Annotated in this window: 100 protein-coding genes and 2 pseudogenes (2 of these 102 only partly in view); 48 read left to right on the top strand and 54 right to left on the bottom strand. The window is 61.4% G+C overall.

The features are described from left to right. Nucleotides 1-631: the 5' portion of a GTP cyclohydrolase FolE2 gene (folE2, locus tag JOE32_RS17190; protein WP_209986616.1), read on the bottom strand. Its footprint begins 260 nt before the window's first position; 631 of the gene's 891 nt are visible here — the first part of the coding sequence; the start codon lies at nucleotides 629-631; its stop codon lies beyond the left edge, outside the window. A 128-nt stretch (nucleotides 632-759) separates the two neighbouring features. Between folE2 and JOE32_RS17185 the strand changes: the two genes are divergently transcribed. Then, entirely contained in the window at nucleotides 760-1,971 is a 1,212-nt protein-coding gene (locus JOE32_RS17185) for an N-acetylmuramoyl-L-alanine amidase (RefSeq protein ID WP_209986608.1), read from the top strand. Here JOE32_RS17185 and JOE32_RS17180 read toward each other — a convergent pair. Further along, nucleotides 1,968-2,336 (bottom strand): glutamine synthetase, encoded by a 369-nt coding sequence (locus JOE32_RS17180; RefSeq protein ID WP_209986605.1) that lies wholly within the window; start codon nucleotides 2,334-2,336, stop codon nucleotides 1,968-1,970. The two genes, JOE32_RS17185 and JOE32_RS17180, sit on opposite strands and share 4 nt — an antisense overlap. Nucleotides 2,337-2,461: 125 nt before the next feature. Between JOE32_RS17180 and dksA the strand changes: the two genes are divergently transcribed. From dksA to JOE32_RS17160, 4 genes are read left to right on the top strand one after another with little or no spacing between them, the layout of a single operon-like run. Continuing rightward, nucleotides 2,462-2,866 (top strand): RNA polymerase-binding protein DksA, encoded by a 405-nt coding sequence (gene dksA / locus JOE32_RS17175; RefSeq protein ID WP_057006282.1) that lies wholly within the window; start codon nucleotides 2,462-2,464, stop codon nucleotides 2,864-2,866. A gap of 27 nt (nucleotides 2,867-2,893) precedes the next feature. Continuing rightward, on the top strand, nucleotides 2,894-4,099 hold the full coding sequence (zigA, locus tag JOE32_RS17170) for a zinc metallochaperone GTPase ZigA (protein ID WP_209986600.1): 1,206 nt from the start codon (nucleotides 2,894-2,896) through the stop codon (nucleotides 4,097-4,099). Then, nucleotides 4,099-4,743, top strand: a complete 645-nt coding sequence (locus JOE32_RS17165) for a DUF1826 domain-containing protein (protein ID WP_209986597.1) — start codon at nucleotides 4,099-4,101, stop codon at nucleotides 4,741-4,743. Before zigA ends, JOE32_RS17165 begins: the two co-directional genes overlap by 1 nt. Before the next feature lie 44 nt (nucleotides 4,744-4,787). Further along, a complete protein-coding gene (locus tag JOE32_RS17160) occupies nucleotides 4,788-5,750 on the top strand; it encodes a CobW-like GTP-binding protein (protein WP_209990586.1) in 963 nt (320 codons plus the stop codon). Here JOE32_RS17160 and JOE32_RS17155 read toward each other — a convergent pair. Then, on the bottom strand, nucleotides 5,744-6,139 hold the full coding sequence (locus tag JOE32_RS17155) for a DUF3301 domain-containing protein (RefSeq protein ID WP_209986594.1): 396 nt from the start codon (nucleotides 6,137-6,139) through the stop codon (nucleotides 5,744-5,746). The two genes, JOE32_RS17160 and JOE32_RS17155, sit on opposite strands and share 7 nt — an antisense overlap. Before the next feature lie 117 nt (nucleotides 6,140-6,256). Here JOE32_RS17155 and pdxY point away from each other — a divergent pair, with 117 nt between their 5' ends. Further along, nucleotides 6,257-7,129: a pyridoxal kinase PdxY gene (gene pdxY, locus JOE32_RS17150; protein WP_209986591.1), complete on the top strand. Its 873-nt coding sequence runs from the start codon at nucleotides 6,257-6,259 to the stop codon at nucleotides 7,127-7,129. Between the two features lie 60 nt (nucleotides 7,130-7,189). Here pdxY and JOE32_RS17145 read toward each other — a convergent pair whose 3' ends face one another. Next, on the bottom strand, nucleotides 7,190-7,666 hold the full coding sequence (locus tag JOE32_RS17145; RefSeq protein WP_116627067.1) for an acyl-CoA thioesterase: 477 nt from the start codon (nucleotides 7,664-7,666) through the stop codon (nucleotides 7,190-7,192). A gap of 292 nt (nucleotides 7,667-7,958) precedes the next feature. On the opposite strand from JOE32_RS17145, the gene JOE32_RS17140 reads away from it, so the two are divergent. Beyond that, the gene (locus JOE32_RS17140) at nucleotides 7,959-9,722 is read left to right on the top strand and encodes a cation:proton antiporter (RefSeq protein ID WP_209986588.1); all 1,764 of its coding nucleotides are present in this window, start codon (nucleotides 7,959-7,961) and stop codon (nucleotides 9,720-9,722) included. Nucleotides 9,723-9,866: 144 nt separating this feature from the next. Here the strand turns inward: JOE32_RS17140 and JOE32_RS17135 are convergent, their stop codons facing one another. The 3 genes from JOE32_RS17135 to uvrD form a co-directional block, all read right to left on the bottom strand. Continuing rightward, entirely contained in the window at nucleotides 9,867-10,274 is a 408-nt protein-coding gene (locus tag JOE32_RS17135; RefSeq protein WP_209986585.1) for an SMI1/KNR4 family protein, read from the bottom strand. A gap of 136 nt (nucleotides 10,275-10,410) precedes the next feature. Then, nucleotides 10,411-11,283: a Tim44 domain-containing protein gene (locus JOE32_RS17130; RefSeq protein WP_209986582.1), complete on the bottom strand. Its 873-nt coding sequence runs from the start codon at nucleotides 11,281-11,283 to the stop codon at nucleotides 10,411-10,413. A gap of 189 nt (nucleotides 11,284-11,472) precedes the next feature. Further along, a complete protein-coding gene (gene uvrD, locus JOE32_RS17125) occupies nucleotides 11,473-13,656 on the bottom strand; it encodes a DNA helicase II (protein ID WP_209986578.1) in 2,184 nt (727 codons plus the stop codon). A 275-nt stretch (nucleotides 13,657-13,931) separates the two neighbouring features. Between uvrD and JOE32_RS17120 the strand changes: the two genes are divergently transcribed. The 3 genes from JOE32_RS17120 to JOE32_RS17110 all read left to right on the top strand — a co-directional run bounded on the left by JOE32_RS17120 (nucleotide 13,932) and on the right by JOE32_RS17110 (nucleotide 18,185). Beyond that, complete coding sequence (locus JOE32_RS17120; protein WP_209986575.1) at nucleotides 13,932-16,805, top strand: GGDEF and EAL domain-containing protein; 2,874 nt, start codon at nucleotides 13,932-13,934, stop codon at nucleotides 16,803-16,805. 162 nt (nucleotides 16,806-16,967) lie between these two features. Further along, the gene (gene hexR, locus JOE32_RS17115) at nucleotides 16,968-17,834 is read left to right on the top strand and encodes a transcriptional regulator HexR (RefSeq protein WP_003177007.1); all 867 of its coding nucleotides are present in this window, start codon (nucleotides 16,968-16,970) and stop codon (nucleotides 17,832-17,834) included. A 153-nt stretch (nucleotides 17,835-17,987) separates the two neighbouring features. After that, the gene (locus JOE32_RS17110) at nucleotides 17,988-18,185 is read left to right on the top strand and encodes a hypothetical protein (RefSeq protein ID WP_209986572.1); all 198 of its coding nucleotides are present in this window, start codon (nucleotides 17,988-17,990) and stop codon (nucleotides 18,183-18,185) included. On the opposite strand, the gene JOE32_RS17105 is transcribed toward JOE32_RS17110, so the two are convergent. Then, on the bottom strand, nucleotides 18,115-19,089 hold the full coding sequence (locus JOE32_RS17105; RefSeq protein WP_209986569.1) for a LysR family transcriptional regulator: 975 nt from the start codon (nucleotides 19,087-19,089) through the stop codon (nucleotides 18,115-18,117). The two genes, JOE32_RS17110 and JOE32_RS17105, sit on opposite strands and share 71 nt — an antisense overlap. Nucleotides 19,090-19,283: 194 nt before the next feature. On the opposite strand from JOE32_RS17105, the gene JOE32_RS17100 reads away from it, so the two are divergent. After that, entirely contained in the window at nucleotides 19,284-20,699 is a 1,416-nt protein-coding gene (locus JOE32_RS17100; protein ID WP_209986566.1) for an acetyl-CoA carboxylase biotin carboxylase subunit, read from the top strand. A gap of 11 nt (nucleotides 20,700-20,710) precedes the next feature. Next, nucleotides 20,711-22,519: a sodium-extruding oxaloacetate decarboxylase subunit alpha gene (gene oadA, locus JOE32_RS17095; RefSeq protein WP_209986563.1), complete on the top strand. Its 1,809-nt coding sequence runs from the start codon at nucleotides 20,711-20,713 to the stop codon at nucleotides 22,517-22,519. 85 nt (nucleotides 22,520-22,604) lie between these two features. On the opposite strand, the gene JOE32_RS17090 is transcribed toward oadA, so the two are convergent. Next, nucleotides 22,605-23,894 (bottom strand): autotransporter outer membrane beta-barrel domain-containing protein, encoded by a 1,290-nt coding sequence (locus JOE32_RS17090; protein WP_245229051.1) that lies wholly within the window; start codon nucleotides 23,892-23,894, stop codon nucleotides 22,605-22,607. A 278-nt stretch (nucleotides 23,895-24,172) separates the two neighbouring features. Here JOE32_RS17090 and JOE32_RS17085 point away from each other — a divergent pair, with 278 nt between their 5' ends. Together JOE32_RS17085 and JOE32_RS17080 are read left to right on the top strand one after the other, a co-directional pair. After that, on the top strand, nucleotides 24,173-25,507 hold the full coding sequence (locus JOE32_RS17085; protein ID WP_209986560.1) for a HipA domain-containing protein: 1,335 nt from the start codon (nucleotides 24,173-24,175) through the stop codon (nucleotides 25,505-25,507). Continuing rightward, nucleotides 25,504-25,779: a helix-turn-helix transcriptional regulator gene (locus JOE32_RS17080; protein WP_209986558.1), complete on the top strand. Its 276-nt coding sequence runs from the start codon at nucleotides 25,504-25,506 to the stop codon at nucleotides 25,777-25,779. Before JOE32_RS17085 ends, JOE32_RS17080 begins: the two co-directional genes overlap by 4 nt. A gap of 6 nt (nucleotides 25,780-25,785) precedes the next feature. Here JOE32_RS17080 and JOE32_RS17075 read toward each other — a convergent pair whose 3' ends face one another. Continuing rightward, nucleotides 25,786-26,556 (bottom strand): amino acid ABC transporter permease, encoded by a 771-nt coding sequence (locus tag JOE32_RS17075; protein WP_209986554.1) that lies wholly within the window; start codon nucleotides 26,554-26,556, stop codon nucleotides 25,786-25,788. Then, complete coding sequence (locus JOE32_RS17070) at nucleotides 26,553-27,374, bottom strand: ABC transporter substrate-binding protein (protein WP_057006298.1); 822 nt, start codon at nucleotides 27,372-27,374, stop codon at nucleotides 26,553-26,555. Before JOE32_RS17070 ends, JOE32_RS17075 begins: the two co-directional genes overlap by 4 nt. Nucleotides 27,375-27,488: 114 nt before the next feature. On the opposite strand from JOE32_RS17070, the gene JOE32_RS17065 reads away from it, so the two are divergent. After that, entirely contained in the window at nucleotides 27,489-28,391 is a 903-nt protein-coding gene (locus JOE32_RS17065; RefSeq protein WP_209986552.1) for a homocysteine S-methyltransferase family protein, read from the top strand. Between the two features lie 321 nt (nucleotides 28,392-28,712). Here JOE32_RS17065 and JOE32_RS17060 read toward each other — a convergent pair whose 3' ends face one another. From JOE32_RS17060 to JOE32_RS17050, 3 genes are read right to left on the bottom strand one after another with little or no spacing between them, the layout of a single operon-like run. Beyond that, complete coding sequence (locus JOE32_RS17060) at nucleotides 28,713-29,384, bottom strand: GNAT family protein (protein ID WP_209986549.1); 672 nt, start codon at nucleotides 29,382-29,384, stop codon at nucleotides 28,713-28,715. A 10-nt stretch (nucleotides 29,385-29,394) separates the two neighbouring features. After that, on the bottom strand, nucleotides 29,395-29,841 hold the full coding sequence (locus JOE32_RS17055) for a GNAT family N-acetyltransferase (RefSeq protein ID WP_209986547.1): 447 nt from the start codon (nucleotides 29,839-29,841) through the stop codon (nucleotides 29,395-29,397). Continuing rightward, on the bottom strand, nucleotides 29,838-30,476 hold the full coding sequence (locus tag JOE32_RS17050; protein ID WP_209986543.1) for an FMN-binding negative transcriptional regulator: 639 nt from the start codon (nucleotides 30,474-30,476) through the stop codon (nucleotides 29,838-29,840). The genes JOE32_RS17055 and JOE32_RS17050 overlap by 4 nt, the downstream gene beginning before the upstream one ends. Nucleotides 30,477-30,566: 90 nt before the next feature. Between JOE32_RS17050 and JOE32_RS17045 the strand changes: the two genes are divergently transcribed. Next, entirely contained in the window at nucleotides 30,567-32,117 is a 1,551-nt protein-coding gene (locus JOE32_RS17045) for a PLP-dependent aminotransferase family protein (protein ID WP_209986540.1), read from the top strand. Here JOE32_RS17045 and JOE32_RS25045 read toward each other — a convergent pair. The 4 genes from JOE32_RS25045 to JOE32_RS17025 all read right to left on the bottom strand — a co-directional run bounded on the left by JOE32_RS25045 (nucleotide 32,079) and on the right by JOE32_RS17025 (nucleotide 39,806). After that, nucleotides 32,079-32,588, bottom strand: a complete 510-nt coding sequence (locus JOE32_RS25045; protein ID WP_245229048.1) for a hypothetical protein — start codon at nucleotides 32,586-32,588, stop codon at nucleotides 32,079-32,081. The two genes, JOE32_RS17045 and JOE32_RS25045, sit on opposite strands and share 39 nt — an antisense overlap. Nucleotides 32,589-32,638: 50 nt before the next feature. Then, on the bottom strand, nucleotides 32,639-37,210 hold the full coding sequence (locus JOE32_RS17035) for a DUF6543 domain-containing protein (protein ID WP_209986538.1): 4,572 nt from the start codon (nucleotides 37,208-37,210) through the stop codon (nucleotides 32,639-32,641). A gap of 95 nt (nucleotides 37,211-37,305) precedes the next feature. Then, on the bottom strand, nucleotides 37,306-38,283 hold the full coding sequence (locus JOE32_RS17030) for an asparaginase (protein ID WP_209986536.1): 978 nt from the start codon (nucleotides 38,281-38,283) through the stop codon (nucleotides 37,306-37,308). 77 nt (nucleotides 38,284-38,360) lie between these two features. Then, entirely contained in the window at nucleotides 38,361-39,806 is a 1,446-nt protein-coding gene (locus JOE32_RS17025) for an alanine/glycine:cation symporter family protein (protein ID WP_209986534.1), read from the bottom strand. A 595-nt stretch (nucleotides 39,807-40,401) separates the two neighbouring features. Here JOE32_RS17025 and JOE32_RS17020 point away from each other — a divergent pair. The 4 genes from JOE32_RS17020 (at nucleotide 40,402) to JOE32_RS17010 (ending at nucleotide 45,788) form a co-directional block, all read left to right on the top strand. Further along, nucleotides 40,402-42,408 carry a DUF3274 domain-containing protein gene (locus tag JOE32_RS17020; RefSeq protein WP_209986532.1) on the top strand — a complete coding sequence of 669 codons (2,007 nt, stop codon included), beginning with the start codon at nucleotides 40,402-40,404 and terminating at the stop codon, nucleotides 42,406-42,408. After that, nucleotides 42,405-43,514 (top strand): DUF2875 family protein, encoded by a 1,110-nt coding sequence (locus JOE32_RS25150; RefSeq protein WP_280922749.1) that lies wholly within the window; start codon nucleotides 42,405-42,407, stop codon nucleotides 43,512-43,514. Before JOE32_RS17020 ends, JOE32_RS25150 begins: the two co-directional genes overlap by 4 nt. Next, nucleotides 43,463-44,074, top strand: a complete 612-nt coding sequence (locus JOE32_RS25145) for a DUF2875 family protein (protein ID WP_280922748.1) — start codon at nucleotides 43,463-43,465, stop codon at nucleotides 44,072-44,074. Before JOE32_RS25150 ends, JOE32_RS25145 begins: the two co-directional genes overlap by 52 nt. A gap of 190 nt (nucleotides 44,075-44,264) precedes the next feature. Continuing rightward, nucleotides 44,265-45,788 carry a DUF2875 family protein gene (locus JOE32_RS17010; RefSeq protein ID WP_209986530.1) on the top strand — a complete coding sequence of 508 codons (1,524 nt, stop codon included), beginning with the start codon at nucleotides 44,265-44,267 and terminating at the stop codon, nucleotides 45,786-45,788. A gap of 116 nt (nucleotides 45,789-45,904) precedes the next feature. Here the strand turns inward: JOE32_RS17010 and aspA are convergent, their stop codons facing one another. Then, nucleotides 45,905-47,329 carry an aspartate ammonia-lyase gene (gene aspA / locus JOE32_RS17005; RefSeq protein WP_209986528.1) on the bottom strand — a complete coding sequence of 475 codons (1,425 nt, stop codon included), beginning with the start codon at nucleotides 47,327-47,329 and terminating at the stop codon, nucleotides 45,905-45,907. Nucleotides 47,330-47,511: 182 nt separating this feature from the next. Here aspA and JOE32_RS17000 point away from each other — a divergent pair, with 182 nt between their 5' ends. From JOE32_RS17000 to JOE32_RS16980, 5 genes are all read left to right on the top strand, one after another. After that, complete coding sequence (locus tag JOE32_RS17000; RefSeq protein ID WP_010566930.1) at nucleotides 47,512-48,420, top strand: LysR substrate-binding domain-containing protein; 909 nt, start codon at nucleotides 47,512-47,514, stop codon at nucleotides 48,418-48,420. Between the two features lie 285 nt (nucleotides 48,421-48,705). Further along, nucleotides 48,706-49,197: a 5-(carboxyamino)imidazole ribonucleotide mutase gene (gene purE, locus JOE32_RS16995; RefSeq protein ID WP_003231730.1), complete on the top strand. Its 492-nt coding sequence runs from the start codon at nucleotides 48,706-48,708 to the stop codon at nucleotides 49,195-49,197. Between the two features lie 11 nt (nucleotides 49,198-49,208). Continuing rightward, on the top strand, nucleotides 49,209-50,294 hold the full coding sequence (locus tag JOE32_RS16990; RefSeq protein ID WP_209986523.1) for a 5-(carboxyamino)imidazole ribonucleotide synthase: 1,086 nt from the start codon (nucleotides 49,209-49,211) through the stop codon (nucleotides 50,292-50,294). 105 nt (nucleotides 50,295-50,399) lie between these two features. Further along, nucleotides 50,400-50,645 (top strand): GlsB/YeaQ/YmgE family stress response membrane protein, encoded by a 246-nt coding sequence (locus tag JOE32_RS16985; RefSeq protein ID WP_057006311.1) that lies wholly within the window; start codon nucleotides 50,400-50,402, stop codon nucleotides 50,643-50,645. A gap of 77 nt (nucleotides 50,646-50,722) precedes the next feature. Next, nucleotides 50,723-51,259 carry a DUF3299 domain-containing protein gene (locus tag JOE32_RS16980; RefSeq protein WP_050784921.1) on the top strand — a complete coding sequence of 179 codons (537 nt, stop codon included), beginning with the start codon at nucleotides 50,723-50,725 and terminating at the stop codon, nucleotides 51,257-51,259. Nucleotides 51,260-51,370: 111 nt separating this feature from the next. Here the strand turns inward: JOE32_RS16980 and JOE32_RS16975 are convergent, their stop codons facing one another. Together JOE32_RS16975 and JOE32_RS16970 are read right to left on the bottom strand one after the other, a co-directional pair. Then, on the bottom strand, nucleotides 51,371-52,270 hold the full coding sequence (locus tag JOE32_RS16975; RefSeq protein WP_209986520.1) for a D-hexose-6-phosphate mutarotase: 900 nt from the start codon (nucleotides 52,268-52,270) through the stop codon (nucleotides 51,371-51,373). Nucleotides 52,271-52,328: 58 nt separating this feature from the next. Then, nucleotides 52,329-52,733: an acyl-CoA thioesterase gene (locus JOE32_RS16970; protein WP_003176975.1), complete on the bottom strand. Its 405-nt coding sequence runs from the start codon at nucleotides 52,731-52,733 to the stop codon at nucleotides 52,329-52,331. A 406-nt stretch (nucleotides 52,734-53,139) separates the two neighbouring features. Between JOE32_RS16970 and JOE32_RS16965 the strand changes: the two genes are divergently transcribed. The 7 genes from JOE32_RS16965 to JOE32_RS16935 all read left to right on the top strand — a co-directional run bounded on the left by JOE32_RS16965 (nucleotide 53,140) and on the right by JOE32_RS16935 (nucleotide 62,656). Beyond that, nucleotides 53,140-54,429: an MFS transporter gene (locus tag JOE32_RS16965; protein ID WP_209986517.1), complete on the top strand. Its 1,290-nt coding sequence runs from the start codon at nucleotides 53,140-53,142 to the stop codon at nucleotides 54,427-54,429. Between the two features lie 165 nt (nucleotides 54,430-54,594). After that, entirely contained in the window at nucleotides 54,595-55,581 is a 987-nt protein-coding gene (locus tag JOE32_RS16960) for a phosphate ABC transporter substrate-binding protein PstS (RefSeq protein ID WP_015886581.1), read from the top strand. Nucleotides 55,582-56,065: 484 nt separating this feature from the next. Next, nucleotides 56,066-58,099: an ABC transporter permease subunit gene (locus JOE32_RS16955; RefSeq protein WP_209990580.1), complete on the top strand. Its 2,034-nt coding sequence runs from the start codon at nucleotides 56,066-56,068 to the stop codon at nucleotides 58,097-58,099. A gap of 15 nt (nucleotides 58,100-58,114) precedes the next feature. Then, nucleotides 58,115-59,785: a phosphate ABC transporter permease PstA gene (gene pstA, locus JOE32_RS16950; protein ID WP_209986513.1), complete on the top strand. Its 1,671-nt coding sequence runs from the start codon at nucleotides 58,115-58,117 to the stop codon at nucleotides 59,783-59,785. A 93-nt stretch (nucleotides 59,786-59,878) separates the two neighbouring features. Continuing rightward, complete coding sequence (gene pstB, locus JOE32_RS16945; protein ID WP_003231719.1) at nucleotides 59,879-60,712, top strand: phosphate ABC transporter ATP-binding protein PstB; 834 nt, start codon at nucleotides 59,879-59,881, stop codon at nucleotides 60,710-60,712. 115 nt (nucleotides 60,713-60,827) lie between these two features. After that, nucleotides 60,828-61,589: a phosphate signaling complex protein PhoU gene (gene phoU / locus JOE32_RS16940; protein ID WP_057006316.1), complete on the top strand. Its 762-nt coding sequence runs from the start codon at nucleotides 60,828-60,830 to the stop codon at nucleotides 61,587-61,589. 170 nt (nucleotides 61,590-61,759) lie between these two features. Then, entirely contained in the window at nucleotides 61,760-62,656 is an 897-nt protein-coding gene (locus JOE32_RS16935) for a response regulator (protein WP_209986509.1), read from the top strand. Nucleotides 62,657-62,988: 332 nt separating this feature from the next. On the opposite strand, the gene JOE32_RS16930 is transcribed toward JOE32_RS16935, so the two are convergent. From JOE32_RS16930 to phoB, 3 genes are all read right to left on the bottom strand, one after another. Beyond that, nucleotides 62,989-64,329 (bottom strand): hemolysin family protein, encoded by a 1,341-nt coding sequence (locus tag JOE32_RS16930; protein ID WP_057006318.1) that lies wholly within the window; start codon nucleotides 64,327-64,329, stop codon nucleotides 62,989-62,991. Nucleotides 64,330-64,597: 268 nt separating this feature from the next. Then, nucleotides 64,598-65,884, bottom strand: a complete 1,287-nt coding sequence (phoR, locus tag JOE32_RS16925; RefSeq protein WP_245229323.1) for a phosphate regulon sensor histidine kinase PhoR — start codon at nucleotides 65,882-65,884, stop codon at nucleotides 64,598-64,600. A gap of 91 nt (nucleotides 65,885-65,975) precedes the next feature. Further along, nucleotides 65,976-66,665 carry a phosphate regulon transcriptional regulator PhoB gene (gene phoB, locus JOE32_RS16920; protein ID WP_003231714.1) on the bottom strand — a complete coding sequence of 230 codons (690 nt, stop codon included), beginning with the start codon at nucleotides 66,663-66,665 and terminating at the stop codon, nucleotides 65,976-65,978. Between the two features lie 155 nt (nucleotides 66,666-66,820). Between phoB and JOE32_RS16915 the strand changes: the two genes are divergently transcribed. Next, nucleotides 66,821-67,198, top strand: coding sequence for a hypothetical protein (locus tag JOE32_RS16915; RefSeq protein WP_209986504.1), 378 nt, complete (start codon nucleotides 66,821-66,823; stop codon nucleotides 67,196-67,198). 120 nt (nucleotides 67,199-67,318) lie between these two features. On the opposite strand, the gene ubiA is transcribed toward JOE32_RS16915, so the two are convergent. Both ubiA and JOE32_RS16905 read right to left on the bottom strand, forming a co-directional pair. Beyond that, nucleotides 67,319-68,209 carry a 4-hydroxybenzoate octaprenyltransferase gene (gene ubiA / locus JOE32_RS16910; protein ID WP_209986500.1) on the bottom strand — a complete coding sequence of 297 codons (891 nt, stop codon included), beginning with the start codon at nucleotides 68,207-68,209 and terminating at the stop codon, nucleotides 67,319-67,321. Next, a complete protein-coding gene (locus JOE32_RS16905; protein WP_209986497.1) occupies nucleotides 68,209-68,772 on the bottom strand; it encodes a chorismate lyase in 564 nt (187 codons plus the stop codon). The genes ubiA and JOE32_RS16905 overlap by 1 nt, the downstream gene beginning before the upstream one ends. 194 nt (nucleotides 68,773-68,966) lie before the next feature. Between JOE32_RS16905 and JOE32_RS16900 the strand changes: the two genes are divergently transcribed. From JOE32_RS16900 to JOE32_RS16890, 3 genes are all read left to right on the top strand, one after another. Beyond that, nucleotides 68,967-69,134, top strand: coding sequence for a rubredoxin (locus tag JOE32_RS16900; RefSeq protein ID WP_003213373.1), 168 nt, complete (start codon nucleotides 68,967-68,969; stop codon nucleotides 69,132-69,134). Nucleotides 69,135-69,170: 36 nt separating this feature from the next. After that, on the top strand, nucleotides 69,171-70,319 hold the full coding sequence (locus tag JOE32_RS16895; protein ID WP_209986494.1) for an FAD-dependent oxidoreductase: 1,149 nt from the start codon (nucleotides 69,171-69,173) through the stop codon (nucleotides 70,317-70,319). A gap of 191 nt (nucleotides 70,320-70,510) precedes the next feature. Further along, nucleotides 70,511-70,786, top strand: coding sequence for an HU family DNA-binding protein (locus JOE32_RS16890; RefSeq protein WP_003213368.1), 276 nt, complete (start codon nucleotides 70,511-70,513; stop codon nucleotides 70,784-70,786). Between the two features lie 145 nt (nucleotides 70,787-70,931). On the opposite strand, the gene JOE32_RS16885 is transcribed toward JOE32_RS16890, so the two are convergent. From JOE32_RS16885 to tssI, 5 genes and pseudogenes are all read right to left on the bottom strand, one after another. After that, nucleotides 70,932-72,473 (bottom strand): DUF2875 family protein, encoded by a 1,542-nt coding sequence (locus JOE32_RS16885; protein WP_209990578.1) that lies wholly within the window; start codon nucleotides 72,471-72,473, stop codon nucleotides 70,932-70,934. Nucleotides 72,474-72,514: 41 nt separating this feature from the next. After that, a complete protein-coding gene (locus JOE32_RS16880) occupies nucleotides 72,515-72,784 on the bottom strand; it encodes a PAAR domain-containing protein (RefSeq protein ID WP_209986491.1) in 270 nt (89 codons plus the stop codon). Beyond that, on the bottom strand, nucleotides 72,781-74,469 hold the full coding sequence (locus JOE32_RS16875; RefSeq protein ID WP_209986488.1) for a DUF2875 family protein: 1,689 nt from the start codon (nucleotides 74,467-74,469) through the stop codon (nucleotides 72,781-72,783). Before JOE32_RS16875 ends, JOE32_RS16880 begins: the two co-directional genes overlap by 4 nt. Continuing rightward, nucleotides 74,466-76,481: a DUF3274 domain-containing protein gene (locus JOE32_RS16870; RefSeq protein WP_209986485.1), complete on the bottom strand. Its 2,016-nt coding sequence runs from the start codon at nucleotides 76,479-76,481 to the stop codon at nucleotides 74,466-74,468. Before JOE32_RS16870 ends, JOE32_RS16875 begins: the two co-directional genes overlap by 4 nt. Beyond that, nucleotides 76,478-79,027 (bottom strand): annotated as a pseudogene (gene tssI, locus JOE32_RS16865) (type VI secretion system tip protein TssI/VgrG). Before tssI ends, JOE32_RS16870 begins: the two are co-directional and overlap by 4 nt. Before the next feature lie 310 nt (nucleotides 79,028-79,337). On the opposite strand from tssI, the gene JOE32_RS16860 reads away from it, so the two are divergent. Then, complete coding sequence (locus JOE32_RS16860) at nucleotides 79,338-79,712, top strand: hypothetical protein (protein ID WP_003195530.1); 375 nt, start codon at nucleotides 79,338-79,340, stop codon at nucleotides 79,710-79,712. A 130-nt stretch (nucleotides 79,713-79,842) separates the two neighbouring features. Here the strand turns inward: JOE32_RS16860 and JOE32_RS16855 are convergent, their stop codons facing one another. The 6 genes from JOE32_RS16855 to exbB form a co-directional block, all read right to left on the bottom strand. Further along, nucleotides 79,843-81,243 (bottom strand): aminoacyl-tRNA deacylase and HDOD domain-containing protein, encoded by a 1,401-nt coding sequence (locus JOE32_RS16855; protein WP_209986482.1) that lies wholly within the window; start codon nucleotides 81,241-81,243, stop codon nucleotides 79,843-79,845. A 77-nt stretch (nucleotides 81,244-81,320) separates the two neighbouring features. After that, a complete protein-coding gene (gene recG / locus JOE32_RS16850; protein WP_209986479.1) occupies nucleotides 81,321-83,396 on the bottom strand; it encodes an ATP-dependent DNA helicase RecG in 2,076 nt (691 codons plus the stop codon). 8 nt (nucleotides 83,397-83,404) lie between these two features. Then, entirely contained in the window at nucleotides 83,405-84,325 is a 921-nt protein-coding gene (locus JOE32_RS16845; RefSeq protein ID WP_057006348.1) for a hydrogen peroxide-inducible genes activator, read from the bottom strand. A 152-nt stretch (nucleotides 84,326-84,477) separates the two neighbouring features. Next, nucleotides 84,478-85,224, bottom strand: a complete 747-nt coding sequence (locus tag JOE32_RS16840) for an energy transducer TonB (protein ID WP_209986476.1) — start codon at nucleotides 85,222-85,224, stop codon at nucleotides 84,478-84,480. Further along, nucleotides 85,221-85,646: a TonB system transport protein ExbD gene (exbD, locus tag JOE32_RS16835; protein ID WP_003231649.1), complete on the bottom strand. Its 426-nt coding sequence runs from the start codon at nucleotides 85,644-85,646 to the stop codon at nucleotides 85,221-85,223. The genes JOE32_RS16840 and exbD overlap by 4 nt, the downstream gene beginning before the upstream one ends. A 6-nt stretch (nucleotides 85,647-85,652) precedes the next feature. After that, entirely contained in the window at nucleotides 85,653-86,624 is a 972-nt protein-coding gene (exbB, locus tag JOE32_RS16830) for a tonB-system energizer ExbB (protein ID WP_209986473.1), read from the bottom strand. 194 nt (nucleotides 86,625-86,818) lie between these two features. Here exbB and JOE32_RS16825 point away from each other — a divergent pair, with 194 nt between their 5' ends. Next, nucleotides 86,819-87,670 carry an SDR family oxidoreductase gene (locus tag JOE32_RS16825; protein WP_209986471.1) on the top strand — a complete coding sequence of 284 codons (852 nt, stop codon included), beginning with the start codon at nucleotides 86,819-86,821 and terminating at the stop codon, nucleotides 87,668-87,670. 131 nt (nucleotides 87,671-87,801) lie between these two features. On the opposite strand, the gene JOE32_RS16820 is transcribed toward JOE32_RS16825, so the two are convergent. From JOE32_RS16820 to JOE32_RS16795, 6 genes are all read right to left on the bottom strand, one after another. After that, nucleotides 87,802-88,542, bottom strand: a complete 741-nt coding sequence (locus JOE32_RS16820; RefSeq protein ID WP_209986469.1) for a hypothetical protein — start codon at nucleotides 88,540-88,542, stop codon at nucleotides 87,802-87,804. A 59-nt stretch (nucleotides 88,543-88,601) separates the two neighbouring features. Next, the gene (locus JOE32_RS16815; protein ID WP_003176922.1) at nucleotides 88,602-88,982 is read right to left on the bottom strand and encodes a RidA family protein; all 381 of its coding nucleotides are present in this window, start codon (nucleotides 88,980-88,982) and stop codon (nucleotides 88,602-88,604) included. Nucleotides 88,983-89,006: 24 nt separating this feature from the next. Then, complete coding sequence (spoT, locus tag JOE32_RS16810) at nucleotides 89,007-91,112, bottom strand: bifunctional GTP diphosphokinase/guanosine-3',5'-bis pyrophosphate 3'-pyrophosphohydrolase (RefSeq protein ID WP_209986467.1); 2,106 nt, start codon at nucleotides 91,110-91,112, stop codon at nucleotides 89,007-89,009. A gap of 60 nt (nucleotides 91,113-91,172) precedes the next feature. Beyond that, nucleotides 91,173-91,436 (bottom strand): DNA-directed RNA polymerase subunit omega, encoded by a 264-nt coding sequence (rpoZ, locus tag JOE32_RS16805; RefSeq protein ID WP_003176920.1) that lies wholly within the window; start codon nucleotides 91,434-91,436, stop codon nucleotides 91,173-91,175. Between the two features lie 167 nt (nucleotides 91,437-91,603). Continuing rightward, the gene (gene gmk, locus JOE32_RS16800) at nucleotides 91,604-92,224 is read right to left on the bottom strand and encodes a guanylate kinase (RefSeq protein ID WP_209986464.1); all 621 of its coding nucleotides are present in this window, start codon (nucleotides 92,222-92,224) and stop codon (nucleotides 91,604-91,606) included. A 10-nt stretch (nucleotides 92,225-92,234) separates the two neighbouring features. Continuing rightward, nucleotides 92,235-93,098 (bottom strand): YicC/YloC family endoribonuclease, encoded by an 864-nt coding sequence (locus JOE32_RS16795; RefSeq protein WP_209986461.1) that lies wholly within the window; start codon nucleotides 93,096-93,098, stop codon nucleotides 92,235-92,237. 183 nt (nucleotides 93,099-93,281) lie between these two features. Here JOE32_RS16795 and rph point away from each other — a divergent pair, with 183 nt between their 5' ends. Then, nucleotides 93,282-94,004: a ribonuclease PH gene (gene rph / locus JOE32_RS16790; protein WP_003176917.1), complete on the top strand. Its 723-nt coding sequence runs from the start codon at nucleotides 93,282-93,284 to the stop codon at nucleotides 94,002-94,004. Between the two features lie 23 nt (nucleotides 94,005-94,027). Then, a complete protein-coding gene (locus tag JOE32_RS16785) occupies nucleotides 94,028-94,396 on the top strand; it encodes a DUF4870 domain-containing protein (protein ID WP_209986459.1) in 369 nt (122 codons plus the stop codon). Between the two features lie 57 nt (nucleotides 94,397-94,453). On the opposite strand, the gene JOE32_RS16780 is transcribed toward JOE32_RS16785, so the two are convergent. Further along, nucleotides 94,454-95,233: an exodeoxyribonuclease III gene (locus JOE32_RS16780; RefSeq protein ID WP_003195493.1), complete on the bottom strand. Its 780-nt coding sequence runs from the start codon at nucleotides 95,231-95,233 to the stop codon at nucleotides 94,454-94,456. An 82-nt stretch (nucleotides 95,234-95,315) separates the two neighbouring features. Between JOE32_RS16780 and pyrE the strand changes: the two genes are divergently transcribed. Next, entirely contained in the window at nucleotides 95,316-95,960 is a 645-nt protein-coding gene (pyrE, locus tag JOE32_RS16775; protein ID WP_003195489.1) for an orotate phosphoribosyltransferase, read from the top strand. Nucleotides 95,961-96,096: 136 nt separating this feature from the next. Here pyrE and argB read toward each other — a convergent pair whose 3' ends face one another. The 5 genes and pseudogenes from argB to coaBC form a co-directional block, all read right to left on the bottom strand. Then, complete coding sequence (gene argB / locus JOE32_RS16770) at nucleotides 96,097-97,002, bottom strand: acetylglutamate kinase (RefSeq protein ID WP_209986455.1); 906 nt, start codon at nucleotides 97,000-97,002, stop codon at nucleotides 96,097-96,099. A 20-nt stretch (nucleotides 97,003-97,022) separates the two neighbouring features. Next, a pseudogene (locus JOE32_RS16765) lies at nucleotides 97,023-98,438 on the bottom strand (phosphomannomutase/phosphoglucomutase); the annotation flags it as partial. Beyond that, the gene (locus JOE32_RS16760) at nucleotides 98,417-98,617 is read right to left on the bottom strand and encodes a hypothetical protein (protein ID WP_209986449.1); all 201 of its coding nucleotides are present in this window, start codon (nucleotides 98,615-98,617) and stop codon (nucleotides 98,417-98,419) included. The pseudogene JOE32_RS16765 and the gene JOE32_RS16760, both read right to left, overlap by 22 nt. Before the next feature lie 67 nt (nucleotides 98,618-98,684). Continuing rightward, nucleotides 98,685-99,140: a dUTP diphosphatase gene (dut, locus tag JOE32_RS16755; RefSeq protein WP_209986446.1), complete on the bottom strand. Its 456-nt coding sequence runs from the start codon at nucleotides 99,138-99,140 to the stop codon at nucleotides 98,685-98,687. Between the two features lie 5 nt (nucleotides 99,141-99,145). Next, entirely contained in the window at nucleotides 99,146-100,354 is a 1,209-nt protein-coding gene (gene coaBC, locus JOE32_RS16750; protein ID WP_057006359.1) for a bifunctional phosphopantothenoylcysteine decarboxylase/phosphopantothenate--cysteine ligase CoaBC, read from the bottom strand. Between the two features lie 152 nt (nucleotides 100,355-100,506). On the opposite strand from coaBC, the gene radC reads away from it, so the two are divergent. Then, the gene (radC, locus tag JOE32_RS16745; RefSeq protein ID WP_209986444.1) at nucleotides 100,507-101,181 is read left to right on the top strand and encodes a DNA repair protein RadC; all 675 of its coding nucleotides are present in this window, start codon (nucleotides 100,507-100,509) and stop codon (nucleotides 101,179-101,181) included. Between the two features lie 18 nt (nucleotides 101,182-101,199). Here radC and JOE32_RS16740 read toward each other — a convergent pair whose 3' ends face one another. Beyond that, entirely contained in the window at nucleotides 101,200-102,792 is a 1,593-nt protein-coding gene (locus JOE32_RS16740; protein ID WP_209986440.1) for an ABC transporter substrate-binding protein, read from the bottom strand. 458 nt (nucleotides 102,793-103,250) lie between these two features. Between JOE32_RS16740 and rpmB the strand changes: the two genes are divergently transcribed. Together rpmB and rpmG are read left to right on the top strand one after the other, a co-directional pair. Next, nucleotides 103,251-103,484, top strand: coding sequence for a 50S ribosomal protein L28 (gene rpmB, locus JOE32_RS16735; protein ID WP_003176907.1), 234 nt, complete (start codon nucleotides 103,251-103,253; stop codon nucleotides 103,482-103,484). A gap of 11 nt (nucleotides 103,485-103,495) precedes the next feature. Then, the gene (rpmG, locus tag JOE32_RS16730) at nucleotides 103,496-103,651 is read left to right on the top strand and encodes a 50S ribosomal protein L33 (RefSeq protein ID WP_003176906.1); all 156 of its coding nucleotides are present in this window, start codon (nucleotides 103,496-103,498) and stop codon (nucleotides 103,649-103,651) included. 71 nt (nucleotides 103,652-103,722) lie between these two features. Here rpmG and JOE32_RS16725 read toward each other — a convergent pair whose 3' ends face one another. Next, nucleotides 103,723-104,085: a cupin domain-containing protein gene (locus JOE32_RS16725; RefSeq protein ID WP_209986437.1), complete on the bottom strand. Its 363-nt coding sequence runs from the start codon at nucleotides 104,083-104,085 to the stop codon at nucleotides 103,723-103,725. 226 nt (nucleotides 104,086-104,311) lie between these two features. Here JOE32_RS16725 and JOE32_RS16720 point away from each other — a divergent pair, with 226 nt between their 5' ends. Together JOE32_RS16720 and JOE32_RS16715 are read left to right on the top strand one after the other, a co-directional pair. Further along, entirely contained in the window at nucleotides 104,312-105,805 is a 1,494-nt protein-coding gene (locus JOE32_RS16720; protein ID WP_209986435.1) for an aldehyde dehydrogenase, read from the top strand. A gap of 151 nt (nucleotides 105,806-105,956) precedes the next feature. Next, entirely contained in the window at nucleotides 105,957-107,099 is a 1,143-nt protein-coding gene (locus JOE32_RS16715; RefSeq protein ID WP_209986432.1) for an MFS transporter, read from the top strand. Nucleotides 107,100-107,111: 12 nt separating this feature from the next. Here JOE32_RS16715 and JOE32_RS16710 read toward each other — a convergent pair whose 3' ends face one another. Continuing rightward, nucleotides 107,112-108,680, bottom strand: a complete 1,569-nt coding sequence (locus tag JOE32_RS16710) for a phospholipase D family protein (protein WP_209986429.1) — start codon at nucleotides 108,678-108,680, stop codon at nucleotides 107,112-107,114. A 62-nt stretch (nucleotides 108,681-108,742) separates the two neighbouring features. Continuing rightward, a complete protein-coding gene (locus JOE32_RS16705) occupies nucleotides 108,743-110,167 on the bottom strand; it encodes a PLP-dependent aminotransferase family protein (RefSeq protein ID WP_209986426.1) in 1,425 nt (474 codons plus the stop codon). A 166-nt stretch (nucleotides 110,168-110,333) separates the two neighbouring features. Here JOE32_RS16705 and JOE32_RS16700 point away from each other — a divergent pair, with 166 nt between their 5' ends. Further along, nucleotides 110,334-110,558 (top strand): DUF1127 domain-containing protein, encoded by a 225-nt coding sequence (locus JOE32_RS16700; protein ID WP_209986423.1) that lies wholly within the window; start codon nucleotides 110,334-110,336, stop codon nucleotides 110,556-110,558. Here JOE32_RS16700 and JOE32_RS16695 read toward each other — a convergent pair whose 3' ends face one another. Next, a complete protein-coding gene (locus JOE32_RS16695) occupies nucleotides 110,559-111,851 on the bottom strand; it encodes an FAD-binding oxidoreductase (RefSeq protein WP_209986418.1) in 1,293 nt (430 codons plus the stop codon). A 114-nt stretch (nucleotides 111,852-111,965) separates the two neighbouring features. Here JOE32_RS16695 and JOE32_RS16690 point away from each other — a divergent pair, with 114 nt between their 5' ends. Continuing rightward, nucleotides 111,966-112,152: the 5' portion of a YkgJ family cysteine cluster protein gene (locus JOE32_RS16690; RefSeq protein WP_209986414.1), read on the top strand. The gene runs 167 nt beyond the window's last position; only the first 187 of its 354 coding nucleotides appear in the window; it begins with the start codon at nucleotides 111,966-111,968; its stop codon lies beyond the right edge, outside the window.

Raw genomic sequence — 112,152 nt, 5'->3', positions numbered from 1 at the left:
GCAGGTGCTCGCCTTGCAGTTCGACATGCAGTTGCGCACTGCTGCGTTGGCTGTGGGGCGTGGCAACGATGCCATTGGCGCTGCCGAGCCAGGTCATTACGGCTTCGTGCTGCAGCGGCTTGTCACCGAAGTCATCGAGAAACTGCCGTTGAATCAACTGCCTGGCGAGGGCAGCGGAGCAAGGGCAGGTTGAGGAGTAACTCACGTCAATTTTTAGTTCCACGTGGAACATCTGATTTTCCAGACGCGCTTCGATGCTCACCGGATAGCGTTTCCAGCCTGCCAGAGGGCTGACCAAGGCCGGGCGTTTGAGCAGCAAATCGGTGTGGATGCGCAGGTAGGCGTTCTTAGATAAATCTTCATGACTGTCGAGAAAGCGCTGCAGTACATTGCGCAGAAGTGCAGGCGTGAGGGTTTGCTGGTCGAGCATCTCCAGCGCCAGGTACAGGCGTGACATGTGAATGCCACGGGCGCCGCCGTCATCCAGGCTCACGCCGGCGTCGGCGGTGGCAGGCAGACGTTGGCCGTCGAACAGGATGGGCAGGGCGATGCCGCACATGCCCACCCAGTCCAGTGGCATAGCCTGGCGTGAAGCCTGCGCGGCGATATCCGGCAGAGTCAGCGCATTCATGAGCAGGTCCGTCGTTGGAAATATTTAGACATGTTATAGTATAACGACAAAGTCGACGATTAATTTTCTGCTCCAGGTTTTGCTCAGTCATGTCGAGCAGGGACGCTCCTTTATTTGCGGTATAGGTCATGCACAGACGTCAGCTCCTCAACCTGCTCCTGGTCAGCCCGTTATTTACCCTGCCGTTCGCGGCCCACGCTACGCAGATTCGCAACGCCCGCTTGTGGCGCTCGGCAGACAAGCTGCGGCTGGTGTTCGATCTCAGCGGGCCGGTGCAATACAAGACCTTTTCCCTGACTGCCCCGGAGCGCGTGATCATCGACTTGAGCGGCGCCGGTCTGACGGGTGATTTCTCTCAGCTGATGCTGAAGAACAGCGGGATTACCTCGATTCGCTCGGGGCACTTCGGCACCAACGACACACGGATCGTGTTGGACCTGGCCTCACCGATGCAGCTCAACAGCTTCCTGTTACCGCCTCAGGACGGCCAGGGCCATCGCCTGGTGCTGGACCTCAGCGGCATTACCCATGCACCGCGGCAGATCGCCGCCGAACCCGCGCCGTGGGTGGCGCCTGTGGATAAAACCCACCCCCGGCGCGACATCATTGTGGTGGTCGACCCCGGCCATGGCGGCAAGGACCCGGGCGCCGTGGGCTCCAAGGGCCAGCGCGAAAAAGACGTGGTGTTGTCGATTGCCCAACTGCTGGCCAAACGCTTGAAGCGCGAGAAGGGCTTTGACGTGAAGCTGGTGCGCAACGACGACTTCTTCGTGCCCCTGCGCAAGCGCGTGGAGATTGCGCACAAACACAATGCCGACATGTTTATCTCGGTGCATGCGGATGCGGCGCCGCGTATCACCGCGTCGGGCGCCTCGGTGTATGCGTTGTCCGAAGGCGGCGCCACGTCCGCCACCGCGCGGTTCATGGCGCAGCGGGAAAACGGTGCCGACCTGCTGGGCGCCACCAGCCTGCTGAACCTCAAGGACAAGGACCCGATGCTGGCCGGGGTGATTCTCGACATGTCGATGAACGCCACCATCGCGTCCAGCCTGCAACTGGGCCACTCGATCCTGGGCAGCCTGGAGGGTATTACCAGCCTGCATCAAAAGCGCGTGGAACAGGCAGGGTTTGCGGTGCTCAAGTCACCTGACGTGCCATCGATCCTGGTGGAAACCGGGTTCATCTCCAACGCACGGGACAGTGCGCGGCTGGTCACGGCGCGTCATCAACAGGCGGTGGCGGATGGGTTGTTCGAGGGCCTGAAAAAATATTTCCAGAAGAACCCGCCCATGAACAGCTACATGGCGTGGGCCCAGGAACAGAAGAACGGCCAGGTCTAGCAGCCGGTTATCCGGCTGCAGGTGAATTTAGCGCTGGCCCCACCTGAACTGGAAAACCGGTTGATCGTCGTCCAGCCCACGCGCCGCGTGTAGCCCACCCACGCCTCGCCATCGGAGGCCAGCCCGGTAAAGAACGTCAGTTGCCCGTAACGGCTGTTGGTCTGTGCCCAGTAACGTTTGCCGATCACCTCGAACCCGCGCAGATACGTGGTGCTGCCCACCGTGGCCACGCTGTAGGCATTGCCCAGCGGATCGACGCAGGCCAGCAGGGTGGCGCTGCGCGTGCAGTTGGCCAGCAGGTTCGGAACCTCGGCACAGGCCGGTCCTGCCGTTGCCAATAACAGGGCGCACACCAGGTATTTCATAAGGTTTCTCAGGAGTGAACAGTGGGCAAGCATTGCGCCCTTCGTCGCCGCAGACAAGGGGATTGGCTTATTTGTGTTGTTATACTATAACATTAAAAGCCAGCCCCACGCGTGAACCGCTGCCCATGACTGAACAAGAACTCCTGGCCCAATCGCCTGACGATTACATGAATGAAGCCCAGCAAAGCTTCTTCCGTGCGTTGTTGATGGCCCAACGCAAGGCGTTGCAAGTGCGCATCGAAGCCGAATTTTTGGTGCTGCGCGAGCAGGAAACCAACAGCGACCCCGCCGATGTGGGCAGTGCCGAAGAACAGCGCCAATGGCAACTGCGCCTGCTGGAGCGGGAAAAGAAGCTGCTGGACAAGATCGACGACGCCCTCGAGTTGCTGGCGCGTGGCGAATACGGCTGGTGCCGGGAAACCGGTGAACCGATCGGCCTGCAACGCTTGCTGCTGCGCCCCACCGCCACCCTGTGTATCGAAGCCAAAGAACGTGAAGAGCTGCGCGAACGCCATAAACGGGCTGTTTGACCGGCCAACCCTGATGAGGAAAACCTGATGCCCAATCGTCTCCCCGTGACTGTGTTGTCCGGCTTTCTCGGCGCCGGTAAAAGCACGCTGCTCAACCATGTCCTGCGCAACCGCGAAAACCTGCGGGTGGCGGTGATCGTCAACGACATGAGTGAAATCAACATCGACGGCAGCGAAGTGCAGCGCGACGTCACTCTCAACCGTTCCGAAGAAAAGCTGGTGGAGATGAGCAATGGCTGCATCTGCTGCACCTTGCGTGAAGACCTGCTCGAAGAAGTCACCAAGCTCGCCAAAGAGGGCCGGTTCGATTACCTGCTGATCGAGTCCACCGGCATTTCCGAACCGCTGCCGGTGGCCGAAACCTTCACTTTTCGCGATGAAAACGACCAAAGCCTGGCGGATATCGCGCGGCTGGACACCATGGTCACCGTGGTTGATGGCATGAACTTCCTGCTCGATTACCAGGCGGCTGAAAGCCTGGCCTCACGCGGCGAAACCCTGGGCGAAGACGACGAGCGCTCCATCACCGACCTGTTGATCGAACAGATCGAATTCGCCGACGTCATCCTGATCAGCAAGATTGACCTGATCAGCAGCCACGAACGCGAAGAGCTGATGGCCATCCTCGAACGTCTGAACGCCCAGGCCGAAATCATCCCGATGGTCATGGGCGACGTGCCGCTGAACAAGATCCTCAACACCGGCCGCTTTGACTTCGAACGCGCAGCCCAGGCCCCAGGCTGGCTGCAGGAGTTGCGCGGCGAGCATGTGCCGGAAACCGAAGAGTACGGCATCGCGTCCACCGCTTACCGCGCGCGTCGCCCGTTTCACCCGCAGCGCTTTTTCGACTTTATCGACCGTCCCTGGGTCAACGGCAAGCTGCTGCGCTCCAAGGGTTTTTTCTGGTTGGCCAGCAAGCATCAGGATGCGGGCAGTTGGTCCCAGGCCGGTGGCTTGATGCGTCACGGTTTTGCCGGACGCTGGTGGCGCTTCGTGCCGAAAAGCCAGTGGCCCGAGGACAAGGAAAGCGTCGCAGCGATCATGGGCAACTGGCAGCTGAGCACCGGCGACTGCCGTCAGGAGCTGGTGTTCATTGGGCAGAACATCGATTTCGCACTGATGCGTGCCGAGCTGGATGCCTGTTTGCTCACCGACGAAGAAATGGCCCTGGGCGTCGAAGGATGGCGCGTGTTGGCCGATCCATTTGGCCCCTGGTATGAAGAGGCCGCCTGATGCTTGCGCCGATCATCCAACTGCGTCCCGTAGTGCGCCAGACGCGCGGAGAAACCCCGCTGGCGCTGTCCGACATCCTCGAAGACGGCGTGAACCTGGCGCTGTGGCAGCGTCAGCTGCCGCTGCATATTGCTGAATTCGGCCAGTTGCTGGTGGCGCTCGATGAGCCGCTGGCCGACGCCATGGTCATCGAACTCAATGATGAAGACGCGATGCCGAATTTGCAGGGTTTGGCGTCCAGTTGCAGCGATCTTGAAGGCTATGAGGGCTTCATCGCCGATGTGTCATGGCTGGTCAGCGCGTTTGCCTGCCTGCTCGGGGCCAAACGTATCGGCGTGCGCCTGCGGCTGCTGGACAAAGCCATGTGCCCGCGCTTTCACGTGGACCATGTGCCGGTGCGGCTGATCACCACCTACGCCGGTATCGGCAGCCAATGGGTGCGCGAGGGCGTGATGGACCGGCGCGCACTCGGCCAGCCGGAGGCCGAACCCAGCGAGCGCATCGAACAGGTCCAGTGCGGCGAAGTGGCCCTGCTCAAAGGCACCCAATGGCATGGCAACGAAGCGCACGGTCTGATTCATCGCTCGCCCGCCCTCAAAGCCGGCGAGCGCCGATTGATCCTGACGCTGGATTGGCTGGCATAACCGCGTAGGATCAAGCGCTCTACACGGCCTGAACGATGCCCACGATGCTGCAGAACATTCCTACCCACGTGATCGCCGGCCCCCTGGGCGCCGGCAAGACCAGCCTGATCAAGCAGCTGCTCGCCCAGCGTCCGGCCAATGAGCGTTGGGCGGTGCTGATCAACGAGTTCGGGCAGATCGGCCTGGACGCTGCCTTGCTCACCCAGGACGACGACGGTATCGCCTTGGGCGAAGTGGCGGGCGGCTGCCTGTGTTGCGTCAATGGTGCGCCGTTTCAGGTAGGCCTTGGCCGCCTGTTGCGCAAGGCCAGGCCGGACCGGTTGTTTATCGAGCCCTCGGGCCTTGGCCACCCGGCGCAGTTGCTCAAACAACTGCGCGAGACGCCGTGGCAGGACGTGCTGGCGGTTCAGCCTTGTGTGCTGGTGCTGGATGCCCAGGCGCTGGCGTCGGGCAAACCCCTGCCGCCTGCGCAGCAGGAGGCATTGGCCAGCGCGGGTCTGTTGGTGTTGAACAAGGATGAGGGGCTGGAAACCGAACAGCGCCAGGCCATCGAACGGCAGTTACCCGATTGTGAAGTGTATTGGACGCGCCAGGCGCAACTGCCGATTGAGTATCTGCCCGGTTTGAACACGCAGGCCGAAGCGGCTGTGCATAACGTCGAAGTGCCCAAGGGGTTGGCGCAACTGCCGGCGATCTGGAGCGATCCCGCACTGCCCATCTGCTTGAGCCAGGGTCAGGAGGGCGGCTGGAGCATCGGTTGGCGCTGGCATCCGAGCCAGCGTTTTGACGTTGAGCGCCTGCAGCACTGGCTGTCAGGTTTGGATTGGCGCCGCGCCAAGCTGGTTATCCACAGCACCCAAGGCTGGGTCTCGGCCAACGCTGTGGATAACAGCGTGCTCGTCTGGCAGACCAGCGAATGGCGGCGGGACTCGCGTATCGAATTGATCTTCAGCGAACCACAGGCAGTCGCCGCGTTGCAGACTGCACTTGCCACCTGCCGTTATTGACGGTTCTTGGCCGGATGATCCTGGCGCCATTGGCTCAGCTCGATCACCTCGGCACTGGGCAATGGCTCTTTGGCTTCGAACGGGTAGGGCGCCAGCTCGATTTGCGCGCTGTGAGCGCCGAACTGCGTGATGACACCGGCGTGGCGGGTTTCGCCGGTCACGGTAAATTCAAAATTGTAGATCCGCGCCAGACGCCGTCGACCGTTGGCGTCCTTCACAAAACCGATGCGCTTGAGCGCCACCGCGCCATCGAGCAGTTCAATGTCGAGCCGGGCGCAATGTTGCTTGACCCGCGCCAGCGCACGCTCGCGCAAGCCGTGGTTGTGCCAGACCCAGGCGGCGCCGGTCGCCAGCAGCATCAACACGAAGATGTTTCCCAGGGTCAGCATGCGATGAACTCCAACAAAGTGAGAGCAGCTTAACTGTGTCGCCGGTCTGTCGTACAGGCTGCGTTTAGTCGCATACTGCGCGGCCGGAATTTCAACGGCTTTATGGACATTTCCTGCATGAAACGTACACCCCATCTGCTTGCGATCCAGTCTCATGTGGTCTTTGGCCACGCCGGAAACAGCGCCGCCGTATTCCCCATGCAGCGGGTCGGGGTGAATGTCTGGCCGCTCAACACGGTGCAGTTCTCCAACCACACCCAGTATGGTCAGTGGGCCGGCGAGGTGCTGGCGCCGCAGCAGATTCCGGCGCTGGTGGAAGGCATTGCGGCGATTGGCGAACTGGGCAACTGCGACGCCATTCTTTCTGGCTACCTGGGCAGCGCCGCTCAGGGCCGCGCGATTCTCACCGGCGTGGCGCGTATCAAGGCGATCAACCCCAAAGCCCTGTACCTGTGCGACCCGGTGATGGGCCATGCGGAGAAAGGCTGCGTCGTGCCTCAGGAGGTCAGTGATTTCTTGCTGGATGAAGCTGCCGCCATGGCCGATTTTCTCTGCCCCAACCAGCTCGAGCTGGACAGCTTTGCCGGACGCAAGCCGCAGTCATTGTTCGATTGCCTGGCGATGGCCAAGGCCTTGCTGGCGCGCGGGCCAAAGGCGGTGTTGGTCAAGCACCTCGATTACCCGGGCAAGTTGCCGGACGGCTTCGAGATGCTGCTGGTGACCGCCGACGGCAGCTGGCACTTGCGTCGGCCGCTGCTGGCATTCCCGCGCCAACCGGTGGGCGTGGGCGACCTGACCTCGGGGCTGTTCCTGGCGCGGGTGCTGCTGGGCGACAGCTTGCTGGCGGCGTTCGAATTCACCGCTGCGGCGGTGCATGAAGTGCTGCTGGAAACCCAGGCCTGCGCCAGTTACGAGTTGGAGCTGGTGCGGGCCCAGGATCGAATCGCCCACCCGCGCGTGCGGTTTGAGGCCACGCCGATCGGTCTATAAGCACGCAGAAAAATGTGGGAGGGGGCAAGTCCCCTTCCATATTTTGATTCGGTGAGCCTGTCAGCCTTTGATTTCCTGATAGCGCTTTTCCAACTCCTGGCGAATCTGCCGGCGCTGCTGGGCCTGCACGAAGCGGCGCTTGTCTTCGCTGTTCTGCGGTTGAAGCGGCGGTACCGGGGCGGGTTTGCGCTGGTCGTCCACTGCCACCATGGTGAAGAAGCAACTGTTGGTGTGGCGCACCGAGCGTTCGCGGATGTTCTCGGTCACCACCTTGATGCCCACTTCCATCGAGGTATTGCCGGTGTAGTTGACTGACGCGAGGAAGGTCACCAGTTCGCCGACATGAATCGGTTCGCGAAAAATCACCTGGTCGACCGACAAGGTGACTACATAACGGCCGGCATAACGGCTGGCACAAGCGTAGGCCACTTCGTCGAGGTACTTGAGCAATGTGCCGCCGTGGACATTGCCTGAGAAGTTGGCCATGTCTGGGGTCATCAATACCGTCATCGACAGTTGGGCGTTTCCGGGTTCCATAGCACACTCACGGTTGTAGGCATTGGTTGGGGAGGCACCTCTGCGGGTGCTGGAATCATTTGCAGCGCTATCGGTAACGGGACGCCGACGGGCGGCTTGCCGTCACGCCCCGCAGCGATTGTTTCCATATATTGCACCGGCTTTTCACTGGAAGTCGCGGTGTTAACCTTCAAACGCCCATCTCAGGGCATTTCTTACGTTCAAGGTAGACTTTTCCTTCCGCTCTTGGCGACTGCTCAGCGGCGCGAGCGGAAGTGGGAAAAGCGCCAGTACCCTCAAGGAGCCCCTCGCCATGCACGCCATCAGCTTTATTCAGGACCTGGCCGTGATCATGCTGGTGGCAGGGGTGGTCACCATCCTGTTTCACCGACTCAAGCAGCCGGTGGTACTCGGTTACATCGTCGCCGGCTTCATCATCGGCCCGCACACCCCGCCGTTCGGTCTGATTCATGACGAAGACACCATCAAGACCCTCGCCGAGCTGGGGGTGATCTTCCTGATGTTCTGCCTGGGCCTGGAATTCAGCCTGCGCAAGTTGTTCAAGGTGGGCGCCACGGCGTTTATCGCGGCGTTCCTCGAAATCATCCTGATGATCTGGATCGGCTACGAGATCGGTCAGTGGTTCGACTGGAACACCATGGACTCGCTGTTCCTCGGGGCAATCCTGGCCATTTCCTCGACCACCATCATCGTCAAGGCGCTCAATGACCTGAAGATGAAGAACCAGCGCTTTGCCCAGCTGATTTTCGGCGTGTTGATCGTCGAGGACATCCTGGGTATCGGCATCATCGCCTTGCTGTCGAGCATCGCCGTCAGTGGCACGGTCAGCTCCGGCGAGGTGTTTTCCACGGTCGGCAAGCTCTCGCTGTTCATGATTGTGGCGCTGGTGATCGGCATTCTGCTGGTGCCGCGCTTGCTGGCCTATGTGGCGAGGTTCGAAAGTAACGAAATGCTGCTGATCACCGTGTTGGGCCTGTGTTTCGGCTTCTGCCTGCTGGTGGTCAAGCTGGAATACAGCATGGTGCTGGGGGCGTTCCTGATTGGCGCGATCATGGCCGAGTCCCGCCAGTTGATTAAGATCGAGCGCCTGATCGAGCCGGTTCGCGACATGTTCAGCGCTATCTTCTTCGTAGCGATCGGCTTGATGATCGACCCGCAGATCCTGCTCCAATACGCCTGGCCGATCGCGGTGATCACCGTGGCGGTGGTGCTGGGGAAGATGTTGTCCTGCGGCCTCGGGGCGTTTATTGCCGGCAATGACGGCCGCACCTCACTGCGCGTGGGCATGGGGCTGTCACAGATTGGTGAGTTTTCCTTCATCATCGCCGCGCTGGGGATGACGTTGCAGGTAACCAGCGACTTTCTTTACCCGGTGGCGGTGGCCGTCTCGGTGATCACCACCTTGCTCACGCCCTACCTGATTCGCAGTGCCGACCCGCTGTCACTGAAGATTGCCGCCGTAATGCCCACGCGCTTGAGCCGGGTGTTTGGCCTGTACGGCGAGTGGTTGCGCAGTATCCAGCCGCAAGGCGAGGGCGCGATGCTGGCGTCGATGATCCGCAAGATCATCCTGCAGGTGGGGGTGAACCTGGCGCTGGTGATTGCGATTTTTTTCACCGGCAGTTTTTTTGCGGCGCGCATCGGGGGTTATCTGGAAGGCTGGATCAGCGATCCAAGCTGGCAGAAGGCTTTGATCTGGGGTGGGGCGTTGCTGCTGTCGCTGCCGTTTCTGATTGCGGCGTACCGCAAGCTCAAGGCACTGTCGATGTTGCTGGCCGAGATGAGCGTGAAGCCGGAGATGGCCGGGCGGCATACCCAGCGTGTGCGACGGGTGATCGCGGAGCTGATTCCGATTCTGTCGCTGTTGGTGATTTTCGTGCTGCTGGCAGCTTTGTCAGCCAGCATTTTGCCGACCAATAAGTTGCTGGTGTTGATTGCCGTGGTGACGGCGGCGGTGGCAGCGGTGCTCTGGCGCTGGTTCATCCGCGTGCATACGCGGATGCAGGTGGCGTTGCTGGAGACGCTGGATAACCATAAGGATACGTCGGAGCACTGAGGATGCGCTGAGTATCCAATGTGGGAGGGGGCTTGCTCCCGATGTCAGTGTGTCAGTCACTGAGGGTGTTGACTGATCCACCGCTATCGGGAGCAGGCCCCCTCCCACATTTGAATCGGCTTGGCTGTGCCCATGCAGTCGCGATCAGCTTTCCAGCCAGACGTCCCGCGCCCAGTGCCACACCGATTCCCAGGTTTCTTCCTGGACCAGTTCTTCTTCAGCGGACCACAGCACCACAGTGCCGTCTTCCTCGACGCAGTAATAGTCGTCGCCGTCCTGACAGATCGGGATCAGGCTGCGGTCCACGCCGGCATCCCAGGCGTTGGCCGCCACTTCCGGCAGGTAGGTGTGCGATTGGGGGTCGGTGACGGTCACCGGCTCCAGGCTGCCGTACACCACGTCGCTGACGGTGAGCAGGAATTCGCGGAAGACGAACGGGATGTCGATGAACAGTTGTTCCTCGATTTCCACCAGTTGGTCTTCGTCAGGCAGTTCCAGAGGAACCGGTACGGGCTCGTTGGCTTCACGCAATTGTTCGATGATTTCTTCCACGGCCGGGATCCTCTTGCTAGATGGCGCGGTTAATAGGGGCGTTTTATACAGTAGCTCGCTATAAGTGCAACCGTGAAATAGAAAACCCCGGACAAGTCCGGGGTTTTTTATTACCGCATGCTCAAGCGTGCGGGTATCAGCTGTTCTGGCGGATACCGGCGACCAGCCATGGCTGGTTCTCGCCCTGTGGACGTTCCATGTTCCAGCTTTCGCTGAACGCTTCGCCCTGGTCGAAGCGCGAGGTCTTCGACACACCGCTGAAGGTCAGGGTGGCGATGGTCTTGTCGGCGCGATCATCCACACCGTCCAGCTGGACGCGCAGGTCGTCGATGTAGGTCGACTGGAACGCATCGCCAATCTCGGCACGTTCGCGCTTGAGGAACTCCAGCAGTTGCGGGGTCACGAACTCGGCGATCTTGTCCATTTCGTTGGCGTCCCAGTGCTGCTGCAGGGACTGGAAGTGGCTGCGGGCCGCTTCGACGAAACGCTCCTCGTTGAACCAGGCCGGTGCATTGATCACCGGACGAGCGGGAGCCTGTGCTGCCGAACCACCGAAGATCGAACCCATTGCCGCAGGCTTCTGCTCGAAGACTTCACGCTGCATCGGCGCGCCGGCCGGGGCCATATGCTCCTGCTGCTTGCGGCGACGGGCGGCGATGAAGCGGAAGATCACAAAGGCGATGACCGCCAGGATCAGGATGTCGAAAATCTGCATGCCCTGGAAGCCGCCGCCCATGAACATGGAGGCCAGCAGGCCACCGGCTGCGATGCCGGCCAGAGGGCCGAGCCAGCGCGACGCACCGCCGGCTTTGGCAGCAGCGCCAGCAGCACCGGCTGCACCTGCGGTAGCTGCAGCACCGCCGGCACCCGCGGAAGGAGCCATTTGGCTGGTTTGGTGAGTCGGTGCCGAGCCCATGCTTTTGCCGCCACCGAAGCGTTTGGCGTTGGCGTCGATGCTCATCGTCAAACCGATGCACAACGCCATGGCGATGCTAAGAAAACGTTTCATAAAGGGAATTCCCATTTGTGGATTGCACGCGCGCCATGTTGCACAGGTGTTGTGGCAGTGGCTAGCGGCAGAGTGTTTCGGGCTTTTGCGTAGGACCTATTCCGAAGGGTCTGTAGGACTAATTACAGATATTGGCCCGCGCTCGATAAAAACAAGGGCGGACCAACAGCCTTCATGTAGGCAAATGTGTCAGACCGCCTCGAGCTTGGCATAACCCATCATCAGCCACTTGCTGCCTTCGGCGAAGTTCACCTGCACCCGAGCCTGGGCGCCGGCGCCTTCGAAGTTGAGGATCACCCCTTCGCCGAAAATCGAATGCCGCACCTGCTGGCCCAGACTGAACTGGGTTTCGGGAATCTCGGACCCTGCAAACAGGGTGCTGCTGTTCTGTTGCTGGCCACCGCCGAACGGGCGGCTGACGCTGTTGGACAGGCGCACTTCCTGAATCAGCCCCTTCGGCACTTCACGTACGAAGCGCGACACCTTGTTGTAGGTCTCGCTGCCATACAGGCGCCGGGTCTCGGCGTAGGTCATCACCAGGTTCTGCATCGCCCGGGTGATGCCCACATAGGCCAGACGGCGCTCCTCCTCAAGGCGGCCCGGCTCTTCCAGGCTCATCTTGTGCGGGAACAGACCCTCTTCCATGCCCACCAGGAACACATACGGAAACTCCAGACCCTTGGCGCTGTGCAAGGTCATCAGCTGGACGCTGTCTTCATGCTCGTCGGCCTGCGTGTCGCCGGCCTCCAATGAGGCATGGCCGAGGAACGCGGCGAGCGGTGTAAGGTCTTCTTCGGTCTCGGCATTTTCGAACGCCCGCGCGGCGCTGACCAGTTCCTCAAGGTTTTCTACCCGGGCCTGGCCTTTCTCGCCTTTTTCCGCTTCGTGATAGGCGATCAGCCCGGACTGTTCGATCACGGTCTGGGTCATCAGGTGCAGGGGCATTTCCATGCACTTGGCGGCGAGGGTCTCGATCAGCTCGACAAACCCGCCCAATGCCCCGGCCGCACGGCCGGTCAGGCCTTTATTGGCGATCAGCAAGCGCATGGCTTCCCACATCGATACATCGGCGTGGCGCGCATGGTCGCGGATCGCTTCAACGGTTTTTTCACCGATGCCACGCGTCGGGATATTGATCACCCGCTCCAGCGCCGCATCGTTGCCACGGCCTTCCAGCAGACGCAGGTAGGCCATGGCGTTCTTGATTTCCGCGCGCTCGAAGAAGCGCTGGCCGCCATAGATGCGGTACGGGATGCGTTCGCGCAGCAAGGCTTCTTCCAGCACCCGCGACTGGGCGTTGGAGCGATAGAGAATGGCGATGTCGCTGCGCGCCAGGCCGGTTTTCAGCGCGCTTTCGATGGTTTCCACCACGTAGCGCGCTTCATCGTGCTCGTTGAACGCGGCGTACAGGTTGATCGCTTCGCCTTCGCCGCCGTCTGTCCACAGCTCTTTGCCCAGGCGCCCGGTGTTGTTGGCGATCAAGGCATTGGCGGCTTTGAGGATACCGGCGGTGGAGCGGTAGTTCTGCTCCAGGCGGATGGTGGCCGCGTCCGGGAAGTCATCGGAATACTGGTAGATGTTCTCGATTTTCGCGCCGCGCCAGCCATAGATCGACTGATCGTCGTCGCCCACTACCATCAGGCTGTCACCGCCCTTGGCCAGCAGGCGCAACCAGGCGTACTGCACGGCGTTGGTGTCCTGGAACTCATCCACCAGAATGTGGCGAAAGCGTTTCTGGTAATGCGCCAGCAGGCCCGGGTTGTCGCGCCACAGGTCGAGGGCGCGCAACAGCAATTCGGAGAAGTCGATCACGCCGGCACGCAGGCAGGCGGCCTCGTAGGCTTCATAAACGCTGCGCATGGTGGCCAGGAACAGATCGCCGCTGGCTTGAATATGCTGCGGGCGCAGGCCTTCGTCTTTCTGGCCGTTGATAAACCACTGCGCCTGGCGCGCGGGCCAGCGCTGTTCGTCCAGGCCCAGTTCCCGCATTACTCGCTTGACCAGGCGTTGCTGGTCGTCGCTGTCGAGAATCTGGAAGGTCTGGCTCAGGCCCGCTTCCTGCCAGTGCGCGCGCAACAGGCGGTGCGCCAAACCGTGGAAGGTGCCCACCCACATGCCGGCCGGGCTGATGCCCATCAACTGCTCGATGCGGTGGCGCATCTCGGCAGCCGCCTTGTTGGTGAAAGTCACCGACAGGATGGAGTGCGGCGACGCGTTCTCGACCTGGATCAACCAGGCGATACGGTGCACCAGCACTCGGGTTTTACCGGAGCCAGCACCGGCCAGGACCAACTGACGGCCAACGGGGGCGGCTACGGCCTGGCGTTGGGCATCGTTGAGGGAGTTCAGCAGAAGGGAGAGATCATCGCGCATCGACGCATTCTAGGGTGCCGGGGGGAGTCGGGCAAATCCCAATGCCGCTCGGTCGACGGAAAACCTGCGGCGCGCTGTGCTCCGGTAAACATTCTTTCGCATGGGATGACCGGTAAGTCATGGCCACAGCCCGCGCTGCGTCTCGCTGAAGGCCTCTGGACCCAGCTTTGCGTGCCTTTGACAGGTGATTTTTATCGCACAGGGCGGTTTGGCCCGGGCACTTGCTTGTGTATGCTCCGCGAACGTTCGGGCTCACCATTATAAGAACATCGCCTATGACCCTCAGCACTGACCTGTCTGGCCTCACGGCCGCGCCCGCGCAGGTTATCCGCAAGCACTACGCCACCGAGATGGCGGTCGAGCGCACACGCCTGCTTTATCAGGGCTCGCTGCTGCCGACCTTATTGATGTTGGTGAACGGTCTGGTCTGTGCCTGGCTGCTGTGGAACCCCCGGCAATACCTGCTCGACAGCCTGTGGATGGTCTGGTTGCTCGCGCTGGTGGCGATGCGCGTGATTCAGGTGGCGGCGTTTGATTCGGCGATGCCCAGTCGGCAGGCGCAACCGGTATGGCGGCGCATGTTCATGCTCGGCTCGGCGGTCAGCGGCCTGACCCTGGCCATCGCCGCCATCGCCCTGGTGCCCAAAGACAGCTTCATGCAGCAGGCCTGGGTGTTCGGCCTGCTCGGGGCGGCCACCTTGTCGGCCAGTGTGGCCTACGCCGTGAGTCTGTCGGCATTCCTGTCGTTTGCCTTGCCGTGTCTGGTACCGGCCATCGCCTATCTGTTCTGGGACGGCGCAGCGCAGCAACGTGGCTGGGCCGTGCTCGGGCTGATTCTGCTGGCATCGCTCAGCCTGGTCGCCTGGCAGGTCAACCGCCTGATCCAGCGCGGGCTGGTGCGGCGCTTCCAGAACCAGGCCTTGATCGAACACCTGCAACAGGCCCAGCAGCGCAGCGAGCAGCTCAATCAGGACCTGGTGCGCGAAGTCGAGCAGCGGCGCAAGGTCGAACAGGACCTGCGCGAGGCGCAAATCGGCCTGCAGGACCGTGTGGCGCAACGCAGCCAGGAACTGGATGCCGCCAGCCTCGCCCTGAATAAGAGCGAAGAGCGCCTGGCCATGGCCCTGCAAGCCAGCGAACTGGGCCTGTGGGACTGGAACCTGCAGACCGACGAAGTCCACCACTCCCACCTCAAGGAATTGTTCGGCCTGGAACCCGAGTACATCACGGCCATGCTCAGCCATCTCAAGCCGCGCCTGCACCCCGAGGATGTGCCGCTGCTCAAGCGTGCGCTGGTGGATCACCTCAAGGGCCGCAGCGAGGACTATCAGGTGCAATACCGCGTGCGCCACGGCGATGGCCACTGGGTGTGGATCGAAGACCGTGGCCGCGCGGTGGAACATTCACCCAGCGGGCGCGTGATCCGCATGCTCGGCACGCGCCGTGATATCAGCGCCGACAAGGTCTTGGAGGAGCAGCAGCGGCTGGCCTCGACGGTGTTCGAGGCGGCCAGCGAAGGCATCGTGATTCTTGACCCGAATTACGCGCTGATCGCTGTCAACCAGGCCTTCAGCCGGGTCACCGGCTTCGATATCGACGACATGCTCGGCCGCAACGTCGTGGAGCTGCCCTGCAGCCGCGACGCTCGACGCCACTTCCCGCTGATCCATCAGGCGCTGCTCAGCCATGGCACCTGGCAAGGTGAACTGGTGGAAACGCGCAAGAACGGCGAGTTGTACCCGCAATGGCTGCAACTGAACGTGGTGCGCGATATTCGCGGCAAGGTCAGCCATATCGTGGGCTTCTTCGCCGATCTTTCCGCCAGGCGTGAATCGGAGGAGCGCATGCGCTACCTCACTCACTACGACGAATTGACCGGGCTGGCCAACCGCTCGCTGTTTCGCGAGCGCCTGCGCGAGGCTCATCAGCGGGTGCGTCAGGGCGGCCGCAGCCTGGCGTTGCTGCATATCAACCTGGACCGCTTCAAATTGCTCAACGATAGCCTGGGCCATGAAGTGGCCGACCAGTTGTTGCAAAAGATGGCGCGGCGCCTGATCAATGCCTTGCCCGAGGCCGATACCATCGCGCGCCTGTCCGGTGACGAATTCGCCGTGCTGTTTGACGCCTACGGCAACCTGTCCAGCCTGGCCCGGGTGGCCACGCGATTGTTGGCCAAGCTGCGCGTGCCGGTGACGGTTGAGGGGCATGAATTGGTGGTCAGCGCCTCAATGGGGGTCAGCCTGTTGCCGGATAACGCGCGGGAAATTTCCGAGCTGGTCAGCCAATCGAACATGGCCATGCAACACGCCAAGCACCTGGGCGGCAATAATTTCCAGTTCTACACCGACAGCCTGCAAGCCAGCACCCTGGAGCGTCTGCAGCTGGAAAACCACCTGCGCAAGGCCATCGAAGAGCGTCAGCTCACGGTGTTCTACCAACCCAAGCTGTGCCTGGCCAGCGGCACGCTCAATGCGGCCGAAGCGCTGGTGCGCTGGGAGCATCCGCAGTGGGGCATGGTGCCGCCGGGGGATTTTATCGGCCTGGCCGAAGAGACCGGCCTGATTGTGCCGCTGGGCGAGTTCGTGCTGCGCCAGGCCTGCTGGCAAGCCTGTGAGTGGCAGCGCCAGGGGCTGGCGCCGATCCGGGTGTCGGTGAACCTGTCGGTGCATCAGTTGCGCCAGGGCAAGCTGGTCAGCCTGGTGCGCCAGGTACTCGAAGAAACCGGCCTGGACCCGCAATACCTGGAGCTGGAGCTGACGGAAAGCCAGTTGCTCGACAGCGTCGAGCACATCATCGCCACCTTCCAGCAACTGCGCGACCTGGGGGTGAAGCTGGCCATCGACGATTTTGGCACCGGCTATTCGTCCCTGAGCTACCTCAAACGCATCCCCGTGGACTACGTGAAGATCGACCAGACCTTTATTCGTGGGCTGGGGCAGGGGCGCGAAGACGCGGCCATCACCCGCGCAATCATCGCCATGGCCCACGGCCTGGCGCTCAAGGTGGTGGCCGAAGGCGTGGAAGATCAGCAGCAACTGGATTTCCTGCGCGCGCAACAGTGCGACGAGGTGCAGGGCTACCTGATCAGCCGGCCGATCCCGGCTGAACAGTTCGCGCAATTGTTACGCGAGAATGCAGATTTTCCTTAACGACGTCGGGTCCGCCCCTGGTGCTACATGATGTGTGGCCTCAGATTCACAGGGGAAGGGGGCGATTTAGTGAAGGATCAAACGGGCAAAACGACAATTCCTGTAGTATAACTACAAGCTTGCTACATCCCTGGCGCCTGCCAATAACAAGAGTCCTGCCCTGTGAATCTGCTGCAACATATCGCCCAGTCGCGCCACCTGTTACGCAAATCGGAACTCAAGGTTGCCGATCACGTGCTGCTTGACCCCGCGGCCGTGATGCACAGTTCCATGGCCGACCTGGCCCACAGCGTGGGCATCAGCGAGCCGACCATCGTGCGCTTCTGCCGCGCCATCGGTTGCTCGGGGTTCCAGGACCTGAAACTCAAGCTGGCCCAGAGCCTGGCCGCCGGTGCGAGTTTTGGTCAGTTTGCGATCCACGAAGACGATTCGGTCGCCGACTACAGCCTTAAGATTTTTGACACCACTCTGCATACCCTGATGGAAGTGCGCGAGAAGCTCGACCCGGTGGAGCTGCAAAAGGCCGTGACCGCCATGTCCCAGGCCCAGCGCGTGGAGTTCTACGGTTTTGGCGCCTCGGGTGCGGTGGCGGCCGACGCCCAGCACAAGTTCTTCCGCTTGCTGCTCACCGCAGCTGCCTACAGCGACCCGCACATGCAGGCGATGTCGGCGGTGACCTTGAAGCCTACCGACGTTGCCATCTGCATTTCCCAGTCCGGCCGCTCCAAAGACCTGCTGATCACCGCCAACCTGGTGCGCGAAAGCGGCGCCTCGCTGATCACCCTGTGCCCGAGCCAGACGCCATTGGCGGAACTGTCCACGGTCAACCTGGCGATCGATGTGCACGAAGACACCGAAATCTACACGCCGCTGACCTCGCGTATCGCCCACCTGGTGGTGATCGACGTACTGGCCATGGGCGTTGCCATGGCGCGCGGACCGAGCCTGGTCAACCACCTCAAGAGCGTAAAGCGCAGCTTGCGCAGCCTGCGGTTATCGCCCAAGTCGGTCAAAGCCCTGGACGACTGACCTCAGTTCAAACCCATTCCAAATGTGGGAGGGGGCAAGCCCCCTCCCACATTTTGATCTCCAGTGTTTTTAGAATCTTCACCGAGCTGTCACAGTCGTGTCATCCCCCAAGCCCATCCTGAACTCCCCCGTACTCGCTTTGGGAGACTTGAAATGGCCCGTCCCTACGAAGACAGCAGCAGCTCCGTCAAAACCCGTCGTCAGCAGGAAGACCAGCGCCGCATGGCGTTCCGTCGCGCGATCGAAGACCGTTGTGACCAGCGTCAACTGTTGCAGAGCATCAGTGACTACCCGGAACTGCATTGGCAGGCACCCGCGGCCGCCCAGCGAAACGCTCAGCCAGCGCGCTGATCTGCAACCGCTCGCTGCGGATAAAGCCCAGGAAGGCATGGGCTACCGGTGACAGGCGCTTGGCCTTGGCCTGCACCAGGCACCAACTGCGGTACAGCGGCAGTTCCTCCACCGGCAGCTCCCTGAGCCCGCCGGTGGCCAGTTCCATGTTGACCGCATGGCGCGTCAGCAGCGCCACGCCGAGCCCGGCGCACACGCATTCGCGTTGCGCCTCGGCCGAAGCCACTTCCACCGTCTGGGTGAAGTGCACGCGTTTTTCCTTGAAGTATTCCTCACAGGCCATCCGGGTGCCGGAGCCCGGTTCGCGCAGTAGCAGCGTATAAGGTTCCAGGTCCTGCAGGCGCAGCGGGCCCTTGAGGCTCAACGGATGATCCGGTGGCGCCACCGCCACAATCGGGTTGTTGAGGAAGGGCAGGAATTCCAGGCCCATGTCCTGAGGCACCATGGACATGATCACCAGGTCGTCGCGGTTGTCCGACAGCCTGCGAATGACCTGCGCGCGGTTGACCACCGTGAGGTGCAGTTGCACTTCCGGATGCTGGCGCTTGAAGGCGGCAAACAGGTGCGGCACGAAATACTTGGCGCTGGACTCCACCGCCAGTTTCAGTTGGCCCTGCAGCGACCCCTGCATGTCCGACAGCTGCATGTCGAGGTTTTCCAGGCGCCCGAAAATATCGCGGCTGGCCCGCTGCAGCGCTTCGGCGGCCTCGGTCATGTAGAGCTTTTTGCCGACATAATCGAACAGCGGCTGACCGATCAGCTCCTCAATCTGGCGAATTTGCAGGCTGACGGCCGGTTGTGTGAGGGACATTTCCTCGGCTGCGCGGCTGTAGGACCGCAGATCACACACCTCATTGAAGATTTGCAGCTGACGCAATGTCAGTCGCATCAATGACTTACGCATTTTTAAAGCACCCCGGCCAACCCTGATGCAGTGACTATAAGTCTTTGCTTATACACAGCCCAATAATTATTGATTTTTGTTAATCCCTCCAGCGGCTTAGTGTGTGTCTCGCGACTGTCATGAAACATTTGGTCACGCGCCGACCCCGCTTCATCGGGTCGATGACGCAGCAATCGGCTCAAGGGAATTTCCAAGTGATAAAAAAGATCCTGATCGCCAACCGTGGGGAAATTGCCGTCCGCATCGTGCGTGCCTGTGCCGAGATGGGTATTCGCTCGGTCGCGGTGTTTTCCGATGCCGACCGTCATGCGCTGCACGTCAAACGTGCCGACGAAGCCCACAGCATTGGTGCCGATCCTCTGGCCGGTTATCTCAATCCGCGCAAGCTGGTGAACCTGGCCGTGGAGACCGGTTGCGACGCGCTGCACCCCGGCTACGGCTTCCTGTCGGAAAATGCCGAACTGGCCGACATCTGCGCCGAACGTGGCATCAAGTTCATTGGCCCTTCGGCTGAAGTTATCCGCCGCATGGGTGACAAGACCGAAGCGCGCCGCAGCATGATCAAGGCCGGCGTGCCGGTTACCCCGGGCACCGAAGGCAATGTCGCCGATATCCATGAAGCCCTTATCGAAGGCGACCGCATTGGTTACCCGGTGATGCTCAAGGCCACGTCCGGCGGCGGCGGGCGCGGCATTCGTCGGTGCAACAGCCGTGAAGAACTCGAACAAGCCTTCCCCCGCGTGATCTCCGAGGCCACCAAGGCTTTCGGTTCGGCGCACGTGTTTCTGGAAAAATGCATCGTCAATCCCAAGCACATTGAGGCGCAGATCCTCGGTGACAGCTTTGGCAACGTGGTGCACCTGTTCGAGCGCGATTGCTCGATCCAGCGCCGCAACCAAAAGCTCATCGAAATTGCCCCCAGCCCTCAACTCACCCCTGAACAGCGCGCCTACATCGGCGACCTGTCGGTACGCGCCGCCAAAGCCGTGGGCTACGAGAACGCCGGCACCGTGGAGTTTTTGCTCGCCGAGGGCGAAGTGTATTTCATGGAGATGAACACCCGGGTGCAGGTGGAACACACCATCACCGAAGAAATTACCGGCATCGATATCGTCCGCGAGCAGATCCGCATCGCCTCGGGCCTGCCGCTGTCGGTGAAGCAGGAAGATATCCAGCACCGTGGTTTCGCGTTGCAGTTTCGCATCAACGCCGAAGACCCGAAGAACAACTTCCTGCCCAGCTTCGGCAAGATCACTCGTTATTACGCACCCGGCGGCCCTGGCGTGCGCACCGACACGGCGATCTACACCGGCTACACCATCCCGCCGTTCTACGACTCCATGTGTCTGAAACTGGTGGTGTGGGCGCTCACCTGGGAAGAAGCCATGGACCGCGGCCTGCGTGCCCTGGACGACATGCGCCTGCAGGGCGTGAAGACCACCGCCGCCTATTACCAGGAAATCCTGCGTAATCCGGAATTCCGCAGCGGCCAGTTCAATACAAGCTTTGTGGAAAGCCACCCTGAGCTGACCAACTACTCGATCAAGCGCAAACCCGAAGAGCTGGCCCTGGCCATCGCCGCCGCCATCGCCGCCCACGCAGGCCTGTGAGGAATACAACAATGTCCAAGAAAATCTTTGTAACCGACACCATCCTGCGCGACGCCCACCAATCGTTGCTGGCCACGCGCATGCGCACCGAAGACATGCTGCCGATCTGCGACAAGCTCGATAAAGTCGGCTACTGGTCCCTGGAAGTCTGGGGCGGCGCGACCTTCGACGCCTGCGTGCGCTTTTTGAAGGAAGACCCGTGGGAGCGCCTGCGCCAACTGCGCGACGCGTTGCCCAATACGCGCCTGCAGATGCTGTTGCGCGGGCAAAACCTCTTGGGCTATCGCCATTACAGCGACGACGTGGTGAGGGCGTTTGTCGCCAAGGCTGCCGTCAACGGCATCGATGTATTCCGCATCTTCGACGCAATGAATGACGTGCGTAACCTGCGCGTGGCCATCGAAGCAGTCAAAGCCGCCGGCAAACACGCCCAGGGCACCATCGCCTACACCACCAGCCCGGTGCACACCGTCGAAGCGTTCGTGGCCCAGGCCCGGCAACTGGAATCCATGGGTTGCGACTCGATTGCGATCAAGGACATGGCCGGCCTGCTGACCCCCTACGCCACCGGCGAACTGGTCAAGGCGCTGAAAGCCGAGCAGAACCTGCCGATTTTCATCCACTCCCACGACACCGCCGGCCTGGCTGCGATGTGCCAGCTCAAGGCCATCGAAAACGGTGCCGACCACATCGACACTGCGATCTCCAGCTTCGCCTGGGGCACCAGCCATCCGGGCACCGAGTCGATGGTCGCCGCGCTTAAAGGCAGCGAATTCGACACCGGCCTGAGCCTGGAGCTGCTGCAGGAAATCGGCCTGTATTTCTATGCGGTGCGCAAGAAGTACCACCAGTTCGAAAGCGAATTCACCGCCGTCGATACCCGCGTGCAGGTCAACCAGGTGCCGGGCGGGATGATTTCCAACCTGGCCAACCAGTTGAAAGAGCAGGGCGCCCTCAACCGCATGAGCGAAGTGCTGGCCGAAATCCCGCGTGTGCGTGAAGACCTCGGCTTCCCGCCGCTGGTCACGCCGACCTCGCAGATCGTCGGCACCCAGGCGTTCTTCAACGTGCTGGCTGGCGAGCGCTACAAGACCATCACCAACGAAGTGAAACTCTACCTGCAAGGCGGCTACGGCAAGGCGCCCGGCACCGTGAACGAGAAGCTGCGCCGCCAGGCCATCGGCAGCGAAGACGTGATCGATGTACGCCCGGCCGATTTGCTCAAACCGGAAATGACCAAGCTGCGCGGCGAAATCGGGGCGTTGGCCAAGTCCGAAGAAGACGTGCTGACCTACGCCATGTTCCCGGATATCGGTCGCAAGTTCCTCGAAGAGCGCGACGCCGGCACCCTGGCGCCGGAAGTGCTGCTGCCGATCCCTGAAGCCGGCGGCGTGGCCCGCGCAGGCGGTGAGGGCGTGCCGACCGAGTTCGTGATCGACGTGCACGGCGAAAGCTACCGCGTGGACATCACCGGTGTGGGCGTGAAGGCCGAGGGCAAGCGGCACTTCTACCTGTCCATCGACGGCATGCCCGAAGAAGTGGTGTTCGAACCGCTCAACGACTTTGTCAGCAGCGGCGGCAGCAAGCGCAAGCACGCCACCGAGCCAGGGCACGTCAGCACGGCAATGCCGGGCAATATCGTCGATGTGCTGGTCAAGGAAGGCGACGTGGTCAAGGCCGGCCAGGCGGTGCTGATTACCGAAGCGATGAAGATGGAAACCGAAGTGCAGGCATCGATTGCCGGCAAGGTGAACGCTGTTCATGTGGCCAAGGGCGACCGGGTCAATCCGGGCGAAATTCTGATTGAAATCGAAGGCTGACACACAGCCTTCGACCGCTACCGTTTAATCCTCGGGGGAGCAGGTGCTCCCCTTTTTTTTGCCTGTAATTTGGCGGCCGCGGCGCTTAAAAACTCATCATCCACTGCCCCATCAGGCCCTGGTTGCGGCTGTGGGTACCGGCCTGGCCGCTGTAGCTGAGGCCGACGGTGTGTTGCGCGGACAGCGCAAGGTCGAGGCCGGCTTGCAATTCCAGGCTGTCGCGGTCGAGTGAGGTGCCGGTGATGGTGAAATCGTCAATCAGCCCCGGGGTGTGGCGATAGGACTGACGCACCTGGCTGTCGACCGCGCCGTAGAGGTGTTTCCAGCGGGTGCTGAGGTGGGGAGTGAGGCTGACCTGGTGATCGAACCGATACTCCGTCGCCAGACGCAGGCCAACGGTGCTGTTCAGGTTTTGCTGGGTTTGCGAGCCGACGTTCAGCGCGGCCAGCCCGCCGCGCTCCTTGAAGCTGTCGCGATGATAGCGCTGGTAGCCCAGCCCGATGAACGGCTCGGCGCTGACATCCGCGCTGCCCAACCGGTAGCCCAGCTCAGAGAAGAGGGTTTGGCTCTGGGCGTCGTAGCTCCCCTTGAGTTGTTCCTCATAGTCGAGCAGTTGAATGCGGCGCTTGTTGGTGCCGGCATGGCGGCTGTAGATGCCTCCCAGGCGCAGCGCCAAGGGCCCGTCCTGCCGGACTGCGTAGCCACCCAGGTGCCAACTGTCGAGGTCGGCGTCGAAGCGCTGGGCATCGAAGCGGCTGCTGGTCTTTGCGCCCATCACACCCACGCGCCAGGCCTGGTCCAGGGCCCAGTCGGCGCCCAGCATCAAGCCTTGGGTGTCGGTGCTTACGCCGGCGCTGCCGCCTTGCCTGGCCAGGCGACCTTCGTTGCGCACGCCTTTGGTCCAGAAGTGGCCCTCATCGGTGTCGGGCAATGCCTGCAGGGTTGAAAGCAGCTGGGTGCCAAGCTGCTGCGTAGTGTTTTGAGTGGCGGCGGCGAGGTTGGCGTTCTGACTGCCGGCCAGTTGTTCAAGGGCGGCACCCATTCCTCCGGGGTCCCGGGTGAGGGCGTCAGCGATTTTTTCCAGTTCTTCTTCCTCCTCCGATGTCAGTTCGGCGTCCATCAGCTTGGTGAGCGCGGGATCGAGCACGGCAGCGAGCTGCAAACCGTTGTAAGAGGTGGCCTTCTGGATCAGATAACCGTCCACCAGCGGCGTGTCGACCTCAGGCACTTCATACCACTCGGCATCCTCTGTGTCGTCGGGTTGCGAGTGGTGGTGCAAGTAGTCGAACTCACCTTGTGCATAGGCGGGTGAAAGGCCGACCGTGCTCATCGCGAGGGCCATGACCAGGGCAAATCTGTGGGGTGTATGAAGCATGTAATCCCAACCTCTGATAAATGAGGCCGGGAATTTAGCGAGATGGGCTGGTTATAAATGTCAGGCTGGCGACTGCTGTTTTGCGGGAGTTGTCCCTACTTGGCGGCGATTAAAAACACTTCAAGCCCTAGATGCTCGTTTACATTAAATTGCGTTTTTTACGAGCTTTTGCAAAAAAAGTGCATTTTAATGCGTAAATATGGCCGCTATCTACTCTATAAATGCACTATATTGCAGTGACGCTGTGTAATTTGCCAGGCAGGTGCACCAAATTGCAGATGGAAAACACTTACCTTTTAATGTTGCAGATTTTCACCGACGGTCATTGGCGTGACGCTATGGTCCTCGAGTTCTCTGAGCCTCAAAAGGGGCTGGAGGGGGCCTGCAGGTTTCACTACCGACAGGATTATCTCGTCGACAACATTGAGGCCATCCAACAACCTTTTTCCAGGTCCGTCAGCGCTCGGTTTCCACTGACCTGGGATGTTGCGGGGCTTTCATCAGCGCCCGCCTTTTTGCACGATATCGTCCCATCCGGTGCCGCCAGACGTTCCTTGATGAAACGCATAGGCCACGAAAAACCGCAGGACTTGAATGCCGATCTGTTTCTACTGTGGCGCAGCACACCGGCACCCATCGGCAACATGCGTATCAAGGAATCGGTGCAAGCGCTGGACGGCGAAGTGCCAGTTGGTTTTCCCCGGCATGAGGTGGTCGCTCGCGATAACAGCTTTTTAGAATATGCCTATGAGCAGGGTGCAGCGATCGGCGGTGCTACCGGAGCAGGCGGCGAGGCGCCGAAACTGTTGATGACCCAAGGCAGGGACGGCTTGCTGTATCCAGATGCTGTGCTGAATGACGATGAAGTGACTCAACACTGGTTCATCAAGTTCGCTCGCAACCAGGCTACACAGCATGACCAGGTCATCCTTAGAAGCGAATATCACTACTACAAAGCGCTTCAGGCACTTGGCATAAACACCGTCGCTGCCGATGGCCTGGCACTGGAAGAGGCCACCAAACCCAGCCTGTGGATGCATCGTTTTGACCGCAGAGTCGGAAAAAACGGCGTGGAACGCCTGGCTGTCGAATCGATTTACTCCCTGGCGGGCGTGACCACGCCAGGCAGCTATATGGATCACCTGGAAGTCATCAATCTGCTGGTTGAGCAATGGCGCGCTGTGGGCCAGCACTCTCAGATAGCTGAGCTGGTTGCCGAGTATCTACGTCGGGACTTGCTCAATAAAGTGCTGGGTAACTCGGATAACCACGGGCGAAATACCTCAATTATCCGTGAACGCGACGCCCTTCGCCTGGCACCCATTTATGACCTGGCGCCCATGGTGATGGATGACGAGGGCGTCACCCGAACGACCAAGTGGCCCAAACCCCTGGAAGTGGCGGGCGACATCAATTGGCGGGGTGTCTGCGATGCGCTGGGCGACATTCTCGATCCCGAACTGGCGTTTGAACGACTGCGCCAGGACGCCGAACAGTTGCGTGCGTTACCGGACATGCTCGCGGCTGGAGGACTGCCTGCCGTGACCTTGAATCACCCCAGTATCCCACTGGGCAAACTGGACCTGCGGCTCAAGCAGTGGGGGCTCAGATGACGACCAGCATGGATGCCCGTGCCTTGTTGCTGCAAAGCATTGAACAAGGCCTTGCCGACGGTTCACTGCAGATAGGCGAAGCCGTACGCCGCCTGCGCACTGAGGTCACCGGGCTGCACCAGAACCAGTTTGCCAAGATGTGCAAAATCTCGGTGCGCACCCTGGTGCATATCGAGCATGGCGAGGGCAATCAGACCCTCAAATCGCTGAACGCGGTGTTTCGCCCCTTCGGTATGCAGATGGGCGTAGTCAGGATACGCCGCAACTACTGAAGCGCTTCAACCGCGCCGCATATACCCCTTGCCGAAGTGCCGCTCCATGCGCGCCTGGATCAACTCCAGTGCCAGGGACATCACCCAGTAGATGATCGCCGCAGTGGTGAGCATCTCGATGTAGCGATAGCTGGAGCGGCCGTAGGACTGCGCGAGGAACATCACTTCCCACACCCCCATCACCGAGATCAGCGACGAGTCCTTGAGCATCGAGATGAACTGGTTGGTCGCCGGCGGGATGATGGTGCGCATGGCCTGGGGCAGGGTGACGTGCCAGAAAATCGCACTGTCGCGCATGCCCAGGGCCAGTGCGGCCTCGCGTTGTCCGTGGGGCACGCCGAGGATGCCGGCGCGGAAAATCTCGCTCAGGTAGGCGCCATAGTTGAGCGACAGCGCAATGATCCCGGCAACGATGGCGCCCGGCACCAGGCCCAGTTGCGGCAGACCCAGGTAGATCAGCAAAATCTGGATCAGCAGCGGCGTGCCGCGAAAGAACGACGCGTAGAAACTGGCGATGCCAAACGCCACCGCGCTTTTCGACAGGCGCCCCAGGGCCGTGACGAAACCCAGCACCGACGATGCCAGCATTGAGCACAGGCACAGGAAAAGCGTGAGTGCGGCGCCTTGCAGGAACCCGTTGGGCGCCAGATGCAGGCCGATCAGGTTGGGCAGCTTGTCGAGGATGATCGAAAACTTCAGGTCGAAGCTCAGGAAAAAACTCGCAAACAGGACGAACAGCGCTGCCCAGGTCAGGTAAAGCCGTGTGCGAAAACTCATTGGCTGATGTCGGCGCCGATCCATTTTTGCGACAGCTTGCTCAAGGTGCCGTCCTGTTTGAGCTGGGCGAAGACCTCACGCACCTTGCTGTCCCACTGCGGGTCGCCTTTCTCGATGGCCACCGAGTTGGGCTCCGAATACAACGGCGCGCCGGCCAGTTTGAAGCGTTTGTCCTGGCTCAGGCGCGGCTGTGCAGTGACCAGGTTGGTGAGGATCGCATCCAGGCGCACACCGGCGCCCAGGCCCAGGTCCTGGAAGGCCACGTTGTCGGTATCGTACGGTGCGATCTGCACGTCTTCGAACGGGTATTGCAGCTGCGTGTCTTCGGCGCCTTCGATCACCAGGTTCTTGTTCAGGTAGCTTTCGTAGCTGGAGGCGCTGGTGAGGCCGACTTTCTTGCCGCTCAGGTCCTTGGCCTCGTGGATGCGGTCATCTTTGGCATTGACCACGATCACCGCAGGCGATGCGTAGTACTCCACCGGGAAGTCGAACACCTCGGCGCGTGCCTTGCTCGGGGTCATGGAGCAGATGCAAATGTCATAGCGACCGCTCCAGCGGCCGGCGGCGATCACGTCCCACGAGGGGGTTTCCAGACGTAGTTTCACGCCCAATTTCTGCGCCACGGCCTTGGCCACATCCACGTCGAAACCGTCGAGCTGATTCTGGTCATTGAGGAACGAAAACGGCGGGTAGCTTTCCATCAGCACGCCGACCAGTTCCTTCTTTTGCTCGATGCGGTCCAGTGTGGCGCCGCCAAAGGCTTGGGTGGAGGCAGCCAGCAGTGTCAGGCCCAGGGCCAGCAGCGGTTTGATTTTCAAAATTGAACACCTGAATAAAAAAGAGGTTGTTATTAATCGGATGGTACGCATTAAATAGTTATAAGAACGACTCTCATAGTGAGTTATTTTCATAAGCATATGAGTAAAAAGCATATGGGCGCAGCAAGCACAGTAATTCTCGACGGCGGCATGGGCCGCGAACTGCAACGCCGTGGCGCGCCGTTTCGCCAGCCGGAGTGGTCGGCACTGGCCTTGAGCGAGGCGCCGCAAGCGGTAGAGGCGGTGCACGCGGCGTATATCGACAGCGGCGCCAACGTGATTACCAGCAACAGCTACGCAGTGGTGCCGTTTCATATCGGTGAAGCGCGGTTTGCCGAGGAAGGCCAGGCACTGGCTTCCCTCGCCGGAGAACTGGCACGGCGGGCGGTGGACGCTTCGGGCAAGGCTGTGCGCGTGGCGGGCTCGCTGCCGCCGCTGTTCGGGTCTTACCGCCCGGATCTGTTCCAGGCCGAGCGTGTGAACGCACTGCTGAGCCCGTTGGTGCGGGGTCTGGCGCCCCATGTGGATCTTTGGCTGGCGGAAACCCAGAGTTCGATCGTCGAGGCGCGGGCGATTCATGCCGGTTTGCCGCAGGACGGCAAGCCGTTCTGGCTGTCGTTTACCTTGAAGGATGAAGACACCGACGACGTCCCGCGCCTGCGCTCCGGCGAGCCGGTGACGGAGGCGGCCGAAGCGGCGGCGCAGTTGGGCGTGCAGGTGCTGCTGTTCAACTGCAGCCAACCGGAAGTGATCGGCGCAGCGATTGATGCCGCCCGGCACACCTTCGAGCGCCTGGGGGTGGCGATCCAGATCGGCGCCTACGCCAATGCTTTCCCGCCGCAACCCAAGGAAGCCACGGCCAATGACGGCCTGGACCCGTTGCGCGACGACCTCGACCCACCGGGCTACCAGCACTGGGCCGCCGATTGGCAGGCGCGGGGCGCGAGCCACCTGGGCGGCTGCTGCGGGATTGGGCCGGAGCATATTGCGGTGTTGGCCGAGCAACTGAATCGCTGATTCACCACAGGCTGAAAATCCAGGAGGCTGCGTGACGAGCGGGCTAATTTTTGTGGCGAGCGGGCTTGCCCTAATGCCGTTCAGTTAAGCGCAGATTCCCTGTGGCGAGCAGGCTTGTCCTGCGTTGGGCTGCGCAGCAGCCCCAAAACCAGACGCTGAGCCGTATCAGGTACACCGCGTTTTGCTTGATTGGGAGCGCTTCGCACCCAACGCGGGGCAAGCCCGCTCGCCACAGGCGTGTGGCTGCCTGAAACTCCAGGCTAAAATCGACACGTTATTTTGTGTCTAACAAGAGGGCGCAGGCCCCCTCCCGTGTTGTGTTCAGGCACGGCACTCTGCCAGGGTTTTCAGTTGGCTGGCGCCTGACTGGTTGGCCTCTGACAACCACGCTTCAAATCCTGCACCCACCGTCGGCCACTCCGAGTCGATGATCGAATACCACGCTGTATCGCGGTTGTGGCCCTTGATCACGGAGTGCTGGCGGAACACCCCCTCAAAACTGAATCCCAACCGTTCGGCTGCGTAGCGGGAGCGGTCGTTGGCGTTGTTGCATTTCCATTCCAGCCGGCGATAGCCCAGGTCGAACGCGTGCCTGGCGAGCAGGTACACCGCCTCGGTGCTTTTGGGCGAGCGTTGCATCGGTGCGCCAAAGGTGACGTGGCCGATTTCGATGCGCCCGTGTTCGGGCACGATGGACATCAGGCTGAGGATGCCTTGGGCGCGGCCGCTCGCGCGGTCGATCACAGTGAAAAAATACGGGTCGCTGTGCGCGGCATGATTGTCCAGCCAGGCGTTGAAGGCGCCGCGCTCGGGGAACGGGCCGTAGGGCAAGTAATCCCACAGCCTGGGGTCGGCGCCGGGGCCTTGCAGCGCGTCGAACAGGTCGTCGCCATGCTGCGCCGGGTCGAGTTTTTCCAGGTGGATGAAACGCCCTTCGAGTCGTTGCACGGCAGGCGCCGGGACGCCTTTCCAGTCGGGGAGGGAAGTGGACATGCGGCGCTCCTTAAAGGGCTTGGCGAAATTGGATGAGGCCTGGGCGTTCGGCGATACGTTCGTAGAGTTGGATCGCCGTGGCATTGGTCTCATGGGTCAACCAGTGCACCTTGGCACAGCCGTCGGCCCTGGCGGTGGCATACACGAACTCGATCAGCTTGCGACCCACGCCGGTGCCGCGTTGGGACGGCGCCACCAGCAGGTCCTGCAGGTAGCAGGCATTTTCGATGCTCCAGTTGGACCGATGGTAGATGAAGTTGACCATGCCCACGGCCTCGTCATCCTGCCAGGCCAACGCTGAATGAGTCGGTTCGCCGGGGTCGATCAGGCGTTGCCAGGTGCTGTGACTGACGGCCTGCGGCAGCTCGGTGTTGTAGAACTTCAGATACGCCTGCCATAGCGGCAGCCAGGCGTCGTGGTCGGCGGCAGTGACGAGGCGGATATCGATCGGGCTCATTCTGAGACTCCCTGGGGAATAAGACGGGACACGGCCTGGTCACGCACTTCGTCGCTGGCCGCCAGGCCCTCGCGTACGCCAGCGATGTCGGCCGGGCTGCGGTTTTGGCTGAGTTTGCGTTTGCCGATCAGGCGTTCGATGGGCAGCGCGAAGCCGACGATGGCCTTGAGCATGCCGTCAATATAGTCGGCCGGCGCGTCGCTGACTTGCCATGGCTGCTCACGCCGGGCCTCGTGGCGATCAGTCAAGGCCGTGACCACATTGAGCAGGCGCGCCGCATCGCTGAACACCTCGGCTCTGCCGTAAGCGTGCACCGCCAGGTAGTTCCAGGTCGGTACTACTTTGCCGTGCTCGGCCTTGGCCGGATAGAGCGACGGACTGATATAGGCCTCTGCACCGGCAAAAATCACTAGAGCCTCGGCGCCATTTTGCAGGTCGCGCCACTGTGGATTGGCCCTGGCCAAATGCCCGTAGAGCGTGCCATTGGGGCTCTCATCGGCGTTGAGCAGCAGCGGCAGGTGGCTGGCCAGCAGACCTTGCTCACCGAACGTCACCAACTGGGCCAGGCGGGTTTGGCGGATCCATTGCTGGAGTTCGGGCAGATCATCGACGGCGAAGGCGCGGGGTGTGTACATGGAAGTTTTCCTTGGCGAATGCCTGCATCCTAGGCAGGCTAATGGTTCGTTGTAAGAGCCATCTCCGGCCCATTTGATAGGTCCAATGCCATGCCCGCCATCGAGCCGCCCCTGTCGTTCAACCCCATCGGTATCGAACTGGACCGTCGCCAGGGCCTGACGCGCCAGTTGTATCAGGCCCTGCGCCAGCGAGTGCTGGATGGACGCCTGGTCAGCGGCACGCGGCTGCCGGCCAGTCGCGACCTGGCGGCAGTGTTCGGGATTTCCCGCAACAGCGTGGTGCGCGCTTACGACCAGTTGTATGCCGAAGGCTTCATCGAAACGCGGGTCGGAGACGGCACCTACGTGGCCCGGTTACCGCGTGCAGCCACGCCGGCAAAAAAACTATCCACAAAACTGTCCACAGGCTTATCAACAGGCTTACCCACAGCTTTATCCACAAATTGTGCAGATTCAGCGTCTGCTGCCTGCGCGCAAGTTATCCACAGCAGCGCATTGGAACGCGTGCAAAACCACCCTCTGGCACACCCGCCCGGTGGCCCGCCACGTGCGTTTCGCGTGGGTGTGCCGGCATTCGATCTGTTTCCTTTTGAAGTGTGGGCCAAGCTGAGCGCGGCTTTCTGGCGCAGGCCGGACCTGCAACAGCTCTGCTATGGCGATCCGGCAGGGGATTTGCGTTTACGCGGCTTGATCGCCGCCTACCTGCGCAGCGCCCGTGGCTTGCACTGCACGGCTGAGCAAATAGTGATCACCAATGGCGCGCAGCAGGCCATCAGCCTTTGTGCACAGCTGCTGGTGGAGCCGGGTGCCTCGGTTGCCATCGAAAATCCGGGGTACCAGGCCGCCGCCCGTGCGTTTGCCGTGGCCGGTGGCCGATTGCACGGCGTGGCGGTGGACAGCGAAGGTATCGACTGTGGTGCGCTCAATGCCCTTGAGCATTGCCGCCTGGTCTATGTCACCCCGGCCCATCAATATCCGCTGGGCGTGGTGATGAGTCTGGCGCGACGCCTGGAACTGCTGGCCTGGGCCGAGCGTACCGGCGGTTGGGTGATCGAGGACGACTACGATGGCGAATACCGCTACAGCGGCGCACCCCTGGCGCCGTTGGCGGCGTTGGACCGCAGCGGGCGTGTGCTCTATGTCGGCACCTTCGGCAAGGTGGCCTTCCCGGCATTGCGTCTGGGCTACCTGGTGCTGCCGCCGGGTCTGGTGCAAGCGTTCTCCCGACGCCGTGCCGTCGACATGCGTCACTCGGAGGTCAGCACCCAAGTGGTGATGGCCGAGTTCATGGCGGCAGGGCATTTCCAGCGGCACATCCGGCGCATGCGCCGCGCCGCACTCAGCCGCCGTGATGCGCTGCTCAGCGGCTGGCCGGGCCCATTGCCAGGCGTGAGCTGCCTGCCCACGGTCGCCGCCGGCCTGCACCTGAGCGTGCGGGTGGACAGCGTCGCCCGTGAACAGCAATTGCTGACGCAGGCCGAGGCGGTTGGGGTTGAGATCACCGGCCTGAGCAAATACTGGTTACCGGATTCCAGCACCCCGTCCGACCAACGCGCCGGGCTGGTGCTTGGATTTGCCGCGGTGCCCCCGGCGCAGATCGCGCTAGCCCTGGCGCGTCTGCGCCAGGCATGGGGTGGCTAAATCACCGTAGGAGCGAGCTTGCTCGCGAAGAACGTTAACGATAACGCGTGCATCCCGATTCAATGCGTTGCCTTGAAGGCTTTCGCGAGCGCCCCCGCTCCTGCAACGGGTGGGGTAAAAAACAGTGATCGGGCTGCGTATGTTATCGATCTTCGACGGGCTGATCACTGCGCCGGTCGCCTGCGTATTCAGGTTATGCGTGGGCAGCAGGGTGGGTGTTTGAGTGGCGAAAAAGTCGATGCCACCGGCGCCGGTGAGGGTCTCTCCAAATGGCTTCTGGGGAATGAGCTCGCCATTCACCACCGTCCATCTCGGGGTCCTGACGATGGCCAGATTCGGGTCGATATCCAGTGTGGGGTACAGCTCGTGCAGTGCCGTTTTCAAGACGATTGATGCCACTTCACGCAGGGATGGATGGGTGGTCAATTGCGTCAGCAGCGTTTCGCTGTCGGTCAATACGAGGTCGTTCATAAAGGCACTCCTTGGCCTGTTGAAAAAGTAAGCAGTTGGCGTGCGCTTTATCAGTTGAAGAACAGCTGCCGGGCTTGTTCAAAGGTGATTTCACTGCGGTAAAGCGCTAGCCTTTGTGCCTGGCTCGACTCATTGCTCAGGGTATCGGCGGCGGCATCCAGGCGTTGTTCTTCCACGGTTTTCAAGCGCGCCGAGAGGTAGGAGCGCGCCGGAGTCCAACTGGCGCTGTAATGAAAATGCGCGTACCAGAGCACCTGGCGGGTGCCGCGGTCGGTGATGGTGTATTCGTCCAGATAGTCGGGCTGCAGGCGTTTGAGGCGGCGTCGGTTCAGGGTTTTCTTGATGGTGATCGCGTTATGGCGTTTAAGCCATTCCACAGCGGAGGGGGTGGGCGGACGCCGCTTGAACATCGTCAGCACCTGCTCGTTGCTCTGACGATAAAGCTCAGGCACCGCTTCAGTCAGCGCCTTGTTGACCGTACTGGCGGGCAGCGATGCCAAATCGGTGGCATTGCTTTGGGTCAACGCGCGCTTGATGGCACTGTTGGCCTCCCTGAGCCTCTTGGCCTGCTGGTTGTAGGCCCATTCGATACCGAGGGGACTGCGTTCTGGCTGTTGCACAAGGCTCTGCATGCGCTCTCGGAATGTCGGCAGTTCATCGAGCAGTGCCTGGCCGGCGCGGATACTGGTTTGGGCATCGATCAAGGCCGGGCTGACCCGCGTGGGAGTCAGATGCTTGACCCACACACCCGATGTTTTTTCATGGTAGGTGGCGACGACTTTATGGGTGAACGGCGACAGGATGTCCACCATGCCTGTATCGAGGCCGATATCACTCAAGCGCGGCTCGCCGATCAGCATCCCGTCGAAGCGTGTACGAATGAACTTCTTCTTCGGCCGTGGCGGTGTTACGGGCGGGATGGGGCGTTTTCTGAGGGCTTCCCTCTCGGCACTCAGCACAGCAAGCTGTGTGATGGCGCGCTGGTTGAACTCCTTCAGTTGGCGGCGCAGGTTGTCGAACGGTTCAACCTCGATATGCAAGGTGTGCTGCGCGTGGAAATCCTGCAGGCGCTCGTTTATCAGCTCAAATTGCTCAATCAGGCTGCTCAGGGTATCAAAGCGCTCGTCGAGGCGGCCTTCACTGCGTTCGTCCAGAGTGTCGCGCAGGCACTGGATCGCAACTTCGGCGCTGTCGACGATGCTACCCAGGGTCTTCCAGGCATCCGGCAGGGTATGCCGGGTGTCGGCTGACAGGCACAGGTCACGGCCGAGCAGCACCTGCAAGGCCTTGAGGTAGTCGCTTTTGAAGACCGGCAACGAGCCCTTGATCGTGGCGATCAGGCGTATGCCGTCACGTTGCAGTCCGCGCAGCTCGTCAAAGCGTCCCTGCATATAGTCCAGGCGCTGGATCATCTGCCGGTTCAACTCACTCATTTCCTGTGCCTCGGCGATGTAGCGTTGCTGCGGCTCGACATCCTCTCGCTCTATTTGATCAAGCACGCTGCGCAGCCTCGGCGTGAAGCGGGTCATGGCTTCGCGGATATCCTCGCAACTGAGTTCGGTTTGCGCCTTGAGGTAGTTGAGCGCCTTTTGGGCATAATCCGGGGTGGGCGCGTGCACGTTCAGCTCCTTGAGTTTCTGCAGGGCAGTTTCATAGGCGTCGCGCTGGGTGGTGAGGGTTTGCTGGTACGCCTGGCGCCGGGCCTCGGCGGAAGTGGAGGGCGCCTCGTCCATGGCCTGGCGAGCTTGCTGCAGTTCGGTCTGGGCGTTTTTCTTGTCCTTCTCGAACGCACTCAACTGTTGACGCAGTTCCTCGGCGCGTTTTTGCGCCAGCGCCTTGGCTTTGCGGATCTGTGCTTTTGGCCCGCCGCCACGCAGGCGCAGCCGGGTGTCGATAAACCAGGCACCCTGGCGGTTGCCGATCAACGGTGGGCCGGCGCGCTCAGGGGAGGCGGGGTCGACGATCCGCACCGCGTCGCCCTCGTCCACCTGTACCTGGAACCAGCGCTCGCCGACCGGGGCGTAGTAGCCATCGCCATTGGTGTAGAGGTTCAAATACGGGCCTTGGGTACTGATCGGCTCTCCCAGGTCACCGGGCTTGGCGACTTTGAAACTGTCGAGCACCTCACTCAGGCGAGGCTTGGTGCGGTTGATGGCGCCAGCGGCCAGCAACGGTCGGATGGAAACGGCGCTCGGGCTGTCGGCAGAGATATTTGCCAGTTGCTTGATCTGCACAGGCCTGGGCGGTGAGGGCCTGGATGGCGGCGCAGGGCCTTTGGTTGCTGCGCGTCGCTGTGGCGTCGAGCGGGTGACGACGAGCAATGAGATGGCCATGCCGAGGTTGAGCAGCAAGTCACTGAAGGCGGCCCAGGGCGACTGGCGGTGTGCCTGGGCGTCAACCACCGCTTGCAGTTGGTCCATGATTTGCCAGATCCACGCGGCGGCGCCAACGGTGGAGCCCATGAACGGCAAGGCGGCGTTGAAGATCAGCCAGCCGGCGTGCTTGAAGGTTTCCCAGCGTGCCTGAGCGTTGGACACCGACTGGTGTTCGGCCAGGGTCAACAGTGCCGTGGCGTTGGCGGTGTACAGGGTGGCGAAGATATCGCCATCAAGGGCGTGCCCTCCCAGTGCCATGGGCCCACTCAGGATCCACAGTTTGAGCGGTTCGACCAGGAAGTCCGCTACTGCCCAGGGCGATGGCAGCGCGCCGGGGAATACGTAGCGGCTGTAGTCCGCGCGCACGTCGTCGGGTAACCAGGCCAGCACCGATTCACGCAACTGCGACGATTGCTGGATGGCATACAGCGCGTTGGCCGCTGACGGATACTGGATCAGCGGCGGGTCAAGCAGCGGCCGGTAGAGCAGGCAGGGGCCGGCGCCGGGATCCCTGGGCCCGATGATGTACATGTTGGTCACCTTGTCCGGCGCAGCGTCGGTGCGACGTTGCGGCGCAAACGCCAATTCACGGATCACGATGGGTTGCTCGTCCACCAGGCGCTCCGTGGCTTGGGCTTGCATCAGCGTGGCTACATAGCGGTACCCGCGCTCATCGATGCCGTGTTCCCCGCGTATTTTGCATTGCAGGGCCAGCAGCGGCAGTTGCACTTTCAGGTGCTGGTTGTAGAGCATGCGGCGGCGCCTGGATTCATCGGCATCCTGCAACAACAGGCGGTTGATCAGGGCCGGGTAAGTGCTGCCGATATCGGCGCGTTTGACCAGGCTTTCCACATAGTCGACGGTGAGCCAGGCCGGCAGCCCGCCGCCATTGGTGCGCCGTACGGTCTTGTTGCCCAGGGGTACGGCGATCAGGTTTTGCAGGGCCAGCTCCGTGAGGCTGAACACCGTCGTGTCCACCTGCCCTGGCAGGGTAAAGGCGCCCCACACCACCGGACTCTTGACCACGAGTTCGACCTTTTCCAGCAGGTGTTGGCTGGTGTCGGGATGGTCCCTGAGCATATCGGCGTTCAGTTGGTTGAGGGCATAGGCCTGGATCGGCGCGATCCCGTCCAGGTGGGTCCTGCCCTCATTGAGACGATGCAGGGTCGCCAGGTCCTTGAGATGACGCGAGCCGGCATTCAGGTCCGAGATGCTGGCCGACCTCAACCAGTCGGGCAGGGCTTGCTCGTAATGCTGCAGGTCGGCGTCTGCACCGGCCACTGCAGCGCTGGGCGGCACTGCGAGCGGCGCGGCGCTGGCGTGGCCGCCGCGTACATCGGAAAAATCCAGCGCGTCGATGGCTTCGATCTGCACCGCAATCAACGCGCACGCCAGGTAATCGAAATAATTGCCGGCCGGTTCCACCAGTCGCCACTGCATCTTGTCGTGGGCGGTCGACGTATGCAGGGTGGTTGGCAGCGCGGCGCCCAGTTGATCGAAGGACGTGAACCGATCAAAGCCATCGAGCAGCGAGTGGGTGAGAATCACCGTTTTACTGTCCTGGGTGCCGACCAGTACCGTGATCAGGTGTTGGTAGAGGTGTCGAGCCTGGCCCTGCTCATCGATGTCTTCCATTTCTATCAGGTAGGCGCGGGTGGCGTAGGGGGCCTGGGCGCTCCTGGTCGTCAGGTCCGGGGCGCGGAACAGCTGGCGGGCCATGATGCAGTCCGATTCAGCCCAGCCAACGACGCAATCCACGTTCCACATTTGCCGCAGGGTGTTGGCCAGTTGCTGCCAGTGGGGCGTGCTGTTGCCGTCGTCGGCGTTCCAGTACGCAAGTTGCTGGTCCTGGTAGCCACTGATCATCACGGGCGCCAGCACATTGATCAGGCCGGCGATTTCGTCGATGCGCACCGGCAAGTGCACGGGCGGGTCGGCCACGGGTTGGCGGGTGAGGAAGTGTTCGCCTTCGATGTAGAGCGCCGGTACCGCCAGCACCGCCTGCCTGGCCAGTACATTGGTCAGTGCCTGGAACTGTGGCGGGCGGGCCACCACCTGGTCTTCGATGATTTCCCACACGGGGGTGCCGACCAGTGTGTTTTCGGGGTCGATGTCCAGTGTCGGGTAACGCTCGCGCAGTTGCTCGCGCAGCAACACGGCGGCGACGTCTCGAAACGAGGGGCCGACCGACAGTTGCGCCAGCAGCGTGGCGGCGAGGTTGGGGTGTGGGGGAAGCGTTGAAGCCATGGAAAATTCCTGACGAGCCTGAGTATGGAAACTGGGGGGTTTCCATACTAGGAACCGCTCGGTCAGAAAGGGCGGTGATTATGTAAGGGCGGGCCTCAACCCAATTCGCCGCACAGGTTGGCTTCCACCAGGCGCCGCACTTCGGCGTGATCCAGCCCGGCGCCGAGCAGCGCGTTGAGCTTGCCGAACGCCGCTTCGCGGGTCATGCCGCCTCCGGACAGCACGCCCACACCGCGCAGGCGGCTGCCGGCTTCGTAGATGTCCAGTTCCACGCCGCCTTCATGGCATTGGGTGATCGCGACCACGGCAATTCCCTTGTCCTGCGCACGCTGGAGGCTGGCGAGGAAGTCGGGGTTGTCGCTGGGGCCGGTGCCGCTGCCGAAGCATTCGAGAATCAGCCCATGAATGCCGCTGTCGATCAGGCCGTCCAACTGCGCTGCGCCGATGCCCGGCACCAGCGGCAGCACGCCGACGCTGGCCAGGGTTTTCGGCTGGCGATAATCCAGCGCCGCCGGGAGAGCGGTAGCGCGTGCCACGCCGCCCTGACGCTTGAGGGCGGCAAAGGGATTGCGCCCGAAACTGCGGACTTTCGCGCACGCGGTGGGGGCCAGCAGCGCGCCGTGAAAGTGCAGGTGCACACCCGGCGCCAGGCCTGTACCGAGGGCGGCCAGGGCGCCGCTGACGTTCTCCCAGGCATCGCTGTCGGGCACGCCCGCCGGCAGCATCGAGCCGGTGAACACCACCGGCACCGGCAGGCCCAGCAATTGGAAGCTCATGGCGGCGGCGCTGTAGGCCAGGGTGTCGGTGCCGTGCAGGATCAGCACGGCGTCGCAACCGGCGTCCGTCGCTTCGATCACTGCGCAGCGCAGGCGCTGCCAGTAGGCTGGGGTCATGTTGGCGCTGTCGATCAGCGGCGCCATCTCCTGAAAGCTCCACGCGGGTACTTGCGCCTCGGCAAGCTGCTCACGCATGCGCGCTTCAAAGCCCGAAGCAGGTGCCAGGCCGTTGGCGCTGGACTGCATGCCGATGGTGCCGCCGGTGTAGAGCACCATCACGTTGTTGGCTGATTGCATCAAAGAGTCTCCTGAACGAAAAACGCCGCCGGGCCCCGAGCATGCCCAAGGCCGGGCGGCGTGTCATCTATCTAGGCTCAGCGCTGTGGGTGCGCGCTCAGTTCAGCCGCTGGCGCCTGCTGCGGCGTCACAGGATTGGCCGGCCAGGCGCTGCGATCCAGGTCCAGGTCCGGGAACTGGCTGGAGTCGAACACCGGCGTCTTGATGCCCGCTGCGCGCTGGTTGTCGTAGTCGTTCAGGATGCGCATGGCGATCTTGAACAGGAACGCCAGGGCGAACAGGTTGACGAACGCGAGCAGGGTCATGGTGATGTCGGCGAAGGCGAATACGGTGCTCAGGTTCTCGATCGAACCCCAGAAGATCAGCACCAGCACCAGCGCGCGATAGCCCATCAACACCTTGCGGTTATTGCCGACCAGAAAGCGCAGGTTGCTCTCGCCCAGGTAGTAGTTGTACATGATCGAGGTGAACACGAACAACGCCAGGGCCACCGAGATGAACATGCGGCCCCAGTCACCGACCACGGCGGCCAGGGAGTTCTGGGTCAGGGCAATGCCGTCGCCTTCAAAGCCGGGGGTGTAGAAGCCGGAGAGCAGGATCAGCAACGCGGTGCAGGTGCAGATCACGAAGGTGTCGAGGAACACGCTGAACGCCTGCACCACGCCCTGGGCAATCGGGTGCTCTACCGAAGCGACGGCGGCCACGTTGGGCGCACTGCCCAGACCTGCTTCGTTGGCGAACACGCCGCGTTTTACGCCCATGATGATCGCACTGCCCACCAGGCCACCGAAGGCCTGGTCGAGGCCGAACGCGCTCTTGACGATGGTCGCGAGCATGGCCGGTACGTGGTCGAACTGCAGCACGATCACGTAAAGGGTTACGGCGATGTACACGAGGGTCTTGACCGGCACCAGCAGGTCGGCGATCGAGGCGATGCGCTTGATCCCGCCGATGAACACCAGGCCCAGCAACACCGCCAGCGCAAGGCCGGTGTAGGTGGTGTCGAGGCCGAAGGCATTGTTCAGCGAGTGGGTCACGGCGTGGGCTTGCAGGCCGTTGAAGGCAAAGCCGAAGGTCACCAGCAGCAGGAACGCCATGACCATGCCCAGCCAGCGTTTGTGCAGGCCGTGCTGGATGTAATAAGCCGGGCCGCCACGGTAGGCGCCGTCAGCGTCGGTGCGCTTGTACAACTGGCCCAGGGAGCATTCGATAAAGCTCGACGACATGCCCACCAGCGCGGTGACCCACATCCAGAACACGGCGCCCGGGCCACCCAGGGTCACGGCAATGCCGACGCCGGCGATGTTACCGGCACCGACGCGGCCCGCCAGGCTGAGCATCAGCGCCTGGAACGAGCTGAGTTGGCCGGAGCTGCTCTTCAGGCTGTCTTTGAATACCGAGAACATGTGGAAAAAGTGGCGCAACTGCACGAAACGCGAGCGAATCGTGAAATAACCACCGAGCCCGACAATGAGCACGATCAGTACTTTCCCTGAGAGGAAGTCGTTGATGACTTCGAGCATGGAGTGTTCCTCGCTGATTTTTTAATGGCAAACGCAGGACGGTTCGATGCATCGCTCGGCACCAGGCAGTGCACGATGCTTCGACCCCAATCCTTTTGCGGGTGTTGTTATTCATGCGCTTTCGCGTTGTTGCGGGCCATCGTTACCGATGGCCGCAGACGCGATGAGGGGCGGCACTATACCTAGGCGCGCGTGATCCGTCTGCACGGGCCGATTAAAGGTTTCAGTAAAATCCGATTGAACACCTCGGATCATTGTGAGGGTAACTGCCTGAGTAGTGGCCCGATTCACTGACGCCAGGTGCTTGCGCGACCATCGTCATAGCGTGAGCGATCCACATCGCTACCTCTTAGTGTCCTGTCGGAAGTGCTGCGCGAAACGGGCTTTTTATACCGAGCGTCTGCGCATTCTGGGGCTGTTGAGATTGGGAGGCGCCCGACCGAAAAAAGGAAATTTTCCGACAGCATTCCCAGATATTCATTCTTTAACCTTTGCGCTCTTGTGAAATCCAGGAGCAAAGGGATGACTGTTATCGATGAACAGGAGGTCATGCAGCGCGCTCAGGTGAGCGCCTCGCGTCAGGAGGTTAAAGCCTATGAGTAATTCCGGCTTTTACACGGTGGCGCAGCGCACCACCCGCCTGCTTCCAAACTGCTGGACAGCCCTCAAAATGGAGGTGCCTGCGGACCTCCCTGGCGTGGTGATTTTTTTGCATGGGGTTAACGATCCGGGGGCATCTTATGAGTCGGTTGAGACCGGATTGTGCCAGGGCGTGAATGAGCGGTTGGACCGCCCGGATCTTAAAGCGGGGCAATATGGCGCTAAATACAAGGCGGCCAGGGAAATGCCGCGTGAACAACGCAAGGATAACGAAGAGCAGATTCTCGACGACCCGGATACTTATCTTTACCAACGTGACGCAGAGGCCCCCGCAACCCGCAGTCTATTGATCCCGTTCTACTGGGGCTACCGAGCTGCACCGGAACATATCAAGCGCGATGATGCCGGTGACCCCTTCAAAATGCGCAACCAATACCAGGACGTGCATGGCAATCGGCTGGACCGCCACTTTGCCAAGGGCGGCGGGTATTTCACCAACGCCACCAACAACCTGAATCAGATGTATGGCGAGGGGTTCAAGCCAGACATCAAATCCTGGGCGGCCAATAAAACCAGCAATTATCTGTACCTCGACCATGCACCTTTGCGTCACTATTTTGTGCTGGCGGCGCATCGGTTAGCGATGCTGGTTCGGGAGATCCGTCGCCTCTCTCCTGATGAAACCATCACTATTATGGGCCACAGCCAAGGCACCCTGATCAGTCTGCTGGCCCAGGCGCTGCTGGTGGACGACAACCAGCGCTGTGCCGACACGCTCATCATGGTGGACTCGCCTTACAGCGTATTGCCCGAGGTGACGCCCAAGGGCAGCGACACCCTGGCGACGCTGATACGCATCGTCACAGCGACCACCACCGCCCCCCACGCGCAGCCGCCACTTGCGCACCTCAGAAATCTTCGGACGTATGGCGGACGGTCGGGACCACGATGGTCTCCCGAGCAAGGGACTCGGCTGGATAAAAACCAGGCATTGACGGTATTTCCCGAGCGCGACAATCGCGGCAAGGTCTATTTGTACTTCTGCCCGGACGACACCACCGTTGCGCTCAAAGACGTTCAGGGCATCGGCACCTTTGGCATGCCGGATGTATTGCCCAATGGCACAGCGGCGATGACGGCATTGCAGTCCTTGCGCTTTTATCAGCGGATGTGGACCAAGCGCCATCGGGACGGCGAGCCTGTGCTGGTGGGCAAGGCTCCTCAACCCGAGCAGGTGCGGGCTGGCGCAGAGTCTTACCATCCCGGTGGGTGGTCAATCCCCGCACTCGTCTCCCGGGCCGGAATACGCGAAGGTCAGGAACGCCACATCAATGCCGAGGCGCTGCACCCGTCCCATGCCCCGCACCTGTTTGGCGGCGAGGCGATAAGCGGTACGCCGACCACCGCAGGGCTGGACCGGCCCGACGATGTGGGCAAGAGCGTGGCGCTGGGCAAGGAGGCGGCCACGTTTAAATGGATTCAAATGCCGGCCGAATATGACCCTCCGTTGACTACCCAAAACGAAGCACTGGCGCGTTTTAACGCGCAAAGCAAAGACCCTGAAGACCACACCCGCGCGGTGCGCAAGTCCACCCGGCATTCGCGCCATGAGCGTGAAGAAACGCCACGGGAAGCACGTGCCCGTATGGACGTGGACAGCACAGCGTGGGAGGAAAACTCCTATCACTCAGGGGTGTTGCGCAGTCCGGAAAACCATCGGTGGGTGACCGCGATGGACATTGCGATTGGGCAGGCCGAGTGCCTGAATGATCCGGTGATGAGAGCGGTGTTGGTGGCGATTGCGGATTGGAAGTTGAATGAAGACCAATTCAAAAAGGTGCAAGAACTACCGGGCTGGGCGCGATTAAGTACGCAAGCGCAGGAATTGGTGACAGCCAGCTATTTGTACTACGACAAAGGTACGTTTCCTTCCGCTGACCTGGTACCGCTGACACCGCCAACGTTGGTCGCCGGGTTGCCGAGAAAAGGAGCTTCCCGATGAGCGCTGATCAGGGTTGGTGGGATGTGAGGCCAAAGCTTAAAGGCTACTTCTTTGCGGCATTCATACTGCTCAGCCTTTGGTTCGGATTCGACTGGTTTATAGGCACTTTCTTACAGACAGGCAGCCAAGGTATTAAAGATATGCGTACGGAGAGTCACTGGAAACTTGCAGGGGTATTGGGGCTGTTGGTGATAGTTTTTAGTGCTCATTGGGCGGCCAAGACCGAGGCCGCTACCGATGCGCGACTGGACGATTATCGAACCCAGGCTATTGCCAAGAAAGCAGAGAAAATAGCCGAACAGACGCGCACTTACGCGTTGGAAATTCGCGGTACGGGGCTTGCGGTGGACGATTGGCACCAATCGTCGATATGGCGCGAAATAGAGAAGAAAAAAGATAATTTTGCCTCCATCTATTCGCAAAATCCCAGTGACTACGATCCATCGCTGACTTCACGAGAAACCACCCAGAGCCTCAATATCCGCGTGGCTTTCAAGCATTCGGCGGGCAACTCGGTGGCGTATTGGCCTATACCTGTGTTTGCAATTGCCCCGCCTAAGCAGCCTGGCGACATAGGCGCTGCTGGCAATATTAACAGAGGGCGTAATGCTGCCACTCTGGGCGTCACGTTGTTCCTTTGGCAGGATGCGGAAAACACCACCCATGCTCAGGGCATGATTGAGCGACTGTTTCAGTTTTTCGATGACAATCCAATGGTGCCACAGGCTTTGATCGTGAGCCGGGACGGTGATGTCACGCGCAACGGCTATCGCGTTGCCGGTACTCCAGGTTTGCCTGGTTGGCTTCAAGTCGTGCCAACGGTGTTTGAAAGCATGACCGGCCTGCTGGTAACGCGCTCAGATCGGGTGGATCGCTATATCCGGCCTTACGTGACCAATGATAAAGAAGACAATCAAAACAAGAATACTGACCTTGGCAAGCTGTGGGCCTTTTATTGGGATCGTAGTCGTGCATTCGACGATTGGTACTTAAAAGCTGAACGCGCCAAGGGTGCCAATCCCCTTTATGCCCCCAGCACCATGCCCCCAGCACCATGTCCTCCGCCTACTGGCAGACCCAGCTCCCCGACCTCTGGCGCACCCTGAGCAACCGAGGCTCCGGCGAATTTACGCCTTCCCCCTGGCTCCCCGCCCGATGGGCGCGCCATCAAGTCGCAGAGTTCGACGCCGCACCGGTACTTGGCTACCTGCACCGTCCTGTCAAAGTCTCGATGCACGACGGAACCGGCACGTTGCTAAAACCCGCCTTACAGGCCAAGGCGCTGCAAACCGCCTGGCTCAAGGCACTCGACACCTTGCCCAGAGACCAGAAGCCCGTGCGTGTGTTCTACGACAGCATCGACAATATCGCTGGCGAAATCGCCCTCAATAACGCCTTGCACGCCCTCAACACTGACGGCCATGGCATCGAACTGGGCAACGTCGAAGAGGGTTACGACATCGGTCGCCGGCTGGGCAACACAGGCGTCAGCAGCACCCTCGTGCAAATCAATCTCGCAACAATCGCCAGCTACAAGAACGGCGGCGTGAGCGCAGTTGTTTACACCGGCTCGGACGGCAGCGTCACCGTGCAAATGGTGCGTCCGCCGGACGAGGCGCGTAAGGCGATGAACCATAAAAACCGGGGTAATGATCCGTTTAAATAGGGTGGGCCGGGATGAGCACGCCCATTGCCGGAATGATCCGAGTTCCGGTTGAGTAAAGAAGCTCAGGCTTTAGTAAAAGCCAGTCACCTGTGGCTACTTCTTCGCGGCAGCCCTACTACTCGGTTTTTGGTTCGGATTCGACTGGTTTATAGGCACTTTCTTACAGACAGGCAGCCAAGGTATTAAAGAAATGCGTACGGAGAGTCACTGGAAACTTGCAGGGGTATTGGGGCTGTTGGTGATAGTTTTTAGTGCTCATTGGGCGGCCAAGACCGAGGCCGCTACCGATGCGCGACTGGACGATTATCGAACCCGGGCCATGGCCAAAAAAGCAGAGAAAATAGCCGAGCAGACACGCACTTACGCGTTGGAAATTCGCGGTACGGGGCTTGCGGTGGACGATTGGCACCAATCGTCGATATGGCGCGCAATAGAGAAGAAAAAGGACAACTTTTCCTCTATCTATTCGCAAAATCCCAGTGACTACGATCCATCGCTGACTTCACGCGAAACCACCCAGAGCCTCAATATCCGCGTGGCTTTCAAGTATTCGGGGGGCAACTCGGTGGCGTACTGGCCGATTCCGGTCTTTGCAATTGGTCCACCCAAGCGACCTAAAGATATAGGAGCAGCCAGCAATATCATGGGAGGACGTAACGCCGCGACACTCGGCGTAACCTTGGTCCTTTGGCAAGATGCCGAAAATACAACCCACGCTCAGAGCAGCGTTGAACGGCTTTTCAGCTTTTTTGATGAAAACCCTCAGGTGCCCCAGGCACTGATCATCAGTGAAGACGGAGATGTGACGCGAGATGTCTATCGCGTTGCCGGTACTCCAGGTTTGCCTGGTTGGCTTCAAGTCGTGCCAACGGTGTTTGAAAGCATGACCGGCCTGCTGGTAACGCGCTCAGATCGGGTGGATCGCTACATCCGGCCTTACGTGACCAATGACAGAGAAGACAATCAGAACAAAAATACCGATCTGGGCAAGTTGTGGGCGTTTTATTGGAAGCACGCTCCTGCGTTCAGAAAAGTCTACGAGGAGGCTGAACGTGCCAAAGGCGCTAAAGAGCCTAATGGTCCCGGTGCCATGTCCTCCGCCTACTGGCACGCCCAGCTCCCCGACCTCTGGCGCACCCTGAGCAACCGAGGCTCCGGCGAATTTACGCCTTCCCCCTGGCTCCCCGCCCGATGGGCGCGCCATCAAGTCGCAGAGTTCGACGCCGCACCGGTACTTGGCTACCTGCACCGTCCTGTCAAAGTCTCGATGCACGACGAAACCGGCACGTTGCTAAAACCCGCCTTACAGGCCAAGGCGCTGCAAACCGCCTGGCTCAAGGCACTCGACACCTTGCCCAGAGACCAGAAGCCCGTGCGTGTGTTCTACGACAGCATCGACAATATCGCTGGCGAAATCGCCTTCAATAACGCCTTGCACGCCCTCAACACTGACGGCCATGGCATCGAACTGGGCAACGTCGAAGAGGGTTACGACATCGGTCGCCGGCTGGGCAACACAGGCGTCAGCAGCACCCTCGTGCAAATCAATCTCGCAACAATCGCCAGCTACAAGAACGGCGGCGTGAGCGCAGTTGTTTACACCGGCTCGGACGGCAGCGTCACCGTGCAAATGGTGCGTCCGCCGGACGAGGCGCGTAAGGCGATGAACCATAAAAATCGGGGTAATGATCCGTTCAAATATGTGCCGGGATGAGCACGCCCATTGCCTGGGTGACGTACTCAAAAAAAAGGGCCTGAAGAACAAATCTTCAGGCCCTCAAAAGGTGAGAGGTGTCTAGTCCCTCAACCTGGTGAGCAGTGCAACGGACATCAGGCCTTCAACGGGACCAGACGTGGAGCGATCATGTTTTCGGGGCGCAGGATGTCGTCGAGCATGGCGTCGTCGAGCAAGCCTTCTTCGCGCACCAGTTCCAGCACGCCGCGACCGCTTTCAAGGGCGATTCGCGCAATGCGGGTGGCGTTTTCATAGCCGATGTAGGGGTTCAGCGCGGTGACCAGGCCGATGGAGTGTTCCACCAGTTCGCGGCAGCGCGCTTCGTTGGCGGTGATGCCGACGATGCAGTGTTCGCGCAGCATGTCCATCGCGCGTTGCAGCAGGCGGATCGAGTCGAAGATCTTGAAGGCGATCAGCGGCTCCATCACGTTCAGCTGCAGTTGGCCGCCTTCGGCCGCCATGGTCAGCGCCAGGTCGTTGCCGATGACCTGGAATGCCACCTGGTTGACCGCTTCCGGGATCACCGGGTTGACCTTGCCGGGCATGATCGAGCTGCCTGGCTGGCGGGCCGGCAGGTTGATCTCGTTGATGCCGGTGCGTGGGCCGCTGGACAGCAGGCGCAGGTCGTTGCAGATCTTCGACAGCTTCACGGCGGTACGCTTGAGCATGCCGGAGAACAGTACGAAGGCGCCCATGTCGGAAGTGGCTTCGATCAGGTCCGCGGCCGGGACTACTGGCTGGCCACTGATAACGGCCAGGCGTTGTACGGCCAGGGCCTGATAACGCGGGTCGGCGTTGATGCCAGTACCGATGGCGGTGCCGCCCAGGTTCACTTCGGTCAACAGCTCTGGCGCCAGGGTTTTCAGGCGGGCCAGGTCTTCACCGAGGGTGGTGGCGAAGGCGCGGAATTCCTGGCCAAGGGTCATCGGCACGGCGTCCTGCAACTGGGTGCGGCCCATTTTCAGCACATGGCCGAATTCCACACCCTTGGCGGCGAAGGCCTGGATCAGGCTGTCGAGGCTGGCCAGCAGCGCGTCATGGCCCAGCAGCAGACCCAGGCGGATCGCGGTCGGGTAGGCGTCGTTGGTCGACTGCGCCATGTTCACGTCGTTGTTGGGATGCAAGTACTGGTATTCGCCCTTCTGGTGACCCATGGCCTCCAGCGCGATATTGGCGATGACTTCGTTGGCATTCATGTTGGTTGAAGTGCCGGCGCCGCCTTGAATCATGTCCACCACGAACTCTTCGTGGAAATCGCCGCGGATCAAGCGGGCACAGGCTTCGCTGATGGCCGCGTGCTTGGCTTCGCTGAGCTGACCCAACTCGCGGTTGGCATCCGCTGCCGCTTGCTTGACCATTGCCAGACCGACCACCAATTTCGGGTAATGCGAAATCGGAACGCCCGAGAGGCGGAAGTTGTTCACCGCTCGCAGGGTCTGGATGCCGTAGTACGCTTGAGCGGGTACGTCGAGTACGCCAAGCAGGTCTTTTTCTGTGCGGAATGATGCAGCGGAGGACATGACGGAAATCATCTCGATAGGGACCCGGAACAGGCCGGAACGCTGCGAATGCTAGGCGTGTGGACGTTTTTGGGCCAATGCTGTTAAACACTGGGCTATGCACAAACGGCATAATGTCGGCGTGACCCGGCTATCATGACGGGCGTGTGTGCCAAATGGGTGCGTGGCCTTGGGAGGCAGTGATGAACCTTGAGAGCAAATGGCTGGAAGACTTCAGCGCCCTGGCGGCGACGCGCAGCTTTTCCCAGGCGGCGGAGCGGCGGTTCGTCACCCAGCCGGCGTTCAGTCGGCGTATCCGCAGCCTGGAGGCCGCGCTGGGCCTGACGCTGGTCAACCGTTCGCGCACACCGGTGGAACTGACGGCGGCGGGGCAACTGTTTCTGGTCACCGCGCGTACGGTGGTCGAACAGTTGGGCGAAGTGCTGCGCCATTTGCATCATCTGGAAGGCGGGCAGGGCGAAGTCATGCAAGTGGCCGCCGCCCACTCATTGGCGCTGGGGTTCTTCCCGCGCTGGATCGCCCAACTGCGCAACGAAGGTTTGAACATCGCCACGCGGCTGGTCGCCACCAACGTCGGCGACGCGGTGCACGCCCTGCGCGAAGGCGGTTGCGACCTGATGCTGGCGTTCTACGACCCGGATGCCGCGATGCAGATGGACGCCGAAATCTTCCCTTCGCTGCACCTGGGTAACACCGAAATGCTCCCGGTATGCGCTGCCGACGCCGACGGCAAGCCGCTGTTCGACTTGGAAGGCGAGGGCAGCGTGCCGTTGCTGGCCTACAGCGCCGGCGCATTCCTCGGCCGTTCGGTGCACCTGCTGCTGCGCCAGCGCGCGCTGCGTTTTACCACCGTGTACGAAACCGCGATGGCCGACAGCCTCAAGAGTATGGCGCTGGAAGGCCTGGGCATTGCCTGGGTGCCGCAACTCAGCGTACGCGCGGAACTGGCGCGGGGCGAACTGGTGGTGTGTGGCGGGCCGCAGTGGCATGTGCCACTGGAGATTCGCCTGTATCGCTGCGCGTTGGTGCGCAAGGCGAATGTGCGGTTGTTGTGGCGCAAGCTCGAAGGTGGCGCCGCGCAAAACACCTGAGTTCAACCTCGGGCCCAACACAGGGCAAAATGTGGGAGGGGGCAAGCCCTCTCCCACATTATTTCGCGGTGCTTTGGACTGACTCTTAAGTCAATAAAACCGCTACTTTGCACCGCTGGACAGATGGTCATCCAAGGGGCTGTTTATCCCGATTATTACGGTATACTGCGCGGCCTTCGGCCGGTCCAACCGGCCTTATTTCGTACACCAAGCCACGCCGGATTTCCTGCGTGGCTTGTTGTTTTTTGACGCGCCTGCGGGCGCCCAGAGAGAAGAGGCACGACGATGAGTGCATTGGTTGGCGTGATCATGGGCTCCAAGTCCGATTGGTCCACCCTTAGCCACACCGCCGATATGCTGGAAAAACTCGGCATTGCGTACGAAGTGAAGGTGGTCTCCGCCCACCGCACTCCGGACCTGCTGTTCCAGTATGCCGATGAGGCAGAATCCCGTGGCATCGAGGTGATCATCGCCGGTGCCGGCGGTGCGGCGCATTTGCCAGGCATGTGTGCGGCCAAGACCCACCTGCCTGTGCTTGGGGTGCCAGTGCAGTCGTCGATGCTCTCGGGCGTGGACTCGCTGTTGTCCATCGTGCAGATGCCCGCCGGCATCCCGGTGGCGACCCTGGCGATCGGCAAGGCCGGCGCGATCAACGCCGCCTTGCTGGCGGCCAGCATCCTCGGCGCCAAGCACCCGCAGTTCCACGCGGTGCTGAAAAAATTCCGTGCCGAGCAGACAGACAGCGTGCTGGACAATCCAGACCCACGCATCGCCTGAGGTTGTTATTGATGAAAATCGGTGTAATCGGTGGCGGCCAACTGGGTCGTATGCTGGCTCTGGCGGGCACCCCGCTGGGGATGAACTTCGCTTTCCTGGACCCTGCGCCGGATGCCTGCGCGGCGGCCCTGGGTGAACACCTGCGCGCTGACTACAGTGACCCGGATCACCTGCGCCAACTGGCCGAGGAAGTCGATCTGGTGACCTTCGAGTTCGAAAGTGTCCCGGCTGAAACGGTGGCGTTCCTGTCGCAATTCGTGCCGGTGTACCCGAGCGCCGAAGCACTGCGCATTGCGCGCGACCGCTGGTTCGAAAAGAGCATGTTCAAGGACCTGGGTATTCCGACCCCGGACTTCGCCGACATTCAGTCCCAGGCGGACCTGGACGCCGCCGTCGCCCGCATCGGCCTGCCGGCGGTGCTCAAGACCCGCACCCTGGGTTACGACGGCAAGGGCCAGAAAGTGCTGCGCACCGAGGCCGACGTGGTGGGCACCTTCGCCGAGCTGGGCAGCGTCGCCTGCCTGCTGGAAGGCTTCGTGCCGTTCACCGGCGAAGTATCGCTGATCGCCGTGCGTGCCCGCGATGGCGAAACCCGTTTCTACCCGCTGGTGCACAACACCCACGACAGCGGCATCCTCAAGCTGTCCGTGGCCAGTACCGATCACCCGTTGCAGGCCCTGGCCGAAGACTATTCCAGCCGCGTGCTCAAGCAGCTGGACTACGTCGGGGTGATGGCCTTCGAGTTCTTTGAAGTGGACGGTGGCCTCAAGGCCAACGAAATCGCACCACGGGTGCACAACTCCGGGCACTGGACCACCGAAGGCGCCGAGTGCAGCCAGTTCGAAAACCACCTGCGGGCGGTGGCGGGCTTGCCGCTGGGCTCCACGGCCAAAGTCGGCGAGAGCGCCATGCTCAATTTCATCGGTTCGGTGCCGCCCGTGGAGCGTGTGATCGCCATCGATGATTGCCACCTGCATCACTACGGCAAGGCCTTCAAGGCCGGGCGCAAGGTCGGCCACGCCAACCTGCGTTGCAAGGACCGTGCGACGCTGCAGGCGCAGATCCTCAAGGTCGAAGCGCTGATCGCCGAACAATAAGCCTGGCGATGACGGGAACCATTGGTTGCCGCCGTCCCTCTGATTGCAGGATGGCAAAGCCTGACCAGGCTTTGGCATGACTCACACCAATCAGAGGGAAATGCCATGGGTATCATCGGAACCATCTTTATCGGCTTGATCGTCGGCCTGCTGGCGCGCTTCCTCAAGCCCGGCGACGACAGCATGGGCTGGATCATGACCATCCTGCTGGGTATCGCCGGCTCCCTGGCCGCGACCTACGGTGGTCAGGCGCTGGGTATCTACCAGGCCGGTCAAGGCGCAGGCTTCATCGGCGCACTGGTCGGTGCCATCGTACTGCTGGTGATCTACGGCCTGATCAAAAGGAAGTAATCAGCCGACAAAGTCCTCTGCGCTGCGCAGGCGCAGAGGGCTAGAATACTCGGCACTTGAATTTGCCGAGCTTCTCCATGCGCCGTCTACTGTTGACACTCCTCTTGCTGGGCTCAGGCCTGGCGCACGCCGGTGAACTGCCGGAAACCGACTGGCTCGACCTGATGCCCCTGTCGGACCAGAAAGCCCTCGAAGCCATGCCCGAGATCGACCATAACTCCCCCGAAGCCCAAGGCACGTTCACCGACAAGGGTGGCCTCAAGCAAAGCAAGGGGTTGCCGGCGGTGATGTATTCCACCAAGACGGTGGCCGCCATGAACGGCAAGAACATCCGCATCGGCGGCTACCCGGTGCCGCTGGAAACCGATGCAAAGGGTCGCAGCACGCTGTTCTTCCTGGTGCCATACCCGGGCGCCTGTATCCACGTGCCGCCACCGCCGCCCAACCAGCTGGTGCTGGTGCGCTATCCCAAGGGGCTGAAGCTGGATGATATCTACACGCCGCTGTGGGTCACGGGAACGTTGAAGGTGGAGAAGGTGAATAACGATCTGGCGGATGCGGCGTATGCGCTGGATGCGGGCAAGGTCCGCGTAGTGAAGGAATCCGACCTGTAAGAAACCTGCCCGTGCGGGAGCTGGCTTGCCTGCGATGCAGACGCCTCGGTGTGTCAGTAATATCGAGGTGATGCTATCGCAGGCAAGCCAGCTCCCACAGTTGAATCGGGTTTACAGGGGGAGGGCTGTGATGCTCACGGCCAGGGTGTGGCTTTCGCCCGGGGCCAATGCCACCACATCATCCAGCACATTCGCCGTCTCGATGCACAACATGCCCGTCCAGCCATCGTTGGCCATGTCGTCGAAGGCTTTGGCGCGTTCGGTCCAGGGGTTCCAGATGACGGTGGAGTGGGAGCCCTGGCTGGTGAGCTGGATGCGGCGCTGCCAGTCTTTGTCGACGATGTTGAGCTGCGTCGGAGTGTCGAGATAGATACGGTCGGTCTCGGCGGCGAACGGTAGTAGGCCGGACTGCTGTTTCTCGGTCCAGCCATCGGCGGTATCGATATACGTCAGGCCATCCAGACCCTCAACCTGCACGTTGCGCACATCGCTGACCGCGAAATAGGTGTGCAGCGCCTGGCTGAGTGTCACGGTGTGGTCGTCACGGTTGTGGCTGGTCAGGCGGATGTGCAGTGGGTCGTCCAGCAGCAGGCTCAGCTTCAGGTCGACCTGATGGGGCCAGCCAGGAAAGCCGCCGACAGGCGCTGGCAGGACCAGGTCCACACGCAGTGCTTCACCTTCGAGTTCGGTCGCAGCCAATTCCCAGATCGCAGTTCGCACAAAACCATGGGCACCGGCCGGCTGTTCGCTCTGGCGCATCGCCTTCACGCTCTGCGGGTTGCGGTCGAACACGCCAAACCATGGCCAGCACACCGGCACACCGGTACGAATGCCTTTGCCTTGCTTGAACACCGCGTCGGGGTTCGGCCATATCAGCGGCTGCTCGCCCTGACGCTGATAGCTGAAGATATGCGCGCCCTGTTGGGCCACCATCAGTTCGGCGCCGTTGTGGCGAATACGCCAGCAGTCCAGCTCGTCGATCTTTACGGTTTCAACGTGGGGCGTCGGCATGTCACAGCTCTCTCAATGGCAGGCAATGGGGCAATGGACCGTCAAAACCGCGCGAGGTTTAACGCGCGCGTGACGGCACCGAGCGGGTGCGACCACTGCCATCGATGGCGACGAACACGAAGACCGCCTCGGTCACCTTGCGCCATTCACTGGACAGCGGGTCGTCGCTCCACACTTCGACCATCATCTGGATCGAGCTGCGGCCGATTTCCAGGGCCTGGGTATAGAAGGACAACTGCGCGCCCACCGCCACCGGTACCAGGAAGGCCATGCGATCAATCGCCACGGTGGCCACGCGACCACCGGCGACCTTGCTGGCCATTGCCGTGCCAGCCAGGTCCATCTGCGCAACCAGCCAGCCGCCGAAGATATCGCCAAAACCGTTGGTTTCACGGGGGAGCGCGGTGATTTGCAGGGCGAGATCGCCTTGCGGGATTGGATCTTCTTGTTCGAGTTCGATCATGCCGAGGGTGCCTCTGACCCGTGACGCTTCATGGGTATTTCAAATGGATAGCCGTCTTGCGAAAAAACGTTTCAGCACCAACATACACCGCTCGATGCGTTTCTCGTAAGGCGTACTGAAGGGAAACTCTGCCAAATCGGCTGGATGGCACCCAACGGCGTTTTGGCACAGCAGCCCGTCAAGACTGCGGGTCTTGCACTTGCAAGGGCCGAGTATATCCACAGGTTGGCGTCACTACGACCTCCGGGGGCTCATTTGGTCACTAATCAAGCGCTGTACGGCGGCTTTTGCGCGCAACTGTTCTCCTGGCGCTGTGCTTTTACAAGCGATTTGCTATCTTGCCAAGCCGCCGCCCGTCACGGCGTGTGTCCTTCATTACGCTGATTACTATAAGAGAAGCCTTGCCATGTCCTCCGTGCCCGCAAGCAGTGCGCCACCTTCGCGCCCGCTGACCCGCAACGACTATAAAACCCTGTCGCTGTCTGCCTTGGGCGGGGCGCTGGAATTCTACGACTTCATCATCTTCGTGTTTTTCGCCACCGTGGTCGGAAAACTGTTCTTTCCCGTCGACATGCCCGAATGGCTGCGCATGATGCAGACCTTCGGCATCTTTGCGGCCGGCTACCTGGCGCGCCCGCTGGGCGGCATCATCATGGCGCACTTCGGCGACCTGCTGGGCCGCAAGAAGATGTTTACCCTGAGCATCTTCATGATGGCCGTGCCGACGCTGATCATGGGCCTGCTGCCAACCTACGCGCAGATCGGCCTGTGGGCGCCGCTGTTATTGCTGTTGATGCGCGTCATCCAGGGCGCGGCCATTGGCGGCGAAGTGCCCGGCGCCTGGGTGTTCGTCTCCGAACACGTTCCGCCGCGTCACATTGGCTACGCCTGCGGCACCCTGACCAGCGGCCTCACCGCCGGCATCCTGTTGGGATCGCTGGTGGCCACTGCCATCAACACGCTTTATAGCCCCGAGCAGGTCTCGGATTACGCCTGGCGTATCCCGTTCCTGCTTGGTGGGGTGTTCGGTCTACTGTCGGTGTACCTGCGGCGCTGGCTGCATGAAACGCCGATCTTTGCCGAGATGCAGCAACGCAAGGCCCTGGCCGCCGAGCTGCCGTTGCGTGCGGTACTGCGCGACCACCGTGGCGCCATCGTGCTGTCGATGCTGCTGACCTGGTTGCTGTCGGCCGGCGTCGTGGTGGTTATCCTGATGACCCCGACCGTGCTGCAAACCGTCTACCACTTCAGCCCGACAGTAGCGCTGCAGGCCAACAGCCTGGCCATCGTGACCCTGAGCCTGGGTTGCATCGCTTCCGGCGCACTGGCCGACCGCTTCGGTGCCGGGCGCGTGCTGGTCAGCGGTTGTCTGCTGCTGCTGGCGACGTCGTGGACGCTGTACCACAGCCTCATCGAGCACCCGAACTGGCTCTTCCCGCTGTACACCCTGACCGGCCTGTTTGTCGGCGTGATCGGTGTGGTGCCTTACGTCATGGTCAAAGCCTTCCCGCCGGTGGTGCGTTTCAGCGGGTTGTCGTTTTCCTACAACGTGGCCTACGCCATCTTCGGCGGGCTGACGCCGCTGGCGGTGTCGTTGCTGATGAAGGAAAGCCCGATGGGTCCTGCCTACTATGTTGCCGCGCTGTGTGTGATGGGCGCGCTGGTGGGCGGGTACCTCTGGAAGCGTGGACGCTGATTGATGGGTCCCACGCTTGCGTGGGAATCCCCTTGGGACGCTCAAGTCCCCCTTGCTTGCGATAGTGGCCTTTCATCTAACTGTCATATTCTCGACATAGAGTGTTCACACGGCCTCTCGATACTTGGCCCCGATCCAACTATCCCTATCTGCTAGGAGCAAGGCATGAAACTGAAGCGTTTGATGGCGGCAATGACTTTTGTCGCTGCTGGCGTTGCGACCGCCAACGCGGTGGCCGCTGGTGTTGACCCGGCAATCCCGGCTTATGTTAAGACCACTGGTGTGTCGGGCAACCTGTCCAGCGTCGGTTCCGATACCCTGGCTAACCTGATGACCCTGTGGGCCGAGGGTTATAAGAAGGAATACCCGAACGTCAACATCCAGATTCAAGCTGCCGGCTCCGCCACTGCACCCCCTGCGCTGACTGAAGGCACCTCCAACCTGGGCCCGATGAGCCGCAAGATGAAGGACACCGAGCTGGCTGCCTTCGAGCAGAAGTACGGCTACAAGCCCACCGCTATTCCGGTGGCCGTGGATGCCCTGGCTGTGTTCGTGCACAAGGACAACCCGATCCAGCACCTGACCATGGAACAGGTCGACGCGATCTTCTCGTCGACTCGCCTGTGCGGTGCCAAAGCCGACGTGAAAACCTGGGGCGACCTGGGTGTGACCGGCGACCTGGCCAACAAGCCGGTGCAACTGTTCGGTCGTAACTCGGTATCCGGCACCTACGGCTACTTCAAGGAAGAAGCCCTGTGCAAAGGCGACTACAAGCCTAACGTGAACGAACAGCCTGGCTCGGCTTCGGTTGTGCAGTCGATCAGCTCTTCGCTCAACGGCATCGGTTACTCGGGCATCGGCTACAAGACCGCCAGCGTGAAAACCGTGGCTCTGGCCAAGAAGGGCAGCACGGACTTCATCGAAGACACCGAAGAAAACGCCCTGAACGGCAAGTACCCGCTGTCGCGTTTCCTCTACGTTTACGTCAACAAAGCCCCGAACAAGCCGCTGGCACCGCTGGAAGCCGAGTTCGTGAAGCTGGTACTGTCGAAACAGGGCCAGGAAGTTGTCGTGAAAGACGGCTACATCCCACTGCCAGCCAAGGTTGCCGCCAAGGCACTGGCTGACCTGGGTCTGAAAGAAGGCAACTAAGCCCGTAATACCGGGTGTAGATGCACGCTTCTCTGTGGGAGCGGGCTGCCCGCGATGCTGGCGACGCGGTTTAACGTTGAACCGTGTTGATGCCATCGCGGGCAAGCCCGGCTCCCACACAAGCGGCCTGCACCAAAAATTCTTTTATCCGCTGCCAGCCTCGCTGCGCGGCGGATTTCCTGCGTCACCGCATTGTCATCTTTCTGTCATACAGGACCGCTAGGGTGTGCGCATGAATGATCTGGCCAATTCCACCATGACGACGACTTCCCCCCCCAAGCGCATTGATTTCAATACGCCTGAGCTGCAACGCAAGCGCCGCATTCGCGCGCTCAAGGACCGCCTGACCCGCTGGTACGTGTTGGTCGGCGGTCTCGCCGTCCTCGGCGCCATCACGCTGATTTTCTTCTTTCTTGCCTATGTAGTGGCACCGCTGTTCCAGGGCGCCTCGCTGACCAGAGAAGACGCACTCACCCCGGCCTGGATCCAGGACGCGGGCAAGCCGCTGATGATTTCCCTTGAGGAACAGAACCAGGTGGCCATGCGGGTTTCCGACAAAGGCCAGGCGCTGTTCTTTGACATCACCACCGGCGCAGAACTCAAGCGTGTCGACCTGCCGCTGCCTGCCGGTGCCAGCGTGGCATCCATCGGTGAAGACCAGCCCGGCAGCCCGCTGGTGGTGCTCGGCCTGTCCAACGGTCAGTCTCTGGTGTTCCGCCACACCTATAAGGTGTCCTACCCGGACGGCAAGAAAACCATCAGCCCTGCCATCGAATACCCGTACGGCGAAACGCCGATCGTATTGGATGACGCCGGTCGCCCGCTGGAGCACGTGGCCCTCAACGCCACCGACTCCACGCTGGTGCTGGCCGGTTCCGCCGGCTCGTTCCTGAACGTGCTGTCCCTGAGCCGCGAAGAAAACATGATGACCGGCGAAGTCACCAGCGAGCAGAAGCGCATCGAGCTGCCGCAGATGACCGAGCCGGTGAAGGCGATCTTCATCGACCCGCGCCAGCAATGGCTGTACGTGATCAACGGCCGCGCCCTGGCCGATGTGTTCAGCCTGCGCGACAAAAACCTCAACGGTCGCTACAAATTGCTCGAAGACGGCAACGCTGAAATCACCGCCAGCACTCAGCTGGTAGGCGGTATCTCGCTGATCGTCGGTAACTCCAAGGGTGGCCTGGCCCAGTGGTTCATGGCCCGCGACCCGGATGGCGAGCAGCGCCTGAAGCAGATCCGCACGTTCCAGATGGGCACCTCGCCCATTGTGGAAATCAGCGCCGAAGAGCGTCGCAAGGGCTTCACCGCACTGGATGCGTCCGGCCAGTTCGGCGTATTCCACAGCACCGCGCACCGCACCCTGCTGGTCGATCCGGTGGTCGACGGCCAGGGCGTGTACGGCCTGTCGCCTCGGGCCAACTGGGTGATCGTCGAGGCCGGTGGCAAGCTGCAACCGTTGCTACTCGACAACCCGCACCCCGAGGTTTCATGGAGCGCGCTGTGGAGCAAGGTCTGGTACGAGAACTACGACGAGCCCAAATACGTCTGGCAATCGACCGCCGCCAATACCGATTTCGAACCCAAGATGAGCCTCGCACCGCTGACCTTCGGCACCCTGAAGGCAGCGTTCTACGCCATGCTGCTGGCCGCGCCGCTGGCGGTGGCCGCAGCGATCTACACCGCCTACTTCATGGCGCCGAGCCTGCGCCGCAAGGTCAAGCCGGTGATCGAGTTGATGGAAGCCATGCCGACGGTGATCCTTGGCTTCTTCGCCGGTCTGTTTCTCGCGCCGTATGTGGAGGGGCATCTGCCGGGGATTTTCAGCCTGCTGATGCTGCTGCCGATTGGCATCCTGGTGGCCGGTTTCGTGTTCAGCCGCCTGCCTGAGTCGATCCGCCTGCGGGTTCCCGATGGCTGGGAAAGCGCGATCCTGATCCCGGTGATTCTGTTTGTGGGCTGGCTGTCGCTGTACATGAGCCCGTACCTGGAAACCTGGTTTTTCGGCGGCGACATGCGCATGTGGATCTCCCACGACCTGGGCATTACCTACGACCAGCGCAACGCACTGGTGGTGGGCCTGGCGATGGGTTTTGCGGTGATCCCGAACATCTACTCCATCGCCGAAGACGCCGTGTTCAGCGTGCCGCGCGGCCTGACCCTGGGCTCGCTGGCGCTGGGCGCCACGCCGTGGCAGACCATGACACGCGTGGTGATCCTGACCGCCAGCCCGGGGATTTTCTCGGCGCTGATGATCGGCATGGGCCGCGCCGTGGGCGAGACCATGATCGTGCTGATGGCCACCGGCAACACCCCGGTGATGGAGATGAACCTGTTCGAAGGCCTGCGCACGCTGGCGGCCAACGTCGCGGTAGAAATGCCGGAGTCGGAAGTCGGCGGCAGTCACTACCGCGTGCTGTTCCTCTCGGCGCTGGTGCTGCTGCTGTTCACCTTCGTCATGAACACCCTCGCCGAGCTGATCCGTCAGCGTCTGCGCAAGAAATACTCGTCGCTTTAAGAAAGGTAGAAGTCTGTGAAACAGAACTCCCTGAACGGATGGTTCAAGAGCGGCGCCCCCGGCGTCTGGATCAGCGGTGGCGCGGTGTCCATCGCGGTCATCATGACCCTGGGTTTGCTGGCCGTGATTGCGGTGCGTGGCCTGGGCCACTTCTGGCCGGCCGACCTGATCCAGGCCAGCTACAACGTGCCGGGCCAGGAAAACCATATTGTCATCGGCGAAGTGGTGCAGAAGGAAGAAGTACCGCGCGAACGCCTGAAAAGCGCGGGCCTGCCGGTGCCCGATGCGGGCCCGGAGTTCATGACCCGCGAGCTGATCAAGGTTGGCAACCGCGACCTCAACGGCAATGACTTCACCTGGATTGTCGGCGAATGGTTGAAGGACCAGACCACGCCGAAGAACCTCATGACCATCGAGCGTCGTGAGTGGGGAAATTTCTACGGCACCCTGGTCAACGTCAAACAGGACGGCAAGGTGATCGCCGAAGGCGAGGCTGCGTGGCCGGAGCTGCAAGCCCGCGTCGACCGTGTGAACGCACTGGCCGCTCAGCTCAAGACGCTGGAGAAGTCCGACATTGGCGCGATCAACGCCGGTCTTGAACGCATCCGCCTGCACGGGCGCAAACTGGAACTGGAAGGCAAGCTCGACGCCGCCGCCCAGGCCGACATGGAGACTGACCGCGCTGAGCTGAACGCGCGTTATCAGGATATCGAGGCGCGTCTGGCCGACCTGCATGCCCAGTTCAACCGCGATGCGCTGACGGCGCGCGACGGCAATGGCAAGGAAATTGAAATCGGCATCGGTAAGGTGGTGCACGCCTACCAGCCGAACGCGATGGGCACGCTGACCAAGATCGGCTTCTACTTCAGCAAGGTCTGGGAATTTCTGAGCGATGACCCACGGGAAGCCAACACTGAAGGCGGGATCTTCCCGGCGATTTTCGGCACCGTGATGATGACGCTGATCATGGCGATGATCGTGACGCCGTTCGGCGTACTGGCGGCGGTGTACCTGCGCGAATATGCCAAGCAGAACACCCTGACGCGGGTTATCCGCATCGCCGTGAACAACCTGGCGGGCGTCCCGGCCATCGTCTATGGCGTGTTCGGCCTGGGCTTCTTCGTGTATGTGCTGGGTGGCTCGGTGGACCGCCTGTTCTTCGCCGAAGCCCTGCCGGCACCCACCTTCGGCACGCCGGGCCTGCTGTGGGCCTCGCTGACCCTGGCGCTGCTGGCAGTGCCGGTGGTGATCGTGGCCACCGAAGAAGGCCTGGCGCGCATACCGCGCACCGTGCGTGAAGGCTCCCTGGCGCTGGGTGCAACCAAGGCGGAAACGCTGTGGAAGATCGTGCTGCCAATGGCCAGCCCGGCCATGATGACCGGCATGATCCTCGCCGTGGCCCGCGCCGCTGGCGAAGTGGCGCCGCTGATGCTGGTGGGCGTAGTGAAACTGGCGCCGTCGCTGCCGGTGGACGGCAACTACCCTTACCTGCACCTGGACCAGAAGATCATGCACCTGGGCTTTCATATCTACGACGTTGGCTTCCAGAGCCCCAACGTCGAAGCGGCTCGCCCGCTGGTGTACGCCACTGCGCTGTTGCTGGTGCTGGTGATCGCCACGCTCAACCTGTCGGCGGTGTGGATCCGTAACCACCTGCGCGAGAAGTACAAAGCGTTGGACAGCTAAAGCCATTAGCCACAAGCGGCAAGCTACAAGCCGCTTTTGCTCAAATCTTGCAGCTTGCAGCTAGACGCTGGCAGCTACGAACGGAGTGAGACCATGCAACATGAAACCCAATCCCACGGCATCAACATGTCCGCCCTGGGTCGCGACAAGCAGAGCCTGAGCCTGGCCCAGGAAACCGTGGCCATCGAAGTGCCTGGCCTGAGCCTGTACTACGGTGAAAAGCAGGCGCTGTTCGACGTCAGCATGAACATTCCCAAGCAGCGCGTGACCGCCTTCATCGGCCCGTCCGGCTGCGGCAAGTCCACGCTGCTGCGCACCTTCAACCGCATGAACGACCTGGTGGACGGCTGCCGTGTGGAAGGCGCGATCAACCTCTACGGCACCAACATCTATCGCAAGGGCGAAGACGTGGCCGAGCTGCGTCGTCGCGTCGGCATGGTGTTCCAGAAGCCCAACCCGTTTCCCAAGACCATCTACGAAAACGTGGTGTACGGCCTGCGCATTCAGGGCATCAACAAGAAGCGCGTCCTCGACGAAGCGGTGGAGTGGGCGCTCAAGGGCGCGGCACTGTGGGACGAGGTCAAGGACCGCCTGCACGAATCGGCACTCGGCTTGTCCGGCGGCCAGCAGCAGCGTCTGGTGATCGCACGTACCATCGCCGTGGAGCCGGAAGTGCTGCTGCTCGACGAACCCTGCTCGGCCCTCGACCCGATCTCCACGCTGAAAGTCGAAGAGCTGATCTACGAACTCAAATCCAAATTCACCATCGTCATCGTGACCCACAACATGCAGCAGGCGGCACGGGTTTCCGACTACACCGCGTTCATGTACATGGGCAAGCTGGTGGAATTCGGCGACACCGACACCCTGTTCACCAATCCGGCGAAGAAGCAGACCGAGGACTATATTACGGGGCGGTATGGCTAGTTGGAGCAGCTGCGAGCCGCAAGCTTCAAGCGGCAAGTAAGAGCAGTTCAATGCAACGACACCTATCAACTTGCAGCTTGTAGCTTGTGGCTTACAGCGTTTGCGGAGCAAACCCATGATTAGCAAAGAAGGCCTTACCCATCACATCTCCGCGCAGTTCAACGCCGAGCTTGAGGAAGTGCGCAGTCACCTCCTGGCGATGGGCGGGCTGGTAGAGAAGCAAGTCAACGATGCGGTCACCGCGCTGATCGAGGCCGACTCGGGCCTGGCCCAGCAAGTGCGCGAGATCGACGACCAGATCAACCAGATGGAACGCAATATCGACGAGGAATGCCTGCGCATTCTCGCCCGTCGCCAGCCGGCGGCCTCCGACCTGCGTCTGATCATCAGTATTTCCAAGTCGGTGATCGACCTTGAGCGCATCGGCGACGAAGCCACCAAGATCGCGCGCCGGGCCATCCAGCTGTGCGAAGAAGGCGAAGCGCCGCGCGGCTACGTGGAAGTGCGCCACATTGGCGATCAGGTGCGCAACATGGTGCGCGATGCCCTCGACGCATTTGCCCGCTTCGATGCCGATCTGGCGCTGTCGGTGGCGCAGTACGACAAGATCATCGACCGCGAATACAAGACCGCATTGCGCGAGCTGGCCACCTACATGATGGAAGACCCACGCTCTATCTCGCGGGTCCTGAACATTATCTGGGTGCTGCGTTCGCTGGAACGCATCGGCGATCACGCGCGCAATATCTCTGAATTGGTGATTTATCTGGTGCGCGGCACCGACGTACGGCACATGGGCCTCAAGCGCATGAAAGCCGAAGTTGAGGGCACTGCCGATCAAATGCCTAATGTTCCGGGCGAACCTGACGATAAGTAAGGTTGCCCGTGAAATTAACGCCCGGCCATTGGCCGGGCGTTTTCGTTTGGGGCCAGTTGAATGTTATTGCGCCAAAGGCGAAATAAAGTCCGAACGTAATTGCAGAGTTTTGGCAAAATGCCATCAGTCAGGCGTGCTGCCAGCCAAGGTTTTTAAAGGATGAAGGGTCGATGAGTAAAGTCAGTGTATTGGTGGTGGATGACGCCTCGTTTATTCGCGACCTGGTGAAGAAGTGCCTGCGCAATTACTTCCCGGGGATCAAGCTTGAAGACGCGGTAAACGGCAAAAAGGCGCAATCCATCCTGATGCGCGAAGCCTACGACCTGGTGTTGTGCGACTGGGAAATGCCGGAGATGTCCGGCCTGGAGTTGCTGACCTGGTGCCGCGAACAGGAACACCTGAAGGCCATGCCCTTCGTGATGGTGACCAGCCGTGGCGACAAGGAAAACGTGGTGCAGGCGATCCAGGCCGGTGTTTCCGGCTACGTCAGCAAGCCGTTTACCAACGAACAGTTGCTGAGCAAGGTGCGTCAGGCGCTGCACAAAGTGGGCCGCCTCGACGCGCTGATCGCCAGCGCACCGACCAGGATGAGCTCGGCCTTCGGCAACGATTCCCTGAGTGCTCTCACCGGCGGCAAGCCCGAAGCCGTCCGGGCGGCTCCGGTGGCGGCGCCGAGCAAAGGCCTGCTCAACATCCCACCGCCGTCCGCCCCGGCTGCTTCGCCTGCCAGCGGTCGTGGCCAGGGCCAGTTGCGTCTGTCCAGCGGCACCCAGCAGTGCGTGATCAAGGCCCTGAGCATTAAGGAGGCGCTGCTGGTGGTGCGTCGCGGCGAAGTACTGCCCCAGGTGCTGGAAAGCGCCGTGCTCGACCTTGAGCAGGGCGACAACGCCGAAGTCGCGCGCCTCAACGGCTACCTGCACGCCATCGCCGCCTTCGAGCCCAGGCCCGACAGCGACTGGCTGCAACTGACCTTCCGGTTCATCGACCAGGACGCGCAGAAGCTCGACTACATCTCCCGCCTGATCGCGCGCGGCACGGCGCAGAAGCATTTTGTGCCGGGTGCCTGATCTTCCCATGTGGGAGGGGCTTGCTCTCTCTCATCATCAAGCGCCGCGCATGAGTATTTCCAGCCGACCACCTCTCTGTGGCAAGCCCTAATGCCGTTCAGTTAAGGAAAATGTGTGGGCTTATTGTGGCGAGCGGGCTTGCCCCGCGTTGGGGTGCGAAGCGCCCCCCATCGAGCAAAACGCGGTGTACCTGATACGGCTCAGCGCCTGATTTTGGGGCTGCTGCGCAGCCCAACGCAGGACAAGCCTGCTCGCCACAGGGAATCTGCGCTTAACTGAACGGCATTAGGGCAAGCCCGCTCGCCACAACAAGCGGGCTCGCCACACAAGATTCAATCCAGCATCACAACCTTGGCCAGCACGATCTTCGGCCCTTTCATCTTCTTGATGATGATCCGCAGGCCTTCCACCTCCAGCACTTCTTCTTCTTCCGGCACCCGTTTCAAGGTGTCGTAGATCAGGCCGGCCAGGGTTTCGGCTTCGATGTGGTCCAGGTCCACGCCCAGCAGACGTTCGACCTTGAACAGCGGGGTGTCGCCGCGCACCAGCAGTTTGCCCGGCTGGTAGGCCAGGATGCCGCGCTCGGCCTTGCGGTGTTCATCCTGGATATCGCCCACCAGCACTTCCAGCACATCCTCCATGGTGAGGTAGCCGATAATGTTGCCGTCGGCTTCTTCCACCAGGGCAAAGTGCGCGCCGCCCTTGCGGAACTGCTCCAGCAACTGCGACAACGGCATGTGTCGCGACACGCGCTCCAGCGGACGCGTCAGCTCGGCCAGGTTGAATGACTCGGGGATGTGATCGAGCGCCGCCAGCTCCAGCAGCAGGTCCTTGATGTGCAGCAGGCCGACGAATTCATTGCGCTCGGCGTCATACACCGGGTAGCGGCTGAATTTGTGGCGGCGAAACAGCGCGAGGATTTCCTTGAGCGGGGCATTGAAGTCCAGGGTTACCAGGTCTTCCCGGGAGTTGGCCCAGTCGACCACCTCCAGCTCGCCCATCTCCACGGCCGAGGCCAGTACGCGCATGCCTTGGTCGCTTGGGTCCTGGCCACGGCTGGAGTGCAGGATCAGCTTGAGTTCTTCACGGCTGTAATGGTGCTCATGGTGCGGGCCAGGCTCGCCCTGGCCTGCGATACGCAGGATAGCGTTGGCGCTGGCGTTGAGCAGGTAAATCGCCGGGTACATCGCCCAGTAGAACAGGTAGAGCGGCACTGCCGTCCACAGCGACAGCAGTTCGGGCTTGCGAATCGCCCAGGATTTGGGCGCCAGCTCGCCGACCACGATGTGCAGGTAGGAAATCACAAAGAAGGCGGCAAAGAACGACACACCCTTGATCACTTCCGGCGATTCGACGCCTGCGGCACCCAGCAAGGGCTCGAGGATATGCGCAAACGCCGGCTCACCGACCCAGCCCAGGCCGAGGGAGGCGAGGGTGATACCCAGCTGACAGGCCGACAGGTAGGCGTCGAGCTGGCTGTGCACGGTGCGCAGGATCTGCCCGCGCCAGCCGTTGGTGTGGGCGATGGCCTCCACCCGGGTGGAGCGCAGCTTGACCATGGCAAATTCCGCGGCAACGAAGAAACCGTTGAGCAGTACCAGGACCAGAGCAAAAAGAATCATGCCGAAATCGGCGAAGAGTGTGGCGAAGGTGATACCAGGGGAAGGGTCCATGATGGGGTTTTGCGGGTTCCGTGTGTTCAATTAGGGATGGCAGGCAGGCCCCGAAAGGCAGGCGCAAGGCGGCCAATGTAGCGGCTGGCGGGGCGCTTGCCTAGTACCCGCTGGCGCGCGGGCTCTGGAATACCGCTTCCAGGTCAACACAATTCCAATGTGGGAGGGGGCTTGCTCCCGATAGCGGTGGGTCAGAGCCACACAGGCTGGCTGATCCACCGCTATCGGGAGCAAGCTCCCTCCCACAGGGATCTACAGTGTTCTTGGGTTACAGGTCTTCGTCGACCAGGGGCGAACGCGTCACCTGCGTTGGCGGAAAATGGCAGGTGAACGTACTGCCATGCCCCAGCACGCTGCTGATTTCCAGGCGTGCGCGATGGCGCAGCAGCACATGCTTGACGATGGCCAGGCCCAGGCCGGTGCCGCCGGTATTGGAGTTGCGGCTGGAGTCGACGCGGTAGAAGCGCTCGGTCAGGCGCGGCAGGTGCTTGGCGTCGATGCCGATGCCGGAGTCCTGCACGCTCAGGTGCGCGCCGTGTTCGTCGGCCCACCAGCGGACGCGGATGTTGCCCTTGTCCTGGGTGTACTTCACGGCGTTGAACACCAGGTTTGAAAATGCACTGCGCAACTCGCCTTCGCTGCCCTTGAGCAGGATCGACGGGTCGGCTTCCAGGCTGATCTGCTGCCCGCGCTCGCCGGAGAGGGCCTGGGCGTCGTTCTTGATGGTGTGCAACAGGCTTTTCACTGCCACCGGATGGTTATCCGAGGGGTAGTCGGTGGCTTCCAGCTTGGCCAGCAACAGCAAATCGTTGAGCAGGGTCTGCATGCGCGAACCCTGCTGCTGCATCTGTTGCAAGGCGCGGGTCCAGCGCGGGTTGATCCCGTCAACGTTGTCCAGCAGCGTCTCCAGGTAGCCGCAGATCACCGTCAACGGCGTGCGCAGTTCGTGGGAAACGTTGGCGACGAAGTCCTTGCGCATCTGTTCCATCTGGTGGATGCGCGTGACATCGCGCACCAGCATCAGGTGTTCATTGTTGCCATAGCGCGTCAGGTACAGCTGGATGCGCACCCGGTCGTTGGTGGGCGAGGGGATTTCCAGGGCTTCTTCGTAGTTGTCCTGCTCGAAGTATTCCTTGAAGCGCGGGTGGCGCACCAGGTTGGTGACCGGCTGACCGCTGTCCTGGGGCGTCTTGAGGCCCAGCAGGGTCTCGGCGGCGCGGTTCCACCATTCCAGGTTGCCGTCGCTGTCGAGCATGATCACCGCATCCTTGAGCGCGGCGGTGGACTCCTGCACTCGGTCGATCACCGCCTGCAGGCGCCCGCGCACCCGTTGATCGCGGCGTTGCAGGTGGTAGATGCTGTCGAACACCTCACCCCACAGGCCGTAGCCGTCGGGGGGCGCTTCGTCGGGTTTGTGCTGGCGCAGCCATTCGTGCAGACGCAGCAATTGCTTGAGGGTCCAGCCCAGATACAGGGCGATACCCACCGCCAGGCTCCAGCCGTAATAACCGCTGATCAGGCCCACCAGCAGGCAGGCGGTGATCAGCAGCAGCATGTGGCGGATCAGGGTGCCATGCCAGTTTTGATTCACTTGAACATGCGTCCTTGTCAGCGGTTAAGTCAGGCGCTTAAGTCAGAGGCGGGGCTCAGCCCTTGGTGGAAAACCGATAGCCGGTACCGCGCACGGTTTGTACCAGATTCTCGTAGGCATCGCCCAAGGCTTTGCGCAGGCGGCGGATATGCACGTCCACGGTACGCTCTTCCACGTACACATTGCCGCCCCACACCTGGTCCAGCAACTGGCCACGGGTGTAGGCGCGTTCCTGGTGCGTCATGAAGAACTGCAGCAGGCGGTATTCGGTGGGGCCCATCTCCGCCGGTGTGCCGTCGATGGTCACACGGTGGCTGATCGGGTCCAGGATAAGGCCGCCGACTTCGATTGGCGCTTCACCATCGGTCGGCCCGGCGCGACGCAGTACGGCCTTCAGGCGCGCGACCAGCTCGCGTGGGGAAAACGGCTTGGTGATGTAGTCATCCGCGCCCACTTCCAGGCCCTGGATCTTGTTGTCCTCTTCGCCCTTGGCGGTGAGCATGATGATCGGGATGTCACCGGTCAGCTCGTCACGCTTGAGGCGGCGGGCCAGTTCGATGCCGGAGGTACCGGGCAGCATCCAGTCCAGCAGGATCAGGTCCGGCTTGCGGTCGACGATAATGGCATGGGCCTGCTGGGAGTTTTCCGCCTCCAGGCAGTCGTAGCCGGCCATTTCCAACGCAACGGCGATCATCTCGCGGATGGGCGCTTCGTCGTCGACGATCAGAATGCTCCTGCCAACCATGCTCGAAAATCCTCTTGTCATTTAACTGTCTTGCGCCGCATTAGATAACGGAATTATTGCAGTCGTGTGACAGTAATTTCTTCGCCTGGGCAATTCACGGCACTCTGGACTACCCTTTGGGTCCGAATCCTGACAACCACAAGAGGAAGGTTCCGATGACGTACCGCACTGTTTCCTGGAAAGCCCTGCTGGTATCGGCTGCACTGGCGCTGCCTGGCCTGGCATCCGCAGCAGAGCCCGCAATGACCAAAGACGGTCTGCTGGTGGACCACAAGGGCCTGACCCTCTACACCTTCGACAAGGATGCCGATGGCAAATCCGCGTGCAAGGACCAGTGCGCAATCAACTGGCCGCCGCTGAAGGCGGAATCCACCGACACCAAGGCCGGCGACTGGACCGTCATCACCCGTGACGATCAGACCAGCCAGTGGGCCTACAAAGGCAAGCCGGTGTACACGTTCAAGGGTGACACCAAGGCCGGGGAAAAGACCGGTGATGGCAAGGGTGGCGTCTGGCACGTCATCAAACCTTGAGACTGCGCCGCTGGTGAGCGCATCGGGAGCAAGCCCCCTCCCACATTTTGATCTGTGAATGCATTCAAATGTGGAAGGAGGCTTGCTCGCGATGGCCTCCGAACCGTCGCCGCAAACACCTCAGCGAACCGCGTAATCCAGCACAATCCCCACAAAAATCGCCAACCCCGCCCAGTGGTTGTGCAAAAACGCCTTGAAGCATTTCATGCGGTCCCTGTCCCGCGTGTACCAGAACTCCCACACAAAACAGCCCGCCGCCGCCAGCAGCCCCAACTGGAACCAGCCGCCCAGTTCGAACCGCGCGCCGGCCAGCAACAGGCACACCAGCGACAGGCCCTGCAGGGTGAGAATGATCACCCGATCGGCATCGCCAAACAGAATCGCCGTGGATTTCACCCCGATCCTCACATCGTCGTCGCGGTCGGTCATTGCGTAATAGGTGTCATACCCCACCGTCCACAGCAGGTTGGCGATATACAGCAGCCAGGCGGTGGCCGGCAGGTGGCCGGTTTCGGCGGTAAACGCCATCGGCATGCCCCAGGAAAACGCCGCGCCCAGCACCACCTGCGGGTAATAGGTGTAGCGCTTCATGAACGGATAGCTTGCCGCCAGCGCCAGGCCGCCGAGGGACAGCAGGATGGTGCTGGCATTGGTCAGCAGCACCAGCAGGAAACTGATGCCCATCAGCAGCGCAAAAAACACCAGTGCCTCTTTCGAGCTGATCCTGCCGCTGACCAGCGGGCGTTGTTCGGTACGTTTCACGTGGCCGTCGACCTTGCGGTCGGCCCAGTCGTTGATCACGCAGCCGCCCGCACGGGTGAGCACCACGCCGAGCACGAAAATCACGATATTGAGCAGCGACGGCGCGCCCTTGCCGGCGATCCACAGCGCCCACAGTGTCGGCCACAGCAGCAGGTAGATGCCGATGGGCTTGTCCATGCGCGTCAACTGAATGAAATCCCAGGCCCTGGGGTTCAGGCGATTCAGGGACTTGAGCACACGTTGATACATCAGCAACTCTCCGGATGGTCATGCAGCGCCTGCCAGAAGCCCGGCAGGAAGGTTTCCGCCACCAGCACGCTCAATGCCCCGCGATCAAAGCGCGAGCGGCGTGCCCACAGCCTGTCGGCCTGGTCCGGCGTGGGCAGCCACTGGCGTGGGTAATGGCAGACCTCAATGGCCTGGCGGGTAAACGCGTGGTCACAGAACAACAACTCACCCAGCGAGCGGCTGCCCAGCGCGTCCATGTGCAAGCCGTCACCCTGCAACGCACTGCGCGACGCCACGCTGCGGGCAAATACCCACGGCTGGCCGTGCCCGCGCAGGTACACCTCCCGCACCCAGCCGAGCGTGGCTGGCGGCAGGCCCAGCGCCGCGCATTCGTCGTCCCGCAGCGCTTGCCAGCCTTCGACCAGCGGTGTCACGCTGAACGTGTCGTTGGACAACCCTGTCAGCCGCCGCGTGAGCGAGCCTTCGTCGAACAGCCAATCGAGGATCAGGGGCGCGGGTGTCGGGCGCAGAAGGCTCTGGGGCAGCCATTGGCAAGCATCGGAAAGCGCGGTCGAGTGCGGCACGGCGAGTCAGTATGGGCAGTAAAAGAGGCGCCGAGCTTATCATGGCGTCCCGACCTTTTGCCGGGCTGAACCGGCCGTTTGCGCCGAACGTGCTTGCATCCGGCGGCCCCTGTCAGTACAAAACGCCCTGAGCCGTGCGGCAATGCAGAATATGGACCGCCGGCCAAAATGCCTGGACCCTGAGGAAGCAAGTAATGAAGAAGTGGCAATGTGTAGTCTGCGGCCTGATCTACGACGAAAAGGACGGCTGGCCGGATGACGGAATCGCGCCGGGCACCCTGTGGCAGGACGTCCCGGAAGACTGGCTGTGCCCGGACTGCGGCGTGGGCAAGATGGATTTCGAGATGATCGAAATCGGCTGATTCGAAGTTTGAGAAATGTATTACAAGGAGAAAGGAATGAACGCACCTGTCGTGATCATCGGCACAGGACTGGCCGGTTACAACGTGGCTCGGGAGTTTCGCAAGCTCGACAGCGAAACCCCGTTGCTGCTGATCACCGCCGATGACGGGCGCTCCTACTCCAAGCCCATGCTCTCCACCGGCTTTGGCAAGAACAAGGAAGCCGATGGCCTGAGCATGGCTGAACCGGGCGCCATGGCCGAGCAACTCAAGGCCGAAGTGCGCACCCACACCCGCATCAGCGGCATTGACCCCGGCCACAAACGCCTGTGGATCGGCGAGGAAGCGGTGACCTACCGCGACCTGATCCTGGCCTGGGGCGCCGAAACCGTACGCGTGCCGGTTGAAGGCGATGCGGCTGAGCTGATTTTTCCGATCAACGACCTCGAAGACTACGCCCGCTTTCGCGCCGCCGCTGCGGGCAAACGTCGCGTGCTGGTGCTCGGCGCCGGCCTGATTGGCTGTGAATTCGCCAACGACCTGATCCTCGGCGGCTATGAAATCGACTTGGTGGCGCCGTGCGAACAAGTCATGCCGACCCTGCTGCACCCGGCGGCGGCCGCTGCGGTACAGGCCGGCCTGGAAGGCCTGGGCGCGCGTTTCCACCTGGGCCCGGTGCTCAACCGCCTGCAACGCACGGCGGATGGTCTTGAGGCCCACTTGTCGGACGGCAAGGTGATCCCGTGCGACCTGGTGGTCTCGGCCATCGGCCTGCGCCCGCGCGTCGACCTCGCCGCCGCCGCCGGCCTGCAGATCAACCGTGGAATCATGGTGGACCGCCACCTCAAGACCTCCCATGCCAATATCTATGCCCTGGGCGACTGCGCCGAGGTCGATGGCCTGAACCTGCTGTACGTGATGCCCCTCATGACCTGCGCCCGCGCCCTGGCCCAGACCCTGGCCGGCAATGCCACGGCGGTCAGTTATGGGCCAATGCCGGTTACGGTGAAAACCCCGGTTTGCCCACTGGTGGTGTCGCCACCGCCACGGGGTACCGAAGGCGTGTGGAGTGTCGAAGGCGAGGGCGCCAACATCAAGGCCCTGTGCCGCGACGCCAGCGGCCGCCTGCTGGGTTACGCGCTGACCGGCAGCGCCGTGATGGAAAAACTGGCGCTCAACAAGGAACTCCCGCCTTTGCTGGCGTAAATGCCTGTCGTTCTGTCGGAATAAGCACGTTTTTGCCTAGAGAAAGGTCGCCGCGAGGCTGGCGCGGCGTCTGTGGGCATGCCATCCTCACTCCCGTCTGCCGCAGAGTAGAGCCTGCGGCGCTTTGGGCGCCGTTCCGCCAGAGAGTGGCACGGACATAACAACAAAAAACCGTCAAAGAGGCTTCATCTATGCGTAAACCAGAACTCGCAGCCGCCATCGCTGAAAAAGCGGACCTGACCAAAGAACAGGCCAACCGCGTGCTCAACGCCGTCCTCGAAGAAATCACCGGCGCCCTGCACCGTAAGGACAGCGTCACCCTCGTTGGTTTCGGCACCTTCCTGCAACGCCACCGCGGCGCCCGCACCGGCAAAAACCCGCAGACCGGCGAGCCGGTGAAAATCAAGGCGAGCAACACCGTTGCGTTCAAGCCGGGCAAGTCGTTGAAGGACAGCGTTAATCCGTAAGGGGCGGCACTGCCTCGAAGGGAGGCGGGGCGTTACGAAAAAAATGGGCATGCCGACTGGGTCGGGTGCCCATTTTTTGTGGGTAGTTGGCACGACACCACGCTGCCGCTGCTGCTGGTGGGGTCGCCGAAGCAGATGGGATAGCTCATTTTTTGGGTGCCCCGCCTGTTGGCGAGCCGAACTTGAAGGGGTCGGCACCTCGGTACTGTTGGTTTTTCGCCTTCTGCGCATCACTGGGTGGGCTGATCATTTGCACGGTCAGGCTGCCATCGCTGCCGGCGTAGACCACGGCGCTGGCGCCGCCGTCGAGGTAGCTGGCGATGGTGGCCAGGTTGATTTGCACCAGGGCGCCACTCACGCCCGTATTGCCCAGGCGCCGGCCGATGTCATAACCCTCCTCAACGTTGCCCACTTCCAGGCCATGGCCGTCGGTATTGAGGCTGTGCAAGGCATTGGTCAGGGCGATTTCTGCTTCGAGGTTGTCGGTGGTGTCGTAGAACACGCGCACCGGCTTTTGTCCGTCAGGCAGGGTGTCCAGAGCTTTGAGCCAGCCAGCTTGCAGGGCTTTGACTTGCAGGGCAGGTTTGAGGCGTTTGCCGCTTTCGTCCTGCAGAGGGACTTTTATTGGGCGGTGCAGGTAGCCCAGCATTGGCGCGGTATCGAATTCCTTGAGCTGATGGTCGGCCCAACGGATGGGCAGCCAAGGGGAGGGTTCGAAATAACCGGGGCCGCGGTTGCTGATGGTTTTCCAGAAAGTGGGGAGTTGGGACTGCCAGTAGGCGGTGGACATGGTGCCAGGGGCCAAGGGGTCCTTGGCGCCTTTGGCGCGTTCCGCGTTCTCGTATACGTCGATGAACTTGGGCGATTGCTTCCAGTAAAAGTCCCAGAGCTTGCCCATGTCGGTATTTTTATTTTGATTGTCCTCAGGCTCGTGAGTGGCGAATGGGCGTATGTAACGGTCCACGCGATCCGAGCGAGTGACAAGAAGTCCGGTCATGCTTTCGTAGATGGTGGGTACGACTTGGGCGCTTTGCAGTCCGGGAGTTCCCGCTACACGTAAGCCGTTTCGAGTCACGTCGCCGTCTTCACTGACCATCAACGCTTGTGGGACTTTAGGGTTGTCATCAAAGAACTTGAACAGTCGCTCGACCATGCCCTGCGCGTGAGTTGTATTCTCGGCGTCTTGCCAAAGGAAAAGTGTGACGCCCAAGGTGGCCGCATTGCGACCGTTGAGGATGCTGTCCGCTGCGCCTGTGTCTGAGGGTTGTTTGGGCGGGGCTATAGAGAACGCTGGGATTGGCCAGTAGGCCACTGACTCGCCAGCCGAATGCTTGAATGCGTAGCGGATTTTAATATCTCTAGAGTTTTCCCGAGATTTTAATGAGGCTTTATAGTCTTTCGGGTCTTGCGAATAAATCGAAGCGAAGTTGTCGTTTTTCTTCTTGATGAACTGCCATATTTCAGACTGAGCGTCTTGGTGAATGCCAAGCCCTACACCCCTTATTTCCAGCGCATAGGTCCGCACCTGAGTGGCTCGCTGTTCGGCATCCCTGGCTACCATCTTGTCTTGATAAGCGGCGATCTCTGCTTTTTCACCGGCTATGGCATTGCCCCACCAGTGAATGCTGAAGATCAATAACAACGGGCCGACAATCGCGGCGATGCCCCAAGCCATTACGGGTTTCATATCGCGAAGAACCCTATTGGTTTCCAATATTCTGCTCGCATCTACACCACGCGCACATTCAGCGCATGGCTCGCCACGCCATGACAGCCGCAGGCCAGCCGATGCCCTTGCAGTACCACCGGTATTCCGTTCATGCGTCGATGGGGATGCCCCTCGATAAACGCAAACAGGCCCCCGTGTAACGGGCAGGAGGCTTTGTCACCTTTAACTGCCGGGGTTTTGCTTTTCAGGGTGTGAGTGCCGGCCAGTTGGCACGACACCACGCTGCCGCCGCTGCTGGTGGGGTCGCCGAAGCAGATGGGATGGCTCATGTTTTGGGTGCCCCGCCTGTTGGGGAACCGAACTTGAAGGGGTCGGCACCTCGGTACTGTTGGTTTTTCGCCTTCTGCGCATCACTGGGTGGGCTGATCATTTGCACGGTCAGGCTGCCATCGCTGCCGGCGTAGACCACGGCGCTGGCGCCGCCGTCGAGGTAGCTGGCGATGGTGGCCAGGTTGATTTGCACCAGGGCGCCACTCACGCCCGTATTGCCCAGGCGCCGGCCGATGTCATAACCCTCCTCAACGTTGCCCACTTCCAGGCCATGGCCGTCGGTATTGAGGCTGTGCAAGGCATTGGTCAGGGCGATTTCTGCTTCGAGGTTGTCGGTGGTGTCGTAGAACACGCGCACCGGTTTTTGTCCGTCAGGCAGGGTGTCCAGAGCTTTGAGCCAGCCAGCTTGCAGGGCTTTGACTTGCAGGGCAGGTTTGAGGCATTTGCCGTTTTCGTCCTGCAGGGGGACTTTGATGGGGCGGTGCAGATAGCCCAGCACTGGCGCGGTATCGAATTCCTTGAGCTGATGGTCGGCCCAACGGATGGGCAGCCAAGGGGAGGGCTCGAAATAACCGGGGCCGCGGTTGCTGATGGTTTTCCAGAAGGTGGGGAGTTGGGATTGCCAGTAGGCGGTGGACATGGTGTTGGGGTTTGAAACTTTTTTTACGCCTTTTGCTTGTTCTGTAGCCTTGTACCAGCTGTTAAAGCCTTTACTACGGTCCCAATAAAAAGCCCACAATTTGCCCATATCGGTATTTTTATTTTGATTGTCCTCAGGCTCCTGAGTGACAAAAGGGCGAATGTAACGGTCGACACGATCTGAACGAGTCACTAGCAGGCCAGTCATGCTCTCGTAGATCGTGGGTACGACCTGTGCACTTCGTAATCCGGGAGTGCCTGGCTCGCGATAGATATCGCGAGTCACATCGCCGTCTTCGCTAACGATGAGAGCTTGTGGCACCTTGGGGTTATCGTCAAAAAACTTAAACAGTCGCTCGATCATGCCTTGGGCATGACTGGTATTTTCATCTGCTTGCCAGAGAAATTGTGTAACGCCCAAGGTAGCGGCGTTACGCCCAGAGTTGATAAGGCTTGCAGATTTGTAGCCTTTTTCGTAAGGATCGGGCGGACCCAGAGCAAAGGTGGGGATTGGCCAGTAGGCTACCGATTCGCTTGCCGAGTGTTTGAAGGCCGCGCGGGTATTAATTCTCTGAATATTCTCTCTGACGATTCGAGACGCTCTGTAATCGTCCGAATTCTGTGAGTATATGGAAGCAAAGTTATCGTTTTTCTTTTTGATCAACTTCCAGATTGTGGATTGCTGCCAACCATCTACTGCAAGCCCTATTCCCCGTATTTCCAAGCCGTAGGTTCGAGTCCGAGCGGCCCGTTGTTCAGCGTCTCTGGCTTCCATCCTGTTTTGATAAGCAGCAATTTCCGCTTTCTCGCCAGCGATGGCGTTGGCCCACCAGTGAATGCTAAAGATCAATAACAACGGGCCTACAATGGCAGCGATGCCCCAGGCCATGACGGGTTTCATATCACGAAGTACCATGTTGAGTTCCTGTGCTTTGATTTGGAGAATCCAGATAAATCCGAGCCAAAGCACAAGCAGCACTCCGACACTCCAAAGATAGAGTTTTAATTTGGGCAGCGTTCGCATGGACTTTTGCTGGTCGCTCATTGGCCTGCTTCTTTTTTATCGGGGCTGGTTACAAGAGAGGGAGGTGTCAGCGATACCAACTCCGCAGGAGGGAATGTTCCTATTTCATAATACTGAGAGCACGCCTCAACCAATGTCTGAGACTCCTCACTCAATCGCGACCAGCCTGGTAGTTCGCTCGCAGCCCTAAACAGTTTTTCATCCATCCTCCAATCCGCAATCGCCACCAACACCTCCCGCATAACCGGGTCGTCAAGGCAGTGAGCCTGGCCCACCGCAATATCCATCGCTGTCACCCAGCGCTGATTTTCGGGGCTGCGTAAAATCGCAGAGTGATAACTGTTGGGCTCCAATTCAGGTTTATCCCTCAGTCGGGCACGAATCTCGTTTGCGGTCTCTTCCCTGAGGAGGATGTATAGCGACCCGTCCATGCGCGCGTTCGGGATTTTAACTTGACTCATGCGCGCGTGATCGCCGGTCTCCTTTCCCTCGTTCCATCGGCTGGCTTCCTGCTCCAGATCGAACGCTGTCGTACGTTCATCGATCTTTAGCCGATTGAATTGTGCATGGGGGTTGCCCAGCGCGGACTCGATAGCGACATCGTCCGGTTTGTCCAGGCCTGCCGTGTTGCGGGTTCCAGGTACGGCCTCACCACCGAACATTTGCGGTATGTGCAGGGGGTTTAGAGGTTCGCCATTGATCAGGCGCTCTTCGCGCTCCGCAGTGCCCGTTCGCGAGATAACCCCAACGAACTGGTCGTCCCCTGAGTAACGGGGTTCGCCCCCTGCGCGGAGAAAGTCTGGTTGAGGGGCTTTCCCTATCGTGAACGGTTCACCGTCGCGTTCACGTTTTGTCCACATTCGTTGATAAAAACGTAAAAACTGCAGGGCCATCATGGCGGGCCGACCGAAATCCGGCACAACGTCTGGTACGCCAAAAGTACCGATACCCTTCACCGTGTCGAGGGCGACCGTGGTGTCATCGGGGCAGAAGTACAGATAGACCTTGCCGCGATTGTCCCGCTCGGGAAAAACCGTGAGGTTGCCGACTTTGTTTTTGCGGGTGCCCTGGGTCGGTGACCATTTGGGGCCCGTGCGACCGCCATAGGTTTTAGTCTCTCGCAGGGCAGACAGTGGTGGCTGCGCGTGAGGCGTTCCGGTAATGGCAGTGACGATGCCGATCAGCGTGGCGAGGGTGTCATGGCCTTTGGGGGTGGCGCCGGGCATCAGGCTGTACGGCGAGTCCACCATGATGACGGTGTCGGCGCATCGCTGGGCTTTATCGATCAACAAGGCTTGGGCCAGCAGGGTGATCAAGGTGCCTTGACTGTGACCCATGATGGTGATGGTTTCATCGGGCGAGACGCGTCGAATTTCGCTGATCAGCATGGCCAACCGGGTTGCTGCGAGTACGTAATAACGCCGATGAGGCCCCCGGCCCATGTACTGAGTTTTTTTCAGGGTGAGTTGGGCACCATGGCGCATCCAATTGTTGAACCCTTCCCTGTACATTTCCAGCAAGTTATTGGTGGCGTTGGCGAAGAAACCGCCACCCTTGGCGAAGTGTCGGTCCAGACGGTTTTCGAACACGTCCTGGTATTGATCGCGCAGCTTGGTGGGGTCGTTGTTTTTATCCCGCTTTATCTCGCCTGGCTCGGCGCGGTATCCCCAGTAGAACGGGATCATCAGGCTGCGGGTTTTGGGTGCTTCGGTGTCACGCTGGTAAAGATAGGTATCTGGGTCATTCAGCGTGTCAACCTGCCAGTCCTGCAGGTCTTCTTTCGGCATTTTTTTTGCTTCGGCATAAGCGGCCCCATACCTTCCCGCCTTCAAATCCGGCCGATCCAACCGCTCATTCACCCCCTGACACAACCCTGTCTCCACTGACTCATAAGACGCCCCCGGGTCATTCACCCCATGCAGAAAAATCACCACCCCTGGCAGGTCGGCGGGTACTTCCATTTTGCGGTCGGTGCTGAAGTGGGGTATCAGCCGGGTCACGCTTTCTGCCACGGTGTATTGATCACCACTCATTGGCTGCCTCCTTTCGGGTCGCGTTTCGCGGCGATTCGCGCCTGGTGCATGGCCTCGCGTTCGACGCGCTTAGTCAGGCCGCTGGCGTCGGTGAGGCCTTGCACGGTGCTGCCGTCTTCCAGCTTTATCTGGTAGGCGTAGTCGACTGCCATTCGGGCGTTGTCGTCGGCGTGACCAGGGTAGTGGAAGACCAGGCGCTGGGCCGCTGGGTCACGGTTGAATGCCGGGACCTGCGCGCTGTCGGTTTTGGGGCCGACCCAGTCATGGTCGCTGGCATGCACCCTCACTTTGCCCTGGCTGCCTATTTCGACGCCGCCGCCGATCTTGATGTAACTGCCGTCATCGGCCACCAGGCGAATGGTTGGCGCAGTGATCACCACCTCGCCCTCGGCTGCCGAAAGGTGCAGGTTTTTCTTCGCGCTGAGGGTGATGTCGTCTTCCTGCGCCTGGACCAGCACCTTGCCGCGATTGGCGATGGCGCTGATGCCGTCGTCCTGGGCGAAGGCACTGATGCCCTTGCCGGCTTGCAGGCGCATGGCGGCGCCGCTGGTCAGTTGCAGATGGTCCTGGGCGGTGGTGTCGTGGTTCGCCCCGGCGTAATGCAGTTGCGAACGCGGCGTTGCGCTGGTGATGCCAGCCTGCGCCGCCGTCGCCAGCAGTGGGTCGCCAGCGCTGTTGCTGCCTGGAGCCGGCCACTGGTTAAGGGACTGGCGCAGAGCGTCGATGCCCTGGTTGTTTACCGTTGCGCCGCCACGTGCGGCGGCAGTTTGCCCGAGGTTTTTAAACAGCTCGCCACACTCGTCCAGCAGCTTGAGCAGTTCTTCACGGTCCAGCTGTGAACCGCTGGCGTCCTGCCGCGCGTAGGTGGTCAGCAACATGCCCTGGGCGGCGCGCAGGGCAATCGCGGCATCGGTGCGCAGTTCCGCGCCGTTGCCGCGGGGCTGGGCCTGGCCGTCGGTGCGCGGCTCAGTGAGCTTGCCCAGGTTGAGGGCCGTCGCGTTATGGGTCGTGGCGACACGCGCACGCAAGGCCCCCGGCGTGTCGTCGAACAACAGTTCATTGAACCCACGGCCCTTGTGCTCCTGGGTCTGAATCCCCGAGAGTGCGCGATTGCCCGGCAAACCCGAGGCCTTGCTGAAACGCGGCGGCGTTTGGTCGGCGTTGTAGAGCACCGACGTCACCACGGGGCGATCGATATCGCCCGCCAGGAAAGTCACCAACACTTCCTGCCCGATTCGCGGCAAAAACTGATGACCAAACCCACTGCCGGCGCTGGGCATCGCCACCCGTACCCAGGTGGTGCCCTGAGGTTGGGCATCGCCGCGCTGCCAGTGAAACCTGACCTGGATGCGCGCCATCTCATCGGTAAATACCTCTTCGCCCTCGGGCCCGATGACGATCGCGCTGAGTGGCCCGCCGATGGTGGGACGGGGCACTGTGAGTGGGTGGCGGTAGGGGATTTTGCGGCGAATGCAGACGAACTCGTTGGTGTAACCCGCGGGCTCATCCGACAGGTAGTTGTTGCGGCCCTGATGCTCGACCGACATCAGCAGGAACTGGCGATCCTCTGCGGAGCCGGCGTCGTGGTCAAAGTGCTGGGTCAGTTCAAACGTAAAGCCTGGGCGCATGGCTCGGCAGTTGCTGTTGCCGATGAAGGTTTTGCCCTGCACTTCCATGGCTTCGAGGCGTTGACGAACCAGCCCCTCGCCTTGCTCCGGCAGGCCATGGCTGTAGGCGCCGAAAAAATCGTAGACCTCGTAAGGCGGTGTATCACCCTGTTGGTTCAGGCTGGCCATGTGAATGGGCAGCGGGTTTCTCGGCTGTTTGTAGTCAAAGGTTTGAGTGGTCATCTTGCCCGATTGCAGCACCCGGTGACCGTGCCACTGAGTGATTGAATCGTCGGTCTCGGTGACGGAGGCGCTGTGGTAGCGGATCTGCGGTTGCTCTGCCAGCGCCTCCAACGATTGCGATTGATCGGTGATGATCAGGCGGTGACCGTCTTGGGTGTGATCGAAGTAGAAGAACAACCCGTCCTGCTCCAGCAAGCGCATTACAAAACTCAGATCGGTTTCGCGGTATTGGGTGATGTAACTGTGGGACTTGAGTGGCGCCTGCAGGCGAAATTCGAACGCGGCCAACCCGCCGTAGTGGTCGAACACCGTGCGAATGACCGTTTCTATGGTCTGCTCCTGAAAGATCCGCGAGTCGAACCGACGCGTCAGCATCCACAGCCAGGGGCTCAATGTCGCACGTTAGCGGGCCAGGCCACCGTCACTGCCCAGCAGGCTGAAATGGGTGATGTGGCCATGGATATAGCGCACGCCGCCGTCGGCCAGTTCGATTTCGAGGTGGGCGGGTTGGCCGATCAGGGATTTGAGTTCGCGCCGGGCGTCCTGACAGATCAGCGACAGCTCAAAGCTGAACAGCGTGGAGAGTGCTTCACTCCCGCTGAAGTGCTCCAGCAGCAGTGTCTGCTCATCATTGACGGCGGTGATGAGCTTGATCAGGCGTCGGTTTTGAGGTGCGAAAACGTGGGTCAAATTCATCAGTGTTGTAACTCCCTGTAAAACGGCAAATGCTCATTTTTCGACCTCCATGTCTAAGTGGCGGAAACTCTAACCGCCGATGCGCTGTGCAAACAAATGGAAATGCTGATGAGTGGTGGTAGACAATGAGAAGAATTGTATCGCTTTGTAGCTAGTGGTTGTTTTTTCGCGCATTTTCGAAACTGGGCAATAAGTTGCTATCACCGTTAAAAATCGACCGATCTCCTGCCAAAGCGCAAGTTTTGTAGCGTTCTCCCGCCAATTCGTTAAACTGCTGCGGCCACTCAATAATTACACCGAGGCCGTGTGCATGAAATTTCGTCTTCTGCTGTGGGTGCTGGGCCTGATGATGGGCAAAGCCAGCCGCACCAATCCTGCCTTCCAGCAACAGCTGGGCGATAAAGACCTGGCCTTCCAGTTGCAAACCCTCGACGGCAAGGTTGCCCGTCACTTCATCGTCAAAGACCAGCGCATCACCAGCCGCTCGGGCGTGCACCCCGCGCCGGCGTTTGCGATTGCGTTCAAGGATGCCGCCTACGGCTTCGCCACGATGCAGGCAAAGAACAAGCAACTGGCGTTCATGACGGGGATTCAGGACAAGTCGATCCAGATCAAGGGCAACCCGGCGCTGGTGATCTGGTTTCAGGGGCTGACCAAGTATTTGAAACCGAAGAAAAAGAAGTAGGGCTTTGGATAGACCGAGTTGAGTTCATCGCAGGCAAGCCAGCTCCCACAGGGGACCGCATTCCAAAGTTGGAACCCGGTTGACTGTAGGAGCTGGCTTGCCTGCGATAGCTGTCTGACAGTCGTCAGAGTTATCCCTGGCTGAACTGGGACGCCAGTTCGCGCAGCAGCACCTCGGCATCCAGCACCTTGCCCACCACCTCTTCCGCCTTTTCGCGGCTCAGCCCGAGCCGTGCCAGCAGCGCATCCGGAATCGCCTCATCCGGCCCGGAGCCTACGCCCCGGCTGCGCAGCAGGCGCACGGCCAGGCACACCAGGTTCGGGTATTCGGCGTACTGACCGTCATAGGCTGGATCGTGCTGGAAGCGCAGCGCGGTGGACAGTTCGTCCGGCATGTCCCAGAAGCGCATCAGCCAGGCGCCGATCTGTTCGCGGCTGATGCCCAGCAAGTGTTGCTCCACATAGCTGTGGCACAGGTGCGGGTTGACTTCCAGGTGCCGGCAGATCAGTGAGAAATGCGGCGGGAACACGTGCGCCAGCAGCAGGTAACCGAAGTTGTGCAGCAGGCCGGCCAGATACGTCAGGCCGGCTTCCGGTCGCTGGGCGCGCGGCATGGCGCGGGTCAGACCTTCGATGACGGCGGCGGTGTAGATCGACTGGTGCCAGTACGGCGTGGCCTGGTGTGGGTTGTCTTTGGGCAGGCTGAGGGTCTTGCCCAGGGCCAGGCCCAGCGCCAGGTTGATCACCAGGTCAAAGCCCAGCACGCGCACGATGGCGTCTTCCACCGAGCGAATCTTGCCCGGCGAGGCGTAGTACGGCGACGCGGCCCAGCTGACGACCTGGGCGGCCAGGGCCGGGTCGGTTTCGACTACGCCGGTGATGTCATCAATGGTTGCATTGGGGTCGACACGCAGCTTGATGATCTTCTGCGCGGTGTCGGCCAGCGGCGGGATTTCGATGGTCGCTTCCAGGCGTTGCTGGATACGGCGGGCGGTGAACGCCTGCATCGCCTGGGTGATTTCCTCGCGGTCGTCATTGGGGCGGTCGAGGTTGGGGCGGATATTGCGCAGCGGCTCGCCGAACTGCGCGGCGCTGGCTTTGGTCAGCAGGGTCTTGAAGGCGTCGGTGGGGATGTCCAGCAGCAGACCGGCTTCGCCCGAATGCACCAGCAGGCTGGGCTCATTCAGCAGGCTGCCTTCATACAGGCACGGCGAACTGGTCAGTGGCGGCAGGCCCGGCAGCAGGTTCAGGTCGTGTTTGCTGAGCATGCGCTTGACGCGGTCCGGCGCTACGGCCGTAAGGCGCCGGCCGGTGAGTTCGGCGAGGCGGTTGAGGTCGAGCAACTGGTTCTGGGGGAACAGCACCATCAGGGCGCCTACCGCGTCTTCCAACAAGACTGCCTGGACCTTTCGCGCTGGGTTCAGGCGCGCGTGTTCGGCGACTTCCGTGTAGGGGATGGCGAGTTTTGCGAGCAGCGCCTGAATAACCGACGGGGCGGTCAGTGGGGCGGAGGCGAGGGCGACTTCTGACATGGCCTGATCCAAATTCGTACAGTCACCGAAGTATAACCAGCTTGTTACGGGTGAGGGTTGGATAACTGCGCCAGCCGTCACACTTGGCCGTATTGCTGCCCATGCCGCAACCAGCGATCCAGCAGCGGGCTGACGTGCTCGGGCCAGCGCTCCAGCAGCGCTTGCGCCGCATCGCGCACGGCGGGCAGCAAGTCGGCGTCGCGCATCAGGTCGGCGACCTTGAATTGCAGCAGGCCGGTCTGGCGGGTGCCGAGCATTTCGCCGGGACCGCGCAGTTCGAGGTCTTTTTCGGCAATCACAAAACCGTCGTTGGTCTCGCGCATGATCCCCAGGCGCTGGCGGCCGATCTGCGACAGCGGCGGGTGGTACAGCAGCACGCAATGGCTGGCGGCGCTGCCCCGGCCCACGCGTCCGCGCAGCTGGTGCAGTTGCGCCAGGCCCAGGCGCTCGGGGTTTTCGATGATCATCAGGCTGGCGTTAGGCACGTCCACACCCACCTCGATCACGGTGGTGGCGACCAGCAGTTGCAGGTTGCCGGCCTTGAACTCGGCCATGACCGCGGCCTTTTCCACAGGCTTCATGCGCCCGTGGATCAGCCCGACCTTGAGCTCACCGAGGGCGCTGGTGAGGTCCTCGAAGGTGGTTTCGGCGGCCTGGCAGGTCAGCTCTTCGGACTCTTCAATCAGCGTGCACACCCAATAGGCCTGGCGCCCTTCGGCGCAGGCGCCGCGCACGCGTTCGATCACTTCGACGCGCCGCGTGTCGGTGACCAGCACGGTGTTGACCGGCGTACGGCCGGGCGGCAGTTCGTCGAGGATCGAGGTGTCGAGGTCGGCGTAGGCGCTCATGGCCAGCGTGCGTGGAATCGGCGTGGCGGTCATGATCAACTGGTGCGGGTTCATGCGCCCGCCCACGCCTTTCTGACGCAGTGCCAGGCGTTGCTGCACGCCGAAGCGGTGTTGTTCGTCGATGATCACCAGGGCGAGGTTCTTGAACTGCACTTCGTCCTGGAACAGCGCGTGGGTGCCGACCACCATCGGGGCGCCATTGGCAATCTGCTCCAGCGCGGCTGCGCGCACCTTGCCCTTGAGCTTGCCGGCCAGCCAGGCAACTTCCAGGCCCAGGGGTTCGAGCCAGCGCTTGAAGGTAATGAAGTGTTGTTCGGCGAGGATCTCGGTGGGCGCCATCAGCGCCACCTGATAACCGGCTTCCAGCGCCTGCAGGGCGGCGAGGGCGGCAACCACGGTTTTGCCCGCGCCCACGTCACCCTGGATCAGGCGCAGCATGGGTTCGTGCTGGCTGAGGTCGTAGGCGATTTCATTGCCCACGCGCTGTTGCGCACCGGTCGGCGCAAAGCCCAGGTTGGCCAGGTATTGCGCAGGCAGACGCGTGGCCTTGGGCATCGCTGGCGCGCGCAGGGAGCGCATGCTTTCGCGCAGGCGTTGCTGGGACAGTTGGTGGGTCAGCAGTTCTTCAAAGGCCAGGCGATGCTGGGCCCAGTGGTGGCCGAGGGCGAGTTCGTCGACATCGGCATCGGCCGGTGGGTGATGCAGGTAGCGAATCGCATCGGCCAATGGCGCCAGTTGATAGTCGCGGGCCAGCTCCAGGGGCAGCCAGTCGGGCAGGCTCTGGGGACCTAGCATCGTCAGCGTCTGCATGCACAACTGGCGCAGGCGCTGTTGGGTGAGGCCTTCGGTGAGCGGGTAGATGGGCGTGAGGGTGGTGTCCACCGGCGGTGGTTCGTCGCCGGTAATGGCGCGGTATTCCGGGTGATAGATTTCCAGCCCGGAGGCGCCAGGGCGCGCTTCGCCGTAGCAGCGCACGCGGGTGCCGCGCTTGAGGCCTTCCTTTTGTGCATTGCTGAAGTGATAGAAGCGCAGGCTCAGGCCGCCAGTGCCGTCCTGCAGGCGCACCACCAGACTGCGGCGCTTGCCCATCACCACATCGGCGCCGCTGACGGTGCCTTCGACCACCGCGTCCTGCCCGGGGCGCAGGTGGCCGATGGGCACGACGCGGGTGCGGTCCTGATAACGCAGGGGCAGGTGGAACAGCACATCCTGGAGGTTTTCCAGGCCGACCTTGGCCAGTTTCTCGGCCATGGCCTCACCGACACCCTTGAGTGCCGTCACCGACACCTGCGACAGCTCAGTCATACGTCTGCTTAGCTCGCAGCGGGCGGCTTGGCCACCGAACACAGGCGGATCGAGTCGGCGAGGATCTCAATGGCTTTTGGCCGTGGGAAGCTGGCACGCCAGGCGATCGCCACGGTGCGGAACGGCACCGGCGGCGTGAGTGGACGCACTTCGATCACGCCGGGGGCGTAGTGATGGCTGTCCACCGCCGACAGCGGCAGGATCGAGATACCCAGGCCGGACGCAACCATATGGCGAATGGTCTCCAGGGAGCTGGATTCAACGGTGGTGTGCTTGGCGCCGTCGTTGCCCTTGGTCAGGGTCGGGCAGGCTTCGAGCACCTGATCGCGGAAGCAGTGGCCTTCGCCGAGCAGCAGCAGGCTCTTGTCGTTGAGCAGGCCGGCATCGATGGTGGCCTTCTGCGTCCAGGGGTGGGAAGCCGGCATCAGCACGTAGAACGGCTCGTCGTAGAGCGGCAGGGTCAGTACATCGGCTTCATTGAACGGCAGGGCGATGATGATCGCGTCCAGCTCGCCGTTGCGCAGTTTGTCGCGCAGCACGTGGGTGAAGTTTTCTTCGATGTACAGCGGCATCTGCGGCGCGACGCGGTGCAGTTGCGGAATCAGGTGGGGGAACAGGTACGGGCCGACGGTGTAGATGGCGCCGACCTTGAGCGGTGCGGTCAGCTGGTTCTTGCCGGCCTGGGCCAGTTCGCGAATGCTTTGCGCCTGCTCCAGCACCTTCTGGGCCTGGGCGACGATGCCTTCGCCTACCGGCGTGAGGCGCACGGCGCTTTTGCTGCGCTCGAAAATCAGCACACCGAGTTCGTCTTCAAGCTTTTTCACGCCCACCGACAGCGTCGGCTGGCTGACGTGGCAACGCTCGGCCGCATGGCCGAAGTGTTGCTCCTGGGCGAGGGTCACGATGTAGCGTAATTCTGTAAGAGTCATAGCGGGCGTCCATGAAGTTGCGGGCCAAGCATACCGACTGCAATCGATAGACGCACGTTATCAGAAGTTTGTTGGGGATTGAGCGAGGACTGTCAGAGATGTGCTGAAAAACAATCTGGGAGGGAGCAAGCCCCCTCCCAAAACAGCATCGCTTACCGGCGACGCTTTTCGATGTTGTAAACAAACGGCGCGACGATTTCGACGCTACCGCCTTTCAGCATGTCGGCCGGCGGTTTGGGCAGCGGCTGGGCACGACGGATCATGTCCAGGGTCGCGCGGTCCAGGTCGGCGTTGCCGGAGCGGCCTACCAACTCATAGGACAGCACGTTGCCTTCGCCATCGACCACGAAGCGCAAGCGGTTCAGGCCTTCCTTGCCACGGGCCTGGGCGCCTGGCGGGTACTTCTTGTACTTCTGCAAATGCGCGAGCAGCGTGCCTTCCCAGGAAGCCTTGGCCGCCAACTGTTGCGGCGATGGGCCGGGTGTCGGCTGCGCCGATTTTTCAACCGGGGCGTTGTTCTGCGGCGCGTCACTCGGCGGCTGATCGGAAGGTTTCTCCTTGGGCGGCTCGGGCTTTTTCTCCACCGGCTTGGGCGGCTGCGGTTTGGGTTTGGGCTTGACCGGCTTGGGCACCTGGATGGTCGGCTTGGGCGCTTCGGCCAGTTTCGGCAGCGGCGGTTCTTCCACCGGTGCCGGTGGCGGCGTTACCACTTTTGGCGGTGCCGGTGGTGGCGGCGGCGCAGGCGCAGGCGCCAGGTCGATGACCATGGCTGCTGGCGGCAGCACTACCGTACGCGGGGCCGACCAATGGAGCGCGATGGCAATCGCGACGGCATGCACGCCCAGTACGACGGCGAGGCTGGTGCCATAACGCGTCAGTTTGTGGCGCGTCGTGATCATTTTTTGGCTGCCGTCTCAAGTCCGACCAGACCTACCTTGAGGTAGCCGGCTGCCCGCAGGGCATCCATCACGCTCATCAAGTCGCCGTAGTCCACGCCCTTGTCGGCCTGGAAGAAGATCGTCGTGTCTTTCTTGCCCTGGGTCTTGGCGTCGAGCACCGGTCCCAGGGACTCAGGCTTGACCTCTTCTTCGCCCAGAAACAGACGCTGGTCTGCCTTGACGCTGAGGAAAATCGGCTTCTCCGGACGCGGTGCCGGCTTGGCGCTGGACGCGGGCAGGTCAACCTTGATATCCACGGTGGCCAGAGGCGCCGCGACCATGAAGATGATCAGCAGCACCAGCATCACGTCGATAAACGGCGTGACGTTGATTTCGTGGTTTTCGACGAGCTCGTCGTCGCCTTGATTCAAATGCAGGCCCATGGCCGATTACCCCACTTTTACCATCTGCGGTTGCGAGCTGCGCTCGGGAGGCAGGTGATCGAGGTCGCGGCTGACCAGCAGCAGGACTTCTGCCGATGCGTCCGATACCTGGGCCTTGTAGCCGGCAATCGAACGGGCGAAGACGTTGTAGATCACCACCGCAGGGATTGCCGCAACCAGGCCCAGGGCCGTGGCCAGAAGGGCTTCGGCGATGCCGGGGGCAACGACGGCGAGGTTGGTGGTCTGGGTTTTGGCGATGCCGATGAAGCTGTTCATGATGCCCCACACGGTGCCGAACAGGCCGACGAAGGGCGCGGTGGAACCGATGGTCGCCAGCACGCCGGTGCCGCTGCTCATGTTGCGGCCGCAGGCGGCTACCAGGCGCTCGAGGCGGAAGGCCACGCGTTCCTTGATGCCTTCTTTTTCGCGGGCGTTGGCTGACAGGCGCATTTCTTCGAGCGCGTCGTGCACCAGCGTGTTGGCCAGGGTGCCCTTCCTGGTCGCCGTTTCACTGGCTTCCTTGAGGGTGGTGGCTTTTTTCAGGTGGACGATTTCAGTGCGCAGACGACGTTTGGCACCCAGCAGCTCGAAGCCTTTGGCGATCCAGATGGTCCAGGTAATGATGGAGGCGATGGCCAGGCCGATCATCACGGCCTTCACCACTACGTCGGCGTTCTGGTACATGCCCCATGGGGACAGGTCGTGGGCCATGCCCAGGGTGTTGTCTTCTTCCAGTACGACGCCGGTGCCATCGGCGGGGGCTGGCGCAGCAGGGTCGGTTGCTGCCGGCGCGACGGCGGGTGCGGCCGGGTTCGCGGCATTTTGCTCGGCAGCGGCGGGCGCTGCGGGAGCGCTGGCATCAGCGAATGCGGCGGTCGGTGCCAGCATTACGCTGAACAGCAACGCAGCAATCGCGCGCCAGGCGCGGGATGGGCTGTGCAGCTTGGTTGGCGAAGCGGGGGTTGTAATACGTGTCATGCTGGCCGGACCTGATGAGAAGAAAAAATGGAGTGATCGTCCTTCCAGACCCGTCGCGGGCCGAGGACAAATGGGCGGTCATTATTGCAAGTAATTCTTGTTAACTAAAGTGCCAGTGTTACTTTATTTCTATTTTTACTGGCCGCTGAACCCCGAGCGCAGCTAACCTGCGCCTTTGAGAATGGAGTTTTGTGATGTCTGCGCCTTCTGTTGTGATTGCCGGTTGCGGCGATGTGGGTAGTCGGCTGGCTAGCCAATTGCTGGCCTCGGGATGGGAGGTTCATGGCCTGCGGCGCGATATTTCGCGCCTGCCCGAGGGCGTCATTGGCATCGCCGGCGATCTGTTCAAAAAGGATTGTCCGGACACCTGGCCGATTGGCGGGGTGGATTACCTGGTGTACTGCGCCGCCGCGACCGACCACGACGAGGCCGGCTATCGTGCGGCTTACGTGCACGGTTTGCAGCATGTGCTGGAGTGGCTGGATGACTATGGCCAGCAGCCCAGGCATCTGCTGTTTGTCTCCAGCAGCAGCGTTTACGGTCAGCAGCATGGTGAGTGGGTCGACGAAACGTCCGACACCCAGGCGCAGGGCTATTCCGGTCAGGTGATGCTGGAAGCCGAGCAGGTGGCACTCAACAGCGCCATCCCGGCGAGCGTCGTGCGCTTGACCGGCATTTATGGCCCGGGCCGTGAGTGGCTGCTGACTCAGGTGCGCAAAGGTTATCGCGTGGCGACCGATCCACCTTTATATGGCAACCGCATCCACGCGGACGACGCGGCCGGTTTGCTGGCGTTTTTATTGCGCCATGTGGAGCAGGGCGGTTCGCTGGACAAGGTCTATATCGGCGTGGACAACGAGCCTGCGCCGCTGGCCGATGTGGTGGGCTGGTTGCGTGAGTATCTGGGAGTGACCGAGTGGTCCGAGGACGCCAGTGTGCGGCGCGCGGGCAGCAAGCGGTGCAGCAATAAGCGGGTCAAGGCGTTGGGATGGGAGCCGACCTACCCGACTTATCGTGAAGGTTATGCCGCGATCCTCAAAGGCTGAAAAACACGGTCAAAAAATGTGGACGGGGGGCGTGCTCCCGATGGCAGTGTGTCAGTCAAACCATCTGTGACTGATACACCGCTATCGGGAGCAAGCCCCCTCCCACATGTTGATCCGAGCTTTGGTGCTTGTTACTTTTCAAGCAACCATTGACGAGGGCCAGGGCTAAACGACGGCACTTCGTCCGCCTGTGCAGTATTCACCGCCTGAAAAATCTCCAGCTGCTTGCCCTTGCGCGCAAAAATCCACGGGTTGCCCTGGCCGTTCAGTTGTAGCCAGATGCTGTCGTAGCCGTCGCTCATCGAGGCGCAGTCGCCTGCCAGGCACAGCGAGTAGCGATCTACGCCGGGCAAGCCGGCGACCTTGCCGTCCGCCTGGAACTGCACCGTGGCGCCGTCGCCGAAGCCGTCGGTGATTTTCCAGTCGCCGCCCATATAGGCCCCGTACAGGGCGCGTTCGAAGTTGGCGCCCAGTGGCGCGCCTTCCGGCGCAGGGTCCTTGGCGCGGGCAAACAGCTGCTCGGGCTCGTTGTCGTTGGCCACTTGCAGCAGTTGCCGGCCTTTGCGCTTGAGTTCGGTGGCGGAGCTGCCGTAGAAGTCCACGCTCCAGGCGCCGGATTTCTCGCCGGTCAGCTTGCCTTCGGCCACTTCAAAGCCATTGTAATAACGCGCCTGCGCGGCCTTGGTGTTGACCTCCCATTCGAGGTTCGGGCCAAAGCGTTGCAATGCTTCACGCAAAGGACCGCCCTTGGCTGCCGCGTCGATGGCGACCTGATTGATCCAGGTGCCGCTTACATCCCGGTCGGCAGGGTTGCTGGCACAGCCGCCGAGCAACAGGGCGAGCAACGAAGAGGCTACAAGCGCTTTGCGCATCATGAAATCCTTCTGAAACAAAGTCGGCGCGGCCTCTTGAGAAGGCTGCGCCGGGTGTTTTATTCGATGACCAGGATCGCGTCCATTTCGACCTGTGCGCCCTTTGGCAGAGCAGCAACGCCGATGGCCGCGCGTGCCGGGTAGGGCTGTTCGAAATATTTGCCCATGATCTCGTTGACCTTGGCGAAGTGGCTCAGGTCGGTAAGGAAGATGTTCAGTTTGACGATGTCCTTGAACGAACCGCCTGCAGCTTCGGCCACGGACTTGAGGTTTTCGAACACCTGTACGGTCTGTGCTTCGAAGCCTTCAACCAGTTCCATGGTCTTTGGGTCCAGCGGGATCTGACCCGACATGTAGACGGTATTGCCCGCCTTGATCGCCTGGGAGTAGGTACCGATGGCGGCCGGGGCTTTGTCGCTGGTGATTACGGTCTTGGTCATGTGTGACTCCTTGTTAGAGGTGGGTTAGGCACGCATACGGGTGATGCGGATAACCCCGATCAAAGCGCGCAGCTTTTTGATCACGCGGGCCAGGTGCACGCGGTCGTGCACGCTGACCACCAGCTGGACCACGCTGATGCGGCCATCGCGCTCGTCCATGCTGATTTTTTCGATATTGCCGTCGGCCGCGTTGACGCTGCTGGCCAGCAGGGCGATCAGGCCACGCTGGTGTTCCAGCTCCACGCGCAACTCGACGTTGAATTCGCCGGTGACATCCTTGGCCCACGAGAGCTGGATGCATTTTTCCGGGTTGTGGCGGATTTCGGTGATGTTGCGGCAGTTGTCCAGGTGCACCACCATGCCCTTGCCTGCCGACAGATGCCCGACAATCGGGTCGCCGGGGATCGGTGTGCAGCACTTGGCATAGCTGAGCACCAGGCCCTCGGTGCCGCGAATCGCCAGCGGGCCTTCCGGACTCGGCAGTTGTTCGCCTTCGCCGAGCAAGCGACGCGCCACCACATAGGCCATGCGATTGCCCAGGCCGATGTCTTCCAGCAGGTCTTCGATGGTTTCCTGGCGATACTCGTGGAGCATCGCTTTCACACGCTCCTGCGCGATCTTGTCCAGAGCACTGTCGAAACCGTTTAGCACCTTGTTCAGCAAGCGTTCGCCCAGGCTGATCGATTCGGAACGGCGCTGCAGTTTCAGCGCATGGCGGATGTGCGTGCGTGCCTTGCCGGTGACCACGAAATTGAGCCAGGCGGGGTTCGGGCGGGCGCCCGGTGCGCTGACGATCTCCACCGTGGAGCCACTTTGCAGCGGCTCGGACAGCGGCGCGAGACGGCGATTGATCCGACAGGCAATGCAACTGTTGCCGACGTCGGTGTGCACCGCGTAGGCAAAATCGACCGCCGTGGAGCCTTTGGGCAGCTCCATGATGCGGCCTTTGGGCGTGAACACGTAGACCTCGTCCGGGAACAGGTCGATCTTCACGCTTTCGATGAATTCCAGGGAGTTGCCGGCCCGTTGCTGCATTTCGAGCACGCCCTTGACCCACTGGCGGGCGCGGGCATGGGTGCCTTTGGGCTGCTCGTCGCCGCTGGATTTGTACAGCCAGTGGGCGGCGATGCCGTTATTGGCCATTTCTTCCATTTCGCGGGTGCGGATCTGGATCTCGATCGGCACGCCATGCATACCGAACAACGTGGTATGCAGCGATTGGTAGCCGTTGGCCTTGGGAATTGCGATGTAGTCCTTGAAGCGGCCCGGCAGGGGTTTGTACAAATTATGTACAGCGCCGAGCACGCGGTAGCAGGTGTCGACCTTGTCAACGATGATGCGGAACGCGTACACGTCCATGATCTCGTTGAAGGCCCGACGCTTGCCGCGCATCTTCTTGTAGATGCCATAGATGTGCTTTTGCCGCCCGCTTACCTCGCCCTCAATTTCGTCGATTGCCAGGCAATGGCTGAGGGACTCTTCGATCTTGTTGACGATTTCCTTGCGGTTGCCGCGCGCGCGCTTGACCGCCTGGTAGATGCGCGCCGAGCGCATTGGGTGCATGGCCTTGAAGCCGAGGTCTTCGAATTCGATACGAATGGCATGCATGCCCAGCCGGTTGGCGATGGGCGCGTAGATTTCCAGGGTTTCCTTGGCGATGCGTCGGCGTTTTTCGCCGGACAGCACTTCCAGCGTGCGCATGTTGTGCAGCCGGTCGGCCAGCTTGACCAGAATCACACGGATATCCCGTGCCATGGCCATGGCCATTTTCTGGAAGTTTTCTGCCTGGGCTTCGGCCTTGGTCTCGAAGTTCATCTGGGTCAGTTTGCTGACCCCGTCGACCAGTTCGGCCACGGTTTCGCCAAATTGTGCGCTGAGCGCTTCCTTGGCGATGCCGGTGTCTTCGATCACGTCATGCAGCATCGCGGCCATCAGGCTCTGATGGTCCATGTGCATGTCGGCAAGAATATTGGCCACCGCAAGAGGATGCGTGACATACGCCTCACCGCTTCGGCGGCGTTGGCCGTCGTGGGCTTGTTCGGCGTAGAAATACGCTCGGCGGACCAGGTTGACCTGGTCTGGGCCGAGGTAGGCCGATAAGCGATCGGCGAGGGCGTCTATGCTCGGCAAAGTGTGAACTCCTGCCGAAGGCTGTGACCCCGCGCCGTGCTACGTCGACCAGGCATAGGCTTAGACGGCCTCGTTGGACTCGTCCTCGAACGCTGCGAACAGCGGTTCGTCTTCAACGATTTCGGCGTTGGCGATGAACTCGTAGCTCATCAGGCCTTCGGCGATTTCGCGCAGGGCTACAACGGTGGGCTTGTCGTTTTCCCACTGGACCAGAGGCTCTTTGCCGCCAGTGGCCAGTTGACGGGCACGCTTGGTAGAGAGCATGACCAGCTCAAAACGGTTATCCACGTGTTCTAGGCAGTCTTCAACGGTTACGCGGGCCATGGTATTCCTCGGAGCGAATGCAAGATGCGCGCTGCCCGGCTGGGCGAGCGGACTGAGCAGTTTAAAAAAACACCAGCGTTTAGGGAAGCGCTGATTTTCGCGACACCTTCGCAAAACCGCTGCAAGTGCCAATGTAAGGCCCTTGCGGCGGTTTTGGGAAGCGTCAATCAGCCGAGCAGTTCGGCCAGTAACTTGCCGAAACGTTGCTGCTGGCGCTTTTGCTGGAGCTGATTGGCACGGAAAATCGCCTTCAAGTCGTCCAGCGCGTGGGCAAAATCGTCATTGATGATCAGGTAGTCGTAGTCGACGTAGTGGCTCATTTCGCTGACGGCTTCGCGCATGCGGCCTTCGATGATCGCGTCGCTGTCCTGGCCACGGTTGGTCAGGCGCTGGTGCAAGGCTTCGAGCGAGGGCGGCAGAATGAAGATCGAACGTGCCTTGGGCATCAATTGGCGTACTTGCTCGGCGCCCTGCCAGTCGATTTCCAGGATCAGGTCATGGCCTTCGTCCAGGGTCTGCTGCAGGTGACTTTGCGAGGTGCCGTAGAGGTTGCCGAACACTTCGGCGCGCTCCAGAAAGTCGCCGTGTTCGATCATCCTGACGAACTCGGTACGCTCGACGAAGTGATAGTGCACGCCGTTCACTTCGCCCGGGCGCATGGCGCGGGTGGTGTGCGAGACCGAAATGCGGATCTGCTGGTCAGCGTCGGTCAAGGCTTTGACCAGGCTGCTCTTGCCCGCGCCCGAAGGCGCGGAAATGATGTAAAGGGTGCCGGTGCTGTGGGTCATGAAGGTTGCCTTACTCAATATTCTGTACTTGTTCGCGCATCTGCTCGATCAACACTTTGAGGTTGACCGCGGCGGTGGTGCTGCGCGGGTCAAACGCCTTGGAGCCGAGTGTATTGGCTTCGCGGTTGAGTTCCTGCATCAGGAAGTCCAGGCGCCGACCGGCGGCGCCGCCGGACTTGAGCACGCGGCGCACTTCGAGGATGTGGGTGCTGAGACGGTCGAGTTCTTCGGCGACGTCGCTTTTCTGCGCCAGCAGCACCATTTCCTGCTCCAGGCGCACGGGGTCGAGGTCGGCCTTCATGTCGGTGAAGCGGTCGAGCACCTTCTGGCGCTGGGTGGCGAGCATCTGCGGCACCAACTCGCGCAGGATGATCACGTCGGCTTCGATGGAGGTCAGGCGCTCGCTGATCAACCGCGCCAGCTCGGCGCCTTCGCGTTCGCGGCCGGCCTTGAGCTCCTTCAAGCCCTGGGTGAACAGCGCGAGGGCTTGGGCGTTGAGGGCCTGCGGGTCGCTGGCGTCGGCCACCAGCACGCCGGGCCAGGCCAATACTTCAAGCGGGTTCAATGCCGCCGGCTGCTTGATCAGGCCGGCGATGGTTTCGGCGGCGGCGACCAGTTGCGCGGCGCGCTCGCGGTCCACTTGCAGCGGCTTGCCGGTGGTTTCTTCGGTAAAACGCAGGGTGCATTCCAGCTTGCCCCGGGAGATGCCCTGGCGCAGGGCTTCACGCACGGCGCCTTCGAGGTCGCGGAACGATTCCGGCAGACGCAGGTGCGGCTCCAGGTAGCGGCTGTTGACCGAGCGCAGCTCCCAGCTCAGGGTGCCCTGGGCGCCGGCTTGTTCGACGCGGGCGAAGGCGGTCATGCTGTGCACCATGGAGGTACCTCGCGTTGCAGCCCGCACACACGGGCTGATGGTTAAGAAGGCGCAGGATTGTAGCGCAGTGGGGCGGATGCGCCCAAACCCGAGCATTCGTAACCGGATTTTAAGAAGTGCCCCGAATCGGTTCGCGGCTCTATAATGCTCGGCAGTTTTTCGTCCTCAGTACAGGAATTCCCTATGAAACGTCCAAGTGGTCGCGCTGCCGATCAGCTCCGCTCGATCCGCATCACCCGCAACTACACCAAACACGCCGAGGGATCCGTACTGGTCGAGTTTGGCGATACCAAGGTGATCTGCACCGTCAGCGTCGAGAACGGCGTGCCGCGTTTCCTCAAGGGCCAGGGCCAGGGCTGGTTGACCGCCGAGTACGGCATGCTGCCGCGCGCTACCGGCGAGCGTAACCAGCGTGAAGCCAGCCGTGGCAAGCAGGGCGGCCGTACCCTGGAAATCCAGCGCCTGATCGGCCGCTCCCTGCGCGCGGCTCTGGACATGTCCAAGCTGGGCGATGTGACCCTGTACGTCGACTGCGACGTGATCCAGGCCGACGGCGGTACGCGCACCGCGTCCATCACCGGCGCCATGGTGGCCCTGGTGGATGCGCTCAAAGTCATCAAGAAGCGCGGTGGCCTCAAGGGCGGTGACCCGCTCAAGCAGATGATCGCCGCCGTGTCGGTGGGCATGTACCAGGGCGAGCCTGTGCTGGACCTGGACTACCTGGAAGACTCGGCCGCCGAGACCGACCTCAACGTGGTGATGACCAGTACCGGTGGCTTTATCGAAGTACAGGGCACCGCTGAAGGCGCGCCATTCCAGCCGGCCGAACTGAATGCCATGCTGGCCCTGGCCCAGAAAGGCATGACCGAGATTTTCGCACTGCAGAACGCCGCCCTGGCTGACTGAAATCCGCCTCAAGGAGAAGCGCCATGAATGACCAGCAACTACCGGTGCCCACGCCTTCGTACGAAGTGCGCCAAGCAGCAATGTTGTGCCATCTCGCGGCGTTTCTGGGGTTCGTTTTCCCCTTCGGCAGCGTCGTGGGGCCGCTGATCCTGTGGCAGATGAAGAAGGAAGTGGACCCGTTCATTGATGATCAGGGCAAGGAAGCCTTGAATTTCCAGATCACCGTGGCCATCGCCTGGATCGTCTGCATCGTGCTGGCGTTTGCAGTCATCGGGTTTTTCCTGATGACCGCCCTGGCCATCGCCAGCGTGGTGCTGACGATCATCGGTTCGATCAAGGCCAACAAGGGCATCGCTTATCGCTATCCCTTGACCTGGCGACTGGTCAAATAATGAGCGCCCACAAAAAAACCGACAGCGATGTCGGTTTTTTTGTGCCTGGAAAAGACCTCAGATGGTCAGGGTCCAGTCGTAGTCCACGATCAGCGGCGCGTGCTGCGAGAAGCGCGGCTGACGGGGCAGGCGTGCGCTGCGAACGAACCGGCGCAGCCCCGGGGTCAGCAACTGGTAGTCGAAACGCCAGCCCAGGTTGAGCATCTCGGCCTGTTCGTTATCCGGCCACCAGCTGTACTGGTCGCCTTCACGGCTGACTTCGCGCAGGGCATCCACATAGCCCATGTTGCCGACAATCTCGTCCATCCAGGCCCGTTCCGGCGCCAGGAAACCCGGGGATTGCTGGCTGTCGCGCCAGTTCTTGATATCCAGCTTCTGTTGCGCCACGTACAGCGAGCCACAGTAAATGTACTCGCGACGTTTGCGTCGCTGTTTATCCAGATAACGGGCGAAATCGTCCATTAGCTTGAACTTCTGGTTCAAGTCTTCATCGCCGTTCTGCCCCGAAGGGAGCAGCAAGGTCGCGATGCTGACCTTGTCGAAATCGGCTTGCAGGTAGCGCCCGTAGCGGTCGGCTGTCTCAAAGCCCAGGCCGCTGATGACCGCCTTGGGTTGCAACCGCGAGTACAAAGCCACGCCACCTTGGGTGGGCACTTCGGCATCGCAGGCATAAAGGAAGTAGCCATCCAGTTGGAAGGCTGGGTCGTCCAGTTCAAAGGCGGAGGCGCGGGTGTCCTGCAGGCAGATGACGTCGGCATTCTGTGCTTGCAGCCAACTGAGCAAACCACGCTCGACTGCAGCCTGAATACCATTGACGTTCACACTGATGATCCGCATAAATGGCCCCAAAAATCGCGTGCGTGTATGATACACGCCGTCTACCTAATTAGCTAAATCCGTGGTATCTGAGGCTTTTTTCATGCAGGCGTATCAACGCGATTTCATTCGTTTTGCCATCGATCGCGGCGTTTTGCGCTTCGGTGAGTTCACCCTGAAGTCCGGGCGCACCAGCCCCTACTTCTTCAATGCAGGCTTGTTCAACTCGGGTTCGGCCCTGGCTCAGTTGGGTCGTTTCTATGCGGCGGCCATCGTTGAAAGCGGGATTTCCTTTGACGTGCTGTTCGGCCCGGCCTACAAGGGCATCCCCCTGGCCGCCGCGACCGCTGTGGCCCTCGCCGAACACCACGGACAGGATCTGCCTTGGTGTTTCAACCGCAAGGAAGCCAAAGCCCACGGTGAAGGTGGCAGCCTGGTGGGCGCACCGCTGACCGGCGACGTGCTGATCATCGACGACGTGATCACCGCCGGCACCGCAATCCGCGAAGTGATGCAGATCATCGCTTCCCAGGACGGCGCCAAAGCCGCCGGCGTGCTCATCGCGCTGAACCGCCAGGAGCGCGGCAACGGCGAGTTGTCGGCCATCCAGGAAGTGGAGCGCGATTTCGGTATTCCGGTGGTGAGCATCGTGTCGCTGAACCAGGTGTTGCAGTTCCTGGAAGATGATCCGCAGCTCAAGCAGCATTTGCCGGCGGTGCGTGCATACCGCGAGCAATTCGGCGTCTGACACCGATAGCTCTGTATCAGAAAGACAATGTGGGAGGGGGCTTGCTCCCGATGGCGGTGTATCAGTCAACATCTTCGGTGACTGACCCATCGCCATCGGGAGCAAGCCCCCTCCCACATTTTGATTACGGCGTTGTTCAGGGACGCTTGCGATTACTGATCAGGGTGCCCACACCGGTATCGGTGAAGATTTCCAGCAGGATCGCATTCGGCACGCGGCCATCCAGGATCAGCGAGCTGCCAACGCCGCCCTGCACGGCTTCCAGCGCACAACGAATCTTCGGCAGCATGCCGCCGTAGATGGTGCCGTCGGCGATCAGATCGTCTACCTGTTGCGTGGTCAGACCGGTCAGCACCTTGCCTTCCTTATCCATCAAGCCGGCGATGTTGGTCAGCAGCATCAGCTTTTCAGCCTTCAACGCTTCAGCCACCTTGCCCGCCACCAGGTCGGCGTTGATGTTGTAGGACTCACCGTTTGCGCCCACGCCGATGGGCGCGATCACCGGGATAAAATCGCCCTTGACCAGCAGGTTCAGCAAATCGGTGTTGATGCCGATCACTTCGCCCACCTGGCCGATGTCTATGATTTCCGGCTGAGTCATCTCCGGCGTCTGCCGGGTCACGGTCATTTTTTTTGCCCGGATCAGCTCCGCGTCTTTACCGGTCAGGCCGATGGCGCTGCCGCCGTGGCGGTTGATCAGGTTGACGATGTCCTTGTTGACCTGGCCGCCAAGGACCATCTCCACCACGTCCATGGTCTGCGCGTCAGTGACGCGCATGCCATCGATGAAATGACTCTCGATCGACAAGCGCTTGAGCAGGTCGCCGATCTGCGGGCCGCCGCCGTGTACCACCACCGGGTTGATGCCCACGGCCTTCATCATCACGATGTCGCGGGCAAAGCCGGTTTTCAGCTCCTCGCTTTCCATGGCATTGCCGCCGTATTTGATCACCAGCGTCTTGCCGACGTAGCGTCGAATGTAGGGCAACGCTTCGGACAGGACCTTGGCGGTATTGGCAGCGGCTTCGCGTTCGAGGGTCATTCAGGGCTCCGGGCAAAAAATCAGAACGGTAATTGGAGATCAGGGGCAACACGTTTCAACTGGGCGTGGAACACGTCCTTGATGCGCTGCAACTCAGCCTCGGTATCCGCCTCGAAACGCAGGACCAGCACCGGCGTGGTGTTGGACGCGCGAACCAGGCCCCAGCCTTTGGCGTAATCGACTCGCACACCATCAATGGTGGTCAGGTTGGCACCTTCGCCCCATTGTGCATCGTGCAATGTGTCAATGATGCTGAATTTGCTCTCCTCGGTCACATGGATATTGATCTCTGGCGTGGAAATATCATTCGGGAAGGTCTGAAACAGCTCTTCGCAGGTGGATTTTTCCTTGCTGAGGATCTCCAGCAGACGCGCAGCGCTGTAGATGCCGTCGTCGAACCCGAACCAGCGCTCCTTGAAGAACACATGGCCACTCATTTCGCCGGCGAGCAGAGCGCCGGTTTCCTTCATTTTCTTTTTGATCAACGAATGACCGGTCTTCCACATTAGCGGACGACCGCCGTATTCCTTGATCAACGGCGTCAGGCGGCGGGTGCATTTGACGTCGAAGATGATCTCGGCGCCAGGGTTGCGCGCCACCACGTCGCGGGCGAACAGCATCAGCAGGCGGTCTGGAAACACGATCTCACCGGTTTCAGTCACCACACCGACACGGTCGCCGTCACCGTCAAAGGCCAGGCCCACATCGGCGCCGACTTCCTTGACCTTGGCGATCAGGTCCACCAGGTTTTCAGGCTTGCCCGGGTCCGGGTGATGGTTGGGGAAGTGGCCATCGACGTCGCAGAACAGCGGGATCACTTCGCAGTTCAGCGCTTCGAGCAGTTGCGGGGCGATTACGCCGGCCGCGCCGTTGCCGCAGTCCACCACCACCTTGAGGCGGCGTGCGAGCTTGACGTCACGAGTGATTTCATCGGAGTAGCGCTGCAGGATGTCGACCCGGGTGATGCTGCCCTGGCCGCTGGTCAGGTCATTGGTCTTCAGGCGCGTGTGCAGGGCCTGGATCTGTTCGTTGGCCAGGGTGTCGCCGGCAATGACAATCTTGAAGCCGTTGTAGTCGGACGGGTTGTGGCTGCCGGTCAGCATCACGCCGGATTTGCCAGCCAGTACGTTGGCCGCGTAGTACAGCGCTGGCGTGGGCACCAGGCCGACGTCACTCACATGACAGCCGCTGTCGGCCAGGCCCTGGATCAGTTGCTCCACCAGCTCCGGGCCGGACAAGCGTCCATCGCGGCCTACCGACACGTTCGGCTCGCCCTGGGCCAGGCTCTGGGCGCCGATGGCACGGCCGATCCAATAGGCGGTTTCGGCGGTCAGGGTCTTGGGCACAACGCCACGAATGTCGTAGGCGCGGAAGATGCTGTCGGGAAAGGTCGGGGCGACGCGGGGTGCGGTACTCATCGCGGGGGGAATCTCCATTGGAAAGGGGCAAGGCTGGCCTTTAACTGACTGACCGGCAGGCTCAAACTGAAGGGTATGACGGCGTTTTCGGCGGGGAGTTCGTAGTGCAAAAAGGCCATCGGCGCGTCGGTGCCTGCCTTGTTAAAGCGTAATGCTTTGATTTTGCTGTGAAAATCTCGCTGATTAAAACCGCGCATTCTTCTTCCTGAAAAGCCATGCGGTGGCGTCTGGCCGGATAAACGCATCCGGCCAGGTTCAGCTTAGTCAGTGGCTGCCGGAATGCCCAAAACCACCTGCGCCGCGTTGTGTTTCGTCAAATTCCTCGACCAGTTCGAATTGCGCCTGCACCACCGGTACCAGCACCAGTTGGGCGATGCGCTCGCCCACGGCGATGTTGAACGCGGTCTGGCCGCGGTTCCAGCACGACACCATCAGTTCGCCCTGGTAGTCGGAGTCGATCAGGCCCACCAGGTTGCCCAGCACGATGCCGTGTTTGTGGCCAAGACCCGAGCGCGGCAGGATCAGCGCGGCCAGGCCTGGGTCGCCTACGTAGATCGACAGGCCGGTAGGAATCAGGATGGTCTGGCCAGGCTCGAGAACAGTGTCCTGCTTGAGCATGGCGCGCAGGTCCAGGCCGGCTGAACCGGGAGTGGCGTAGGCGGGCAGCGGGAAGTCGGTGCCGATGCGGGGATCGAGGATCTTGGCTTGCAAAGCGTGCATGGAGATTAAACCTGGTTCAGCCGTTGGGCGATAAAGGAGATCAGTTGGCGGGCAATCTTGCCCTTGCTGGTCTGGGCGAAAAGGGTGGCATGCAGCTCGCGGTCAATCACGCTGCAGGCGTTTTCCTCGCTGTTGAAGCCGATGCTGGGGTTGGCGACATCATTGGCAACGATCAGGTCGAGGTTTTTGTCTTTCAGTTTGCGAGCGGCGTAGTCGAGCAGGTGCTCGGTCTCGGCGGCGAAGCCGACGCTGAACGGGCGGTCCGGGCGGGTGGCGATGGTGGCCAGGATGTCCGGGTTGCGCACCATTTGCAGGAGCAGGCCGTCACCGCTCGTAGGGTCTTTCTTGAGCTTTTGCGGGGCGATGACTTCCGGGCGGTAATCCGCAACCGCTGCCGAGGCGATAAACAGGTCGCACGGAATCGCGGCTTCACAGGCCGCCAGCATGTCCCGGGCGCTGACTACGTCGATTCGCGTGACGCGATCGGGGGTCGGCAAATGCACCGGACCGGTGATCAGGGTGACGCGTGCGCCTGCCTCGACCGCCGCTTCTGCCAGCGCAAAGCCCATTTTCCCTGAGCTATGGTTGGTGATGTAGCGCACCGGGTCGATGTTTTCCTGGGTCGGGCCGGCGGTGATCAGCACGTGTTTGCCGGTCAGGGCCAGGTGCTGGAAGCACTCGGCGGCGCACAGCGCCAGGTCGTTGGCTTCGAGCATGCGGCCCATGCCGACGTCGCCGCAGGCCTGGCTGCCGGACGCCGGGCCGAACACCTTCAGGCCACGGCTTTGCAGGAGTTGGGTGTTGGCCTGGGTGGCCGGGTCGCGCCACATGGCCTGGTTCATCGCCGGGGCGATGGCGACGGTGGCGTCGGTGGCCAGTACCAGGGTGGTCAGCAGGTCATCGGCAATGCCCTGGGCCAGGCGGGCGATCAGGTCAGCGGTGGCCGGGGCGATCAGCACCAGGTCGGCCCATTTGGCCAGTTCGATATGACCCATGGCGGCTTCGGCGGCCGGGTCCAGCAGGTCCAGGTGAACCGGGTGGCCGGACAGGGCCTGCATGGTCAGCGGCGTGATGAATTCGCTGCCGCCGCGGGTCATGACCACGCGCACTTCGGCGCCCTGGTCCAGGAGCCTGCGAACCAGCTCTGCGCTCTTGTAGGCGGCAATGCCGCCGCCGACGCCGAGAACGATGCGTTTCCGATACAGACGCTGCATTGGTTTGCCTTTCCAGTTCAGTGAAGCCAGTTCAGTGACGCCTGCGATGCCTGCTCCCCAGGTGAAATCGCAGGCAAAAAAGAGGGCCTACGATAACACAGCGCCCGCCTGGCAACAGCGGCGCGCAGGGTGCATATGGAGAGGGACGTGACATGAGTATTCGCGATTGGCCAGCCGCTGAACGGCCGCGAGAGAGGCTTCTGGAATGGGGCGCGGCGAGCCTGTCCGACGCCGAATTGCTGGCAATCTTCCTGCGTACCGGGGTTTGCGGCCTGAGCGCGGTGGACCTGGCGCGCCATTTGTTGACGCGCTTTGGCGGTCTGCGCCCGCTGCTGGAGGCCAGTCAGACCCTGTTTAATCAGCAATTGGGCCTGGGCCCGGCAAAATACGCCCAATTGCAGGCGGTGCTGGAAATCGCCCGGCGCCATATGGCCGAGGGTCTGCGTCATTATTCGGTGCTGGAAAGCCCCGAAGCCGTGCGTGATTACCTCAAGGCGCTGCTGCGTCATGAGCCTCACGAGATTTTTGGCTGCCTGTTTCTCGATTCAAGGCACCGCGTGCTGGGTTTCGAGGCCTTGTCCCAAGGCACCATCGACAAGGCGCAGGTTTATCCCCGGCAGGTGGTCAAGCGTGCACTGGCCTACAACGCGGCGGCGTTGATCCTGTGCCACAACCATCCTTCGGGCAGTGTCGAGCCCAGCGCGGCTGATCGAAAATTGACCAGGACCTTGCAAGATGCCCTGGAAATGGTGGATGTGCGGGTGCTGGATCACATCATCGTGGGTGACGGTGATCCACTGTCGATGGCGGAGTACGGGTGGATGTAATGCCACCCGCTGCAGCGATTACGGTTTGACGTTGACCCTGGAGAAATCCTGCCGGCCAAACGGACTCACCTGGTACCCCTCGACATTCTTGCGCGTCAGGGCAAACGCTGTCGGATGTGCCAACGGCAACCACAGCGCCTGCTGCTGGATCTGCGCCTGGGCCTGCTGATACAGCTTGCTGCGCACCCCTTGCTCGCTGGTGGTCTTGCCGGCGCTGATGAGTTTGTCCAGCGCAGGGTCGCAATAGCGGGCGAAGTTGGTGCCGGATTTGACTGCCGCGCAGGAAAATTGCGGGGTCAGGAAGTTATCCGGGTCGCCATTGTCACCCGCCCAGCCCATGAACAGCAGGTCATGCTCACCGGCCTTGGCGCGGCGGATCAGTTCGCCCCATTCGATCATGCGGATTTCGGCCTGAATGCCGACCTTGGCCAGGTCCGCCTGCAACAGTTGTGCGCCCAGATTAGGGTTGGGGTTCAGCAGGCTACCGGTGGGGCGCGTCCAGATAGTGGTTTTGAAGCCGTCCTTGAGCCCGGCACGCGCCAGCAGGGCCCTGGCCTTGGTGAGGTCCTGTGGATAACCCGGCAAATCCTTGGCGTAGCTCCAGGTGTTGGGCGGGAACGGACCGTTGGCTGCTTCGGCAGTGCCTTCAAACACCGCTTTAAGGTAGCTGTCCTTGTCGAAGGCCAAGTTGATGGCCTGGCGCACTTCCGGTTTGTCCAGCGGTGGATGCTGGCTGTTGATGGCAACGAAAGCGGTCATGAACGCTGCGGTTTTTTCCACCTTGAGCGCCGGGTCTTTCTCGGCTTCGCCCACATCCAGCGGCTTGGGCGACAGGGCGATCTGGCATTCGTCACGGTGCAGTTTCTGCAGGCGCACGTTGGCGTCCGGGGTAATGGCAAAGATCAGGTTGTCCACCGCCGGTTTACCGGCGAAGTATTCCGGGTTGGCCTTGTAACGCACCACGGCGTCCTTCTGGAAGCGCGTGAAGATGAATGGGCCGGTGCCGATGGGCTGGCTGTTGAGCTTCTCCGGGGTGCCGGCCTTGAGCAGTTTGTCGGCGTATTCGGCCGGGTAGATCGAGGCAAAGCCCATGCTCAGCGCCGCGAGGAAGGTCGAGTCGGCGTGATCCAGGGTAAAGCGCACCGTCAGCGGGTCGAGGGCATCGATCTTCTTGACCAGCGTGGGCAACTGCAGGGATTGCGCGTGGGGGAAGCCGCTCTGGGCGATCTTGTGCCATGGGTTGGCCGGATCGAGCATGCGTTCGAAGCTGAAGCGCACGTCTTCCGCCGTGAGGGTGCGGCTCGGCGTGAAATATGCGGTGCGATGGAATTTCACGTCAGGGTGCAGCTTGAAGGTGTAGGTCAGGCCGTCCGGCGAGACGTCCCAGCTGTCCGCCAGGCTCGGCACCAGCTTGCCGCTGGCTGCGTCATAGTCCACCAGGCGGTTCATCAGCACATCGGCCGAGGCATTGGTGGTTGTCAGCGAGTTGTACTGCACCACATCGAACCCTTCGGGACTGGCCTCGGTGCATACGCTCAGGTTGGTGGCAGCAGACGCCAGCGGGGCGATGAAGAAAGGGGCTAGCAGGAGCGGTAGGGCAGCGAGGCGCATAGTCGGTTTCCTTTGCAGATCGAAGGCCCATCTGCGAGTGCAGTCTGGAAAAGTCCTACCGTAGTGGTCTGATGAATAAATGACTAGCCCATTTTTGCCTGTGCTTTTGCCGCAAATGCTGTTTTGATGGCGCCTCAGACGGTTTCGCGCTGCCCTTTGCGGTGCGCGCGAGCGCTGAAAATCATTCTGTGCGACGAGCGGTCGGCTGTGACAGCGGCCCCTCCTGGCAACGGTTCAGGCGACAACGGCGCAGATTTACTCCGGTAAAAACATACGGGCTGTTGTTGCGCCAGGGTCTTTCTGGTATAAAGCAGCGCTCTTTTCTAGGGGCCCGGTTCCTTCACTGTAGGTGTAGCCGGTAAGACCCTTAAAGAAACGCGGCGCCTGGCGCCAAATGACTGAGAGATTAAGCGGCCAACCCATGCCGGGTTGGGCATGTGGTTTTAGAGGGCTGAGGCATGTCGAGAGTCTGTCAAGTTACCGGTAAGGGTCCGGTGACTGGGAATAACATTTCCCACGCAAATAACAAAACCCGTCGTCGTTTCCTGCCGAACCTGCAGCATCACCGCTTCTGGGTTGAAGAAGAGAAACGTTTTGTTCGCCTGCGTGTATCTGCCAAAGGCATGCGTATCATCGACAAGCGTGGCATCACTGTCGTGCTGGCCGAAATCCGCGCCGCCGGCAAGATCTAAGGAGCTCTATCATGCGTGAATTGATTCGAATGATCTCTAGCGCCGGTACTGGTCACTTCTACACTACCGACAAGAACAAGCGTACTACCCCGGACAAGCTCGAAAAGAAAATGTTCGACCCGCGCGTTCGCAAGCACGTGATCTACAAAGAAGGCAAAATCAAGTAATTGGTTTTCCTCCTTGTGAAAAAAGCCCGTCTCTCACGAGTCGGGCTTTTTTTTGCCTGGGATTTGCCTGATCAGGCTTTCTGTTCGAACACCACGTAGATCTTGCGGCACGCCTCCAGCACTTCCCAGGTGCCGCTGAATCCGGCCGGTATGACGAAGCGGTCGCCGGCGCGCAGGGTTTTGGCGTTGCCGTCGCCATCGCGCAATACCGACACACCCTGCACAATCTCGCAGTACTCGTGCTCGGTGTAGTTGACCTTCCACTGCCCGACTTCACCTTCCCACACCCCGGCGCTCATCTGGCCGCACGGACTGTTGTAGTGGTTGTAGAGAGTCTGTTCGGGATCGCCTTTGAGGATTTTTTCGGCGGCAGGGCGATAGCGTTCGGGGGCGGTGCTGGCTTGGCTGAAGTCGACGATATCCTGGATGCTCATGTGCGTGTCCCGTCTGGCCTGCGGTAGGAGAGCCCAAAGTCTATGTTTATTAAAATGAACATCGCAAGGGCGTTTTCCGGCGTTATGTCAAATATATTGAAACATCACCAGCCGCTGGTTTAGGGTGGCAGCTGCCTTGAGCCGAACAGCAGGCTGGCCGGGCACGCATTCTTTAAGGCCGCCGGTCATAGCCCGGCCCTTGTATTCATAAGAGGAGGACACTCGCATGACCACCCTGACCCGTGCCGACTGGGAACAACGCGCCAAGGACCTGAAGATTGAAGGTCGCGCCTACATCAATGGCGAATACACCGATGCCGTTTCCGGTGACACCTTCGAATGCATCAGCCCGGTCGACGGCCGCCTGCTGGCCACTATCGCCAGCTGCGACGTCGCCGACGCCCAGCGCGCCGTCGAAAACGCCCGCGCTACCTTCAATTCCGGTGTCTGGTCGCGCCTGGCGCCGGCCAAGCGCAAAGCCACCATGATCCGTTTCGCCGCGCTGCTCAAGGCCAATGCCGAAGAGCTGGCGCTGCTTGAGACCCTGGACATGGGCAAGCCGATCAGCGACTCCCTGAACATCGACGTGCCCGGCGCCGCCAATGCGCTGAGCTGGAGTGGCGAGGCGATCGACAAGATCTACGATGAAGTCGCCGCCACCCCGCACGATCAATTGGGTCTGGTCACCCGCGAGCCGGTCGGCGTGGTTGGCGCTATTGTGCCGTGGAACTTTCCGCTGATGATGGCCTGCTGGAAACTCGGCCCTGCGCTGTCCACCGGTAACTCGGTGATCCTCAAGCCGTCCGAAAAATCCCCGCTGACCGCCATCCGCATCGCCGCCCTGGCCGTTGAAGCCGGTATTCCCAAAGGCGTGTTCAACGTGCTGCCGGGCTACGGCCACACCGTGGGGAATGCGCTGGCGCTGCACATGGACGTCGACACCCTGGTGTTCACCGGTTCGACGAAGATTGCCAAGCAACTGTTGATCCGCTCCGGCGAATCGAACATGAAGCGCGTGTGGCTGGAAGCCGGCGGCAAGAGCCCGAACATCGTGTTCGCCGATGCGCCTGACCTGCAGGCCGCCGCCAAATCCGCCGCCAGCGCCATCGCCTTCAACCAGGGCGAAGTCTGCACCGCCGGTTCGCGCCTGCTGGTCGAGCGTTCAATCAAGGACAGCTTCCTGCCCCTGGTGATCGAAGCCCTCAAAGGCTGGAAGCCAGGCAACCCGCTGGACCCGGCCACCACTGTCGGCGCGCTGGTGGACACCCAGCAGATGAACACCGTGCTGTCGTACATCGAAGCCGGCCATGCGGACGGCGCCAAGCTGGTCGTTGGCGGCAAGCGGATCCTTGAGGAAACCGGTGGCACCTATGTCGAGCCGACGATCTTCGATGGCGTGACCAATGCCATGAAAATCGCCCAGGAAGAGATCTTCGGCCCGGTGTTGTCGGTGATCACCTTCGACAGTGCTGAAGAGGCGGTCAGGATCGCCAACGACACCGTCTACGGCCTGGCCGCCGCGGTGTGGACCGCCGATATCTCCAAGGCTCACCTGACCGCCAAGGCGCTGCGTGCGGGCAGTGTGTGGGTCAACCAATACGACGGCGGTGACATGACCGCGCCGTTTGGTGGTTTCAAGCAGTCGGGTAATGGTCGCGACAAGTCGCTGCATGCGTTCGACAAATACACCGAACTGAAGTCGACCTGGATCAAGCTCTAACCAGCACAGCAGTAGAAATGTGGGAGGGGGCTTGCCCCCGATAGCAGTGTGTCAGGCACCACGAGTGCTGGCTGATTCACCGCTATCGGGGGACAAGCCCCCTCCCGCACTGTTTTGTGTGTACTCAAGAATTATCCACTGGAGCATGGCAATGCGTTGGGCGACCTACTTCGCCGTGTTGGCCTCGGTACTCAGCGTCGGCCTGGCGTTGGGCGTGAGCATGCCGCTGGTGTCCCTGCGCCTTGAAGGCTGGGGCTACGGCAGTTTCGCCATTGGCGTGATGGCGGCGATGCCGGCGTTTGGCGTGCTGCTTGGCGCCAAGGTGTCCAGCCGGCTGGCGGCGTGGCTCGGCACCGCCAATCTGATGCGCCTGTGCCTGTGGGCAGGGGCCGTGTCCATCGGCCTGCTGGCGATTCTGCCCAGCTACCCGGTGTGGCTGGTGCTGCGGCTGATGATCGGGGTGATCCTGACCATCGTGTTTATCCTCGGCGAAAGCTGGATCAACCAACTGGTGGTGGAGCAGTGGCGCGGCCGGCTGGTGGCGCTGTATGGCTGCAGTTATGCGCTGAGCCAATTGTCGGGGCCGCTGCTGTTGGGCGTGATCGGCACCGGGCATGACTATGGTTTCTGGGTGGGCGTGGGCCTGCTGCTGGTGGCGCCGCTGTTACTGCTGGGCCGCTCCGGCGCGCCGACGGCGGATGCTTTCAGCGTGACCTTCGGCGACTTGTGGCGCTTCTGCCTGAGCCTGCCTGCGATTGCCTGGGCGGTGGCGCTGTTCGCCGCGTTCGAGGCGATGATTCTGACGCTGCTGCCGGTGTATTGCCTGCAGCAAGGCTTCACCGCCGAGGTCGCGCTGGCGATGGTCAGCACGGTGGTGGTCGGCGATGCGCTGCTGCAATTGCCCATCGGCGCCCTGGCGGATTACCTGCCACGGCGCACCTTGTTCCTGAGTTGTGCGGTGCTGTTGCTGGCATCGAGCCTGGCGATTCCCTTGGTGATGCATACGCCGCTGATCTGGCCGGTGTGGGTGCTGTTCGGTGCGAGTGCGGGTGGGTTGTTTACGCTGTCGCTGATCCTGATCGGCGAACGGTATCGCGATGATGCGCTGGTGCGTGCCAACGCCCACGTGGCCCAGTTGTGGGGCATCGGTTGCCTGATCGGGCCGCTGGTGGCCGGTGCGGGCAGCCAGTGGATCAGTGGGCATGCGCTGCCGTTGCTGATGGCGGCAGGGGCGCTGGGGTTGGTCATACTTTTGCTGCGCCAAGGCGCATTCGGCACCGCCCAACCCGCCTGATCTGTATTGCTTTTAGAGCATGCGTTCCAGGCCAACGCTGGTGGCAAACCAGGCATTGAAGCGCCGCCACCAGTTGCCCGGCTCGCGGGTCAGGGTGTGCATCTGGCCGTCATCCTCGGTCACCCACACCACGTTGCCATCCTGCAGTTTTGCCTCATAACTCAACGCTGGCGCCATGCCTTGCAGCGCCAGGTTGCGCACGTGTTCGGCCAGCTCCGGGCTGTCGACCAGTACGCCCACTTCGGTGTTCCACAGCACCGAGCGCGGGTCGAAGTTGAATGAGCCGATAAACGACTTTTCCCGATCAAAGATCATCGCCTTGCTGTGCAGGCTGGAGTCCGAGCCCCGGAAACTGCCGCGCCGGAACAGGTGCGGCCCGCTGCCGGCACTGGGGTCGCCGGGCTGGCGACGCAACTCATAGAGTTTCACGCCGTGTTCCAGCAACGCCTTGCGATAGGGCGCGTAGCCGCCGTGCACGGCCGGCACGTCGGTGGCTTCCAGCGAGTTGGTCAGCAGGCTCACCGACACGCCGGCGTCGGCGCGTCCGGTCAGGTACACCAGGCCCGGCTGGCCGGGCACGAAGTACGCCGAGATCATCATCAGCTCTTGCTTGACGCCCTCCAGCTCCGGCGCCAATTGAGTGGTCAGCAGCAGGCGCGGGTCCGGGTCGGCCTTGGCCAGGACCTTGCTCGGCGCGTCCCACAGCGCCTGGTTCCAGGCCCAGATCAGTTCGCGCCGCCAGATGTCCATGCGCGGTTGGGTCTGGTAGGTGCGCAAGCGGTTGTACAGCACGTGATTCTGCTGGCGTGACTCGGCCAGCGAGGCCTCCAGCCGCTTGCGCGCAACCGCCAGGTCGCCTTTGGTGGGCACGTTGGAGACAAACTCATCGATGGGTTTGCTCAGGGCGCTGTTCCAGTACTGATCGAAACTGTGGCCCAGTTGCTCGGCCACAGGTCCAACGCTGAGCATGTCGATGTCGGTGAAATTCAGGTTCGGCTCGGCGTCGAAGTACTCGTCCCCCAGATTGCGACCGCCCACGATGGCCACGCTGTTGTCCGCCAGCCACAGCTTGTTGTGCATGCGCCGGTGTTGCAGCGACAGGTTGAACAGGCGGCCCATGGCCCGGGTGACGCCGGTGCTGCGCCCCAGGTGCAGCGGGTTGAACAGGCGAATGTCGATTTTGGGATGGGCGGCGAGGGTGGCGATGATCTGATCGAGGCCATCGCTGGTGGTGTCATCCAGCAGAATGCGGATGCGCACGCCACGGTCGGCGGCCTTGAGCAGCTCATCCACCAGCAGGCGCGTGCTGATGCCGTCGTGAACGATGTAGTACTGCAGGTCGAGGCTGCTCTGGGCATTGCGGATCAGCTCGGCGCGGGCCATGAAGGCTTCGCTGCTGTTGGGCAGCAGCCGAAAGCCCGACTGACCCTGATGCGGCGCCGCCTGAGCCTGGATCGAGCGGCCGAATGACGATTGCGCGGCGGGCAGCGCGTCGCTGGGGATACGCAGTGCACTCGTGGTGGCGCAACCGCCCAGCGCCAGGGCGCCCAACAGGCAAAACGGTAAAAGCCGTCGAATCATCAAGGGCGTGGTTTCCAGATCAGGGCGGTTGTCGACATCTGACGGCGAGTTTACGGGAAAGGTCAGTGCGCCGCCTCGGCCAGCAGGGTGATCGCGGCGGCGCCGACCTTGCGCACGGCTTCTTCAATCTGCGGCGTCGGCCTGGCAGCGTAGTTCATGCGCAGGCAATTGCGGTACTTGCCCGACGCAGAAAAGATGCTGCCCACCGCTACCTGCACACCTTGTTCCACGAGGACGCGGTTGAGCTTCAAGGTGTCGAAGCCCTCCGGCAACTCTATCCACAGCATGAAGCTGCCCTGCGGCCGGCTGGCGCGGGTGCCAGCGGGGAAATAGCGGCTGACCCAGTCGAGCATCAGGTCGCGCTGGCGCTGATATTGCGCGCGCATGCGCCGCACGTGCGGTTCGAAATACCCGCCCTTGAGAAATTCGGCAATCGCAATCTGCGGCTGGGTGGCGGTAGAACCGGTGCTGATGTATTTCATGTGCAGCACCCGCTCCAGGTAACGGCCCGGCGCCACCCAGCCAATACGCAGGCCCGGCGCCAGGGTTTTGGAGAACGAACTGCACAGCAGCACGCGACCGTCTTCGTCGAAGGACTTGATGGTGCGCGGGCGCGGGTAGCTGTAGGCCAGTTCGCCATACACGTCGTCTTCGATGATCGCGACGTCAAAGCGCTGGGCCAGGGTCAGCAGTGCGCGCTTGCGTGCCTCGGGCATGATGTAGCCCAGCGGGTTGTTGCAGTTTGGGGTCAGTTGAATGACTTTGATCGGCCACTGTTCCAGGGCCAGCTCAAGCGCTTCCAGGCTGATACCGGTGAGCGGGTCGGTGGGAATTTCCAGGGCTTTCATGCCCAGGCCCTTGAGGGTCTGCATGGCGCCGTGAAAGCTGGGCGAGTCCACCGCCACGATATCGCCGGGTTCGCAAATCGCGTGGATGCTGGCCGACAGCGCTTCGTGGCAGCCGGTGGTGATCACAATGTCGTCGGCGGTCAACTGGCAGCCGGAGTCCAGTGACAGCCGCGCAATTTGCTCACGCAGCTCCATACAGCCGAGGATCGTGTCGTAATACAGGCCCGGCAGGTCCTGGCGCCGACTCACGCGGGCGAGGCTGCGCAGCAGCGGTTTGAGGGTGGGCGACAATACATCCGGCATGCCGCGACCTAGCTGTATGACATCCTTGCGCGGCACTGTGCGGATCAGTTCCAGCACCTGATCCCACTGCGAGATCTCAACCGGCCGCTGCGCCGGGCGGCCCACTTCGGGCAGCGCCGGCAGCTCACGGCTCACCGGTACGAAGTAGCCCGACTTGGGCCTGGGCGTCGCCAGGCCGCTGTCTTCCAGCACGCGATAAGCCTGTTGCACGGTGCTCAGGCTGACGCCGTGCTCCACGCTCAAAGCCCGCACTGAAGGAAGACGGTCGCCGGGGCGGTAGAAGCCCTGTTCGATCCGAGTGCCGAGCAATTCGGCAAGATTGACGTAAAGCGTCATGACGGTCATTCCCTGGGACCAATACAGATAGGCGAAAAATACAGGATTCAGCCACAAATAGGCAGCGTCTGTATGGATTTAATAAAGCTGTGTTGGATCTGTATTGGTTTTGCCGCAACGCCCATGCTTGTCACTCAAGGCAGCGAGCCAACAAAGGGGCAGCAATATGAACGGGATCTGTGATGTGCGGCTGGCGCTACAGGGTCAGGAACTGGAAGCCGGGCAGCGGCGCGTGCGGTCGGCGCCTGCCCGCGAGCGCTGGGATTTGTTCTGGCTGCGTCGCCATACCCGCAAGGCCCTGCTGACGCTGACCCGCGAGCAATTGCGTGACATCGGCCTGACCGAAGAACAGGCGCGCGAGGAAGGACTCAAGCCGTTCTGGCGCGACTGATCACACCAGTTCTTTGAGACGATGCCAGAGCATGCCAAGGGCCAGCAGCGGTGAGCGCAAATGCTTGCCGCCGGGGAAGGTCATGTGCGGCACCTGGGCGAACAGGTCGAAGCGCCCCTGTTGCTGGCCGCTGATGGCTTCGGCCAGCAGCCTGCCGGCCAGGTGCGTGGCATTAAGGCCGTGCCCCGCGTAGGCCTGGGCGTAATACACATTGGGTTGGTCCGCCAGCCGGCCGATCTGCGGCAGACGGTTGGCGCCGATGCCAATCATGCCGCCCCATTGGTAGTCGATCTTCACGTTGGCCAGTTGCGGGAACACCTTCAGCATCTTGGGCCGCATGTAGGCACCGATATCCTGGGGATCACGCCCGGAATAGTGGCAGGCACCGCCGAACAGCAGGCGGCGGTCGGCAGACAGGCGGAAGTAATCCACTGTCACCCGTTGATCGCATACAGCCATGTTCTGCGGCAACAGCCTGGCAGCCTGCGCCTCGTCCAACGGTTCGGTGGCGATGATGTAGCTGCCGGCGGGCAGCACCTTGCCGCTCAAGTGCGGGTTGAGCCCGTTCAGGTAGGCGTTGCAGGCCAGCACCAGGGTCTTGGCGCGTACCTGGCCGTGGGCGGTGTGCACGGTGACCTCGGGGCCGTAGTCGATGCCCGTGACCTCGGATTGTTCGAACAGTCGCACCCCCAGTTGCTGCGCGGCGTTCGCTTCGCCCAGCGCCAGGTTCAACGGGTGCAGGTGGCCGGAACCCATGTCGATCATGCCGCCTACATAGCGCTCGGAGCCGATCACACTGCCCATCTCTGAGGCTTGCAGCAGGCGCACTTCGTGGCGATAGCCGAGGCTGCGCAGTTCTTCGGCGTCTTCGGCCAGGCCTTGCAGGTCGCGGGGCTTGTTGGCCAGGTCGCAATAGCCCCAGGTGAGATCGCAGGGGATCTGAAAGCGCTCGACGCGTTCACGCACGATTTCCACTGCTTCCAGACCCATGAGTTTCATCTGGCGCACGCCGTCGCTGCCGATCACATTGGCGAACTGGTCCAGGCCATGGCCGACGCCGCGAATCAGCTGACCGCCGTTGCGCCCGCTGGCGCCCCAGCCGATTTTGCGCGCTTCCAGCAACACCACGCTGAAGCCGCGCTCGGCCAGCTCCAGCGCCGTGTTGAGCCCCGAATAACCGCCGCCGATCACGCACACGTCGGCGCTCGCGTCGCCTGCAAGCGCCGGGTAATCGGGCTGCGGCACGCTGCTGGCGGCGTAGTAGGACGTGGTGTGCCGGGCGCTGGTGGTCATGGGAGCCTCCCTGTGTGAAAAATTTGACGCAGGATACAACGGTCGGGCGGAGCTGTCTGTGGGCGGCGTTTTGCGGCAGAATCCACGCCTGTTCGCCGTTTGGTATGGGTTTCGATGAGTTGCAACAGCCAGAAAATCAGCGCACTGCGCAAGCAGATTCCTTCGTTCGAGTGTGTCCCCGGCTGCCATGACTGCTGTGGGCCGGTGACCACCTCGCCCGAGGAAATGTCACGCCTGCCGCGCAAGACGGCTGCCGAACAGGACGCGGCAATGGATGAGCTGAACTGTGTGCACCTGGGCC

The organism is Pseudomonas sp. PvP025 (assembly GCF_017832155.1).
In the GTDB taxonomy this organism is placed as follows: domain Bacteria; phylum Pseudomonadota; class Gammaproteobacteria; order Pseudomonadales; family Pseudomonadaceae; genus Aquipseudomonas.
The sequence above is the reverse complement of the archived record's forward strand: the minus strand, read 5'-3'. Positions and strand labels throughout refer to the sequence as shown.

What these genes read in the sequence shown, in the direction of transcription:
- JOE32_RS17185 (WP_209986608.1), top strand. Translation starts at nt 760, where the DNA reads ATGCACAGACGTCAGCTCCTCAACCTGCTCCTGGTCAGCCCGTTATTT.
- JOE32_RS17180 (WP_209986605.1), bottom strand. Translation starts at nt 2,336, where the DNA reads ATGAAATACCTGGTGTGCGCCCTGTTATTGGCAACGGCAGGACCGGCC.
- dksA (WP_057006282.1), top strand. Translation starts at nt 2,462, where the DNA reads ATGACTGAACAAGAACTCCTGGCCCAATCGCCTGACGATTACATGAAT.
- zigA (WP_209986600.1), top strand. Translation starts at nt 2,894, where the DNA reads ATGCCCAATCGTCTCCCCGTGACTGTGTTGTCCGGCTTTCTCGGCGCC.
- JOE32_RS17165 (WP_209986597.1), top strand. Translation starts at nt 4,099, where the DNA reads ATGCTTGCGCCGATCATCCAACTGCGTCCCGTAGTGCGCCAGACGCGC.
- JOE32_RS17160 (WP_209990586.1), top strand. Translation starts at nt 4,788, where the DNA reads ATGCTGCAGAACATTCCTACCCACGTGATCGCCGGCCCCCTGGGCGCC.
- JOE32_RS17155 (WP_209986594.1), bottom strand. Translation starts at nt 6,139, where the DNA reads ATGCTGACCCTGGGAAACATCTTCGTGTTGATGCTGCTGGCGACCGGC.
- pdxY (WP_209986591.1), top strand. Translation starts at nt 6,257, where the DNA reads ATGAAACGTACACCCCATCTGCTTGCGATCCAGTCTCATGTGGTCTTT.
- JOE32_RS17145 (WP_116627067.1), bottom strand. Translation starts at nt 7,666, where the DNA reads ATGGAACCCGGAAACGCCCAACTGTCGATGACGGTATTGATGACCCCA.
- JOE32_RS17140 (WP_209986588.1), top strand. Translation starts at nt 7,959, where the DNA reads ATGCACGCCATCAGCTTTATTCAGGACCTGGCCGTGATCATGCTGGTG.
- JOE32_RS17130 (WP_209986582.1), bottom strand. Translation starts at nt 11,283, where the DNA reads ATGAAACGTTTTCTTAGCATCGCCATGGCGTTGTGCATCGGTTTGACG.
- uvrD (WP_209986578.1), bottom strand. Translation starts at nt 13,656, where the DNA reads ATGCGCGATGATCTCTCCCTTCTGCTGAACTCCCTCAACGATGCCCAA.
- JOE32_RS17120 (WP_209986575.1), top strand. Translation starts at nt 13,932, where the DNA reads ATGACCCTCAGCACTGACCTGTCTGGCCTCACGGCCGCGCCCGCGCAG.
- JOE32_RS17110 (WP_209986572.1), top strand. Translation starts at nt 17,988, where the DNA reads ATGGCCCGTCCCTACGAAGACAGCAGCAGCTCCGTCAAAACCCGTCGT.
- JOE32_RS17105 (WP_209986569.1), bottom strand. Translation starts at nt 19,089, where the DNA reads ATGCGTAAGTCATTGATGCGACTGACATTGCGTCAGCTGCAAATCTTC.
- oadA (WP_209986563.1), top strand. Translation starts at nt 20,711, where the DNA reads ATGTCCAAGAAAATCTTTGTAACCGACACCATCCTGCGCGACGCCCAC.
- JOE32_RS17090 (WP_245229051.1), bottom strand. Translation starts at nt 23,894, where the DNA reads ATGCTTCATACACCCCACAGATTTGCCCTGGTCATGGCCCTCGCGATG.
- JOE32_RS17085 (WP_209986560.1), top strand. Translation starts at nt 24,173, where the DNA reads ATGGAAAACACTTACCTTTTAATGTTGCAGATTTTCACCGACGGTCAT.
- JOE32_RS17080 (WP_209986558.1), top strand. Translation starts at nt 25,504, where the DNA reads ATGACGACCAGCATGGATGCCCGTGCCTTGTTGCTGCAAAGCATTGAA.
- JOE32_RS17075 (WP_209986554.1), bottom strand. Translation starts at nt 26,556, where the DNA reads ATGAGTTTTCGCACACGGCTTTACCTGACCTGGGCAGCGCTGTTCGTC.
- JOE32_RS17065 (WP_209986552.1), top strand. Translation starts at nt 27,489, where the DNA reads ATGGGCGCAGCAAGCACAGTAATTCTCGACGGCGGCATGGGCCGCGAA.
- JOE32_RS17060 (WP_209986549.1), bottom strand. Translation starts at nt 29,384, where the DNA reads ATGTCCACTTCCCTCCCCGACTGGAAAGGCGTCCCGGCGCCTGCCGTG.
- JOE32_RS17055 (WP_209986547.1), bottom strand. Translation starts at nt 29,841, where the DNA reads ATGAGCCCGATCGATATCCGCCTCGTCACTGCCGCCGACCACGACGCC.
- JOE32_RS17050 (WP_209986543.1), bottom strand. Translation starts at nt 30,476, where the DNA reads ATGTACACACCCCGCGCCTTCGCCGTCGATGATCTGCCCGAACTCCAG.
- JOE32_RS17045 (WP_209986540.1), top strand. Translation starts at nt 30,567, where the DNA reads ATGCCCGCCATCGAGCCGCCCCTGTCGTTCAACCCCATCGGTATCGAA.
- JOE32_RS25045 (WP_245229048.1), bottom strand. Translation starts at nt 32,588, where the DNA reads ATGAACGACCTCGTATTGACCGACAGCGAAACGCTGCTGACGCAATTG.
- JOE32_RS17035 (WP_209986538.1), bottom strand. Translation starts at nt 37,210, where the DNA reads ATGGCTTCAACGCTTCCCCCACACCCCAACCTCGCCGCCACGCTGCTG.
- JOE32_RS17030 (WP_209986536.1), bottom strand. Translation starts at nt 38,283, where the DNA reads ATGCAATCAGCCAACAACGTGATGGTGCTCTACACCGGCGGCACCATC.
- JOE32_RS17025 (WP_209986534.1), bottom strand. Translation starts at nt 39,806, where the DNA reads ATGCTCGAAGTCATCAACGACTTCCTCTCAGGGAAAGTACTGATCGTG.
- JOE32_RS17020 (WP_209986532.1), top strand. Translation starts at nt 40,402, where the DNA reads ATGAGTAATTCCGGCTTTTACACGGTGGCGCAGCGCACCACCCGCCTG.
- JOE32_RS25150 (WP_280922749.1), top strand. Translation starts at nt 42,405, where the DNA reads ATGAGCGCTGATCAGGGTTGGTGGGATGTGAGGCCAAAGCTTAAAGGC.
- JOE32_RS25145 (WP_280922748.1), top strand. Translation starts at nt 43,463, where the DNA reads ATGTCCTCCGCCTACTGGCAGACCCAGCTCCCCGACCTCTGGCGCACC.
- JOE32_RS17010 (WP_209986530.1), top strand. Translation starts at nt 44,265, where the DNA reads ATGCGTACGGAGAGTCACTGGAAACTTGCAGGGGTATTGGGGCTGTTG.
- aspA (WP_209986528.1), bottom strand. Translation starts at nt 47,329, where the DNA reads ATGTCCTCCGCTGCATCATTCCGCACAGAAAAAGACCTGCTTGGCGTA.
- JOE32_RS17000 (WP_010566930.1), top strand. Translation starts at nt 47,512, where the DNA reads ATGAACCTTGAGAGCAAATGGCTGGAAGACTTCAGCGCCCTGGCGGCG.
- purE (WP_003231730.1), top strand. Translation starts at nt 48,706, where the DNA reads ATGAGTGCATTGGTTGGCGTGATCATGGGCTCCAAGTCCGATTGGTCC.
- JOE32_RS16990 (WP_209986523.1), top strand. Translation starts at nt 49,209, where the DNA reads ATGAAAATCGGTGTAATCGGTGGCGGCCAACTGGGTCGTATGCTGGCT.
- JOE32_RS16985 (WP_057006311.1), top strand. Translation starts at nt 50,400, where the DNA reads ATGGGTATCATCGGAACCATCTTTATCGGCTTGATCGTCGGCCTGCTG.
- JOE32_RS16980 (WP_050784921.1), top strand. Translation starts at nt 50,723, where the DNA reads ATGCGCCGTCTACTGTTGACACTCCTCTTGCTGGGCTCAGGCCTGGCG.
- JOE32_RS16975 (WP_209986520.1), bottom strand. Translation starts at nt 52,270, where the DNA reads ATGCCGACGCCCCACGTTGAAACCGTAAAGATCGACGAGCTGGACTGC.
- JOE32_RS16970 (WP_003176975.1), bottom strand. Translation starts at nt 52,733, where the DNA reads ATGATCGAACTCGAACAAGAAGATCCAATCCCGCAAGGCGATCTCGCC.
- JOE32_RS16965 (WP_209986517.1), top strand. Translation starts at nt 53,140, where the DNA reads ATGTCCTCCGTGCCCGCAAGCAGTGCGCCACCTTCGCGCCCGCTGACC.
- JOE32_RS16960 (WP_015886581.1), top strand. Translation starts at nt 54,595, where the DNA reads ATGAAACTGAAGCGTTTGATGGCGGCAATGACTTTTGTCGCTGCTGGC.
- pstB (WP_003231719.1), top strand. Translation starts at nt 59,879, where the DNA reads ATGCAACATGAAACCCAATCCCACGGCATCAACATGTCCGCCCTGGGT.
- phoU (WP_057006316.1), top strand. Translation starts at nt 60,828, where the DNA reads ATGATTAGCAAAGAAGGCCTTACCCATCACATCTCCGCGCAGTTCAAC.
- JOE32_RS16935 (WP_209986509.1), top strand. Translation starts at nt 61,760, where the DNA reads ATGAGTAAAGTCAGTGTATTGGTGGTGGATGACGCCTCGTTTATTCGC.
- JOE32_RS16930 (WP_057006318.1), bottom strand. Translation starts at nt 64,329, where the DNA reads ATGGACCCTTCCCCTGGTATCACCTTCGCCACACTCTTCGCCGATTTC.
- phoR (WP_245229323.1), bottom strand. Translation starts at nt 65,884, where the DNA reads ATGCTGCTGCTGATCACCGCCTGCCTGCTGGTGGGCCTGATCAGCGGT.
- phoB (WP_003231714.1), bottom strand. Translation starts at nt 66,665, where the DNA reads ATGGTTGGCAGGAGCATTCTGATCGTCGACGACGAAGCGCCCATCCGC.
- JOE32_RS16915 (WP_209986504.1), top strand. Translation starts at nt 66,821, where the DNA reads ATGACGTACCGCACTGTTTCCTGGAAAGCCCTGCTGGTATCGGCTGCA.
- ubiA (WP_209986500.1), bottom strand. Translation starts at nt 68,209, where the DNA reads ATGTATCAACGTGTGCTCAAGTCCCTGAATCGCCTGAACCCCAGGGCC.
- JOE32_RS16900 (WP_003213373.1), top strand. Translation starts at nt 68,967, where the DNA reads ATGAAGAAGTGGCAATGTGTAGTCTGCGGCCTGATCTACGACGAAAAG.
- JOE32_RS16895 (WP_209986494.1), top strand. Translation starts at nt 69,171, where the DNA reads ATGAACGCACCTGTCGTGATCATCGGCACAGGACTGGCCGGTTACAAC.
- JOE32_RS16890 (WP_003213368.1), top strand. Translation starts at nt 70,511, where the DNA reads ATGCGTAAACCAGAACTCGCAGCCGCCATCGCTGAAAAAGCGGACCTG.
- JOE32_RS16885 (WP_209990578.1), bottom strand. Translation starts at nt 72,473, where the DNA reads ATGAAACCCGTAATGGCTTGGGGCATCGCCGCGATTGTCGGCCCGTTG.
- JOE32_RS16880 (WP_209986491.1), bottom strand. Translation starts at nt 72,784, where the DNA reads ATGAGCCATCCCATCTGCTTCGGCGACCCCACCAGCAGCGGCGGCAGC.
- JOE32_RS16875 (WP_209986488.1), bottom strand. Translation starts at nt 74,469, where the DNA reads ATGAGCGACCAGCAAAAGTCCATGCGAACGCTGCCCAAATTAAAACTC.
- JOE32_RS16870 (WP_209986485.1), bottom strand. Translation starts at nt 76,481, where the DNA reads ATGAGTGGTGATCAATACACCGTGGCAGAAAGCGTGACCCGGCTGATA.
- JOE32_RS16860 (WP_003195530.1), top strand. Translation starts at nt 79,338, where the DNA reads ATGAAATTTCGTCTTCTGCTGTGGGTGCTGGGCCTGATGATGGGCAAA.
- JOE32_RS16855 (WP_209986482.1), bottom strand. Translation starts at nt 81,243, where the DNA reads ATGTCAGAAGTCGCCCTCGCCTCCGCCCCACTGACCGCCCCGTCGGTT.
- recG (WP_209986479.1), bottom strand. Translation starts at nt 83,396, where the DNA reads ATGACTGAGCTGTCGCAGGTGTCGGTGACGGCACTCAAGGGTGTCGGT.
- JOE32_RS16845 (WP_057006348.1), bottom strand. Translation starts at nt 84,325, where the DNA reads ATGACTCTTACAGAATTACGCTACATCGTGACCCTCGCCCAGGAGCAA.
- JOE32_RS16840 (WP_209986476.1), bottom strand. Translation starts at nt 85,224, where the DNA reads ATGATCACGACGCGCCACAAACTGACGCGTTATGGCACCAGCCTCGCC.
- exbD (WP_003231649.1), bottom strand. Translation starts at nt 85,646, where the DNA reads ATGGGCCTGCATTTGAATCAAGGCGACGACGAGCTCGTCGAAAACCAC.
- exbB (WP_209986473.1), bottom strand. Translation starts at nt 86,624, where the DNA reads ATGACACGTATTACAACCCCCGCTTCGCCAACCAAGCTGCACAGCCCA.
- JOE32_RS16825 (WP_209986471.1), top strand. Translation starts at nt 86,819, where the DNA reads ATGTCTGCGCCTTCTGTTGTGATTGCCGGTTGCGGCGATGTGGGTAGT.
- JOE32_RS16820 (WP_209986469.1), bottom strand. Translation starts at nt 88,542, where the DNA reads ATGCGCAAAGCGCTTGTAGCCTCTTCGTTGCTCGCCCTGTTGCTCGGC.
- JOE32_RS16815 (WP_003176922.1), bottom strand. Translation starts at nt 88,982, where the DNA reads ATGACCAAGACCGTAATCACCAGCGACAAAGCCCCGGCCGCCATCGGT.
- rpoZ (WP_003176920.1), bottom strand. Translation starts at nt 91,436, where the DNA reads ATGGCCCGCGTAACCGTTGAAGACTGCCTAGAACACGTGGATAACCGT.
- gmk (WP_209986464.1), bottom strand. Translation starts at nt 92,224, where the DNA reads ATGACCCACAGCACCGGCACCCTTTACATCATTTCCGCGCCTTCGGGC.
- JOE32_RS16795 (WP_209986461.1), bottom strand. Translation starts at nt 93,098, where the DNA reads ATGGTGCACAGCATGACCGCCTTCGCCCGCGTCGAACAAGCCGGCGCC.
- rph (WP_003176917.1), top strand. Translation starts at nt 93,282, where the DNA reads ATGAAACGTCCAAGTGGTCGCGCTGCCGATCAGCTCCGCTCGATCCGC.
- JOE32_RS16785 (WP_209986459.1), top strand. Translation starts at nt 94,028, where the DNA reads ATGAATGACCAGCAACTACCGGTGCCCACGCCTTCGTACGAAGTGCGC.
- JOE32_RS16780 (WP_003195493.1), bottom strand. Translation starts at nt 95,233, where the DNA reads ATGCGGATCATCAGTGTGAACGTCAATGGTATTCAGGCTGCAGTCGAG.
- pyrE (WP_003195489.1), top strand. Translation starts at nt 95,316, where the DNA reads ATGCAGGCGTATCAACGCGATTTCATTCGTTTTGCCATCGATCGCGGC.
- argB (WP_209986455.1), bottom strand. Translation starts at nt 97,002, where the DNA reads ATGACCCTCGAACGCGAAGCCGCTGCCAATACCGCCAAGGTCCTGTCC.
- JOE32_RS16760 (WP_209986449.1), bottom strand. Translation starts at nt 98,617, where the DNA reads ATGCGCGGTTTTAATCAGCGAGATTTTCACAGCAAAATCAAAGCATTA.
- dut (WP_209986446.1), bottom strand. Translation starts at nt 99,140, where the DNA reads ATGCACGCTTTGCAAGCCAAGATCCTCGATCCCCGCATCGGCACCGAC.
- coaBC (WP_057006359.1), bottom strand. Translation starts at nt 100,354, where the DNA reads ATGCAGCGTCTGTATCGGAAACGCATCGTTCTCGGCGTCGGCGGCGGC.
- radC (WP_209986444.1), top strand. Translation starts at nt 100,507, where the DNA reads ATGAGTATTCGCGATTGGCCAGCCGCTGAACGGCCGCGAGAGAGGCTT.
- JOE32_RS16740 (WP_209986440.1), bottom strand. Translation starts at nt 102,792, where the DNA reads ATGCGCCTCGCTGCCCTACCGCTCCTGCTAGCCCCTTTCTTCATCGCC.
- rpmB (WP_003176907.1), top strand. Translation starts at nt 103,251, where the DNA reads ATGTCGAGAGTCTGTCAAGTTACCGGTAAGGGTCCGGTGACTGGGAAT.
- rpmG (WP_003176906.1), top strand. Translation starts at nt 103,496, where the DNA reads ATGCGTGAATTGATTCGAATGATCTCTAGCGCCGGTACTGGTCACTTC.
- JOE32_RS16725 (WP_209986437.1), bottom strand. Translation starts at nt 104,085, where the DNA reads ATGAGCATCCAGGATATCGTCGACTTCAGCCAAGCCAGCACCGCCCCC.
- JOE32_RS16720 (WP_209986435.1), top strand. Translation starts at nt 104,312, where the DNA reads ATGACCACCCTGACCCGTGCCGACTGGGAACAACGCGCCAAGGACCTG.
- JOE32_RS16715 (WP_209986432.1), top strand. Translation starts at nt 105,957, where the DNA reads ATGCGTTGGGCGACCTACTTCGCCGTGTTGGCCTCGGTACTCAGCGTC.
- JOE32_RS16710 (WP_209986429.1), bottom strand. Translation starts at nt 108,680, where the DNA reads ATGATTCGACGGCTTTTACCGTTTTGCCTGTTGGGCGCCCTGGCGCTG.
- JOE32_RS16705 (WP_209986426.1), bottom strand. Translation starts at nt 110,167, where the DNA reads ATGACGCTTTACGTCAATCTTGCCGAATTGCTCGGCACTCGGATCGAA.
- JOE32_RS16700 (WP_209986423.1), top strand. Translation starts at nt 110,334, where the DNA reads ATGAACGGGATCTGTGATGTGCGGCTGGCGCTACAGGGTCAGGAACTG.
- JOE32_RS16695 (WP_209986418.1), bottom strand. Translation starts at nt 111,851, where the DNA reads ATGACCACCAGCGCCCGGCACACCACGTCCTACTACGCCGCCAGCAGC.